Below are 110,731 nucleotides of genomic sequence, written 5' to 3'. Positions count from 1 at the left end.
CAATCAAGAATGCCCTCAGCAACCTTTATCGGTGTTACATAGGGAAAAGATTCAGGTAGTTCCGCTATAAACGCATACATACAGCCATAGTTAACAACCCCATCTGTCCAAGTTATTTTACCTTTATAGGTAATATCCTCAACCGTAATGCCTGTTTCTTCTTTAATTTCTCGTAAGGCACCAGCTAATGGTGTTTCATCCTGTTCAATTTTGCCACCAACACCATTCCATGCGCCCATCCACTGAGGCTTATCTCTATTCAATAAAAGGATATAATCTCCCTTCTTCAGAAAACAAATTGTAAATTCAGCCAAGTTTGTTCCTCCCTTTTCTTTAGTTATCTGAATTGGCAGGAGACCAGCCAGTCTGCTGACTCCAATGATTTGCTTGTTTTAAAATTTCCCATATAATCGGTTCTTTAGATTTTGTATAGTGTTGACGATTAAATTTGTATTTCTTAGCCAATTCATATTTTACCTGCTCATAGCGATGACAGTAATCTGGATGACAGCGCAAAAAATCTCGAAATAATAGGGCTAGCTGCTCTGCCCAACTACCAGCCTGTCGAACATGAATATGTACTCGTCTATCTCCTAGAGCCTCTCGAAAATAGCGTTTAGACTTGTCTGTATTTTCTGCTCGATAACTAAAACCTAGAGATTCTAATGGAATTTTAAATGCTGCCAATGGTGTAAACGATGCAACGGATATTTGTATATCAATTACAGGTTTTGCTGCTAACCCTGCTACAGCGGTTGAGCCAATATGATCAATTCTCAGCGCTCTATTTCCTAAGGCCTCCCGCAATTGACAGCCTATGCTATGAAATTCCTTAGCCCATTCATCTGTATAAGGTAAAATCAAAATAGGATCAGGCATTCTATCTCCTCCCTTGGTCTTCATAAAATTATTGTAGCATGCGTGTTATAGTGGAATAAAGATAGTAGAGGGAGTGAGAAAACGATGATTTTAATAAGTGCTTGCTTAGCAGGTTTAAATGTTCGTTATAATGGCACAAACAGTCTAGATGAAAAAATACAAAAGCTCGTGTTAGAAAATAAAGCTGTCACGGTTTGCCCAGAGCTGATGGGAGGCTTTTCAACGCCCCGCGAACCTGCTGAAATTGTAGGTGGCAATGGACAAGATGTACTTGATGGCAACGCAACAGTGGTTGAAAGTTCTGGACGAGATGTCACAGATTTATATCTGAAGGGAGCCTATGCAACCTTACAAAAAGCACTTGAGGTAGGGGCAACTCATGTCATTTTAAAGGAATATAGCCCATCCTGTGGCAGTGCAAAGATTTATAACGGTGCGTTTAATGGAACAAAATTAGCTGGCGAAGGAGTAACTACGGCATTGCTTCGAAGAAACAATATCGTCGTGCTATCTGAAGAGAATTTTTTTGAATGATTAAAAGGCCCCTAAACTAGTAGGGGCCAAATTTATTTATTCAACAATTAATATGCGAGGCGACGTTTTAGCAATTATTTTGGTCGAAATCCAGCCGCCAAAAATGGCAGCTATTACACTTACAAAGCTTATACCGATACTTGTTGGCCAGTTTATAACAAGCGGTAGTTCGAGTAAGCCATAATCTAAAATAATTGACTGAAGTGCAAGAGGAATTAATTTTATCCCGATAAAGATTCCTGCTAATGCACCCATTATGGATAGAAGTAAAATACCGATTGTAATCGACCATCTAATATTTGTTGAGGTCATTCCAATTGATTTATAAATGCCATACGTGCTACTTTCTTTTCTAACATTAATTCGTGATACACTAAAAATAATGATGCAGGTTACGATGATAAATAAAATACCAACGATTGAAAGGGGAATGACTAAAACGGCCACGACTTCTTTAAAGACGGCATCTAATAATAGCTGTTGTGTGACAGCTGATACTGAACTTTTAAAGTGCGTATTTAAATCCTCAACGAATGGCGTAGCGACTGTTTCATCTAAAAGATTAATCATACTTACCTCGGAAGTAGTGTAGGTAGTATTATAAACTTTAATAACCTCTGCTGTAATCCTTGCTGAATTCGACATATTTGCTATCGATTGATAGATTCCAGTAACAATAAGAAAATGCGGTTTCCCCTCAAGATAAACTTCTACCATATCGCCTATATTTTTATTTAAAGCGCGAGCTACATTGAGTCCAATCGCGATTTCGTTCTTACTGATTGGATTACGGCCAGACATTGTCACATAGCCAGCGGCATCAAAGCTACCCTCAATCACATTGACATTAATATTTAATGGGGGATTGCTGTCATTAGGAAGTATGCCTGTGAATTGATCAAGCCATGCATGATCTTTAACCCGTTCATCAGCCATTAAAAAATCTTCAAATTGTTGTTTTGTAAAAGTTTCTTTATTAGATACAGTTACTACTACATGTGAGGCATCATATCCCCATGAAGGAGATGTTTCTTTGATGGAAATAAAGCTATTTAATATGACTACACTAAAGACTAGTATGGCAGACGTAATGGAAGTAAGTGCAATAACAAGAATGGAACTTTTTATGTTTTTTGTGATACTTTTAAGACCAATTTGAAGTTGAATCGGTAGACTGCTTAATCGAAATAATCTATTCGAGCTGTTTCTGCGCCGATTCATTTTACTATTTGCACTTTCTGACATCCCATATTTGATGGCCTGAACAGGCTCTACATTTCGCGCCTTGTGTGAGTAGAAATAGGCAGTGAGTAGCACGATGCCAAATAAGATGAGAGCAATCACTATGTTAAATAGAGTATCTTGATGTATGGTTAAATGATTTCCTGCCTTCATATAAGATAAGGAGCTTTCTATAATTATTCTGGAAAGGAATTTACTAATGATGATGCCAGGTATAATTGCGACAGCAGATAACAATCCGAATTGTAATACGTAAGTGATACTTATCTCTCGAGAAGAAAGACCCAATGATTTGATAACGCCTATTGTTCTGTAATTCGTTAAAATGGCATCGGAAATACTAAAACCAATAACAAACAAGGAAACCAAAAGCATAGCTATACCAAAGGCGATCATAATAAAGCCAATGATTTTATTAATGATCAAATAAAAAGAAGCTATTTCTTCATATTCCATTTTAGATTCAAGATAAGGTCCCTGCAGATACTTTTCAAAATCACCCCAATAATTGGTGTTTTGCTGATAGTCATTAAAGCGTAATGCCATCATGTACTGATCAGATCCTGGCATGGTTGCTAAATGCTGTTGATAATCAGTGTTGTTCATCCAGATACGAGCATTTGTTGTAAAAGGGCCTCCGTATGGCATATCAACCACAATACCTGACACTGTTAAATTAAACGTGCTCTCACCTGTATGAAATTCAATTGCATCACCGAGCGAAATGGTAGCGCTTGATGCCAATGATGTGGGAATCCAAATGGTACCCTCAGGAGGAGAGAGTTGCTTTTCACCCTCAGAAAATAGTAATTGATCAATCATAAACGGTGTATTTGGCGTATTCATCATAAATAAATAGATATTGGATATTTCTTTCCCATTGAAGGTAAAACTAGATAAATTTCTATAGGGTATGAGACTAGAAGTAGTCACGCCTGGTTGCTCCTGCCACCATTCGTTTACAGCAATCGGGTTATGAATATTGTTACCCATTGTTAAAACTTGATGGGCACCATTTGAATCATGATGGGCTTTTTCAAAAATATTGTTTGTATTGGTCAGTATAGTGACAGAAGTCGCCAGTAAAAGTGTTGATAAAAAAATAAGGACAACCATCAGTCCATTTTGTATTTTCCGTTTTCTTATATAGGAAGAGCAAAGGGTTATAATCGCGTACATTTTTTACTCCTTCCCGGCAACATAAGAAAAGATAATGTGTTCCCGTTCTTGTATGCTGGTATGATCATATTTTTCAAAGTTTAAGATCCCATCTATTTTTCCATCCTGAATGATGATTAGGCGATTCGCACGACAAGCTGCCTTCATATCATGTGTAATCATGACAATGGATTGCCCATTTCTATTTAAATTCGTTAAGGTATCTAATACTGCTACACCTTGATCAAAATTTAAACTACCAGTAGGTTCATCTGCAAATAACACTTCAGGATTGTTGACCAACGCTCTAGCAATGGCAGCTCTTTGTTGCTGTCCACCTGATGTTTGAGAGGGTAATCGATTTCGTTGCTTTTCAAGTCCCATTAAACTTAGTAGTTGCTCCGCTTTTTGTATGACTTCCTTTTTATTTTTTTTCGCGATGTATCCAGGAAGAGCAATATTCTCTAGTAGCGTCATATCTGGAATGAGATTGCTACTTTGATAGATATAGCCAACCTTCTGTGAACGCAAAGTAGCTAACTTTCGTTCAGAAAAGGTATCAAGTTTTTCTCCTTGAAAATAAACTTCACCTGCTGTAAGGGCATCAAGCCCACTTAAAAGATAAAGAAGCGTTGATTTACCAGAACCAGAATTCCCCATAATAACGGTGAAATCCCCTTTATAAATGTCGACATTCATATTCTTAATAGCATGGAATTGTTCGCTGCCGGTTGAATAGGTTTTACATAAATTTTGGGCTCGAATCAGTATCTCTTTTTCCATGATAAGGCCTCCTTAACTCATTTTCTTTAGTGTAATATGTAATTATTAGTAAGTCCTTATGAAATTATTAATAAATTCTTACAGACAGAGTAACCTTTCTTAATAGTAAACGTTATAATATGCGATTTAATAGATGTAATAAATAAGGAGGTTTGAGATATGCCCTTAACATTTGCTCATCCAGCGGCAGTCTTACCTTTTTCTCGAAAAAGTAAATATATTCATTTTTCTGCATTAGTTTTAGGAAGTATGGCTCCAGATTTTGAATATTTTTTAAGAGGTCGGCCAATAGGGGAGATTGGACATACCTTTGCAGGGTTCTTTTTATTCAATCTTCCACTCGTTCTTTTCATCTATTTGATTTATCAATGGTTTATCCAACAGCCAATCATGAGTCATTTACCAGAGTTTTTACAAGCTACAGAAAGCCATCAAATTGCAGGAAATAACATATGGAAAGTATTTGTTTTTGGCTACTCTGCATTGCTGGGCATGTTAACACATGTCATATGGGATTCATTTACACATCAAAATGGGCTTATGGTGACAAAACTTCGAGTTCTTACTCAAACATATACTTTCTTTGGCTATCAAATACCGATTTATAAATTTCTACAACACGGGAGTACGTTGTTTGGCATTGTGTTAATCTTTGGATATGTATATTACAGAGCAACTTTAAGCAAAGATAAAAAAACACCAGCTATATCGCCACGGAAAAAAATTATTTTTTGGAGTTTACTAGCGGTTTTAACGCTCGGATATGTATGTCTATGGCAGCTTACTAAAGCCATTCCTTTGGAAAGTTATGGAATATGGGTTGTCCGTATTATCGATTCATTTTTTGGTAGTATACTTACCCTTTCTTTCTTTTTAGCATATAAGAAAAGAACGTTGAAAGAAAAAAAGACTTCCTAAAACGGGAGTCTTTTTACGAGATGGGGAGTATAAGTGTAAAGGTAGTGCCTTCATTAGGCTTACTATGAAATGAAATGGACCCATGGTGCGCTTCCATAATATGCTGACAAATGGATAGGCCAAGTCCTGCGCCTTCATTTTTAATGACTGATTCACTTCCAGGCTGCCGACCTCTAAAGTAACGTTCAAAAATAAATGGCATATCTTCGGGAAGCATTCCATTACCAGTATCTATTACTTGGATATAGAGTGATTGATTTTCGATATAGGTAGTAATGGTGATGGTATCTTCATGAGAAGAATGCTTTAACGCATTGGTAATAAGGTTGGAGATCACCTGCTCTAGTCGATCAGCATCTACTAGAATAAGGACATTAGGAATCCTAGTAGGTCTTATAAAATGAATATTTGTTGTTTGGACATAATATTGAATTGGTTTCAGAATGTTTGTAAGAACGTCTTGGCTATATTGCTCTTTTAAATGGATCGGGATATGACCAAGCTCCTTTAAGGTATGAATAAATAAATCATCAACTAGCCTCGACATCTTATCCGTATTGGACTGCATGATTTGAATATAGGCCATAAGCGAGTCTTCATCTCGACAAATCCCCTCTGAAATAGCGTCTAAATATGCTTTGATTGTGGTTAAGGGAGTTCTTACTTCATGAGATATATTAGAAATGAGCTTCTTTTGAGTTTGCTCTTGTTCATTGTGCTGGATGGCTAACTGTTTAATCTCTACTCGCATTTGATCAAATACTGCATACAATTCACCAATCTCATCCATTTTCGAGTGGATGGTAATTTGTTCGTAATTTCCTTTTACAATTTCCTCTGTGTTGTCCTTTAGCTCATCTAAAGGCTTTAAAATATCTTTATGAACTTTCCTTACTATGAATAGGGCAAGGCAAATGATCAAAAGGCTCAAGAAGCCAATAAAGACGAATAAAAGAATCGAGTTGGAATTCGTCTGTTTTAAAGGAAAGAGAATGTCCTTGTTCAGGGAAAAAATAGCATTACCTATCTGTTCATTACTTTCTCCATTCATAATCGGAAAGGCTATATTAATCTTTCCAGGCTCTTGTTGTGAGGTAAATAAATCATAATGTATATCATGTTTAATATGAATAGTAGTTGAAACATCATTCTTAATTGAAGTGTAACTTACTGTTCCATCTAGTTGAACTACTGTAATATCAATATTCTTGTCATCACTCATTTGTTGTAGCGTGCTACGTACAGCTGAATCTAATGCGAAATTTGGAAAATGATCTTCTATGTACAATAATAATGGATTTACTGATAAACGAATTTGATTAATAACATATTTATCTTGTGATTCTTCTTGAGAAGTTTCTGCTGCAAAGTATAGTGAAAGGACAACGATAAACAATAGTACAACACAGATTAATAGAGTCCATACCCACTTATTCATCCAATTTTTTAGGTGCATTTGATTCTCCTATGAGTGATTGGGTGTACTGAATTTATAACCGACTCCCCAAACCGTTTGAAGATAAACAGGATGAGAAGGGCTGACTTCAATTTTTTCTAGAAGCCTTCTAATATAAACTGTAATTGTATTTTCATCTCCATAGGTCTCATAACCCCAAACGGCATCAAGTAACTGACCTTTAGAGAAAACTTGATTTCTATTTTTAGCTAGGAAAAATAGCAGTTCAAACTCTTTTGCTGACAGTGGTATTGGCTTGCTATCACGTAAAAAAATATATTCCTGTTTATTTATGACCATATTATCTATGTGAATGACATCTCCTCCCATATGCCGTCCATTATGCTGAAGCCATCTATCCTGTCTTCGTAAATGAGCGTTAATTCTTGCGACAAGTTCACTTAGAGAGAACGGTTTTGTCATATAATCATCTGCTCCAAAACCTAATCCCAGTACTTTATCTGTATCACTTCCTCGAGCACTTAAAATAAGAATGGCAACATTGCTGTTTTCACGGATTTTACGACATATTTCAATGCCATCACAATCGGGTAGAGAAAGATCAAGGATAATGAAATCAGGGTTAGATTCTTGCAAATAATGGATTGCTTCATGACCTGTTCGAACAATATGTGAATCGAACTGATTAACACTTAAGTAGTCCCTTATAATATTAGCTATATCATTTTCGTCTTCAACAATTAGTACTTTGATGTTCCCGTTGCTCATACATACTATCTCTCCTTAGTAAGATGTCTAAATCATTTTCTTCGGTTGACTAGGAAAAAAAACAAAACAATGATAAGGAATGCATAAATTATAATCCATGTGTATTGCCAATAAAAAACGTTGGGTATAACTTCAATTTGATCGCCCACACTCATCATTTCTAATGAAAAATGAAGAGGAGGAAGTAACCAAAGAAGTCCAGTTAGAATAGAATCTTTTAAAGTAGCGATCACGACAGAAATAATAAGGATGCCTATTACACCCCACCACGTATTTCGCCTATTTTTCACGAGTTCCCTAGTAAATAAAGCAGTGAGTGCAATGGCAAGTAACGATAAACTAAAATGAGACAAGAAACCTAGTAAAATATGTAATAGTTTGGGCTTCTCAAAAAATGCCTCTATTAGGATTGGATAGATGACAGAAACACAGCTTAGGCTAAAGGCAAGCAGCCCACAAATGATGAATATCCCTAAATTGTAGTCTATTGTTTTTCTCGTATGAAGGGTAGTAATCATTTTTTGTCCTTCATCTTCAGCATGAAATAATGTAACAGTAAACCAGCCCATTAAAAAAAAGAGCACAAGAGATGTAAATGAATAACTATCTAATATTGGGTTAGGGACAAAAGTATAATTAACGATAAGACATAGAATGAAGATTGTAAAAGGTGGAACGTAGTGATAGGTTCTTAAATAATTTATCAATTGATAACGTACTAAACTGCTCATCTTTTTCGATTCCTCCTTTCAAAAATGAGAAGAGAATTGTTCTTTTTTGTAGTGGACAGTCGCTAAATATTTAATTGAAGCATTGTGTTGTAATAATTTCAGTAAAATTTGATCTGAATCCTTTGCTGGAACAATCGTCACTATTTCATAATGTCCATTCACTAAAAGTTGTTTTTGTTGAATCTCCATAGAAGGTATGATTTCATCGAGTAATGACAGGCTAGCAATCTCAAAAATTAATCGATGTGTTGGATTACGATCGAATTCCTTTATCTGAATGATCGCATTCTCTTGAATAAGTAAAACGGAGTCTACAAGCTTTTCAAGTAATTTGGTTTCATGACAGGTTAAGAGGATAGTGAGACCTTTGCTTCTTACTTTAGCTAAGATTTGTTCGAAATCATTTTGTGCCTTGGCATCAAGTCCTGACAATGGTTCATCCATTATCAGTAGATCAGTTTCTTCTAGCATCGCCTGCATAATCATCACCTTTTGCTTCATCCCTTTAGAGAAATGGACAATCCTTGTATTTTTTTCCTCTTTTAGTTGAAACATCTCAAGTAATTCTTCTATCTTCTGCAAAAGCTGCTTTTTAGCCATACCTCGTATACAGCCCATGTGATAAAGATATTCTTGAGGTGTAAATAAAATATGAGAAGGAGTTATTTCTGGTACATAGCCAGCTTTTAAAGACGTTTTATGCTTCACAATAGAACCACTGTCTGGTTTAATGAATGCTGCAATAATCTTGAGTAAGGTGCTTTTTCCAGAACCGTTTTTCCCCACTAGAGCAATGATTTGATTGGACGCAATTGAAAACGATACATTCTCTAAAATTGTTTTCCCATTGTATTGTTTACAGATGTTTTGTACTTCCAAAATAGTAGTCATCTTCACACACCTTTATTTTTGGATAATTCTTCTCCATAAAATAATTATAATGAAAATCGACCATTCACTTCAATTAAATTGGTTATATTTCCTGTTTTTAGTTATTTCAGTTACATAAAAAAGTTCTGCTTTTCAAATAGCAGAACTTTTAAGGATTGATTACAACGAACGATATTTTTTTAAACTGATCATATTTAATGTAATGAAAACAATGGCAAAACAAGTAAGAATGCTGAGATTCACTATAATATCAGAAAGTGAATAACCTTTATACATCACACCATTCAATGCGTCCGCAGCATAGTATAGAGGCATGATACGCCCAATGTTTTGAAGCCATTCCGCCATACTATCCAGCGGGAAAATACCCGAAAAGAACACTTGAGGAACAATAACAAGCGGAATAAATTGCATCATTTGAAATTCTGAAGCAGCAAAGCTAGATAGCAACGCACCTAAGGATAACGAGACAAGAGCAACCATCATATTGATGAGTAGGACAAGCCAGATGGAGCCTACATGGACAATATCGAGCACATAAATACCAAACAAGACGATAATAATTGTTTGCAGGAACGCAAATAAACCATAGCCAACCATATAGCCTGCTACAATTTCTGAACGTTTAATCGGTGTCGCTAGTAAACGCTCCAATGTGCCAGAAGTACGCTCCTTTAATAAGGCAATGCCCGTAATTAAAAAAACAAAGAAAAAAACAAAGAAGCCAATGAGCATAGGACTAAATATATCAAAAATAGCCGTATCCTGATCACCATAAACATAGTCCGTTTTCATACTGCCTATAGAGGCTTGTGTAGGCTGTAAGATTTGAGCAAGTTGCATCGTTAAAGCCTTTGCCAGAGAAGGATCATCATTTAATAAAGTTAACTTCCTAACATTTTGCTCTACTGCTAGCCAAGCATTATACTCTTTATCTTGTAGCTGTTTTTTTGAAAAATCATTGTCCACGATAATGGTAAAATCAGTCTCTTTTAATTTGTCGATCAATGGGGCGGGCGCATTAGAGACCACAAGTGTGACGGAAGCCTCTTCACTATTGAAAATAAAATACATTAAGGATAAGACAAGAAGTGGGGCTAAAAACAATAAAGCAAGAGTCCGTCTATCTCTTTTCATTTGTTGGATGATTCTTGTGATGATAGCACCTATTCTCATTGAACGTCACCTCCAGCTTTTACAAACACCTCATCAAAGTCTTTTGCTTGATAATGATCTTTTAACTCTTGTGGGGTACCCTGTGCAATAATATGTCCACTTCTCAGCATGGCCAATTGATCACATCTTTCCGCTTCATCCATCGCATGCGTCGTCACTAAAATGGTTTTTTGTTCTTGATCTTTTAAACGAATCAGTTCTTGCCAAATTTCCTTTTTTAAGACAGGATCTATCCCCACCGTTGGTTCATCCAAAATGAGTAGTTTAGGATTTTGAATAAGGGCAATAGCAAGAGATAATCGACGTTTCATTCCCCCCGAATAATTTTCTACTTTTAGTCGTAAGTCATCTGTTAAACGAACGAGGCTTGCCGCATAGGCTACTCTTTCTATTCGTTCCGCTTTAGATAGTGAATAAAGCTTTGCAAAAAAATGTAGATTTTCTTCTCCAGTTAAATCTGTATAAAGTGCATCTGATTGTGCCATATAGCCAATGTCATTTAATAATTGTTTATGAGGAACATTCAAATCTAATACTTGAATAGCACCACGATCAGGTTTCAGCATGCCCATAATCATTTTGATTAGTGTTGTTTTACCACAGCCTGACGGACCGAGTAAGCCCATTAACTGTCCCTTAGGAACATCCAAAGAAAGGGGGGCAATAACTTGCTTATGTTGAAATCGTTTTTCGAGAGACTTAATAGAGATTGCCTGGTTGCCCATATGGTCCTCACTCCTTCACTGAACACAATGTTGATTTGATAAAAATTTTACGGTAGCATGTGAGCAAATACAATCAACAGTTTGCCAGCAAGTGTTAAGTAAATGGAGGGAAATATGTGTCTGTACATGAAAAAATGAATTTTGAAACGAAGCAAGCCATTAAAAATGCTTTTATCCAACAAGTAGAGGAGGTAGGCTTTGAGCGTGTGACTGTAAAGAATTTAGCGTTTGTAGCTGAAATTAATCGTGGCACGTTTTACTTACATTATTCAGATAAATATGATGTGATGGAGGATTTGCAGCAAGAGCTATTAATGGAGTTAGAGCGCTATGTCAAACATGTTCAGCCGTTGGATGCTTTTCAAACCTTAAAAATGGGGCAACTCTATCAGCCATTTATCAAGGTGATAACATGTATAAAAGAGCATGCACCAGCTTTTCGTATGTTATTAGGAGAGCAGGGGAGCCCTAGCTTTACACAAAAGGTGAAAATGATCTTTGGGAGTCATATTTTGGACAGATTATCGCTTATACGCAAGGAAGCACAGGATCCAGAGTTTCAACAATACTTACAAGCCTTTATAGCATCTGCCATTTTAGGGGTCATTCAGGAGTGGTTGGACAAGGGGAACGAGAACTTAACGGTAGAAGAAATGGTCGCTCTACATTTTCGATTAATACGTTTTTTAGGAAATGTAGTAGGTACTATTTAATGAAAACCGCTACAGCACTGGATCTGTAGCGGCTAGAAATTAGAGATGTAAATCTCGTTTTACAAAAAAACGAATTGCTAGACTATAGCAAAGCAAGCCAATGAGGAAAAGTGTACCTAGCATCCACCAGCAAGAGCTATTTTGTTGGATTAATTGAACGGAATCGAACAATGAATAGATTGTAATGTATTGTAATTTGTCTAGTGAACCACCCATATTGCTTAGTGCCTCAATCAGATAAAAGGCAATGGGAATGCCAGCACTATAGGCATAGGATGTTCTTAAATCTTTCGTGCTGCAGGACATAAGAAAGCAAAACCCACTAATGGCAAAGTGTAATAAAAATAGCCCGAAATTTAACAGCAGTAGGGCCGTTATGTCCAGCTCATTAGGGAATAATATTTCTGCAAAGACAATCATGACCAATGTAGTAACAGCAAGGAGTGTAAAAAGACTGATGATCAAAAATAGTGCTTGTGTAAAGACAATTTTAAAACGTGTATTCGGTGTAGCGATTAAGTATGCCATCGAACCATTATCAATATAGCCCATGATGAGCTTATTGGCTAACATGATAGAAAATACCAAAGGAAGAATCATTAATAAAAATCCATATAAATAGGTGGAGAGAAATTCTATCAAGGTATCGCCAATGCTGGTCATACCAAAGGCTGCCATCATCTCAGGCATTGTTTCTGTTAATTTTTTTAGTGTATCCGTCATTTCTGGGTTATACATATAAATTACACTGACAATATATAGCATTAGTACACCGATAATTATGGTGAATAGTTTAAGAGAGGCAAATAACTCATGCTTGAATAAGGTAAAATTCATGATTAAGCACCTCCACTTTCGTAATAATGCATAAAAATATCTTCTAGTGACTGGGAAATAACGTCTAAGTCTATAATTTTATAGTTAGATAGCGTATGGAGAAATGCTTGAAGGTCTCCCATTATAGTAATCATAACTTTTGTAGAAGAGATACGTTCAAGTACATATTCCTCATCAAGGAAGCGAGTGAGCTCTTGCTCATCTTGAAACTCAAGCATGTATTTTTTAGATTTACGTTTCTTTAGATCTGTAATGGTTTCAGTCGCCACGATTTTACCTGCATTAATAATCGCTACACGATCACAAGTTTTCTCTACTTCTTCAATCATATGAGAGGACATGAAAATGGTCGTTCCTTTATCCTTTTCAGCTAAAATGAATTCAATAAATTTTGTTTGCATGAGCGGGTCTAAACCACTAGTAGGTTCATCTAGAATGACAATTTCGGGATGATGCATGAAGGCACAAACTAAGCCAACCTTCTGCTTCATACCTTTCGACATTTTTTTGATGAGCCCAGAAGCATCTAATTCAAAGAAATGCATTAATTCCTCGGCATGGGTGTAATCATTCATCCCTCTTAACTTAGCAATAAAGTGAATAAATTGCTTACCCGTCATTTTATCAATAAACGCAATTTCTCCAGGTAAATAGCCAACAACTTGTTGAATGGTTGCAGATGCCTCCCGACAATTTAAACCGTTAATGAAACAAGAGCCCTCAGTTGGCTGTAAAAAACCCATTAAATGGCGTATGGTTGTGGATTTTCCTGCCCCATTTGGTCCTAAAAAACCGAACACTTCACCCATTGGAATTTGTAGATGTACATTTTGTATACTATAAAAATCGCCAAACTTTTTAGTTAAATGGTTTACTTCAATCATGGACATGTCACTCACCCCATTTTATTGATACAATAATGTTTTCAAAAATAGAAAATATTCACTAGCCTCTTTCATGCATTGCTCGACTGTTTCGTTAAAGAGCTCTTGATTATCTGCATGCGCTTTTAATCTTTCCTCATAACGATGACTGATGCCATCTGTTACCCATTGAATAGTATCAATTGCCTTTTTTGTATCCAAATTTTCACGGAATAAACTCGTATCAATTCCTTCAAATGCTCTTGCATAAGCATTTTTTTGAAAAGCGGCATTATAATGATTTAGTTCATCTCGTACCTCAGAGCTTGTTTCAGCATAGGCCTTTTTCAAAAAATCAAACAGCGCATGATATTGCTTCATGAGTTCAATTTTAATTTTCATAATCTGTTCATAACGCTTAAAAATATCAGGCTCTGCTAAATCAATTTGGCGATTAAGAGCCTCGGAGAATATAGTAGTTGTATAGTCATATAAGAAAAGATATAAATTTTTTTTGCTACCAAAATAGTGATATAAAATGCCTTTTGAAATATTGGCATTGCTCACAATTTTGTTTGTTGAAGCGGTAGCATAGTTATTGAGCGAAAATTCCCTTAAGGCAGCATTAATAATTGCTTGGCGCTTTTCTTCGGTTAAATTCATAAAAGCTTGATACAATTTTTTACTCCTTTCCGTCATATTTTATGCCATTATATAGAAATTGACTACTGTGGTCAATGTGATTTGGGAAAATAAAAAAGAACATGATTGTGACCATTTCCAATAGTCTCACTCATGCTCTCCATGGCTTCAGTTTACTTATCATAATAATTGTTCAATGCAATTTCTAAACGTTCTTCTAAATGCTTTGAAATATAGCTTAGAACGAATTGCTCTTTGTCCATTTCAATTTGTGCGGACTTAAAAAATTTGGTGAAAAAACCGACTTTATGATTTTGGGAATATTGCTGTAATGCTTCTGTACGTAATGTAGAAACGATTTCATTTTCTATATGACGCTCTCTAATCTTTTGGACAATGTCCTTCACGCTATTTTCTTGCAGCTCGGTAATTTGATTTTGTAGATGCTCATTTTCCTGCTTTAGCTCCAACGTTTCTTTTTGAATTTCTTCCACTTGAAGGACAGAATCGGTCGAAAGACGTTGAATGTTTTTGTCAAGAAAGTCCTGATTAATGTTAACTTGTAACGTCCCTTGCTCTTCATTCGGCAAAATCTGAAAAAGACCTGTTTGAATCATTTGCTGTAGGACGTTTCCAAGCAAATCGATTTTATGTGATAAATCCTCAGAATCCATGGTCGTTGCGGTAATTTGGTGTTTCAGCAGTTGACCGTTATCATCAATACCTAGCAATAATTTAATCCCCCTCACACGATACTCATCCTTCAATAATAAAATCATGCGCAATCTCAATATAGCAGGTAGGTTTAAACGAATATTACTATTTGTATTGGGCGAAGCATTGTCAAAAATATACTGTTCAAACGGTTTTAAATAGTAGCGAAGCATGGCGTCTGTAATATCAAACCAGCCCGCGACTTCTGCAATTGTATAGTGTTTCGATTCATCGATCTCTGCTAAATACCCATCATTATAGAGGTTTTCCTCTAAAGGTGTATGTTGCAGTGCAACATACAATGGGTCATCTTGCACAATTTCAAGTACCATTTCTTTTGCATCATTTACTTTAAGCATCCTTACACACCCCACTTTATTTTTCCCATGACTAAATGTACTCTATATAGGTTTCTATTCGATTGGCAGCAATTGTATGCCTATTTTATGTAGGAAATAGTCATTAGAACGAAGTACCTTTTAATCTTTTATGAATCTTAAAGGAAATTGTACTGATGTTCAGAAGGAAGTTCATACAGAAGAATCACCGTTCTATACATTTTATTTTTTATAGATAAAAGATTATTTTTAGTGTAAAATTACAATTAAATAATCATATTATAATTTTTGAGGTGTAGCTGAAATGAAAAGATTTATTCAAAGTATGTTGTCACTATTTCCATTTCCGTTTTTATTTCATTTTTACGAGTATAATAGTCACCTCTCAAACCAAGAGGCTAGCTTCTTATTTCCGTTATTTCTTTTTTTCATCATTGGAGTTGGCATAGTGTCTAGAAATGTTCATCTACCTTTGTTCATTGTCCTAAATTTTTTAATGACTGCTTTGTCTTTAATGTTAGGCCATTTTTTTATAGATGATGATGGAAGTTGGTTTAAGCCTTTTGGAAGAGACGGAGCCATTATCTTTGTTTCATTTTTTTATGTTTTAGGGCAATTAATTATAAGAGGGAGTATAAACGGAATCATGAGACATAGAGTAAAAGATTAACATTACAATAAGTCGTATAAGAAAGGACCATGCCTTTATAAGAAGAGAGGAAAATATGGTCATTACTATTGATACAGCTAAAAATGAAGATTATATTGCGATCAATCATCTTGGGGAAACGGTTACTTGAACGTGGTAAAGAATGGGGGGCTACATCTATAGAATTAACTGTGTAAGTTCAATACCAATGAAATTGAATTTTACGAGCATTTAGGGATGAAGAGTGTAAACGGAAAAATGGAGATGAATATAGAAATCAAGCAATTAAGTCACTCATGAAATGAAAATGAGCGACTTTTTTTGTTTTCACCCTATAAAGATCGTGTTGATCTACTAACTAAATAATGTCAATTATTAAGAAAAAGTTAAGAATTCTCCTTGCAAATCTTTAAGAAAGTCTCTTTATAGTTAAAAACACCAATAAAGAAAGCAAAGCGAGGAGACAACTAAATGCAGCTTATTACCTTCCTTACTGAATTTATAAAGCATCCAAAAACAATAGGCGCCATATCACCTAGTTCTAAGAAATTAGCGCATAAAATGGTACAGCCTATTTGCTTTGAAACGGCTCAATGCATTATAGAGCTTGGTCCTGGGATGGGGGCCTTTACAAAGGAGCTTGTGAAAAGAAAAAAGTCAGCTACATTGCTTGTTCTCATTGAACATAATGGGATTTTTTGTGAGAAACTGCGTAGGCAATTTGCTCATGTAGCCAATGTTGTAGTGATCCATGGTTCAGCAGAAAATTTGAAGCAATATTTGACGGATTTGAATATCGAAAAAGTAGATTATGTTATTTCTGGACTGCCATTTACATCGTTAAAGGCGGAAGTATCGTGCTGTATTTTAAGAAATGTGAAGGATTGTTTGTACAATGGAAAATTCATTACCTTCCAATACTCACTTGTGAAAAAATCATTTTTTCAAACCTATTTTCAGGATATTTCACATGAGAAAGTATGGATTAATATGCCACCAGCCTATGTATTGAGCTGTAGGCTAGGAAATACGAGGGCCAGCTAATGGAGCTAAAGGATCTTTTATTATTTATTGAACAATATGGCTATTTTGCTTTGTTTTTTAGTTTATGGCTAGGGATCATAGGCATGCCGTTACCAGATGAAATGATTGTCATGAGTGGTGGTTTTCTATCGTCGCTAGGAAAATTGGACATATGGAAATCTTTCTTCCTTACTTATTTAGGCGTTGTTTCAGGGCTTTCTCTAGGATTTATACTTGGAAAACTATTTGGTCATCGTGTACTTGATAAGCTTGTGAAAAAGAAAAGGGCAAAGTACTTATCCAAATCAAAAGAATTGTTAGATCAATATGGACACTTTGCATTAGTCCCGAGTTACTTTATTCCAATTGTTCGACATATCCTCCCTTACTTGGTGGGAATGAATAAGATGCCTTTTAAAACATATGCCTTATTTTCCTATACAACAGGTTTCGTTTGGACATTGATTTATTTTACACTAGGTTTATTATTCGGCAGTCAAATTGAATATATTTCTTTGATTGCTACGAAATATGGTATTTACTTTGGGTTATTCATCGTGATTGTTAGCTGTATTTATTATTTTTATATACGGAAAATAAAAAAATAGCTAAAATGGAAGAACCTTATGAATGATAAATATTTGATTAATGGTGGGATTCGATGAGTAATGAAACAATTTTAATTGTAGATGATGAAAAAGAGATAAGAAATCTGATAGGCATTTATTTGAAAAATGAGGGGTTTCATGTGTTAGAGGCATGTGATGGAGAAGAGGGCTTACAGTTAGTAAAAAAGCATAAAGTACATTTAATCGTACTGGATTTAATGATGCCTAAAGTAGATGGCATTAAAATGTGTATGAAGGTAAGAGAAATAGCAGAAATGCCTATTATTATGCTAACGGCCAAATCTCAAGATATGGATAAGATTGGTGGATTAACAATAGGTGCTGATGATTATGTGACTAAGCCCTTTAATCCGTTAGAGCTAATTGCCCGCATTAAATCACAGCTTCGTCGCTATCTGAAAATGAGTGGCATAAATAGCAGCAATAAAGAGGAGCTGGAAGTTGGGGATCTACGGATCAATACAGCGACACATGAAGTTTTTGTTAACAATGAAAGAGTAAAGCTGACACCTAGGGAGTTTGCTATTTTGGAATTGCTTGTTAGTAACCCTGGCATTGTCATGAGTGCAGAGCAAATCTATGAAAAAGTTTGGAAAGAGGAAGCATTTCAATCAGAAAATACTGTAATGGTACATATTCGAAAAATTAGAGAGCGAATTGAGGCAAATCCAAGGAATCCACAATATATTAAAACCGTATGGGGAGTAGGGTATAAAGTTGAAAAAGTTCTTTAGGCTTTTAAAGTTCCCAAGGTTTCTGAAATATATTGGTGCGAAAATAAAAATTAATATTCAACATAGCATTCGCATTCAACTATTTACAACGTTTTTATTATGTGCACTTGGCAGTTTTTTAGTGGCTCGTGCAGTAGTGCCATTTTTTGAGAATATCAATGAGACCGTGATTGTGGATTATAGTGGTAGTATGAAGATGATGTATTATCATGCACAGGATACAGCAGCATTGGCAACCCAAGAAAATAGTGTTGAAGCATTAAGAGAATTGATCAATCAAGAAAATGGAAAAATAGAAAATGAGGATAATGCATTAAAAATTGTCGTCACAGATGAAACAGGGAAGATCTTATATAAAACAAAGCAGGTAAAGGAGCAACAAATCGATTTGCATGAAGAAATAAGGCATGTCATGGACCTTACAATGAATCAACCTTTTGAAAATGCCCATCATGTGATCGAAACTTCTCGTAAGGAGTTTACTACATTAGTGCCACTAACTTTACAAGATAAAAATTATTATTTCTTTGTTAGTGGGCTTCCACAAGGAGAAGCCATCACCAGTACGAATGAAGGCCCCATACCTTTTTTCATTGGTGTTATGTTGTTTATCGTATCATTTTTCTCTATAACAAAACGCAAAATGGATCAAATTGAGGCATTAGCGGAGGGGGTTATGGAAATTGCAAAAGGAAATTTAGCCTTTCGTATTGAGAAAAAAGGCCAGGATGAAATTGCTTTACTAACGGATAATGTTAATCAAATGGCAGAAGAAATTATGACAAGTATCGAGATGGAGAGAAAAATTGAGCAACAGAAAAACGAGCTCATTACTAATGTTTCACATGACCTTAGAACACCTCTTACCTCAATTATGGGTTATTTACGTTTATTAAGAGAAGAAAAGTATGAGACGAAAAAGCAATATGACGAATATTTGAAAATAGCCTTTTCTAAATCCGAGCAATTAAAAAATTTAATAGACGATTTATTTGAATATACTAAGCTCACGAATGATAAAAATACTTTAATGCGACAACAAGTTTGTGTAAATGAGCTGCTCGAACAACTAATGGAGGAATTAGTGCCATTAGCGGAGGAGAAACAACGTATTTTTATAAAACATTTTCCAGAGAGACGTTTTTTTGCTGCGCTGGATTCGGAAAAGATTGTCCGAGTATTTGATAATCTACTCATCAATGCGATCAATTATAGTACAGCTGAAGGAAAAATTATGGTTTCCCTTGAAGGACAAGCAAATCATGTACGTATTTGTGTAGCGAATCAAAGTGATGCCTTTACATCGGTAGAGCTTGCTAGTTTATTTGAGAGATTTTATAAAAAAGATCAATCGAGAACAAATGTAACCGAGGGCTCAGGGCTTGGACTAGCGATTGCGAAAAGCATAGTGGAGCTTCACGGAGGAACGATTCACGCAAAATACAAAAACGAGACACTGTACTTTATTATCACATTGCCATTAACAGCTTCATAACAGACTACAATGGAAGAATAGTAATAGCATGTTGTGTTTGTTTATGTTGTGAAAGTATGTCTTGCAGGGTTACAAGGGTGGCTGTGTTTCTGATTAATAATTGGATTTCAGTATGCTTGTATTGTCGTTGAAAGTCCATAATATAATCTGCAATGATATGTAAATTATATTGATTTTTAATCTCTACCTCAACGAAAAATGGCAGTGTTAAATCTGGCAGCTTAATACTGCCACCACGTCGAATCCAAATTGCTTCCTGCACATAGTAGCGGATCGGTAATTGGCGGTTACTAGCGATAAAAATATCCATAGAAAACTCCCTTCAGTGTCTAAGTACAGCCTAATGGAAATGCATTCAGTCGTCAAAAGAAAACATGTGAAAATCTGATTGAAGATTTTTTCATGTTTTTTTGTTTGTTTTTTGTTGAATTTGATTTGAATATGTCCGTTTTTTGGACTAATTGTAAAGGGTGTGTAAACATTAATTTAATCCATTGTAAATGATATGTACAGCTAGCTTAAAACTATTAATAATAAAGTCTGACAACAAGGAAAGGGTTGAATGGATTGGCTATCAATGTACAGGAGATGATTTTCCAATTTCTTGGAGGGTTAGGCTTATTTCTTTTCGCTATTAAATTTATGGGAGATGGCTTGCAGAGGGCTGCAGGTGATCGACTAAGAGATATTTTAGATAAATTTACAACAAACCCATTGATGGGTGTACTAGTTGGTATTGTGGTTACAGTTCTCATACAATCAAGTTCAGGTACAACTGTTATTACCGTTGGACTAGTGAGCGCAGGACTTATGAAATTGCGTCAAGCAATAGGCGTTATTATGGGAGCTAATATTGGGACAACCATTACAGCATTTATTATAGGAATAGATGTGGGTGCTTATGCATATCCAATTATGGCAGTGGGCGCAATATGTTTATTTTTCTTTAAGAAAAGTTTCATTCAAAATATGGGGCAAGTATTATTTGGCTTTGCAGGTTTATTTATTGGTTTAGAGCTTATGAGTGGTGGAATGAAGCCGCTTAGAGATTGGCAACCATTTTTAGATTTGACTGTACAAATGTCTGATGTGCCGATCTTAGGCGTATTAGTAGGAACAATATTCACCCTGATTGTTCAATCTTCCTCAGCTACAGTAGGAATATTACAAGGGCTTTATGCTGAAGATTTAATAACTTTACACGGGGCATTACCTGTCTTGTTTGGAGATAATATTGGTACAACGATTACAGCAATTCTAGCCGCTTTAGGTGCTTCTATTGCAGCAAAACGAGCAGCTGCCACTCATTTGCTATTTAATGTAGTGGGTACAATTATCTTTATGCTCATATTGGGATTATTTACGAACTATGTGGAATGGATTGCAGGGGTGCTCAATTTAGAGCCGAAAATGCAAATAGCCTTTGCACATGGAACGTTTAATGTCATCAATACAATCATTCAGTTACCATTCATAGGTGTTTGGGCTTATGTCGTAACGAAACTAATTCCAGGCGAAGATTCAGTTATTGAATACAAACCAAAATTTTTGGATAAAAATTTGCTTATCAAATCACCATCAGTGGCATTAGGTCAAGCAAAAATGGAAGTAGTTCGCATGGGCGAGTATAGTATTCAAGGTCTAGAAGAAACGTTAACGATTTTGAAAACGGATGATGCTAAGTTAATCGGCAAGGTCGGCCAATTGGAAGAAGCCATTAATAATTTAGATCGCAAATCAACGGAATATTTAGTGGAGTTATCAAAACAATCTTTATCAACCCATGATTCCCAAGTGCACCATGCCTTATTTGAAAATATTCGTGATATCGAACGAATTGGTGATCATGTAGAAAATATAATTGAGCTTCTGCAATACAAGGATAGTAATCGCGTTCGTTTAAGTGAACAAGCGATGAAGGAATTAGAAGATATGTTTGTTTTTACATTAGATACTGTGAAAATGTCTATCGAATCCCTTGATAAGCGTGATCTTTCATTAGCACAGCAAGTGATAGAAAAAGAAAATGAAATTGATAATATGGAGAGACGTTTACGTAAATTGCATATTAAGCGATTAAATGAAGGAGTTTGCTCAGGTTCAGCAGGTATTGTATTTGCGGATATTGTGAGTAATTTAGAAAGAATCGGTGATCATGCTTCTAACATAGCGGAAACCGTTATTGCTTAATATAAAGCTGTTCAGTGGAGATAATCTACTGAACAGCTTTTTTATTAGGGGAAGGATAGAATTGTTAAAATGACGGATAGAACCCTCAAACTGTCGGATAGTCATAAGCTTCTATGGCTTCTAAAAAATAAGTTAGGATGGGGGATTGTACTTCATCCTTACGATAAATAAACCATGTAGGAATATGTGCTTGCTTGTTCTTTATCTTGTGCAATGTTAATGCTTGTGTTGCCATATATTTTTCCGCAATGGCACGTGGTAGCAAGGTAATGCCTAACTCAGCAGCAACACAGCCAATAATACCGTCAAGCGTACCAAGCTCCATTCGATTTTGTGGTCGAATCCCTTCTTCATGTAACCAATGTTCTAAGATGGCTCGATAGGAACAGCCATGGCGGAATGTAATCACGGTGCTTCCCTCTAAATCTTTGAGATGCTTAATAGGTTTATGCTTGCTAGAAGTGAGAATAACAAGCTCTTCACAGACAAACTCTTTCATCATTATATTTTCTCTATAAATAGGTCCAGTAACAAATGCGCCATCAAGTTCATAGTTTTCAACCCGTTCAATATTGTGCTGAGAAGGGCTTGTTAATATGGTGATATCCACTTGTTCATATGCTTGATGAAATGTGCTTAACAAAGTTGGTAAATGTAAGGCTGCAGTTGTTTCCATTGAACCAATTCGTAAAACGCCTCGTTGTTCTTCTGTATCATGTATGATCTCAAAGGTTTTTTCATAGAGATGAAGCATTTTTAGGACTAACTCGTAGAATTGTTCTCCTTTTGGTGTTAGCCGTATTCCTCGATGTCCACGATAAAAAAAGGTTGTATCGTAGAGTGCCTCAAGACTTTGTATTTTCATAGAGATGTTGGATTGAGTGTAATTAAGTGCTGTGGCAGCTTTAGAAAAGCTACCTGTTTGGACGACTGTTCGAAAAATCGTTAAATCATTAATATTCATATGCCCTCCAGTTATCAATTTTATTGATACTTATTATAAAGAATTAGATCTATTTGTGATACCTAGATGTTCGATATAGTGAAATAGAAGGAGTGATGATATGCACAAGCAAACCGTACGCTATTTAATCGGGGGCATTTTTGCTTTAGTTATTGCTATGGGCATCGGACGTTTTTCGTATACGGTTATTTTACCTTATATGCAAGAAGCTTTTGAATTTAGCCGAGCGACAGCAGGTTACTTAGCAACGAGTAATTACTTGGGCTATTTGATTGGAGCCTGGGTGGCAGGCCGTTTACCAATAGGGAATAAACGTATTCTCTTTTTGCAAATTACCCTTGTTATCAGCATTTTAACAACAGCCTTCATGGGCTTTACAAGTGTAATCATCATTTGGTATTTATTACGATTTATATCGGGTGTTGTGAGTGCTTTTATTTTTGTTGTTATAACAAGCCTTATACTAGACCAGTTAGCCAGCAGTAGTCATATGCATCTATCGGGGCTGTTCTATAGTGGGGTAGGAATAGGGATTGCATTAAGTGCGGTAATTGTTTCACCAATCCAAGCTGTTTTCCATTGGAATGGAACATGGATCGTATTAGCTTTATTTAGTATTGTATTGTTTGTCTTGATTGTACTATTCATTAAGCCTATTACACCAAGTAAACAACTAGTGGAAAGCCAGATAATTTCACAGAAAACGCCTCCTCAGTCTTGGATGAAATGGTTAATCATCGCTTATAGCTTAGAGGGGCTTGGCTATATTGTCACAGGCACATTTATTGTATCAATTGCACAGGAGTCGACAAGCTTTCATGGAGATGCAGCCTTTGTATGGTTTGTTGTGGGTGTTGCAGCAATTCCCTCATGTATCGTTTGGTCTAAGCTAGCACAGCGCTATGGCCATGTGAAAATTTTGCTCATCTCTATGCTACTGCAAGCGATAGGTATTGTTTTACCTGCGCTAGCTACAAATTCGATGACCCTTTATGCTAGTGCCTTCATTTTTGGGGCAACCTTTATGGGAATTACAACACTTTGTACAACATTAGCGAGGAAGCTTGCACCAATTAATAGTCATCAAATAATAGGGTATTTAACAGCTGGCTATGCGCTTGGACAAATGATTGGTCCATCCATTGCTGGAACACTTGCAAGTTACACAAATAGCTATCAGTATGCCTTAGTTGGGGCTTCCTTAGTAGTAATGCTGGGAGGATTATGTTTAATAGGTGGCGTAAAATATGAAGCGGCAACTAAATAAAAAAGTAAGTAAGGTATGATGCGCCTTACTTACTTTGAAATTAATGGATATCGCGTTTCTTAAAGTTACCACCACGAACTTCTGACACGTCAGAAATGACAACAAAAGCGCCTTCGTCGATGTCTTTAATAATCGAAACTAATTTATTTTCTTCCATACGGTTAATGACACAGTTTAAGATTTCTGTTGGTTCATTGGAGAAACCACCACGTCCATGTGTATAGGTAACACCACGTCCTAAGCGGGCTTGAATAGCGTCTCCAATCTCCTCGGATTTTCCACTAACCACACGAACTTCTTTTGATTTTTCTAAACCAACTTGGATTATATCGATAACATTTTTGGCAATATAGTAAGTTAACGCTGAGTAAAGAGCACTCTCTAAGCCAAAGATAAAGCTTGCCCCTATGAAAATAAAGGCATTGATAAATAATATAATATCGCCGACTGAAAATGGAATCTTACGTGACAATAGTACAGCTAAAACCTCTGAGCCATCTAAAGCGCCACCATTTCGTAGGACAATACCAATCCCCACACCAAGGAGCATACCGCCAGATAAAACAATTAGGAGGGGATCATTTGGGCCTAAAATGGTTTTGACGTCATGTAAAAGCACTGTAGAAATCGATAAAGCTGCAATACCAGCACTACTCATTAAGGCAAAGGTTTTTCCAACTTGCTTGTAGCCGATATAAATGAACGGAATATTTAATACAAAGAGCAGTACGCCTAATGGGATACCGAAGAGGTGCGCACCCATAATACTAAGACCTGTTACACCGCCATCAATGACAGCATTCGGAATTAACACGGCCTCTAGTCCGTATGCGGCTATAACTGCCCCAATAATGATCATAATTAATTTTCGTATATTTTCTAGTGACTTTCCTTTTTTCATAAATCTTCTCCATTTCTCTACGTCAATAGTACCTAAGGTTTTGGAATAATATTTAAAGCAATTGTTTTAGTCTCCAAACCTTTGTTTGAGTCGGTCATATTATAGTATTTAGTTAATAAATCGTTTAATTCATTTTCAAAGTTTTTGAATTGATCGTCCGTTAACGTTAAGTCGATTAAAGAAAAAGTTGCTAAATCTGTTGTGCTTTCTTTTTCATCAAGTGATTGCAAATAATTTTGATATTGAGATAGTAAAGCCAATTGATAGTAGGAAATATAATTTAATTTTTGCTTGGTTGTGAGTTGAGTCCAATCCTCCTTACTAAGTTTTGCTGCTCCTTCATTTAATGCATAAAACTTCTCTGTAACTGAACGAACTTTTCGCTCTTTCACAATTTTTATAATATTTTCATCGACTAAAATTTGGATATGACGATATAGAGTGGCTTGTGGTACATCTTTAATGACAGAAATCATCTCCAATGTGCTTAAACCCTCTTCTTTATTGTGCATCAGAGCTTGTAAAATTTTCATTCTCACAGGGTGCATTAATACCTCTGCTTTATTACGCATAAACCGATCCTCCTACCAGAAAATGAGATAGTATCAAGGGAAGCATTCAAATGTTATCAATTTGAGAACATTATCAAAAAATATATTATAGCGTTTTTTTAAAGATGTACAGTAAAAAGGTAATGAAATTTTTTCATTCTTTTGTTATCATTATTGATAATGATAATGAAAGGGGTTATAAAAAATGAAATTACACTATGGTTTTGAAGACTTAAATCAAATTGATTGGGCAAGCATATTACCCATTCTTTTACCATTTGTACTCGTAGGTTTTTTACTTATCACTATTGCACTAATAGATTTATATAAACACAGAGCTAGTAGAGAAAACATACTAATGTGGGCCATTATTATTTTGTTCTTTAATACAATTGGTTCTGTTCTCTACTTCGTGATGGGTAGAAAGGATGTCAATAAACGTGCGCTTAGAAATTAAAAATATTACGAAAAAATTTAAACAGAAAACGGCAGTAAGTAGTTTTTCAATGGTGATAGATTCGAATGAATGTGTAGGACTTATTGGACCAAATGGGGCAGGGAAATCCACATTAATTCAGATCATTGCTGATATTCTTTATGCAGATGAAGGGGACATTGTACTTGATGGGCAAAAAATTTCAAAGATGAAAAATCATATTGGTTATTTACCACAGTATCCTAATTTCTTCTCGTGGATGACAGCATCTGAAACTTTAGCCTTTATGGGGACACTTTCGGGTATTTCGAACGATCAATTACAAAAAGATATCCCGATTCTTCTGGAAAAGGTGGGCTTAGGAAAAGAAGCACATGCTCATGTTGGAACATTTTCAGGAGGTATGAAACAGCGTCTTGGAATCGCACAAGCTTTATTACACAAGCCAGCTTTCATCATTATGGATGAACCAGTTTCAGCCTTAGATCCAATCGGTAGACGTGAAGTGCTGAATCTATTAAAAGACATAAAAAAAGAAACGACCATATTACTTTCTACACATATTTTAGGCGATGCGGAGGAAGTTTGTGAGCGCTTTGTGGTCATTAAAAATGGTTACAAAATAGAAGATGCAACAAAATTAGAGTTACTTAATCGCTATCAAGATTCAGCTATCTTTTTAGCGGTTCAAAAGAAAGATGTTAAGTGGCTAACAACGATTGAACATTTACCTTATGTAAAGAGAATCGAAAATTGTGGGGATGGTTTTAAAGTATATGTCAATCACTTGGAAGAGGACGCCCATCGATTGCTCAAGTACGGATTGGATTCAAATGTACTATTTACAAAGTTTGATCTTGGCCTTCAAGAAAGCTTAGAAGAAATATTTTTAGAATTGGTGGTGTAATTTGAAGTGAATACATTTATCGCACTAAGTAAAAAAGAAATGAATCAAATGACAAAGGAATATAAAGTCGTTTGGCTACCAATCGTCTATATCCTTCTAGGTTTAACTCAGCCGATTACGATGTATTTTTTGCCTGCTATTTTACAATCAATGGGTGGTATAGAAGGGATTATAATTGATCCAACAATGGCAAAGCCAGGGGGAGAAGAAGTGCTTGCTTCAACCCTTAATTCGCAATTTGACCAATTAGGTATAATCATCCTTGCTATTGCAACGATGGGTATAATTCAAGGAGAAAAAGCCAATGGAATGATGGCCTTCATTTTAACAAGGCCAGTATCAATCACATCCTACTTAAACAGTAAACTCCTTACGCATTATGCTTTAGCTGTCCTATGTATTACGCTTGGCTATGCAATGTCTCTTGGCTATACATCTTATTTATTTACCTCTGTACCGATAACACGCGCATTGATAGCTCTAGCATTTTATTGTATTTGGCTGTTGTTTGTCATTACATTTGTTGCCATGATGAGTACATTTTTTAATAGTACACCATTTATTGCGTTAATTAGTATTGGTGTCTTATTTATTTGTCGTTTTTGTGCTGGCTTACATCCATTCTTAGATGTCATAAATCCAGCTAGTAATAGTTTGTATGCTACAACGATAATAATGACAGGTGACATTGAAAAATGGTATAGCTTTAATATAATTGTCACACTGTTACTTGTACTATTCATGATGGCTATCATGCATCATTTTATTGCCAAAAAGAAATTTTAATATGGAGGAAATCCTCGACAAATGAATGTAAAAGTAAATCGAAGAAGCAAAATTCCATATTATCAACAACTAACACAGCAGTTGCTTTTATCCATAGCGACTGGAAGCTTAAAAAAGGGGGACCATTTGCCTTCAATTCGCCAGCTAGCGGCACAAACAAACCTCAATCTGCATACAGTTCATAAAAGCTACAAAGAGCTTCAAAAAAAGGGGATCATCACCATTAAGCCTCAGTCTAGAGCATTTGTGATCGTAGATCCTAATAAAGCAACGACTATTTCATGTCACCAAATAGCTATGAAAGTGGAGCAATTATTGATAGAGGCTTATATTTTAGGCATGAAAAAATCTCAACTAAAAGAAATGTTTTATGACATTTTACAAAAGTATTATACGGAGAGTGAAAGAGATGGCTACTGATAACCTAGTGACCATCTCTTACTATTTTTATTAAATTAAATTAAAAACACAGCAACTATCGTTGTCACAATCAGTCCAATGACTACAGGAATTAAATTTCGTCTTGCCAGCTCAAATGGGCTGACATTACAAATAGCAGCTGCTGGGATTAATGCCCAAGGAATTAGTGTACCACCACCAACGAAAGACAAATTATTTAGCTGAAACAATTAAGATTTCTCTTGCTTGCTTAGTACTATGATATTCATCTTTTGTGTCAATTACTAATTGTTCAAATACCATAGTCATTATTTGTTTACGTTCAAAATCATTTGCGTGCAACCACAATCTATCGATGTTTCGGATTATGGACTTTAATTCTTCATTATTACGGGTATTGTTTTTTTGTATATTCTTTATTTCACGCTGTAATTCCTTTTCCTTTTCACGTAATTTTTCAGTTTCGTGAATTAATTCATCTATATCAATAACATCATTTTCGTACATAGTTTTTTTCTTTTTCATCAATTTCTGAACAGATGACAATTCACTTTCTAATGTAGAAAGAAGTTCCGTTGAATATTCCGATTTCCCTTCATTACTTTTGAAATCACCAATTAATTCGTCCCATTGAGCAAACACTGTTTTTACTAAATTGTCCTCTAATATAATATGACTAGTACAGTTTTTACCAGCCTTTTTACCTGAACATCGATATGTCTTTTTATCACCTGACTTATGCCCAGACATCGAATGACCACACCTTGCACATTTTAATATCGATGAAAAATAATAATTGCTCGTTTCTCGTTTTCCTCCAAATTTCCTTCGTTTATCCAATGTGTCTTGTAGTGCCCAAAACTCATCTCTCGGTATTATTCTATCGTGATTACCTTCGTATAAGTTTTGTTCACGGGGAGGTTTTTTATACTCTTTGAGGTTCTCACTGAATGTCAAATAACCTGCGTAAACAGGATTGTTTGCTATATCTCTTACTGAATCAACATGCCAGTCACTACCTTTTCTAGTTTGGTAGCCTTTAAAAGACAACTGTTTTGCAATTGTGTAAAAACCAAGTGTCTTAGATAACTCAAATACTTCTTTTACAACCTCAACTTCATCTTCATTAACAATTAGCTGTTTATCTACTATTTTGTATCCATACGGAGGAGTTCCACCCTTCCATAGACCTAGCTTAATTTTCTTTTCCATTCCCATTCGCACACGTTCTGCTGTGTTTTCGCGTTCCCATTGTGCTATGGCTGCAACTAGTGTAATGAATAAACGTCCCATAGCATTAGTCGTATCGTAAACTTCTGTTGCACTTTTAAACTTACATTCGTATTTGTCTAATTCTTGTAAGATTGAGTAAAGGTCAACAACAGATCGAGTTAATCTGTCTAATCGATAGACCAATACAACATCAATGCCACCTTTTTTTACAATATTTACCATCTCTTTAAATTGTGGACGGTTTAAATCTTTAGCGGAGTAACCGTCATCTATGAATTGTTTCACCATTTCCCAACCTTGAGAGATGCAATATGCTTCTAATTTTTCAATTTGTGCTGCAATAGAATATCCGTGCCTAGCTTGTTCATCTGTACTAACACGGACATAAATTACACATTTCATAAGAACCTCCTTTTATAAAATATATAAGAAAAGAGCTAGACGAATGAGTCTGCTCTTTTTCTGTTTGATTGATTAGCGCTAATTAATCAAAATCCATTATTGCTCGTATAACTTTACCAATGATTCTAGCTGGGTTGCTAGGGCTTACAACAATAGGTTCATAACTATTGTTATCAGGCATTAATAATACAATGCCGTCTTGCTTTTTTACTCGTTTGAGTGTAGCTTCTTCATCGCCATTAACTAACACTGCTGCTATCTCACCATTCTCTACATCAGATTGAGCCCTAACCAAAACTTTAGAACCATTCATAATTGTCGGCTCCATACTATCGCCTTTAGCTTTTAATGCAAAGATTTCACCACTAGGTAAGTATTCAGCAAACTCGTAAGTATATCCCTCTATGTTTTCTGTTGCTAGGATAGGATCACCACATGCGATAACTCCTAAGATAGGTATTTTTACAAAGTTAGGTTCTACAGGAATTAGGTTTGAAATTCCTTTACTTTTAAAAGAAGGGTCAATGGCAGATTTCGGAACATTAAATACTTCTGCTAATTTTTCAACATTACCTGGACTTATTAGAGTTTTGCAATTTTTGTAATCTGATAAAGTGCTTTTAGATATACCACTTTCCTCGCTTAGTTTAATCAATGTAAAATCCTTTAATTTTCTAAGAGCTTCGATATTTTCTGATATTTGTTTTTTTAATGGTAAATCTCTATCGAATTCTTTTTCCATCATTGTTTCACCTCCTCCCTACCATTATATTATATCCGAAAAAATACGGAAAAACAATAAAAAATCCGAAATAAAACGGAAGGTTAAATAATTATTATTTTAATTCCGAAAATAATCGGTTGACATTCCGAAAAAACTCGGATATTATAGAACCACACAGAACGAAAGAGGTGAAATTATGTCGATTAGAATTACGCTCCGAGCGGCTAGAGTTAATGCAGGTTTAACTTTAACAGAAGCAGCCAAAATGTTTGGAATCAATAAAGATACACTTTCTAAGTATGAACAAGATTCAACAAATGTACCTCGAACATTTATGTTGAATATCGAACAGCTTTATAAAATTCCAATTGAAAATATTTTTTTTGGCAAACAGTCCGAGTTTTTTCGGAAATTTGAAAGAATAGCTTGATTTTCTAATCATCAAATGCGCTGTGATACCGAGCCAATGACGGTATGAGTTTTTAATGAAAGTTGAGGTGAGAACACGTTGAAAGACGCCATCTATTTTTATAAAGAAGATGGAGAAAACAACATTGTACTAGTTAGTAGTTATAACGAGGGTGATGTTAGGGGAGTAATTTTTAAGCCTCCAGTAATATTAGAACGCATAATTAATGATTTTCCAAAGGCTAAAGATAATTTATACGTTCTAATTGATGGTGTGGTTTTTAAATTAAAAACCTAATTGTTTTTTGACAAGTTCATTCAAGATGGTGGATGCAATAGTGGACATTAAAGAAATGGATACACTAGAGAATTTAGAAACCACAGATTTAGTTTCTTTCCAAACTTTATTGTCTCGGATGGTGTCAAGGAATAAATGACCATCCCAAGTCAATGCGGACAGAGTTAATTCCATAAGTTCATCTCCAGCATATAGTGGCTCGCCTAATAAATACCGGGCTTCTATTAACTTTAAAATGCTGTAGATTACAGTGTCCTCACCAAATTTCTTTATACAATCTAATTGTTTTATTTGGTAGAAATATAAATCGTCATTTAAAGTCAGTTTTTCTTCTAATTCAAGTAAAACAGCTCTAACACAATCTTGATTTAGTTTCATTATGTATCACCTGCCTTTCTATCCAAATTGTAACAAAAGGAAGGCGAAAGGAGGAAAACAATTTGAATTTAACAGTCATTCAACTACGTGGCAAGCGTGTTTTAACAACAGCACAACTTGCTGAACAATATGAAACAGATAATCGACGTATTTCTGAAAATTACAATGCTAATAAGAGCCGTTACACAGAAGGGAAACATTACTTCGCTTTATCAGGAAATGAAAAAAGAGAGTTTTTAAACCATACGGAAATTACGGATGGTTCAAAAAATGCCCAAGTACTTTACCTCTGGACAGAAAAAGGAGCGTGGCTACACGCAAAGTCGCTCAATACTGACAGAGCATGGGAAGCCTACGAATTGCTTGTGGATGAGTATTACAAGGTGATTGAACAACCACCACAATACAACAGTTTAGAGCTAGCGCTAAAAGCAGCTTTGGAACATGAACAGGCTATCAAGGAGATCAAGACAGATGTGGATTACTTAAAAGAAAGTATGCGAATAGATGGGCTACAACAACAAGAAATCCAACACTCTGCTAAACAATCCATTGTACAAGCACTTGGAGGGAAAGATTCAATTGCTTATCAAGAAATCAGTAAAAAAGTGTTCTCCGCATTCTGGAATGAGTTCAAGCAATATTTTAAAGTTCCAAGATACGGAGATATACCAAAAGTAAAGTATGAGGAAGCATTAAGATTCATTAGCTTATGGAGGCCTTCCACATCACTTCAGATTGAAATTGACAGTTGTAATAGCCAAATGGCTTTCGGGTAAAATCAGACAAGCCTATTCGACATATTCTGATAAAAAGGGGTGTGATTATGAAGGGGTTTAAAATGACAGAAGAAAAAGTGCGTAAACTGTTACCAGTTGTAGAGAGTATTTTATCTAGAGAGTATGGTAGGAAAATCACATTGAAAGACTTATCAGTTGGAGGAATCACGGTTTATAAAAAAGATTGCGCAAAATAGCGCAGTCTAAAGAAGTTTTGTACAAGCGTTAAGAGAGGTGAAACCAAATGAAATACAAAGTAGCTGATTGGAATGCAATGTCAGATGAGGTTAAGCAGATCGAATTGAATAAGCGAGCGAAAAGGGGGTCGTTAAAGTGCTAACAGTAGAAGAAATTCGTCAAAAGCGCAAATCAAGAGGGTTAAGTATTACTCAATTATCAAATTTAAGTGGTGTATCACAACCATACATTTCTCAAATTGAGAGTGGCGAAAGAGTAGCTACAGCAAAAACTCTAAACAAATTGCTTGAAGCATTAGGCGTATCAAAACTGTATTCATTACGAGCTCAAGGATATCTAGATGAAACAGACATTCTTGCATTATTAGATGAGAATAAGCGTTTTAGAGAAGCACTTGAGTTTTATGCAAACGATGAACTATATCCTGATGAAGATTTAGGGGTTATTGCACGCAAAGCACTGGCAGGTGAATCAGATGTCCAACGGAAACAAAATCATCACACGTAGTAATAGCAAAGTTATGATTCGATATGGTGAATTACCACGTATATTAAATGCTACTGAAATTCAACAATGGCACCATATTGTAGCGAAGATTGAGCGATTTCAAGATAGCGAGTTGGAGAGAAAATGAATGAAGGAAGGTGAATTAGATGGCTCATTATGAGTGTAAATATTGTGATTCATGTTTCGGATCAACAGTTATTGATGGTGACAGAGTTTGTATTGGATGTGGTGCTGAATGGGCAGATGCCAAAATTCTGGTAGATGATGAGGAAGATGGTGAGTAAATGAAAATTAAGCCTGTACCAGTAACACTAATCGCAAAGGTAATGATTAAAGTAGCAACATCACGTCAGAAGTAAATCTATCAAACTATTTGGAGGTTGGGAGAATGAAAGCAGTAATCAATGTTAAGGGTACGAAATTATCAGTTCTATCAATTCATTTCCGCGAAACAGGTAAGGCATTATCAGTTTATGCAAAGGATGAAAATGGTCGTGAAACTCGCTTTGTTGATAAGTCACATAGCCAGTATGACACTTCTCCACATATTGCCTTAGAAAATTTGGATGCAGCACTCGAATATCCAGAGCTTGAAGCAAGGATTGTGGAAGGCAACAACAGGCTCATTAAACACCTCGAAGATATGCAAAAAGAGGAAAACAACAAACTCACTGATATTGCGATTGATGCAATGGAAAGTGATCCGAATTTGCCATTTGATAATCACTTAGCTGCAAAACAACATGAGTACAAGCTTTTACAACAAAGAGTATTTGGCATTATTGATGCTGTGGAAGAAGTCAAAGCATTCATGGAGGGATATTACGCAAATGTCGATGATCAATCACCTGAAGCGTAAATCAGTCATTTCTAAGCTAAACAAATTGGGCATCCACAGTATTGAAGGACAACCGTTAGAGGATGTTTTGTATTCCACGCTGCTTAAAACACTGGCGCTAAAACGTGCTGCTCAATCATGAAGGGAAGTGAAATTGATGGTTGGTGAAGAAATTCGGAGATTGAGAAAAGAAAAGGGAATGACACTCAAACAACTAGCTAACAATATAGATTTGTCACACACATACTTATCGCAAATTGAATTGGGAGATAGAAACGTTTCGCTAGAAATGTTATCAAAATTAGCTTCTGTTTTAGAAGTTTCAAAACTTCATCTATATAAAGCAGCTGATCTTTTAGATGAAACAGACATTCTTGCATTACTAGATGAGAACAAACGTCTACGTGAAGCACTAGAGGATATAAGTTGCCATGTAGATACTCACTTACAAGTCATTATTAGTAATGCATTGGAAGGTGATAAATATCGAATTTGATGAAATCACAACTAATTTCTCAAGAAATATTCGGGAGTTAAGAAAAAGACATAAGTTAACACAAAAACAATTAGCTGCAATCTTGTGTAAGAAAGAATCAACCATAAGAATGTGGGAACTCAATAAAAATGAACCGTCTCTTACGACACTAGTTAAATTATCAAAAATATTTAATGTCTCAATAGATGAAATGATAGGAGTGAATAAGTTATGAAATCAACAGGTATGATTCGGAAGGTAGATAGTTTAGGACGCGTGGTTATTCCAGCAGAACTAAGAAACGTTTTAGGGATTGATAAGTTAGATCCATTAGAAATTTTTACTGATGGGGATAAAATTGTTATTCAAAAATATCAACCAAATGCTGAAAAAGAAGAAGTTACAGCAGAGTTAGAAAAGTTGGTAGCTGAAGCAAAAAGCCAAAATGCAATTGATGTACTACAGCGAGCTATCAAGTTGATTAAGTAGGTGATCCCATGCGTATAGGCCACATACACGCTGATGTATACGACCGTGAATCAGATTACTGGCAAGACATCGAGGATGCAGAAAATGCCCAAATTGAGGCAAAAAAAAGCTTGTCAAAGGCGGCAACCGATGACAAGAAAAGTAAGACTATAGATATTGGTAGTGTACCACAGGAGGATGCAAAATGACAAAGTTTAATGTTGGGGATAAGGTAATTTTCAATAAAGAAAACGCGCATGTTGCTAAACAATTTGATTACAAAATAAACAAACCATACGAAGTGCAAGAAGTTTTCCCATTCCATCATACTGTTCAAATTATTAATGAAAAGGGTTCATCACACTCGTTTGATGAAGAAAGATTTGAACTAGTTGAAACAAAGCCAACCAAAAATCAACGCATCACAGCATTAGAAAACGAAGTAGCTGAATTAAAGCTAATTGTTCATGAATTACGTGATGGCCGTAAAACAATGCGAGATGTGATGAACGAAGTGTTGAGTGAGCCTTCCACACCTACTGTGGAGGACATCATTGAATTTGAAGGTCAGCAATATCGCAAGGTTGATCGTGAAGTGTATGAGGGTGATGTAATTGTTTTCTACGGAAGTAGACATCCTCAAATTACAGACGGAAAACCGTACAAAGTTTTTAAGGGTAAAAATATTGAAGAAAATAAGTTGAGTCATACAGCAGATTCTGGTACTGAATATCCTGTAGATGGAGAATATGTAGATGGATATTATGTCTACGAACTAATCAAAGGCGGACTGAATCCTCAAATTCCAATAGTAGATGAAACAATTGAACCACTAACACCAAATCAACAACGTTTTTTAACTATTATAAATGCGAAAAGATATGTTGCAGAAAGACAAGCAGTAATGTTATTTGGTCATGTTGATTTCATCGTTAATACAGAAAAAAGAACGATAGTGGCTTTATTAAAACTATTGGGATTAAACCAAGTAGTAAAAAGAGGTATTGCCAAATGTAATCCATCAGACGTATTCAACGAACACATTGGAAAAGCCATTGCACTAGGACGAGCGCTTGGTCTTGATGTGAGTGAGTTTGAACAGTCGGTACAGCCAAATGAAGTTGTACTTGGACATATTATTGTTTGGAATGAATCGCCTGATGAACCACACGAAGTTGTTACAAAAAATGGAGATTGGTTTGATTTCATTTATCTGAAAGACAATAAACGTTACAACAACCACGAATATTGTGAGATTGAAGAATTTACTACTATCCTAAACGACAGTAACGCTAAATACGAGGTGGAATCATGAGCATATACACACTCAAAGAACTAAATGAAATGATGTATAACCTTCAACAATTAATACTGGATGGAGCAGATGAAGAAGAATTAAAAGGCTACATGGATACTATCTCACTTGAACGTGAAGCAAAATTAGAAGGTTATGCGATGGTCATTAAGAATTTAGAAAACGAAAATGCAGGCATTAAAGCTGAAGAAGAACGTTTTGCTAAACGCAGAAAGTACAACGAAAATGCTATTGCTCGTATGAAGGAACGCATGGCCGAAACATTAGAAACCGTTGAACCAGATGCCAAAGGTGTGAAGCGTTTGAAGACTGAAAAATTTACATTCAGTTTCCGCAAATCATCTAAGGTTGAAGTCTCAGATATTGATTGCCTTCCACAACAATTTATAAAGGTGGAACGTACTATCAGCCGTTCTGAATTAGCTAAAGCACTAAAAGCAGGTGAGCAAATTGAAGGTGCTCAACTTGTTGAAAATCAATCGTTAAGTATTCGATAGGAGAGGGAAAAATGAACCGTTATTTCGTTGCGTATAAACACACAGATGACTATAACTACGAAACTGATGAGCGTGTAACTTCAGTGGACAACAAGAAAGATACATTGGAATTATTGTCTTCTATCATTTCTTGTGAAGATGATGAATTAATTTCAATTGTACATTATGACTTTGTTTCTCATACTTCAAAAGTGTTGAAACCAGCCCTTAATTCAAAAATGAAATTGGACCTAGTGGAGGTAGAAAAATAGATGGCAAAAACATTACTTAACCAAAAAGAACGTTGGTATGCAGATTCATCAAAAGAGGCAGAGGAAATTGTTGCTGAAGCAAAACAGGATGATTCATTAACAATGCACAAGATTAATGAAAAGCACAATTCAAAAGGTTTCTACTTTCTTGTAGACCTCGAACGCACATACAGCACAGCTAAGGAAGAAATGGAAAAGCGTCCTGAAAAGGATGATGCACCAGAAGGTCAAATGAGCATTGATGAAGTGCATGAAGGTGTTCCATACACAGTAAATCATGATGGCAGTGTAACAGTTGAAAATGATGAAGAATTACCAGAATTCAAGGATCCATTCGCAAATGCTGAAGCGAAACCAGATGCATCTACTGAAAACGTACCATTTTAATAGAAAAGGAGTGTGGAAGGCATGCAAGTATCAAGCACAGCAGACATTAAAGCAGACGCATCCACTTGGTTGCTTTACGGCAATCCTGGTATGCGTAAAACAACTACTGCTAAATATTTAGAGGGAAACACGCTTTACATTCCAATTGATAAAACTGAAATTGTTTTAGCAGGAACGCCAAATATTGATATTGTTAATTTCGATTCATATGATGCGTGGAATGCATGGAATCAACTAATGATCGATTTGAAAAATGCAGACCTATCTAAATACGACACAATCTTTTTTGATAACGTTTCAGAATTAACACGTTCGATGCTAGCGAACTTGGGCCGTGAAGGTAATAACAATCGAGTGCCTTCACAAGGTAACTATCAGCAAATTGATTTCTTTATCATCGACAGCGTGCGTTTTATCCAAACTCTTGGAAAACGAGTGGTTTTTACAGCTTGGGAAATGACAGATGCATGGAATTTACCAAGTGGACAAATCGTCAATCGGGCTTACCCAGATGTACGAATTAAGATTTTGAATAACTTCATGGGATTATGCCAGGTAGTTGCGAAATCAGTTATCAATGAAGAAACAAAAAATTATGGTTTCATTTTAGAGCCGTCGCCATATGTTTTCGCTAAAAATCAATTAGATCAACGAAAAGCATGTGCACACGAGGATATTTTTAAAGTTGGCTATCAGCCTTCCACAAACAATGAAGAAACAGGGGGAAATAAATAATGTCATTTTTTAAATTTGATGAAGAAAAAGTTGTATCGGGGTTTGAATTAGTAGCAGAAGGAAAATACGAAGCGATAGTTTTAAATGCGGTAGCTGGGAAAACTCAAAAAGGTGAAGACAAAATTACACTTGATTATGAAATCCGATCTGATGTTCCTCAAAAACATCAAGGTGCAAAAATCATGTTTGACACTTTCACATTCTCGAATGAAATTGCTGCAGGTATCGTTCAGTCATTATTAAAAGCAACAGGCTTTGCAAACGGCCATCCATTCCAATCGCCTCAAGATATGGCCAATCAATTAATCGGTCGAAGCTTACAAATTACTGTTAAGCACGAAGAATATGAGAAATTGGTTGATGGTAAAAAGGAAAGACGTACTTCCGCAAAAGCAAAATACTATGATAAATCGGTTGTAAATCCACCACAATCACCAGGAGCGCCAATCACAGTTGGAAGTGACGATCTTCCATTCTAAATAAAACTTAATAGAGAGGTCTGTTTTTGCGGACTTCTCTTTTTTATACCCAAATTTTACGGAGAAGGTGGTACAAATGGCAGAAAAAGTGAAAAGGAAGGTTTCTCAATCAGTAGCCGATGCAATGCAAGAATTAGAAGAATGGATGGGTGTAGATAAAGAACGATCTGAAAAGGTATTAATAGTTGCTCAATTACTTGCTTACGGTTATGAGGTTGTTCCTGCACCTGAAGAACAATTAAAAGACTATTACAGGGGATTAGATATCGTTGGAACACAAGGTGATCATTTAATTGCAGAAGGTATTCAAGATACATTACGTATTCTTGGTATCAAAATAAAAGGCATCAACGAATGAAGGTGAAAGGGTGAGATAAATGGTCAAAGAAATTGCGTTACAGAATGGCATAGTAGCACTTGTGGATGATGAGGATTTTGAGAGAGTTAATCAATATATTTGGAGTATCAATTTAAGTAACAGGAAAACTAACAGAGTTGTGCGAAACCGTACTCTTAATATAACTTTACAAAGATTTATTTTAAGCGAAGAAATCCCACTCTCTCACACGATTATTTTTGTGAATAAGGATGATTTAGATTTCAGGAAAGAGAATCTACTTATTGCTAGCGCGAAGGGTATGTCAGTTAGAAAAAAAGGTAATAAAAATAGCAGTTCGATATACAAAGGTGTGAGTTGGTGCAATAGGAGCTCTAAATGGTTAGCTCAAATTCAAGTAAACGGAAAAAGTTATCACTTGGGTTATTTTACAAACGAAGAAAAAGCAGCTCTTGCATATAACGAAGGGTCTAAATTTCACTTCGGAGAGGATGCGTTCCAAAATGAAATAGGCGAAATCAATGCTTCGGCAGACTACGAATTACAAGTGGCGAAGAAGCCTAGAACAACACTTAATCCAACATCTATATTTAGAGGGGTTTCATTCAACAAAGCTTCAAATATGTATATCGCTCAAACTAAATTTAAAGGTAAAAATTTTTCGATGGGATTATTTTTTGATGAAGTTGAAGCTGCTAAAGCGTATGACCAAAAATCTTACGAGTTGCGTGGAGATAAAGCTGTTTTAAATTTTCCTGAATTGGTTGATGAATACAAGGTGATGAAATGAAAACGCCAATAAATTTTAATGAAATACCTTCAGAATTACGACTATTACCCCAATGGATACTTTGGCGTAAGGAAGAAAAAAGTGGCCGTTACACAAAAATCCCATATCAAGTAGATGGGAATGAAGCCAGAAGTAATGATCGCCGTACATGGTCCACATTCGCAACAGCAGCTAAGTTTTATACAGAATCGAATGCAGATGGTATTGGATTCGTATTCTCGCGCCAAGACAACTACATTGGCATTGATATTGATAAGTGCGTTACTTATGCAGCAGATGATACGAATAAAGTAAATCCAATCATTAACGATTTTGCTAAAGAGATTATTGATACGCTGGATAGCTACACGGAATTTAGTGTGAGTGGTACAGGCATTCACATCATCATCAAAGGTAGCCTTCCACAGTCTGTAGTTGGTACAGGGCGTAAAAGTACAAAGTACGGCTTAGAAATTTATCAATACGGCCGTTACTTCACAATGACAGGCAATCGTGAAAATTCAAATGACATTTATGAGCGTTCTGAAGAAGTAGCTGAAATCCTAGAAAAGTATTTTGATGACAGCGACATAAAAGGCCGTGTGAACCTTGCAGAATATGAAAATGATGAAATTAAGCTATCAAATGATGCCCTTTGGGAAAAAATGTTTCGAGCAAAAAACGGTGATGAAATTAAGGCTATGTATGATGGAAACATCATTAAAACTGATATGCATGGCAATCCAGACCATTCAGCTACAGATCAAGCTTTGTGTAACCATTTAGCTTTTTGGACAGGAAAATCTTCTATTCGAATGGATACGATGTTCCGCGAAACAGGACTTATGCGTGATAAATGGGATGTAATCCATTTCAGTGATACTGGTGAAACATACGGTGAACGTACCATTGCAGAAGCTATTTCTTCCACTACAACTACTGTGTTGGACCATCAAAATGACAGCGAGTTTTCATTCAACTTCCACAGTGATGATGTGGTGGCAGAGGAAGTAGATAAGCCAGCTCGCAAATTTAAGTTAACGGATCTTGGAAATGCAGAGCGAATAGCGTATGAATACGGCCATGTAATTCGTTATATTCCATCGGTTGGTTGGTATATCTGGAACGGCAAGTATTGGGAGTTTGACGAAAAAGGAAAGCTTCATCGAATTGTAGCCAAAGTCGTTCGCAAGCTTGGTGAATCAGATGATGAAACGGAACAAAAATGGGCTAGACATTGCGAGAAACATAATGTGCGAGAAAGTGCTATTAAGGATTTGAAAGTATTGGTTCCTGGAGATCGTAGCGACTTTGACCAACATAAATATTTGCTCAATGTTGCAAATGGAGTTGTAGACCTGAAAACAGGAAAGCTACAACCGCACGATAGGGAATTAAAGCTAACTAAAATAACGAACATTTTTTATGAAGAAAATGCTAAATGTCCGAACTGGTTAGCATTTTTGGACCAAATATTTTTGGGAGATAAAGAACTAGCAGAATACATGCAGCGATTGATTGGCTATAGCCTCACTGGTGATATTTCAGAACAAATTATGATGTTCTTAGTTGGTGGTGGTAGTAACGGTAAATCAACCTTTATCAACACAATCAAAGATCTTGTAGGGGAATATGGCAAGCAAGCTAAGGCAGATACTTTCATCAAGAAAAAAGAAACAGGTGCCAATAACGATATTGCGAGGTTAGTAGGTTCACGTTTTGTATCAGCGATTGAATCAGAAGAAGGCGAAAAGCTATCAGAATCATTCGTAAAGCAAATTACAGGTGGAGAGCCAGTGTTAGCTCGTTTCTTACGACAAGAGTACTTTGAGTACATTCCAGAGTTTAAAGTGTTTTTCACGACTAACCATAAGCCAATCATCGGTGGCTTGGATGAAGGTATATGGCGCCGCGTAAAGTTGATTCCATTTGATTTAAATTTGCCAGCGCATAAACGTGATAAAAAGTTACCTGAGAAGTTGTCGTTAGAAATGAGTGGAATACTCAATTGGGCAATTGAAGGCTGCTTAAAGTGGCAGAAGGACGGTTTAATTGAGCCAGCAGTGGTGGCAAAAGCAACGGGTAACTATAAAGAAGACATGGACATCCTTGGACCGTTTTTAGCCGAATGTTGCTATGTAGATAAAACTAATGAAAATATCAAAATCGAAGCCAAAGAATTATATACCGTCTATGACAGTTTTGGTTATAAATCAGGTGAACGCACAGTGAGTAACCGTAGTTTTTATCGAATGTTAGAAACGAAAGGCTTTAAAAAAGAACGTGGTACAGGAAACAAAAACTTTTTCATTGGAATTACTTTACAAGAGCGTGCCCCTAAAGGAGTTACTTTTGAAGAAAAAATAGTTACAAAAGAGGCTGAAAATACGTCATTTAAGCTAGTTTAGTAACTTTGAGTTAACAAAGTAACTCTCATTAGTAACTCTCGGAAATTCAGTCATATCAATGGTTTAAGACTATTTTTATATTACTAAAGTTACTTTTGTTATTTGGTTTTTATATTAATAAAAAAATAAAAAATATAAATATATATATATATAAGAGCGTAATACCCAAACGCCAGTAACAAAAATAACGAAATTGACTTAAACCCTTGGGACTGTAAGGTTTGGGCGAGTTATTTTAAATAACTTTAGTTAACAAACGGTACTAAAACAGTAGTTTTTTAAGAATTAAGTAACCACTATAAATGTAAGGAAGTGGTAAACGGTGGTTTTGCATGTATTATCACAAATTTGGAAATCTGGTGCTGAAATATATCGTGATGAATCAGATGGTAGATTATCGCTCAAAAATGCGAAGTTGGTGCCAGAGGAAGTATTAAAGGCTGCTGATCCGATTTTCGGTGAAATAGAAAAATGGTTCAAATCATGGGAAGAAGCTAAAGCAATCGATAAACACATTCGAATGATGATACATCAAGCCTGTGGATGGCAGCACAATCCGAAGTTGAATAAATGGATATGCGAGGACGTTGATTCATTAATGTTGTTCATGGAGTGGCAAGAAACATTAGCTAAAAACGGATGGATCGACATTTACACAGACTATCGACAATTTGAAAATGAAGCATCAAATATGATGAAGAAAAAATTGTACGAGAGTGCTGTTTTATACGCTAATCAAAATAAGTGATTTACAGCCGTTTTAAGACGTTTTAGAGGACGGATGATAAATATATCTAACTTTAAAATAGAACGTCTGTACGACGTTAATTTCAAGGCAAAACGAGGAGGTAATAATCATGATAATGATTACATTTGTTAATTCACAAAATAAAACAATCAAAAGAGTTTTCGAACGTACTTTCATCGAAGGTAATTCAACAGTTGGTGTAGTTGGTAAATGCGACTGTTATAAAAATACTTGTGATTGTGTGACTTTTTGTAAAATTCCACATGATCGGATTTGTAAAATCGGAAATGTGCAAATCATTGAAGGTGATTCACAATGATTCACTACGCTTACACCGATTCAGAGCTAAACAAAATCATGAAAACCATGACAATCGTGGTTGATACACGTGAACAAGTAAACGGCCATATCCTTGAATATTTACGCAGCAAGGATGTGCCAATCAAATTGAAAAAGTTGGACACTGGTGATTACACGGCTATGCTACCGAAAAATGAAGAGCTTGGTATAATGCGAGACATTTATTTAAACAGTGGAGTTGAACGAAAGGCCAGTGTAGACGAGATAGTAGGCAACTTAGGTAAGGACGAGCGTACACGCTTTGAAAATGAATTAATTCGAGCGAAGGATATGCCATTCACAATCTTACTTGAAGATCCAGAAGGCTATAAGAAAATACTAAACGGAACCTACAGAAGTAAATACGATCCACTTGCATTGCTTGGCTCGTTGAATACTTTCAAGGCTCGTTACGGCTTTGAAATTGTCTACTTAGATAATAAGTTTAGTGGAAATTGGATATATCACCATTTCTATTACCAAATGAAGAACTACCTAAAGAGAGGAGCATTTTGATGCAACCAAAAATGTTGAATGACTTTATGTATGCGTTGATGAAAGAAGCAAGACGAGATTCTTTTCGAGAATTTCTAGAGAATTGGGAAATTACCCAATAGGAATACGAAGAAATAGAAGCATGGTTCAAGAATAAACTAGGAATCAAATTATAGGGGTTCGCACTATGAACATGCGCAATGGGATTCCTATTGTTCAGTCGGTGAAGAAGTCAAAACAGCCACAGGGTAGATTGTGGAAGGCCATACCTAATCCATTTACAAAGTATATCGAGTTGTTCATGACAGTCGATGGATGCGAAGTCAGTATTATCATGCCTTACGATTTCGAATGGATTCAGCAGTATTTAAACGAAGGCTGGATTGAGAGAGGAGTGTGGGATGTAGATGAACGCAGAAATGCTTGAAAAACGTGTAGCAATATTGAAAAAGGTTGATGCACTTACAAACAAATGTAATTATCAGGCAGCCAATGAATATAATCATTGTTCAAATTGTAAACAGCTCCGCAAGTATGGCGACAAGTTAATGAAACTGGTGAATAAGCGAAGGGTTATTAAAGCTGTTTCAAAAAATAAAAAGTCTGGTCCAAAGCTAATAACTACTCTGACTAAAGCTGAGTATTTGGATTTAAAAAAGGATAGAAAATTGGATAGAGAAATCGCTGAAATGTACAAAGTATCACCATGCACAATTAGAAACTGGAAAAAGAAAAATGGAATTATTACTAAGAATAATTTGAGAAGAAGAAAGGTGATAAGTTGATGCCAACAAATGAGCATATCAAGAATACTGAGAATAGACCAGATTCAGATCACTATCATGAAGGCAAAATTGATGTGTGGACGTTTGCTGATGAAAATTTCAACTTAGATGAATGTATCGGTTTTCATAGAATCAATGCAATTAAATATCTAACTCGATATGGAAAAAAGAATGGCTATAATGCTCGAGATTTAGAAAAAGCAATTGTTTATATAGAAAAGCTAATTGAATTGAACAAATCCAAAATGGAGGAAATGCAAAATGAACATGAATGAGTATCAGTTGTTAGCTACGAGAACAGCAGCTAAACACGATAACGAACTAGTTAATTACGGACTAGGTATAGCAGGTGAAGCTGGAGAGGTTGCTGATTTAATTAAAAAGGCAATGTTTCATGGTCATGTTATTGATCAAGTAGAAGTTAAAAAAGAGCTGGGTGATGTGTTGTGGTATCTAGCTAATATAGCTAGATTAGCAGGTTTGTCACTCGATGAAATTGCAGAAGCGAACATTTCCAAATTACAGAAACGATATCCTAATGGATTCAATGTTGAGGATAGTAAAAAGCGTGTGGATACGGTGAAGTAGATAAAAAATGTGCAGTAGTGATTTGCGGGAATTGGGCAAAAAGAAAAGAACGCCCAAATGGACGCCCTCTAAAAAGTGATTCTTATTACTGTGCTGTCACTGTCACACTTGTGTCCGCGTATCCTGTTGCTTTTATTGTATATGTTATTAAACCGTAGGGACCGTGAATTACTAAGTAAGGAGCAAGCTTAATGTTCTCATAATTGATTTGAGCTGTAGAAATCCAATCCTTAAGAAGAATTCCATTAGAATCTAAAACCACTACGCTTGTAATAGCTGCTCGCCACTGTGGATCATCTGTGAACGTGAATTCAATAGGACTATAGTATGCAACAATTCCATTATTAGAACCTACAACTGTTAAAGCTGGTGCTGGTAATACTACGCTATTCTCGTCTTATACCTTCTCTATATATCGGTTTTATAACGAGCCTTCACCATGCAGGCGACTTTCATCGCACACGGCGATCCGTCAGCGATAAAAATACGAAACTTAATTCCCCACATCTAGCATAAAACACAAAGGTTAAAATTAGGTTGAATTTTTAAAACTTTTTTTATTTTTTCGTTACTGCACATTATGAGGAAATAAACAAACAAGGTAGGTGCTGCACATGCCTATGTTATCGCATAGTGAAGCACAAAATGCAATCTATAAATTGTGGAGGGCATATGAGTAAATTATCAGCAGTACAAAATAAAACAATCGAAGAATATTGGTCAAGTTTAGATGATCTTAAAAAGCAGTTACGCTATCGAGAATGGGAATTGCTAAATGCATATCAAGAAACTGATACAAATATCGGTGGTGGTAAAGCGAATCGTATTTCTGACACGACAGGTAATAAAGCTATTATTCTTGCAGAAGATAAAAATTATCAGCATTTGAAAAACATCATCACAACACTTGAACAGCTTTACAAAGAATTAGATCATGACCAAAAAACAATTGTGGACATGCGTTATTTCGATAAACAGGAAGCATACGAATGGTCTCATGTTGCAGATAAATTATATATGTCAGTACAAAGGGTATTGCGTAAACGTAATATGCTGATTGATGAAACGGCTAGAAGATTGGGGTGGATATAAACAAGATGTCATTACACGAATGATAAAATATTATTATATTATAAACTTATTAATTATGGTCTAATTAGTATATATTGGTACAAAAAATGGAGGTTATTTAATATGTCATATTTGATGAAAGAATTAGACCAACTCATTTCTAACAGAACCTATGATTTTTATAGTGGTACACCTTATGCAAAAGAAGTAGCAATTCCTGAGGCAATAGAAGGTATAAAAGAATTAATCAAAGAATCCTCTGATGAATCATATAATTCACATGGATTAAATTTAAAAATAATAGCACTTTTGGAAGATTACAAGGAAAGTGTTAAAGATGAAATTGAAGAATATGAGGATTACCCATCTACTATGGATATGGATAGTGAGGATACAGGTCTAAAAGGAAACGAACTTTCCCTCAATTCTAAATATGAAATCCTTAGCTTCATTGAAGAACTTAAAACCAACGTGTATTAATTGTATTAAGCGTAATTGTGCCATATAGTGAATTACGCAAAAAAACAGTGTAAATTGATATTATCAAGTTTTATCAAAAGCGCACGGAAATGCGTACAAAATTTCCATTACAAAATAAACACGTTCGCTTGTACGTGTATGTCGGAAACAAGCAATTGAGACTACTAAATTGGTAGTCTTTTTTTATAATGACAATTTGACCCTTTTGTACTATTATGTACTAAAAGAAGGGAGATGTTTGTATGAATTTGAATAATTTAGGAATATCGAATTTACCAAAGCCTGAATCTATATTTAAACCACCGAATGTTGATTTTACTAATCCTAATTTAGCTAGTGAATTTCATAAAAGATTAGTTGAAATGATTAATGATTTCGATGATAAACTAGCTGAAACTGAGGAAGTTGGTATGCGATTAGTATCATTTGGACAAACAATCCAATTTCATGTAGAAAATATCGGATATTATAATCCTAGTTTGATTACATTCTACGGAAAGACTGGAGATGGTAACAAAATCGAACTAATCCAACATGTTACACAAATCAGCTTTTTATTAATGGCTGTGCCTCGATTAAATCCTGAAGAACCAAAGCGAAAAATCGGTTTTGGAACTGAAGAATAATAAAGCAATAGAATTTTTAACTAACAAGGATAGTATGTTCCATTAAGTTGGGAGGTTAGAATGATGTATTTAATTGAATACACAATACTAAGTGAAAGAAAAACATCTACCGTGATATTGGATTTGGAAAATGAACCTGAATATTACGATACACCTGAAGGTTCTCAGATATTAAGAAAGAAAATTTCAAGTGCTGAAAATATTGCACTTAATAGTTTCTCTATAGGAGAAATTAGAACAGTATTAAATCAAGTCGTACTCAATTGAGTGCGGCTTTTTATTATGCCTTGAGAGGTGGATTAAATGGATAAAGAAACAGTTTTAAAACCATTAGAACGGTTAATCGCTTTGTTATCTAATACTGAGTATGAATCAGAAGTGTTGGAAGTTAAAAAAGAAATAGAAGCTATCTGGGATGAAGAAGAATTCCAATTTCACGCTAACTACATTTTGGATTAATTTAAGTCAAAAGCTAAACAGATTATAGAAATTAATTAATATCTATACTATGAATTGTGGAGGGGGATGAACAATGAAGATTGGTTACAGATGTATGGACAATACTGCTCATTCATTTAAGTCTAGAAGTAAACACATGGATGGTGTACGTTGCCCTATTTGTCAACGTCCAGTGTTGCCTACAGGATTTGATGAACTTCAATACAATCAATTACCTTATTACCACGACTTGAAAAAGCGATGTGCGGATTCTAAAAGAGAAGTTGATTTAAAGCGACTAGATAGTATTAAGAAGTCAGGAATATGGACTGCTACTAATAACAATGGTTCAGGTGAGTTTGTAAGCTGTGTTCTTAAAGAAGATTTTAATTGGTTGGTAGAACAACTTGAAAGACGTATGAACAAAGGTTTATGAATTGTGGAGGGATGAATAATGAAGATAACAGAAGAATTGATTCCATTAATTGAAAAAGCATTAGGTTTTAAATTATATAAATGGCAACGAGCTTATTTATTAGAAAAACCTTATTCAGAACCTTTAGAACGAGCAACAGGAAGAACAACAGTTTATGTCATTAAATTACTACTGACTAATCGTGAACCTATCAATATCAAGTTTGACGCTATGAAATACAAAGATCATCGTGGTGTGCATTATACAGATTTCTTTCGTAACTTTATGGGAGAGATAGATGCGAAGTTAACTGCTGTTGGATTACCTACTCGCACAGTTAAACCGAAACAAAGTCGAGGTGTCACAATCGAAGTAGGTGTTGATACTGACAAACTACAATTAAAGCTACGAGCAATTGCAAAACATGTAGGTGCATTGGCTGATGAGTTGGATGGCATCGATAAAGGAATAGGATGCGATAACTGTGGAAGCTATTATGTTTATGAAACAGGGCCAGAACGTTTAGCTTGCGGTAATTGTGGAAGTCAATTTCATATAACGAATGCAATGTTATACAATGAATCGCCAACACGATTAGAAGGCAGTGAATAATGTTGAATCAAAGAGAGCAAAGTATTCAACGTCTATCTGAAGTCTTTTCTACTGAACAAATAGCTGCTGTACTTATTGGAGTATTAGAAGGTATTGCTAAATATAAAGGTGAGGATAAAACAATCTTTGTGAATAGATGGATCGATTCAACAGTAAATCAATTAACAAAACGGTAAGAAGGTAGGGAGAAGAAATGGAACCAATCTTTACTAAATGCAACAAGTCTTGTGGTCATAGGTTCTACGTCCAACACTTCAAGCTAGATAAGCTGGATAACACTGTACAGAAGACATACTTCACCTGTCCTAACTGTGGACGTGAGTATGTCTGTTTTTATACCGACGAGTCAACACGTAAGCTACAGGCTAAGATGCGTGAGCTACACCGTAGGATGAAGTGGGCTGATGCGGATAGGTTAAAGCAGTTGGTACAGGAAGAGGCACAACTCAAAGACTTCATAGCGCACTGTATGGCTAGTGTTAAGCGAGAGGTTGAACAGCATGAACAATAAACCTTTACGACCATGCAACAAACCTGGATGCGGAAATCTAACTCGAAATGGATATTGCGAACAGCATAAGACGGCCAAGGCAGACAACAACCGATACTACGATAAGTATTCTAGAAACAAAAAGCATAATCAGTTTTACCATTCGGGATCATGGATTAAATGTCGTGACTACATCAAGATTCGAGATAACGGTTTGTGTCAGCATTGTCTAAATGAAAAACGAATCACAGTTGGTGTTATAGTCGACCACATCGTGCCATTAACTGCTGACTGGACCAAGCGATTAGATGAAGACAACTTACAATTACTTTGTCAATCGTGTCACAACAGGAAGACGACTGAGGATGTACAGAAATACGGTAAGAAATAGGATAGCCCCCTCCATTCGTTTCCTATATGGTGGATGGCCCTACACCGGCTGCCCGATTTCTTCGCATGAAAATCCGTTTTTGAATATTTTTTCTGGAAGGCTAAGGAAAAAGAAAGTGAGGTGATAGTATGGCAGGTCGAAATAAGCAGCCATTGCAAGTGATTCTGGGGAATGGACGCTCTAACCATTTGACAAAAGACGAGATAAAAAAGCGTCAAAAACATGAAGAAAAGATGCGCGGACCGACTGAAAACATTGAAATTCCAACGTATTTAACAGCTGCTCAAAAGAAGGAATTTGCAGAGATTGCTGAAAAGCTTGTAGCACTTCAAATTTTCAGCGAGCTTGATGTGGATTCTTTAGCGAGGTATCTGGACTCAAAACACCAATACCTACAACTGGTGAAAGATATACGGAAAATCAAACCAACAGAGACAGTTGAGCATGAAAACGGCAAGAAAATTACGATTGCTAATGAGGATTATCCGAAATTGCAACGTACCAAAAATACCTTGTTTAACGAATGTCGTTCTGCAGCTGCTGATCTTGGACTTACTATTACATCACGTTTGAAATTAGTCATTCCTTCACCCTCACCTGTGGAAGGCAAAAGCGAAGCGCAAAAGCGTTTCGGTGATAGGTTATGAATTGGGTTTTAGAGCGGGTTTTTAACTACTGTGATGATATTTTAAGCGGGAAAATCAAAGCCAGTATCAAACATAAATGGGCTGTTCAACGCTTCTTAAAAGACTATGAGGATTGTCAAAATGATGACAGTCCTTTTTATTTTGATGAAGAAGTAGCCGAGGATTTCTATTGGTGGGCAAATGAGTTTGAACACGTCGAAGGTGTTTTAGCTGGCGAAAAGGTTCAACTTAATGATTTTCAACTCTTTATTTCTGTTAATATCTTCTGCTTCAAAAAGAAGCGAAATGGAGCAAGGCGTTTCCGTAAGGTTTATATACAGCTTGCTCGTAAAAATGCTAAGTCACAATTCTTAGCGATTGTTGGTTCATACATCGCTTTCCTTGGTGACGAGAAGCAACGTATGTATATTGCTGGTTGGCAGAAAGACCAATCAGACGAGGTATATATTGCGGTTCGGGATGGGATAAATTCAAGTGAATTGTTGGATGGTAGATGGAAAGAAGCTTATGGCAAGATTGAAGTCTTTAACAATGGATCTGTCATTGTCCCATTATCACGCGAAACACGTAAAACAGGTGATGGTAAAAACCCATCGGTTGGAATTGTGGACGAGTATCACAATCATCTTACATCTGAAATATATGATGTTTTGTTATCAGGGATGGTAGCTCGTAAAGAACCACTAATGTTCGTTATCACCACAGCAGGCTTTGATTTAAGCAGGCCGTGTTTTGTTGAGTACGAATATGTATCGCGTATTTTAAATCCTGATGATGATACAGAAAACGATGATTACTTCGGTATAATTTGCGAGCTTGATCCAGGAGATGACATAAAGGATGAGAGTAATTGGATTAAGGCAAATCCGATTGTTGCTACGTATGAAGAGGGCCTTGCATCCATTCGTTCGGATTTGAAGACAGCTCTTGATGTACCTGAAAAAATGAGGTCGTTCTTAACAAAGACTATGAATATCTGGGTGGATATGAAAGAAGGAGGCTACATTCCTGCGAATAAGTGGAAGGCAGGACAAATTGAAGCCTTTGAGATGACTGGCCGTGATGTTTATATAGGAGTCGATTTATCCAAGAAGATTGACTTAACTTCAGTTGGTTATGTTTTCCCTACAGATTATGGCTACCACGTTGGACAACATTCCTTTATGCCTGAAGAAGCATTAGCAGAGCGTAGAGCTAAAGATAAGGTGCCATATGATGTATGGATTGAAGAAGGCTGGATGGATGTCACACCAGGCGCAGTAGTTGACTATAGCTTTGTAGAACAATGGATTTTGGATTTCATCAATAACAATGAATTGAATGTAATTCTTTTTTGTTATGATCCATACGGTGCCACACAGTTTGCTCAAAACATGGAGAACTACGGATTAACTATTGTGGAAGTCCGTCAAGGTTTCCCTACATTATCTGAACCTACGAAGGAATTTAGAGACTACGTGTATCAGAATAATGAACATCAAAAGAAAATCACTCATGTTGGTGACAAGGTATTATCTTGGGCTGTTGGAAATGCAATTGCTGAAATGGCAGCCAATGAAAGTATTAAACTTTCAAAATCAAAGTCTAGAGAACGAATTGACCCTATTGCAGCAATAATTACAGCATTTGTACAAGCTAGATATGCAACATTCGAAAGTGGAGATGGCAATATCAGCTTTATTTCAATTCATGATTTATAAGGGGGAGGTGAGAAATTGAAACTATGGCAACGAATTAAAACTACAGCTTATATGGCATATGCAGGTGCTACTACAGGGTGGAAGGGTTCTACTTGGGATTTCTCCAATTGGTTTGGACGAACCTTTTGGGGAATCGATAACAGCCAATTAGCAACGAATGAAACGATTTTCAGCGTTATTAGTCGGCTTGCTAATACAATTTCAGCACTACCTATTAAATTACATCAAAATTATGATGTAATTCAAAATGATATTTCAGATGTACTCATAAATGAACCAAACCAAAATATGAGTAGCTTTGATTTATTAAATGCTTTAGAAGTAAGTAGAAATGAAACAGGGAATGGTTACGCGATTATTTTGCGTGATATACGCATGCGACCAAATGAAATTGTTCCACTGGATCCATCGTGTGTTACTGAATTTATCAATAAAGATGACGGATTGTTGTGGTACCAAGTCCAAGGAGAGCGAGGGACGATGTTTGTAGCAAATACAGACATGGTACACGTTAAGCATATTCGAGGGCCAGCTCGTATTAGAGGTTTATCGCCGTTGAAAGTATTGGCCAATACCATCAAGTATGACAAGGCAGTTCAAGAGTTCTCGCTTTCTGAAATGGAGAAAAAAGAATCTTTCATTTTGAAGTATGCGGCTAACTTGGATAAAGACAAAAGAGCTGCAGTGATAGCTGATTTTAGACGGTTTTATCAAGAAAATGGTGGCATTTTAATGCAAGAACCAGGTGTTGAAATCACCGAAATGAAAAAACAATATTTTGCATCCGATACATTGGCATCAGAGCGGATAACTCGCTCAAGGGTAGCCAATGTTTTTAATGTGCCAGTATCCTTCTTAAATGATGTGGAAGGCGGAACAATGGCATCCAACGAACAGTTAATGATTCAATTCGTAAACATGACGTTGTTGCCTATTGTAAGACAATACGAACATGAATTTAATCGGAAATTACTTACGAAAGCTGATCGTAAACAAGGTATGTACTTCAAATTTAACCTTGGTGGCCTTTTACGAGGCGATACAACAGCACGTACTAACTTCTATCAAGCAATGTTACGAAGTGGGGCAATGAAGCCAGACGAGGTACGTATGCTTGAAGATTTAGCACCAATGGGTGGTATGGCCAATGTACTTTGGATTAGTGGTGACTTATATCCGCAGGAAATGGACCCAACATTGCGGAAGTCCACTGCTGCTGCATCAACTGTGGAAGGAGGTGGAAAGAATGAATAAACAACAGAATAAATTCTGGGAAATTAAAGCATCTGCAGATGAAAAATCCGCGGATCTTTTTATTTATGGCGCTATTGTTAGCGGATATAAATGGAGAGATGAAGATGTAACACTTACAGAATTTCAACAAGCATTAGATGATTTATTACCATCTGTAAAAACGTTGAATATGTATGTAAACAGTCCTGGAGGTTCGGTATTTACAGCTATTGCTATGATGAATCAATTAGAGAGAAAGAAAAGTCAATTAACTATCAATGCCTATGTAGATGGTGTAGCAGCTAGTGCGGCATCATTTTTAATCATGAAGGCGGATAATATTTTTATGTACGAAAATACTTTCTTGATGATTCATAAACCAATGATAACGTTATGGAGCGCAAACGCTGTAGATTGTCGGGAACAGGCTGATTGGCTTGAAAAAACAGAATCAAGAACTTGTATTCCAGCTTATAAAAGTAAAGGCACGGAGCTTTTAACAGACGAAAAAATCAAAGAATTATTGGATGGCAAAGATAACTGGCTAGATGCAGAAGAAGCCTCAAAATACTTTGACATTGTAGTTGTACAAGAAGAAAAGGATGCTGTTGCATGTGCAGATATTGAGTTACTTAACCAATATCAAAATGTTCCAAAGCAGCTTTTAGAGCCTGTTCAATCTGCACCAGTTATGAGTGCTGAAGAAAAAGCTTTGCGTGAAAAAATTATTGCTGATTCGAAGGCGAATCTTATTTACTTAAATACAATCATAAATTAGGAGGTTTTCAAACTATGAAAACACAAACAAAGAAGCTATTAAAATCATTAGAACAAAAAAATGTAATGAAAATGTTGTTACCTTTGAATATTCAAATGTTCGCAGGTGATCAAACAATTTATGAATTAAAGCAAGCGATGGCTACTATCGGACAACAATTGAAAAAAGTTGAAGGTGAACTATCTGCGAAAGCGATGGATCCATCTGCTTCAATTGAAGATATTCAAGCACAACAAAAATCTAAAGAAGATTTACAAGCACGCTTTGATGTAATTAAACAACAACACGATGAATTAGATGCAGAACAAAAAGCACATTTTGCTCAACAAGCTGCAATGAAGCAAGCAGGTTTAGGTAATATTGAAGATCCACAACAAAAAGTAATAGTTGCAAAAGCTAACTTGATTCGTTCAACGATGCGCCAAAAACCAATCGACAATGATATTCGAGCAGCACTTGGTGACGATTCATCTACAGGTGGTGGTAAATTCCTACCTAAAACTGTTTCGAATGATATTATCATGGAACCATTGGCGAAAAATCCATTACGTGGTCATTCAACAGTAACGAATATTACCAATCTTGAATTACCAAAATTAAGCTACACGCTTGATGATGATGATTTCATTGAAGATAAACAGACAGCAAAAGAACTTGAATTAACTGGCGATACAGTGTCGTTTGGTCGTCATAAATTCAAGGTGTTCGCTGGTGTTTCTGAAACGGTATTAAATGGATCAGATGCAAACTTAGTTGGTCATGTTGAAAATGCTCTCAAATCCGGTGTAGCTGCAAAAGAAAAGAAAGTAGCCTTTACCAAGACACCAAAAACAGGGGAAGAGCATATGTCGTTCTACTCTACACAAAACGGAATTAAAAAAGTGACTGGTGCAACAAAATTAGCGGCTATTAAAGCAGCTATCGCAGACTTACATGAAGACTATCGCGAAAATGCTAAAGTTGTTATGACATATGCAGATTATATGGACATTATCGAAGCCCTAGCTAATGGTAATGCAACTCTTTATGCTGCTCAACCAGAACAAATTTTAGGAAAGCCAGCTATTTTTGCGGATGGCGCTACAGACCCAATCGTTGGTGATCTCTCTTACTCTCACTTCAACTATGATATTGGTGAATTATTTGAGCGTGATAAAGATATTAAAACAGGTATTGAGCAATTTGTAGTAACAGCATGGTTTGACCACCAAATTAAATTAAAATCTGCTTTCCGTATTGCTCAAACGGATACAACTCCTACACCTTAATTAAAGGGTAGGGGTTTTTAATTTATCGAAAGAAGGTGAATTGAATGTACAAAGCAATTAATCGTTTTAAAGAAGAAATTCATGATGACCATATTTACGAGGTAAATGACCCTTATCCAGCAGAAGGGAAAAAGCTTGTTAAGGCTCGTGCAGAGTTTTTAACTAAAGTCCATCCGAAATATAAGGTAGCTTTCTTAAAAGCTGTAGAAGAGCCTAAAAAGGCTATTACAAAGCAAGCTTCAAAACAGCCTTCCACAGATGAAAAGAGTGATACTTAATGCAATTACTGGATGAGCTTAAAGAATATTTGCGAATTGATGGGAATGACGAAGATCGTTCCCTTTCAACTATTCTGCAATCATCCATTTTTTATTTGGAGAATGCAGGAGTGAAGCAGCCAAAAGATTATTATTTAACGGTGGAGGGCAAAGAGCTGTTTTCCTTACATCGTTTAGCTATTATGATGCTCGCTACGCATTTTTACGAGAATCGTATAGCTATAACGCCTTCCACAATTAAAACAGCTCAACAGCCTATCCCATACGGCTTACAGTCGATAATTTTACAGATAAAGTGGGTGGATCCTGATGAACTATCAGTACAACAATAATGCTGCTCGTTTAAATAAACGTGTAACGTTTTATAACCCACCAGGGCAAATAGAAAATGGTTGGCCTAGTCAAGATTGGACACCATATAAAAAGCTATGGGCAGAAGTGAAGTCGCAAAAAGGTTACAAAGTATTTAATTCAGATGCTACCCAATGGCAAGGGAAACGAGTTGTAGGTATTCGCTATCGAAACGATATTCATGAGGAAATGCGTGTAGAAATAGCAGGTAAGCTTTATGAAATTGAATCGATAGTGAATGATGACGAGCGTAACCAATGGCTCACAATCATCGTTACGGAGGTGTTGTAAATGCATCTTGAAATGCAAGGACTGGAAGCTTTGCTTCAGAATCTTACGAACCTACCACTAGAAGAGGCGGATGAAAATAGAGCACTTAACGCGGCTGCAAAAGTTGTAAAAGAGGCTGTTATTGAAGAAGCGCCTGTAGATGATGGAACGTTAAAGAAGAATATTAAAGCCCAACGTGCTAAAGATGGCGAAGCAAAGGTGCATACTGGCGGTGCCTACCATTCACATTTAGTTGAGTTTGGACGTTCAGCAGGTAGTAAATACGCTCTTAAAAATGGAGTGCGCCAAAAAGTTACATGGGGCTCTACTGCACCTAATCCGTTCTTTACACGCGGACTAGAAAGAAGTAAGGACAGGGCCGTTGATGTAATGAGCGATGAGATTAGAAAGGCATTGAGACTATGATTGATATTACAGCACATGTCACAGGTATTTTGGCACCACTTAATTTAAGTGTGTATTTCAACAGCGTTCCAACTGGCTCAACTATTCCTAATCAATACATCACTTTCTTAGAAATTAATTCAAAGCCAGCGCTTGAAGCATCTGATAAGGAATATGAAACTGAACGACTTATCCAAGTCAACGTTTGGTCAAAAGGTAATTACTATCAGCTTGTGGAGGACATCAAGCGATTGTTGGAATCGGCAGGTTACGAAAGAACATTTGAATATGATGCACCAAAACAAGAGGGCGATTCTCACTTTAACAAAGTGTTACGATTCGTCTTTTTTGATGAATATTAAACATTAGGAGGTCATGAAAATGGCAACTACAACGGTAAATGAAAAACCACAAAAAATTAGTTTGAAACGTATCCATTATGCTTTGATGACAGATGAGCAAACGGAAACATGGGGTGATGTTAAAACATTAACCATGCCAATCTCTTTAACGCTTACACCTAACTTTTCTGAAGCATCATTAGATGCAGGGGATCGCGTAGTGGACCAAGAAGCTCAATTAGACTCAATCACTATTGCTGGTGAAACGGCTGACTTACCAACAGAGGTACTTGTTGATTGGTATGGACACAAAAAATCAGCAGAAGGTGGTATTGTCACAAACTCCAATGACACACCAAATTCAATTGCTATTGGCTTTGAATCAGGGTCTAAGCTAGTGTGGTTCTACAAAGCGAAGCTAAAACCAGGAGAAGAATCCAATGCAACTCGTAAAAAAGGTGAAACAAATTATAAAGTGTATCCATTCGGTGGGGAAGCACTGCCATTAATCGATGGAATCATTAAACATACAGTTGACACACGTGATTCAGGTGTAACTGCTACCCCTGAAACATTCTTCTCAAGTGTAACGAAACCTACTGAACCAACAGTACCAACACCTTAACCAGAAGTCCTTTCGAGGGCTTCTTTTCTTTTAAATTCAATCAAAGTGACTAACGAAAAGGATGGATGAAATATGCAAATTACATTACGAATTGATGGACAGGATAAAACATTTACAAATGACTTTGTGAAGGCACGTGTATTCCGCAATGCTTTAAAAATGAACGAAAAAATGCGGTCGGAAGGTAACGAAATTTCAGTTGATACTTTCGATGAAATGATCGGATTTGTTGTAAATGTCTTTGACAATCAATTCACTGTAGATGATGTATGGGATGGTATGGAAGCAGGTCTATTACAAAACGAAATCATGCGAGTATTCAACAGTGTGTTAAACATTGGCGGATTAGAAACGACTTCCACAACAAATGATGAGGGAAAGTAAGTGGCCTGACAGCCTATCAAAATATTAAAAAGTTCTATCGCGATTTATTGAAAGCTGGTTACAAGCTTCATGAAATTGATGAAATGGATATACATTTCTGGTTTGAATTATCAAATGAAGATGATGAAGAAATAGAAGAAGTCACAGCCGACGACATTAGTTGGTTGTGATTTTTATTTTTGCCAAAAAGGCGGTGAGAATATATGGCAAGCATAGGAAGTTTAGAAGTCAGTCTTAGTTTAAATGCTTCAAATTTTAACGGAACCATAGCACAAGTAAATCGAAATATGAAAGCGATGGGTAGTGAGTTACAAGCTATAAGAGCAAGAGGAGCGCAATATGAAAATTCGCTAACTGGACTCTCTCAAAAGCAAAATGTACTAACACGATCATTTGATGCTGCATCTATTAAGTTGCAAGAACAGCGACGTAGATATGATGAATTAGTCGCAAGTGGTACCGCATCATCAGCACAAATTGAACGACAAGCCAACGCAGTAAACCAAGCACAAGCACAATACAATCGCTTGGAACGTGAGTTAGCAGAAGTTACAAACCAATTACGTATCCAGTCCTCACAGTGGACACAAGTCGGCCAACGCATGCAGGAAGTAGGAAGTAAATTATCTACTGTAGGCGACGGAATGATGAATGTTGGTAAGAAATTATCAATGTATGTCACAGCACCGATGGCAGCGATGGGTGTTGGAGCATTTAAAGCAGCTGTGGACTTTGAATCTGCTTTTGCAGGTGTACGAAAAACTGTGGATGCAACCGAATCGGAATTCCAATTCTTCTCTGATGAGATTAGAAACATGTCTAAAGAGATTCCTGCTGCAGCTACTGAAATTGCAAAGGTAGCCGAAGCTGCAGGGCAGTTGGGTATTAAAAATGACGCTATTCTAGGTTTTACACGAACAATGACCGATATGGGTGTAGCAACAAACATGTCTGCAGATGAAGCAGCGACTGCACTTGCACGATTTGCCAATATCACAAAGATGTCACAACAGGATTTTGACAAATTAGGCTCTACAGTAGTTGATCTTGGTAATAACTTCGCTACTACCGAGTCGGAAATCATTGACATGGCCTTACGTTTAGCTGGGGCAGGTGCTCAAATTGGCATGTCTGAAGCTGACATTCTTGGTCTTGCTACTGCGCTTAGTTCGGTAGGTATCCAAGCTGAAATGGGTGGTTCTGCATTATCGCGTGTTATGGTTCGTATGCAAGTTGCTGCTACTACTGGGCTTGGCAAAACAGAAGAACTATCAAGAAAAACAGGTATGTCTTTACGTGAGTTACAAATGCTTGCTGCTAACAACAGTATGGATTTCACGTCTTTAGCTGACTCATTAGGCATGACTAATAAGGAAATGAAGAACATTGTTAACGCAGGTGTTTCACATCGCGAATGACCGCTTCCACGCTTGAGGTATTAAAATAATTTGTTTTCGGATCATAATCGGTAGGTGTGGCAATAATAACGTAATCGGCATTTTTATACGCGTCATACTTATCTGTCGTAGCGCGGAAATTGAGATCTTTAGTCGCCAGATACTCTTCAATCTCCTTATCAACAATCGGTGACTGCTTCTTGTTAAGCATGTCCACTTTGGCCTGAACGATATCCAGTGCAACCACTTCGTGGTTTTGCGCAATCAGAATACCATTTGAAAGACCAACATAACCTGTTCCTGAAATTGTTATTTTCATATCTGCATTCTTATTTAATGAAAATTTTCATATTAATAGCAAAAAAAGAACATTATAGTCAATACATTTTAAAATTTTTAAGAATTCACTGAGATCATTAATAGTTGTTATGTTTTTTATCGATAATTCTCATTGGTGAACCAACTGCAATCTTTCCTTCAGGTACATCTTTCGTAACAATGCAACCTGCACCAATTATTGCATTATCCCCTATAATTACTTTACCTATTATAATTGCTCCCGCATAAATAATAACATTATTCCCAATAATGGGATAATCCTCATATTTATTATTACTCACCCCTATAGTGACATTTTGATAAACAACACATTTTTCACCGATATTAACATTCTTACCTATAACTATTCCTACCGGATGAGGTAAAGTGGTTTTGTTTTCACCTAATGTTTTGATGCCAATGGTAAGATGGTTCGAGAGTGGAATTTTAAACTGATGATAATATCTAATACTATAATAGTATTCACGACATTCTCTCAATTTCATTTTAAAATGAAAAGCTATTCTTCGTATTATGCCTTTCCTTCTGTCATGACTGTCAAACATATAATATACCTACCCCCTTCTAAATAGCATTGTAAACAATTGTCTTAATCCTGTTAGACCCAAAGTTAGAACGGTCATTGACTGTATTCTGAAGCATTCAAACGTTTTTCTATTAAGGCTATTGCTTAGCCAAGTTGCAAATATCTGACTAACAAAAGATGCATAAGCGGCACCAATAATACCATATTTAGGAATAAGTAAAATATTTAAGGAAAAGTTTATTAATAATCCATACACAGCTCGAACTAACCGTAAATAAGATAAACCATACACTATCATTAAATTTGTACATGCTGAACCGAGTGTAGCAAATAATGAGCCAAAAAGCAAAATAATTAATATATCATAAGATGCAATATAATTAGCCCCAAACATATATGGTATTACAAAATAAGATGCTATAGCTACCACTACAGCCATTATGATGGAGCTCGAAAAAATTACATCAAAATAAAACCTGATGTTTTCTTTGGTCGGTGATTTTGAAATCAATGGATAATATGATGTAACTAGCGCTGCGGGAATGAATAAATATGCTTCCGATATTTTTAAAGCAACACTAAATAATGCAACTGAATCTGCCCCTAACATTCGCATAATCATTAATTGATCTAAGCGAGTATAAAGAACAATAATTATTGATGATGCAATAATTGGCCAAGATGAACGTAACAAACGTTTTAGTACACTTAATCGGAAATATTTTGGATTAATGGATATATAATTTCTCTTATAAGAAAAAAAAACAAGAAATAAAAAAGAAACAGCAAAATCAAAACTGTATGATAAAGCAAACCATATCATATCTCCACTTATAAACAACAAGTAACTTTTAAATATCGAGGATATAATAAGTGCACAAAAACTAATTTTTGTCACAACTGAGGCTTGTAATTGAGATTGAAAAAATGATATGTATGTATTTTGGCTTTGAAAGATCAAACTACTCATACACAATAGTAAAACTAATTTATTCTTTAGCGCGATATCATCAAAATACAATCCCACAGAAAATAATATTATTACAAAAATCGAAACAACAATTCTTGACCAGAATGCTGTTGAAAATATTTCATTATGCCTTTTATCCTGATTGAATTCGTTAATCAGGATATTATCAAAACCTAAATTAGTTATTGCTAAGAACATGGTTGCTATTGTTTGATAATAAGAGAGCAAGCCAAATTCGGTAGGGTTAAGCACTCTTGAAATTAATGCAAATAATATAAAACCCACGGCTATTCGTATAAATTTTTCGCAAAAAATCCAACCAGCATTTTTGATATAGTTAGACATCTAATATCTCACGTAGGCTCTTAGCATTAAGAAAAAATAAAAATAATCGTCTTGTCTAGGTTGAATCGACTGAATTATGAGTTTTGTATATATTAAAGAGCCACAAAAGCGGGCTCTTTAATAACTAAAAAAGAATCAATACATCCATTCGGTATGGAACACACCTTCTTTGTCAATGCGCTTATAAGTATGCGCACCGAAATAGTCACGCTGTGCCTGGATCAGGTTCGCAGGCAGAACTGCGGCGCGGTAGCTGTCATAATAGGCAACCGCAGCGGCGAAGGTCGGAACCGGGATACCGTTCTGTACCGCATAAGCGACGACATCGCGCAGCGCCTGCTGGTAGTCATCGGCAATTTGCTTGAAGTACGGAGCCAGCAGCAGGTTAGCGATCTGCGGATTTTCGGCATATCAACCGTGGCTGTACAGGTGCAATCGTTGGTTACCAACCATTTGGTGGCTTCAACATGTCAGGTACAGATTCAAAAGCAGGTGGCCCAGACTACCTACAACTGCATATGCAAGCAAAAACAACTTCAGAAATGCTTTAATTTTCACATTAACGTGAGGGCTGTTCAAAGTAGGTAGAAATTGAGGCATTTTGAATGAATTTGTGACACTTCTCCAGGTAACGCTACCCTGGCTAAAACCGTAGACTTTCATGACGTAGTTTACCTTGGAGAAGTTAGCAAATTTACCGTTTGAATTGTTGCTATATGCTTAATCATTCTACTTATAGTGATACATAGTCCCTTTCTTTTATAAAGTTTTTCAACATGATTAGTAAGGAGAGAATAGGATATGACAAAAACTCAACAAGTTATTGAACAAACACAAAATTTTGGTGCAGCAAACTATCATCCACTGCCAATCGTTATTTCAGAGGCTGAGGGTGCTTGGGTTAAAGATCCAGAAGGTAACAAATATTTAGATATGTTATCTGCTTATTCAGCAGTAAACCAAGGACACCGTCACCCAAAAATTATCGCTGCTTTAAAAGAGCAAGCTGATAAAGTAACGTTAACTTCACGTGCTTTTTACAGTGAAAACCTTGGTGAATGGTATGAGCTAGTAGGGAAATTAACAAATAAAGAAATGGTATTACCAATGAATACTGGTGCTGAAGCAGTAGAAACTGCGTTTAAAGCAGCTCGTCGTTGGGCCTATGATGTAAAAGGCGTAGAAGAAGGTAAAGCTGAAGTTATTGCATGTAATGGTAACTTCCATGGTCGTACAATGCTAGCTGTATCTTTATCTTCTGATGAAGAATACCGTCGTGGTTTTGGTCCAATGCTACCAAATGTTAAATTAGTAGATTATGGTAATCTTGAAGCTTTAAAAGCTGCTATTACACCAAACACTGCTGCATTTTTAATTGAGCCGATTCAAGGTGAAGCGGGTATCGTCATTCCAACAGAAGGCTTCTTAAAAGCAGCTCGTGAACTTTGCCGTGAAAACAATGTACTATTCATTGCTGATGAAATTCAAGCTGGTTTAGCACGTACAGGTAAAATGTTTGCTTGTGATTGGGAAGAAGTAGAACCAGATATGTATATCTTGGGTAAAGCTCTAGGTGGCGGCGTATTCCCAATTTCTTGTGTGGCTGCAAACCGTAGTATTTTAGGTGTTTTCAACCCAGGTTCACATGGTTCAACTTTCGGAGGTAATCCTTTAGCTTGTGCAGTTTCAATTGCATCTATTAAAGTATTATTAGATGAAAAATTAGCAGAGCGTTCACACGAACTTGGTGAATACTTCAAAGGTAAATTAAAAGAAATTAACAACCCAGTTATTAAGGAAGTACGTGGTCGTGGTTTATTTATCGGTATGGAGCTAACAGAAGCGGCTCGTCCATATTGTGAAAAACTTAAAGAATTAGGTCTATTATGTAAAGAAACACATGATACAGTGATTCGTTTTGCCCCACCACTTGTTATTTCTCAAGAGGATTTAGATTGGTCAATTGAACAAATTGAAAAAGTATTTAAACTTTAACAAAATGTTCACATTTTAATTCGGAAGTATGTTACAATGATGCCGATAACTATCATTAAAAAAAACAAAGAGGCGATTTAATAATGTCTGAAAACTTAAATCTTTTCACATCAACACAAGATGTCATTCAAGATGCTCTAAATAAACTTGGCTATGATGAAGCAATGTATGAATTACTAAAAGAACCGCTTCGCATGCTACAAGTACGTATCCCAGTGAAAATGGATGATGGTACAACAAAAGTATTTACTGGTTACCGTGCACAACATAATGATGCTGTAGGACCAACTAAAGGTGGGGTTCGTTTCCACCCACAAGTGTCTGAGGAGGAAGTTAAAGCGCTTTCAATGTGGATGACATTGAAATGTGGTATTGTCGATCTACCGTACGGCGGTGGTAAGGGCGGTGTCATTTGTGATCCTCGTCAAATGTCAATGGGCGAAATCGAACGTTTAAGCCGTGGCTATGTTCGTGCGGTAAGTCAAATCGTAGGACCAACAAAAGATATTCCTGCGCCAGACGTATTTACAAATGCACAAATTATGGCATGGATGATGGATGAATATAGCCGCATGGATGAATTCAACTCTCCAGGCTTCATCACTGGTAAGCCACTAGTACTTGGTGGTTCTCAAGGTCGTGACCGTGCGACTGCACAAGGTGTTACAATCGTAATCGAAGAAGCAGCAAAAAAACGTGGTATTGATATTAAAGGTGCTCGTGTTGTTATTCAAGGATTTGGTAACGCAGGAAGCTTCCTTGCGAAATTCATGCATGATTTAGGTGCGAAAGTAATCGGTATTTCAGATGCTTATGGTGCACTTCATGATCCTGAAGGTTTAGATATCGACTATTTATTAGATCGTCGCGATAGCTTCGGAACAGTAACTACTTTATTTGAAAACACAATTTCAAACAAAGAACTATTAGAGCTTGATTGTGATATTTTAGTACCAGCTGCTATTGAAAACCAAATTACTGCTGACAATGCACATAATGTGAAAGCAAATATCGTAGTAGAAGCAGCAAATGGTCCAACAACAGCTGAAGCAACTAAAATCTTAACAGAGCGTGGCATTTTACTTGTACCAGACGTATTAGCCTCTGCAGGTGGAGTTACAGTTTCTTACTTTGAATGGGTGCAAAATAACCAAGGTTATTATTGGACAGAAGAAGAAGTGGAAGAACGTCTATACAAAAAAATGGTCGAAGCATTTGATAATGTATATACAACAGCAACAACACGTAACATCAACATGCGCTTAGCAGCTTACATGGTAGGTGTTCGCCGTACTGCAGAAGCTTCTCGCTTCCGTGGTTGGGTTTAAGCAAAAAATGAAAAAACGAGTCATTTCCTTAATCGGATGACTCGTTTTTTTCAATTTTATTCGATTGAAGAAGGTGGTCTAGACGCTGTTCTAATAGCATCTTTTTTTCGTTCCTTATTTTTTTGATTTTAAAAAATCTTAGAAGAAAAAGGCTCGAAATTATGATTACAACAACAATTACAATAATAAGCATGTGCAAAAAATTCCTTTTACTTTATGTAATGTATAGTACTATACAACTATTGCCTGAACAAAATCTGAACAGTTTGAAAAACGCTTTCGAAATAGCGAAGTGTTGCCAGCGTTTAATCTTTGCTTTCTTTAGCGTAATTATGAGAAAATCCAACTAGAAAGGGGCGAATTAGATGGATTCATTTACTTTTTTTAACCCAGTGAAACTACATTTTGGTGAGGATGCACTTGAAAAATTGCCGAAAGAATTAGAGCAATTTGGAAACAAGGTATTAGTTGTATATGGTGGCGGAAGTATTAAATCGAATGGTGTATACGATGCTGTTATAGAAAAATTACAACAGGCGGATAAAACCGTATTTGAATTAGGTGGTGTAGAGCCAAATCCACGAGTAGAAACAGCTAGACGAGGTATTGAGATATGCAAAACTGAAGGAATTGACTTAGTTCTTGCTGTTGGTGGTGGTTCAGTAATCGATTGTTCTAAATTAATTGTTGCTGGCGCTAAGTATGATGGCGATGCTTGGGATATCGTGAAACGTAAAGTGATTGTAGAACAAGCTATACCACTAGGAACGGTATTAACACTTGCTGCTACAGGCTCAGAAATGAATGCTGGATCTGTGATAACGAATGCTGCTACAGAAGAAAAACTAAGTTGGGGTAGTCCAGCAGCCTTCCCGAAATTTTCAATACTAAATCCAGCATATACAGTGACTGTACCTAAAAATCACACTGTGTATGGAATAGTGGATATGATGTCGCATGTATTTGAGCAATATTTCCACAATACAACGAATACTCCTATCACAGATGAAATGTGTGAAGGGGTATTGCGAACAGTTATTACGACAGCTCCAAAATTATTAGAGGACCTAGAAAATACGAAGTTACGCGAAACCATTCTATTAGCAGGGACAATTGGTTTAAATGGATTTCTATCAATTGGTTCACGAGGGGATTGGGCATCTCATAATATTGAACATGCTGTATCTGCTGTATATGACATTCCACATGCAGGTGGTTTAGCCATTCTTCAACCGCATTGGATGCGTTTAAATGTACCAGTAAATCCTGAGCGTTTTGCAGGTATAGCAACACGTGTGTTTGGAGTCGAGGCAACAGGCAAAACAGTAGAAGAGGTTGCTTATGAGGGGATTGATCGTTTATCTGCATTTTGGACATCATTAGGGGCACCTAGTCGTTTGGCAGATTACGATATTGATGATTCGAAATTCCAGCAAATTGTAGATCATGCTATGCAAAATGGCCCTTTTGGCAACTTTAATCGATTGCAAGAGGAAGATGTAAGAACCATTTTACGAAATTCTCTTTAATACTTTAAGTATGAGGCTATGCTTATAGCCTCATACTTTTTTTATTGCAAGGTTAAGAAAAATTAACGATTAATGTAGAATTTTGTCGTAGAAGTTTCTTTAGTCCTGCAATATAATAAAATAGATACATAATAGAAGGAATATAAATGTATTTTTCTTTATTTTAAGTGAGAAAAGTCATGTTTTTAGCTGAGTCATTCAACCTATATTATAGATTATTTTACTATAAGGTGATTTATGGAATGACAGAAAAGGATAGTTTTTTGTCGTAATCAGTCAATTCGTGTGTCAATGTTCAGAAGTTGTTCAGCCACCTTTACTAAAATAATTACAATATTAAACAAAGAGGAGAGGGATCAAATGTTGAAACAATTGCTACAGGATCGTATTGTTACATTAAGTTTTATAGAAATGCCATTTCAGCAACATGTTTATAAAATGCAAAATTGTGTAGAGGTATTGGGGATTGAAGCGAAATCATTGCAAATTGAAAATGATAAAATTATCACTGGATACATTGTTGATCAAAGTATATTTTTTAAAAGCGTGCGTTTTGGGCGAACGAATGTTATTTTTTCGGATGGTGTAAATAAAGCAATTGTACAATTATTTGTTCGTCCTTCTGGAGAAATTGTTGTAGAAGTTAAGCCGTATTTGGGGGGTGCTGAGATTGTTCCTGTTTATTATCGAACAATTTTAGCAGATACAGCTATTGCAATTGATTTAAAAGGTGCTTTAAAACATTATTTGGTGGCCCATCAATTTATGAATATAGAAGATTCAATTGCTGAAGTACATTATCAATCCATGCATCCGAATGTATTAAAGGATTCTTTTTTAGGAAATTTCGTGTTGGGTTGTCATGTGGATGGCAGAAATATTCTCAATGCAGAAGAATATGCATTAGCTAATCGTCAAGCCTCCTTACTATTTTCAAAAATCGTTATTCAGCAGAATGGTAAAAGACAAATGATTGCTTGTAATAAATTACTTACTTTTATGATTACAAACCATGTTTATGTAGGTTATGAGGATATTCCTAATTTAAAATTAGTCTAACAAATAGCCAACTGTCTGAAATACGGCAATTGGCTATTTGTTTTTATAAAGTATTAAATGGAGTTGTTTGGTTTTTCACCAACATGTATCCAGCTTGTTTTCCCATCATCTTCGTCGAATAATATAGCTACTTTAGATACTCCTTTTTGGCTTAGGATTACCTCGGTTAAATGATCACGAACATCATCTAAAAAGGCTAACGATAAAAGCGGATCAGCTTCAGCTACTAATTCTACATGTAAAAACTCTCCTTCTTTAATTACTTCAAGACGCACAATATCTTTAATATTTGGATCATCCATTACAAGGTGAGCAATATGGTTTAACATCTCTTCATCAGTCTCGCCAATGACGCCACGTGCATTATCGAGGAACACCTTACCGACTACATAAAACATCATGATCCCAATTATCATCGAAACGAGACCTTCTATTCGACTCCAACCTGTAAAATAAGCAATTAAAATAGCAGCAAAGGCTAAGAAGTTGCCCCCAGTAGCAACTAAATCTTCCATAAAAACTAATTTTGTTGCCGGTTTTGCCCTATTCAAATATGAGAAGGCTTTGGGAATAGCTGCGATACCTGCCTTTTCTTGATCTGCTTCATGTAACACTTCTGCAGCCGCTTTAGCTAGCACTGTCCCTTCTAAAACAATCCCGATGAATAATACCCCTAGGGCAATCAGTATCCCGCTAGACTCGCCTGCGGGATGAATAAAATGATGCCAACCTTCCTTTATTGTTTCATAAGAAAGGATAGCTACAATTATTACGGCAAAAAGGCATACTAAATTGACAATACGACCAAAGCCACCGGGAAATTGTTTTGTAGGTGCCTTTTTAGAGAGTGCTGAACCTATATATACAAATAATTGGTTTGCAGCATCGCCTAGAGAGTGCATCATTTCTGCAAACATCGCAACGTTACCTGTAAAGAAAAAGGCGATTCCTTTAATAATTCCTAAAAATGCATTTACACATGCAGCCATTAGAGAGGGTTTGTTACCGTCTTTTAGTAGTTTTAATAGTTCTGCCATAAAAAATCCTCCAACTAGTTTAAAATTTCCATTTCGATTTTTTCTATATAAGATAGTGCTCGTAATGAACGATAAAATGACAACAAATTATCCGAGACGATTAAGGAAAGGCGTAAATCTAACTCATGTAAAACACTATCGTTTTTTAAGTGCACATCTTTAATGCGTATATTTTCAATGATAATGTTGTTGTCCTTTAAAAATAAAAGAAATGATTCTGTATGGTTGTCATCATCAATTTGAACTTTTAATAAAATTTCCCGCATACGAATTCGCTTTGGTCCGATTTTCATAAGAAAAGGTGATAGTACTTCAATTCCAAAAACAATGATCACAACAGCTAGTGTTGCATCCATGTAAAAACCTGCACCAACTGCAATACCGATACCAGCGGCTCCCCAGATCATAGCAGCGGTTGTTAAACCCGTAATGCTGTCATTACCGCGTCTTAGAATGACTCCTGCACCAAGAAAGCCAATTCCACTAACAATTTGTGCGGCTAAACGTAGAGGGTCCATCGTAATATTAATATCTTCTCTAGCGGGGGTTGAGTAGGCTGTTTCAATGGAGATAATCGTTAATAAGCAGCTGAAAGTAGCAATAACTAAACTTGTTTTTAATCCAACTGGTTTTTTCTTTAATTCCCTTTCGATACCGATTACTAAACTTAATGTGGCTGCAATAACTAATTTTATGCCAACTTCATATGTAATCATATTTTCGAATAATGTTTCCATACACAACCCTCCATTGATATTTCGTATTGCTAAGAGATATGCAAACTGTCATTATTATATGTGCATCACTTTTTTGTATTGTACAACATGAAGTAAGGACATATAAGTATTTTTTTAGGAAGGTGAGGTTTTTTGGAGCAGCCAAAAATTCATCCATACATCCCGATTGTGATTGGTGTTATTTCAGTATCGATGTCAGCTATTTTTGTGAAATTAGCATCTGCGGAAGCGGGAATTATAGCATTTTATCGCATGCTATTTTCCGTTTTAATCATGGCGCCATGGTTTTTAAGGGGATATACAAAGGAGTTAGCAACTTTAAAAAGACGTGATTGGTTATTTTCTTCAGTTGCGGGGATTTTTTTAGCTTTTCATTTTATATTATGGTTTGAATCACTCAACTATACTTCAGTAGCAAGTTCAACAGTTTTAGTAACGCTACAACCTTTGTTTGCGTTTGTGGGCACTTCCTTTTTCTTTAAAGAGAAAATAACGATGAAAACAATCATAGCAGGTTCAATTGCAATACTAGGAAGTGTTTTAATTAGTTGGGGCGATTTTAAAGTAAGTGGAACAGCCTTTTATGGAGATGTACTTGCGCTCGTTGCTTGTGCACTAGCGACAGCTTATTTTCTATTAGGGCAGGATGTACGTAAGAGATTATCACTTGTGACCTATACAATGGTTGTATATGTTGTAAGTACCATCACTTTATTTATTTATGTAATGGTTAAAGGAGAATCCTTTGGTCCATATTCTTCGATGGATTGGTTATGGTTTATCTTATTAGCATTAATACCAAATTTACTTGGTCATACTTTGTTTAATTGGTCAATTAAATATGTTAGTACGAATGTTGTTTCAATTGCTATATTATTTGAGCCTGTAGGAGCTGCTCTTTTAGCTTTGGTGATATTTAAAGAGTATTTAATCATGACACAAATCATCGGCGGATTGATTGTATTAGCAGGAATTCTATTGTTTGTAATAGATATTAAAAAGATTTTTAATTTTTTTATGAAAAATGCTTGATTTTTAAAATGCTATATTATATATTATTACTTGTCCTTAACAAGAAGGAACACTTAAAAATAAAGTTTTAAAAAAGTTGTTGACTTTTAGTTGATAATGAGATAAGATAATAAAGTCGCTGAAAACGACTTAGGTAAAATGAACCTTGAAAACTGAACAAGCAAAACGTAATCAATAAAGTTTTAAGTAGCTAGTTTCACTGGTGAACGAAACACAATTTTGGACATCAAACATGATGCCAGCAAAACAATTTGAGCTAATCAAATTTCTTTTATGGAGAGTTTGATCCTGGCTCAGGACGAACGCTGGCGGCGTGCCTAATACATGCAAGTCGAGCGAACAGAAAAGGAGCTTGAATTATCAATAACTACAATCAAATGATGAAAGAAAATGCTGTTAGAACGTTCTCAGAAAGCGAGTTAGAACAAAAAGTCATACTTGAACGTATGAAAGAAAATGCATCTAAAGTATCCGCAGAACAAGCAGCAGAAGTAGTTAAAAATGCCGTTAAACAAAAAGAAGAAGTCATTAAAGAAGCAAATGACACCTATGACCAAAAATACAAACTTATTATAAAAATGAGAGATGAAACAGGGGATATATCTGCTGAAGAAGCAGATAAAATGATAGCTGAAGCAAAAAAATCTCGTGATCAGACAATTAAGTTGGCTGAAGAACGCCATGAAAAGATTATCTCTGAAGCCCAAAAGCAAGCAGAAGAACATGTCGCAAAAGTAAATTGGGAAACTGGTGAAGTACTATCAAAATGGGAAGCTTTCAGAAACGCAGCATCAAAAAAATGGGGAGAGATCAAAACGATTGCCTCAGATATGTGGAAACAAATTGATGCAGATACACAAAAATGGTGGAAATCTATAAAAGATTGGCCAGGTAAAAAAATCGACGAAATGAAATCATCTATTGAGAAAAAAATGGGTGATGTGAAGACAATAATCGAAACCCAATGGAAACATGCGCAGTCTTTCCTAGAAAATGTTAACTTGGTTCAAGTAGGTAAAGACATTATTAATGGTCTAATAAAAGGTTTAAACGATATGATGGGTGGCGTTAAAAAGAAGGTTGAAGAAATAGGAAATTCTATGTCTAGTACAATTAAAAAGGTTTTAGGCATAGCATCACCTTCTAAAACGTTAACAGAAGTAAGTGCACCATTCGATATGAAAGAATTTTTAACTGATGTAGTTAATGTATTATTTGGGGATCAAGGAGTGTGTTTGAATGACTTTTATCTATAATTTTAACATTGGAGGGTCCATTTCCATTCTAACGAGTGATACACGACAGATATTAGAAGTAATGGGCCATAAATTTAAAGTCAAAGATGCTGAAAAGAAAATATTCCAGTTGTCTGATTACCTAATCGCTGGAGGTGGAGGAGAGAATAATATTGTGGATTTTATTCTTGAAGAACTACAGTGCTTAGATTTGAAATATATTGATGATTGTCTCGGTGTTATGGACAACATATCGTCTAAAGTAGATTCAATTTTTTATTCTGATAAAAATAAGGACATGTATGCACAATTTTTCTTAGTTGGATTTAATCAATATGGTCAATCCGGTTTTGTTTATTATAATACTGATTCAGAAGACAAAGTTACATCGAATTTACTACCAAAAGGAATGCTTCGTGTTGGAGCTGCTTTATCTAGTGATGAAGTCTTTGATGCAGCTAGTGCTAAAGTGATACAACCGAGTTTAAATGGTCTTCAAAATACAAATGAATTTGCTGAAAAAATTACAAATTATCTGGCCGAGGTTCAAAAAAACATGTATCTAATAGATGAAATGTCCGTATCCGATACATTTTGTTACCACATTTTGTATTGGGACTATAAGGAGAATAAAGTGAGGCATATTGCTGATAAACGAAAACTAGATGTATCCGAGGTGAAAAAATGAGTAAAAATTCTCGCGAATTAATATATCTTACAAGTAAAGTTTTAAATGATATTGACAGCGAAGCCAGGCATATAAATAAAAAGCTTAAGAGTTTGCAAAGAAAGGCTAAAAATGAAGCTCCAGAGAATGAGAGGGATATATTCATAGATGGTTGTAAGGCTACTAAACAGGGTGTGAAAAAGATTCAACGCGAAGTTCTTAAATTAAGATTTAAAAAGCCAGAGCAAGACACAATTGGACAACTGCAGTTAATTAAAGATGAAATAATAAAGCAAAGAATTGAGATTGATCAAATTTATCAAGAAATATGGGATAATTGAAAAATAAAAATATATTTAAACACTTACTTCGGTAGGTGTTTTTTTATTTAAAAAATAAAATAAAGAAGGTAATATATATAATTATGTTGAATATTGGTAATAAGAATGGAGGGATTAAATGCAAATTCAAGAAGGATACATAGTAACTGCAAGGAAATTATTAGGATTAGCGAAACAAAGAAGGCTAACTTATCAATATTACTCCGGTACTGAAAAAATTACTCAGACTAAAGAGCATAATAAAGTTGCTTTAGAATTAGATTTATTTCTTAATACATTAACGCTTGAAGAGATACAATTTTTACAAGCGTTAATGTATTTGGGGCGAGATACCACAGATAAAGAGAGAAGTGAATATCCAGCTATAAAATTATTAGAGTCTCAATATAAAACGTTAATTAGAGCTGGATTGAATAATAAAGAATTAGGAGCAGACCAACTTTCCGGTAAAATGCCATTAGATGAATACCTTGAAAAAGGATTAGAAATTATTAGTAGGTGAAAGTGATTTTTAAAGAAAATACTAACAAAATAAGAAAACTATTAATTGTAGTGGCTGTTATTGGCACGCCTATTTCATTGAATTTATTTGTCTTTAGTTGGTCTTGGCCAAAAGTATTAAACGGAACATTAACCGAATGGATTAGTTTTTTCGGATCTTATAGCGGCGGTGTTGTAGGTGGGATTGTCGCGTATATAGTATCTAAAGCACAAATAGATAATCAAAGGACAATGGAAAGACTAAAAAGTCTAGAAGCAGAGCTACCTACTTATGTGGCTATGAAGTTAGAATTTGATAAAGTAATCCAAACAGTAGATGCCTTAATTAAGGTAAAAGAAAAAATGGATAGTTCTACTGACGAAAAATTAAAAGAAAAAATTTATTTTGCGTCTATCGGATTAAATGAGTTTCACTGGGACAGATGGGAACGAAAATGGTTAATCACTGATTCAATTTTATTAGAAGAATTATTAAAATTTCAAGAGAGTTTTCAGAGAACTATCGAAGTATTTGGGATTGATATTGAAGGGGCAGAAAAAGAAATTATAGATAAATACGAAAAAGGTCTTATTACAAAAGAGCAAGAAGAAATCGATAAACTAGGTTTAGAAGGGATGAAAGCGGAGAAGATACATTACTGGAATGAACTAGATTATTGTAAAGAAAAGGCCAGTAAAATTAACGCTGTTTTATTAAGAAAAGAAAATCTGATAAAAAAACTTAAAGCAGGATTTATTAATATTAATCGAACTAACCTAGATACTCATTATGAAGATTATAAAGTTAATAGATAGGAAATCTAAGGCCACATCTAACTAGGTGTGGCTTTTTATTATCCTTCATATTTCTAGTAGTGACATATGATTCCATTAACACTATGATAAGTATGGAGGGAATTGAATGAAAAAAATATCACTAGGTACACTATTATTTATTACAATAGGATTTTTCTTAATAGCTTTATACGCATTGATAATACAGGTTTTCGGTATACAAAGTGAAGATAAAGCCACGATTATAAGCGGTGTTTTAAGTATGGTAGGTGGAGCTTTAGGGGCTTTCGGAGCTTATAAGGTTGCTGTATTGCAGACTACCAAAGCGATTGAGCATGACCGAGAAATTAGGATTAGAGAAAAGAAGGTTGAGAAGCTAGAGGAATTAAAGACTGCTTTTGTAAGCTGTCATTTAACTTTGGAAGGAGTCTACAAGAAAGTCTATAAACAAAACAATATGATTAGAGAATTAATCGAAAAATGTTATAAAAAAGGGTATGCAGTCTTTTATAAAGAAAATTTTATTACACCTGATATAGAAAATGAGTTTATCAAAGGTGTAATGCAATTACAAAGCTTTAAAATGATAGTCATGAATAACAAAGAATATTTGCCAGTCAGAATGGATTCATTAGAAGTGCTTTCAGCAACTCAACGAATGATAAATGTATTAGATGATTTGATAAATATGCATAAACCAATGATTGGAGATAATGCGATGAAAATGGACGAGTTCAAGTATTACTGGACAGCAGTTACCTTAGATTTTCAAAAAACAAAAGAAGCAATACAAAAATATATAAGCGACCCGAAAAAATATATAGATATTGAAATCCAAGAAAACTTATAATTTGATACTATTTTCAAGTCACACTCTAAATGAGTTGTGGCTTTTTATTATGCCTTGAAGTCCGATGGATGTACCGAATGGACTTTGCAAGTAGAACTATTGTGGAGGGAAAGGTGCTTAAATTGGGTTCAGCACCTTTCTAAGATGGATTTATGAACATAGAATTCCACAATTAATAGTGTAATGCGAACTAGTATCTGTAATGAATGCTTTATGGATATGGTTATATATTGATCCAGATGTCTCCATTTTTTTTGAAAATTTGAGTACAATCGGCGAAACTATTTAGACGAAAAGATATTTTTTTTGAATTTACCTTAGTTTATTTATGTATTTTTCCGGTAATCTATTGAGAGTACTTAACTCAAAATTAATTGAAAAATCAAAAGTTCTTTGTGAGTTAACACGTTTTACTGTGTTATTTCCAATGAAAATATCTATATCTTTTTCATATCTAGTGCCGAAAGAATCGTAGTAGCTGACCAATACTTTTATTCTAGGAATTGACTTGGATTCATTGTTTATTGAGTTTATTATCATAGCAATATTAAATATTTCTTGATTTCTTGCATTTAACAAAAATGAAACTGATTCGTCTGTACGGATATAATTAAAAAAATGATTGTCTTTATTATCCATATCATAATTTCGACCTGCATGTCGTTTATCTATATCACCAAATTCATATTGGAAAAACTCCATACCGTAATCAGTTAATAAAGTTTTTAATTTGAAAATATTTTTAATATCCAAATCAACTAATTCTTTTAGATAATCTTTTTCGAAGAATACATTTAATGTTACATGCTTTGCTACACCATTTCCTATATTCGTAATTTTAATGGGAAGTGGACTTATTTTACTAAATGATTCGCCAATATTGTTCCACCAGGGAGCACTGAATAATATGTCTTCATTTTGATAGTTTACTGATAAGTTTATTGGTTCAATAAATAAATCTGGTTCCTGTGAATTCGTTCTTTGTAATTGCATTTCTTTTACCTGTTTAACAACTGCTCTTAAATTAATTATTGTAAGAAATACAGTTACCAGGGTAATTAAAACGCCTAAAATTGTAAAAATGAAAACCAAATTTTGTAATACATTAGACTCAGAATTTAAAAACTGCAATATATCTATTAACAATACAATTTCACCTCACAATTAATTTGTTTATTTATTATATCAACTTATCAACTTTTCTGGATATATTTGCGTTTAAGATTATATATTTGAAGATAGCTAAGTGATTGGTGATCTATTTTTTTTCAATTGTTAATGGTTGAAAGTTGAAGTTGAAATAGTAAAATATTAAAAAGAGGTGATCTTTCATGAACGAACTTTTAGATGTTGTAGAAGTAGCGAAAAGACTTAAATGCAATAAAAATAAGGTTTATGAACTTATTAAAAGTGGCCAACTAGTAGGATTAAAACTTGGTAGAATGAAAGTATCAACTATAGAACTTGATAATTTTTTGATTAGAAACGCTGGTAAGGATTTAACAGATCCTTTTAATGTTAAAAATTTATGATTCGCAACTTCTACAATAAAAATTTGTTAAACACTTTCAGCTGTATGATCAGTCGAGAGTGTTTCTTCTTTTTTATAAAGCTTAAAAATTGGCAATGATTAAAGAGAATGGAGGTATATATGTGGATGGATTTAAAGATTTCAAGATGACAGAGGAAAAAGTTCGAAAGTTGTTACCATTGTGTGAAAGTATCCTGTCTAGGGAGTACGGAAGAAAAATCAAATTAAAGGATTTAACTGTAGGAGGGGTAACGGTCAGAAGAGATGAATTAAAAGATAAAAGGCATGAAAATTTAAAAATTAAAAATAAAATTGATAAATAGTGAAAGGACACCCGAATTACTGGGCGTCCTCTTTTTTAGTCCATTCAATATTCATACCGATAATATTTGCAATTTCTTTTACTTCACTATATTTAATGGTACCACGTGTAAGCTTATTTGAAATATTCTGCACAGTAGTTTTTTTATCGTCTGGTAGATTTTCATTCATTTTATTTACTATTTCAGTAAGTGTCCATCCTGATGATGAGATATAACCCTTAATTTCATTCTTTATTATATTAGACATATTATTCCTCCTGTTTTTCTTTATTATAGCTTATTAATACACTTAAATAAATATTTTTATGCAAAAATGAATAAAAAGGCTTGAAGTTTTATTCGCTATAGTTTATTCTTACACTAGAAGGAATAAAATATATCAAATGACTATCAATAGTCAGTCGGTGAATGGACTAGAAATAGCCGACATTTAGAAAGGGGTGAGGAAGTGAGAGTTACAGCAAAGGAATGGTGTACTATGTCAGACCACAATAAACAGTTGTTGTTAAATTTGGTTGCCAATAGATAGAAGTGGGAAGAACCTATTCCTACTAATTTAAAATAAATATAAGAGGTGATTGTATGGTGAAAGATAATGGTGTATATACTGAGAAAGTAATTGATTAAATTGAAAGTTGTTCAAATAATATAAAGCTGGATCATCTAAATATAATTGAGATGGTAATAAAAATTGATAATAAATAAGCTTTAGAATCATTGATTCTTTTAACAAAATCAGTGTTAAAAAAGAGTAACACACTTTGAATGAGTTATAAATAAAATAAGAAAAGAGGAGTACACATGCAACAAACACATCATACATTAGAAAAAGTAGTGCTAGAAAATAGCAATAATATTTATGTTTTATCTGCACAGATAACTCAATTAGAGGTTATACAAGGAGCAGTAGCGAAATTACTAGAACGCATTGAAGATATTGTCCATAACGGTTGGAATAAAGATCGAGGGATGGCCTATCTTGCAATTGATGAAATACAAGATACTGTACGTTTAATTGATATGGCCTTTCATCCATTGTTTAAAGAGATGTCAGAAGGGGTTAACACACTTAACATTCATGCCGATGATTTATATGAAAAAGTAGTAAAAAACAAATCTGAACAGTCAAGTAAGGGAACTAATGGACTTGACAAAAACAGTATGGAAGGTTGGAATGCCTTTGCAATGGAAAGTAATATAAAAACATTCATCAATGAAGTTGGTAGAGAGCCAGAGAGCTTTGAGGAAGTATTAACATATATATTGGGAACCGTAAAAAAAGTTGTGGAAAAAGAAGAAGAAAATAAAAAAGCCGATGCGCTAACATCGACTCAAAAAATATAAACTAATTATTATTTTAACACATAAATGGGGATTGCACAAAATTGTGCAGTCCTATTTTTTAGGACAAACCAAAATAGGTACTACCTAATAAGGTGTTAAACTATTCGGCAGGCTTCCTCAAAAATGAGGAGACGTCAAATTTTAAGTCTCCCCAAAATTGGGGAAACCTATTTAGCTGTTCATTTTTTAGCTACAAAATCTTACTCGTGAAAATGTCGGATAGAAAAGATTTGATCAAAATTGAGTAGAGGTAATTGGTGGCTGGATTTTCAGCCGCGAGTTACTATGGTCTAAAATTCGACAGTGATTTAGATACTCACAAATTTGTGAAAATCTCATAACTCAAAAATGAACTGTCCTATTTCATTGTCCAAAATTGGTTAGTGAGTTTCATTGACGAAATTTCAGGAGTGAAGAGATATGCCCGATTTTCGACCGATGTAAAAGAGTGTGGAAGACAAAATAAAAAGGACTGGGGAAGTAATCGCAATCCTGATTTCTCATCCCTATAAACATACTCACCAAAAGCATTATTAATTAGCCCCAATCCAGCCCCAATTAGCCCCAAATCTATTCAATTTTATGCTTCATTTTGCGTAGTTTAAAATTAATTAAAAACCATTTAAATGTTGATAAATCAACGTTTATGAACTTTTTTAGATGCAATATGCACCTATAAATATCTATTGGGAAAAAAACACACCACCGAAATGGTTGTCGTGATAATTTTAAATGCATTCAAATAGTGTGAAAAGCCTTATATTTTAAGGCTTTTTCTTTTTTACTATTTTATATAATTTCACTAACCGTATTCAAAATCGTATTCAAAAAATAATCTTGCAAAGAAAGGCTAAAAACGAAGCTCCAGAGAATGAGAGGGATATATTCATAGATGGTTGTAAAGTGGCTAAACAGGGTGTGAAAAAGATTCAACGTGAAGTCTTAAAATTAAGATTTAAAAAGCCTAGAGCAAGACACAATTGGACAACTGCAGTTAATTAAAATAATAAAGCAAAGAATTGAGATTGATCAAATTTATCAAGGAATTATAGGATCATGAATTTAATCAGAAGAGATTCCAAACATAGGAAGGTGTGAGATATTGAATGAAAAAGAAGCGGATCGAAAATACCTTCAAGAATTTCAAGCGAGAATAGAAATGAAAGCACAGTCTAATCCACAGATTTTACAAGCATTACAGCTTTCTAAGGCCTTCCGTGACGCTTATGCATCGTGTAAGGGTGATAAATCATTATACCCTATTAAAAGGGCGCAGATACTCGCACAACACGGTTCTACAACCGTTGATTGGGAGCAAAAGTTTACAGCACTACAAGCTGAAATATCACAGTTAAAAACAGAGCTTCTATTAGCAGATGCTGACAGAGCTATTTATAAAGGTCAACTAGAAATGAATGGGATTGAACCCGTGATATAAGGTAGCCGTAAAACACTTACTTCGGTAGGTGTTTTTTTAATTGTATTTGTATGTCGGAAACAAGCAATTGAGACTACTAAATTGGTAGTCTCTTTTGTTTAACGAAAATTACATATGTTGGAGATAATCATATGCAACGGATAGTAGAGAATACAGACTTATTACTACCTCTTAGTAACGACAAGGAAATATTAGATTACTTGGATGAATTTTTTCATGAATAAGCAATAATGCTTTTGATATTGAATTACCCAAGTATTTAGATGAAAATATAAAAATAAGTTTATTTTGCTTTAATATGAAAAATATGTAAAATTGAATAGAGGGTGTATATTTTTACAACTTAGGAGGGGCTATATTATGCGAAATAAACGAATTAATTTAGTAATAATAGCAATCGTTCTTGTCCTTTGTATAACTGGAATTCTATTTTATTCAGAATATGGAACAAAGAACTTTGGAAATGAACTCATTACAAATCCTGATAAATTTGAAAAAGTTGTTGATAGCATTTCCGTTTGGGAAATGAAAGGTGGTGTAGATAACAAAAATATATTTATCGTAAATAAAGACGATGAATTATATAACGAAGTACGTAGCATTTTGAATAATTGGGAAGCAAAACGAACGTTATTCAAAAATATGGATGTATCTGACTCTTATTACAAAATAGTTTTCACTAATAAAGACGATATTACTAATCCAATTAATATATTAATTTCCGAAGATGGTATGGTTAACATTAACGCAAGAGAATACGAACTTGTCAAAGGCGATTTAGATGAACTACTTAATATCGCTAACTAAATCCACATGTAAAAAATAAATTACAACAAAATAATAATACTAACTTTGATTTCCGTAACGGAAATCAAAATGTATCCGTTTGAATAGACTTTATTGAACGCTCTATCACTTCTTTATATTTCTTGTAATTACAATACATTCCATTTATCCTATGATATAGGTAGATGGGAGGTGGGATTATATCTCGTAATACTATTAATTACAATGATGATAACACTACAGATTGGGAAAAAAACACACCACCTAAGTGGTTGTCATAATAAGTACAAAACACTCGTTTACATGACGAGTGTTTTTTTATGGATATCTCATTGTTTGCAAAAAGTCATTGAGTTACAACTTTTTTATTCATTTCAGAGTGCGGGAGGTAGGGAAAAGCATGTGCTCCAAATTCTTCATTTTTTGATTTCCTTAGATTTATCAAATGAAATTAAGGTGATGATTTCATCCATGAAATTAGATGCGTGTACCTCATCTTTTCCAAATGAAATTGTCTCGGGAGTATCACGAACTAAAGTAGCAACTGTGATGATAGGACATATGTGCAAGTGCGCGAAATTGCTGAATTGCTAGGACTTAAGCTCATTTATAACAACGAGAGCAAAACACAAATTATATGAAGTAAAATAACAAAAATAAAGACCCAAACAGCTTAATTTGCTGTCTAGGTCTTTGCTGTTTATTTTGTTATAAATTGCATTTTTACATTTTCGTTTAAAATTTGACCATCTTTAGAAATAATATCTTTTATATATAGCGTATAACTACTTCCTGGTCTATAACTTCCTACTGGTGCAATCGTGACCTTGCTTGTCTGCATGTCTGAACTTCTATCGATAATAAACATTAATGGTATGTTTTCGCCACGGGCATCATCTTTAATATAAATATTTTTTTCCAAAATAGTAGAAATATCAATATTTGAATTGAAGGATATTGTGAATTCTTTATTTATGTCAACATTTTGTTGTGATTCCCAAGATGTAAAGCCCTCTACAATAAAGGATTTGTTTTGAAGAAATTCGTAACCTTTATTTGTGAAATATGAGTAGGTGTTAAAAGCAAAATCCTGTACTGATATATAATCTAATGTCCATTCACCAAGAATCCCAAACTCTGCCATTACATGACTTTCTAAAATGTAAGTACCTTTAAGTTCACCAGGTTCATCTATAGATAGATCAAAAGGATAGAGGTGGTTCTTGCCATCTGGTGATTTAAAATGTACATTTACATATCTAATTCCAGATAAATTATCTGAAACTGTAAGTTCAATCTTTGCCGTAGAGCCAGCTTTAACAACAGGTGTTAATACTTTTATTTCTTCAATAGTTGGAGCTTCAGTATCTTGTGCAGCATAAACAAATGAAGAATTTGAAACGAATAAAAATAATGCACATATAATAATAGTTAGACTTTTCTTCAATTTTAATCTTCTACCTTTCAAATATAATATTAATATATTTTATGGTTAATAGTGGGATTTGTATATGATAAAAATAGGTCAACTTTATTATTTATTTGACAAGTAATGCCTGGTTTCTCAATTAATATTGAGCCTGGGCATTTTTTTGTATATGAAATTATTTTTATAAATTAATCATACCTGTTTCAGTTCCAAACAAACCAGGAGGAGTAGGTAAAGTAAATTATACTATTCGGGTTAAAAAAGGATTTGGTATAGGTTTTAGGAATAGATAGAAAAAATCTAGAATAAAAGGCACTTGACGCTATAATTCCCAGTCACATTACACACTGGGGAATATATTATTACTATTAAAATAAAAGGAGGTGAATAGATTGGAGCATGATGATCATTTCCAGAAACAAAGTCAGTCAGAAAAACAAACCAGTTGCGTAGGTCCAATAAAATGTCAACAACTTGCTAATATCATCGGTGGGGAAGTTATTACTTCAACACCTGTTTGTGTTGTACAGCGCCTTCGTAATATTAAGGCCACTATTCTAGGACGAACTACTCGATCCCCTCTAGCTCTTCCGTTTGCACTTTCTTTTGAAGGGGTTTTGACAAATACACTAAACCTCGGAGAAACAGTATTACTTCAGGAAGAGGTAAATTCATTTATAACTGAGCTTCGCAAGAGAGGACTTATCGTTACAGCGTTGCATAACCATTGGCTTTTTGATAATCCTAGATTAATGTACATGCATTGGGAAAATGTTGGAGATCCAACTCAATTTGCAAGAAATAGTTTTAATGCTGCAGTTGCAGCAGGGTTGTTCAAAAAAGGCAAATAAATAGAGATAAATATGTATTAAATTAAAAGATCACCATAATTTAACTGCACCAAAAGTTAGTCAGTAACTGACATTTGGTGCAGTTTTATTTGGTTAAAACTAGAAGGTAAAACAAATACTATTAAATTTTATTTCACAAACAGAAATTTCAAGAGAGTATTGGACTATCATTGGAAACTGATGGTATCCCTATCATGGAGTGGTTGAAGCGATATGAATATCCTAGAATCACAGAGATTAAAAAAACTATACTTGTTATTCAACTCCGTATAAACTAAACTTACTCAATTATATGATGGATATGGGGCGTAATCTGTAGAAACAGCTTGATAGTACTATAATCATAAAAGAATTAAGTTCATTACAATACCGAACTCAATCCTTACAAGCCTTTAAAATAAATAAAAATAAAGTGTCAAACTATTGATTTAAAGTTTTATCACCAACAGTCTTTACCAAACTTATTGACAAAATTTAAAGCCTTTAAAATTCAATTCGGGGTTATGGGTTATTGCTAGTAAGATGAGCATCAAACATATCAATTATTTCTAGGAACCTGTCAGCTTCCCTAAAAACATGATCTGCTAAAAGTGGATGAATGATACTCTTTATTTTACATTGTTCAATTAAATCACGTGCTGTCTTCTTAAAGTCTCTAAGAGATGAAACTGATACACGATTTTGATCCAGAAATTGATCTAAAAGGGGGACTGTTTGTGATTGTGGTCTCATTGATTCTAAATCCCGAGCTTGATACAATAATTGGTCAAAATCATTACTAAAATTACGTGCTATATCAACCAACTTTCTTTCGGATGGATCCAGCAAATGACCAATAAATTTAGCGTGGTCTGCCATAATCCTTAAGAAAAATACATTTTCTTTAATAATAGCGTCTGGAAGTGCGTTCAATCGCCCTTCATTTAATTCAAGTAATCGTTTTCTAAAATAATTAGCTTCCCTACTTACATGATCAACTAACAGAGGAAAATTATTTGCTCCTGGCATTTTACAAGTCAAAATTAGACCTAGGACTTTTCGTTTAAACATATAGATACTGGTTGCAGCTAGTTGAACTTCTGAATTAAAATTTCTAATTTGTTCTGGATCAGTTTGAGTGGTGTATAGATGTGCAGTTTGTTCAATTTGTTCGAATAATTTATAAAATTGATTAGCTTCTTGAATTAGTTGAGTATCTTCTGCTCTAAATCCTAATCTTAGAAATAGCGAATGTTCTTTCATAATTCGAGACCAAAAAAGAATTTCATTTAACGATCGCTCAACAAACATTTGAGATGTAACACCAGTATCAGCATGTAAAAAGGATTCATCTCCCCTTATTTCAGTAACCCCCCCTGTAAATAATACATTCATTTTATTCTTATTATCTATGCCATTTAAATATACATGGAATAAATTTCAATGATTTTATGATAAACTGTATCAATACTAGTAAGTGATATCAGTAAGAAATACAAAAGGTGAGGTACCCCAGAAGTGCCCCAAAAGAATAATTAAAAATATACAATTATCAAAATCATAAAAGCATGAAATACTGTGAATACTTGATATTAAAGCAATCTAGCAATTAAAAACTATACGATACAAACCCATTTGAACTCCGGGAAAAAACAAAAACACACCACCTAAGAGGTTTCATAATAAGTACGAAACACTCGTTTACATGACGAGTGTTTTTTTATGCGAAAACGTTGATATCTCAGCATTTTTAAAAAGTCATTTAGTTATAACTCCTCTGATGGATGCCCTTTTAAAAGATTTGCGCCAAGAATATTTTGATCTCAAAAGGCAACTGGCGCAACAAAAGATACGGGTTATAGGATGGACACATGTAGAGGAATATTTCAGTGATGTACAAATAGCAACTGCTGGCAATGATGTCGTGCTTCGATATGCCAACCAAGCACTAAAGACTCAAGTAGAAAAATTATTGATCCATCATATTTATGAGAAGATTGAATGTTTCTGAGAAATTAGATCGTTTGAAGAAATAAACAATTTCTAAAGAGCCGTTTCTCTATAAAGAGGGGGTCTTTCAGGGGAGTATGTGAAATAATATACTTAAGCTAAAGGGTGCTTTCCATCAAGATGAACAGGACTTGTGTTTATGATTGATTAAGTCCCTTTGTTATGCTTTCACAGCCTCTCCCGTAATCCACATAGGGCTTTATAGCACCATTTAGACAACCATATAAAAGAAAGGTGACTTTTATAGTCACCTTTTCACTTGTATGTAACCATTTATTGATTGAATATTTGCTCATAACGGTGGAAGAATGCCACAGCGTGCGCTCTTGTTAGAAAATCATTTGGTTTAAACTCTACATCCGTTTTAGTAGTTGTTAAGTCGAAGTCACGTAGAAACTGGATGGCTTCTGGCTGAGATACTGTTTTTCCATAATGCATAGATGCTAGGATACGAGCAAAATTTCCACGTGTGATGTCTTTGACTGCATATACCTGTTTAGACGCTGATATACCACCAAGCGTTGGTAAAGCGTACTTACTTGCTAGTTGATAGTTTACATCTGCACTCCATGAAGAACTAGGTTTTGTTGAAGCTAATTCATCAGACTTAAAGTAACGGAAAAGTACAGATAACATCTGATTTTCTGTTAAATTTGTGTTTGGTTTCAGTAAGTTTTCGTATTTCTTTGTTGCAGGGTTGTATACGTTTGGATAACCGCTGATAAGACCTTTGTTTACTGCCCATTGAAAATCCTCTGCCCAGTACTGGTCTGCCTTGTAATCAGCGAAATTTGATATATTTATACTACCTACTGGAGTTGTAGGTGTTGAAGCTGAGTAGTTTAAATAACTTGATGCTACATACCCCTCTGTCCCGTCATTTCTTTTCACAGGATACCAAACAAAATGGTTTTTCTTCGTTGATACTGCTTCATATTCAAAAGGACCAGTAATGGTAACAATTTCGCCTTTACGTAAAGTACCCATAGATGGACTATCCGTAGTAGGCTTTGTCCTAACTGTTACATTAGTTGTTGCATTAACTTTTTGATTTGTTTTAAAAAAGTACTTTGATTTTGTTAATGGTAAATCAAAATCATAGTTCATCACTGAAAATTTAATATTTTCCCTGCTGTTAGAGTCATATTGAAAATGTTCGCGTGTAAAAGGCAGCTCTGTTAAGTCTATTAATTCTAATCTCTCAATAATTCGGAGAATTTTTTCTTGATAGGCATTTGCATTTCTTTCCCCAGTTGCTTGAACAAATGGACTATTTACTGGCTTAGTACCGTTATAAGCCATGATAGCGAAGTACCAATGTTCCAATATATCTCTTTCCCCACCGTTGATGCTAGGCAAATCCTTCCGCTTAAACATATCATCTAGAGTCTCCACACCAGCTCGAATATTATAGACAATATCGCTTTTTAGTCTATCTTGATTGTAGCCTGCTTGATTGGTAATTTGCATAATGCCAATTCCATTATCAGCTGTCACAATCGCTTTACCATTCCTATCGAAATGACGCCAATTTCCACTTTCACCTTCCGCTATTGCCTTCACAATTTCAGGAGGAACATTATAACTCAGTGCTGTTTCGGCTAACAAACAGTTCATTGTGGAATAATCAGGGTTGACCTTCGATGCCGAATCATACTTACATGTATTTGCAATATCATTAGCTAATACATTTTTATCTATATTTATCGTTAGAGAGAGGGCACCAATGACAATACCACTAATCAATGGTTTCAATAGCTTTTTCATATCTGGTTATTACACTTCCTTTCATATGTTCCAAAGTTAAAAGATTCAGATATATGTTATCATAAACCCAATATTTGGGATAGGGGTAATATTCAATGTTTCTTTCATTTAACAGGGTAGAGTGATAAATGATAGCCCTAACATATGATTCGGGGAAAGGGGTGTTAGTGTAACAAAATCTGTCATTTGGAGTATATGTATCAGTAAGTCAGCCGAATCTGCTTCTACGGGTTTTTATATTCATGCAGATTATAGTAGGTGGAGTCGTATATATGGTGACAAATTATAAAGAAGTAAAATACAACGTTGCTGGAAAATTTTTTCAACAACTTATAAAAACTATCCATAGGCTGATAGAACTTATGAAAAAATATTATATGAATACTAAAAAATAAAAAGATGCAAAAGAAGATTTGGTTAATACCCTCATCTTCTTTGGTGGAGGAACAAATATGATAAAAAGATCAATTTTGTTATTTTTAGTTACTTTCCTTCTGTTAACTGGGTGCAATGAACGAAATCAAGACAATATTTCTTTCCCTGTATTTAATTGGAATGGTCATAATTATATTGTTACTAATGAACCGATCCCAAATGATAAAATAGAAGAAAAAGTCGGAGAAATAAAAGAACAAACAACAGATTTACCTACAAAACACGAAGAGGGTTACAGGCTGAATACCGGAACGAATATATATAAAATAAGGGCTGTGGAAATTACGAATGATATTGATAGCAATATGGCGATAGAGATAGAAGGTGAATATAGAGTAGCGAGAATAATTGTTGACATAAAATAATAGTATTTAGCTTATGCCATTTGAATTTCTAACGAAATATGAGACTTGGAGAAAAAGTTACACACCTATAATATTTTGATAAATTAAAGGATTGACATACACAAAAAAACTCAAACCATTTTTGTCTGAGTTTCAGTAAAAAGGGTATTGGTTAAGCGAAATATGCTGATTGATGAAACAGCTAAATGACTGGGATGGATATAGTTTTTATTAAAAGGAAAAATGTAATGGGCAAACTCATCTCTTTTGTACAAACGAATATGACCTAAAAAACATAAAATATTCTAATCGTAATAATAGAGGGGAGGATACATTTGTCTAATAATCATGGATTCAATAAGCTTTGCAATGATTGCGAGAGGTGTGAAGACTGTAAAAGTTTCTCCAAGTATAGGGTTTCTAGTTGTCCCGATGTGCCAACTCAAGAAGAACCAGTACAATTTACCCCAGCTTATGGTTCAATTTATAATGTAGCTGGAGGAGATCCTACAACTGATTCAAATGTTGATTTCGACACAGTCGGACCTTTCAGTGGAACAACACCAAGTACAGTTGATGATTCTATTACTGTTAATAGCCAAGGGGTATATACTGTTACGTTTACAATTGAACTAAGAGCAAGTTCAGCAGGAACATCTAGTAATATTATTTTTCGTCTCTCTATAAATGGGACTCCTCTTGCAACAAAACAGATTGAATATCAAACCTTTGTAGCTGGTGCTATGAATGAAGTAGATGTAGTATCAAGAACAGACCAAATTGCGTTAAACCAAGGTGATGTTATACGAGTTGCCATAGTAAGCTCAACGGGACTCATAACTTATGATAATGCTGCATTGGTAGTAACAAAAGTTGCATAGGTCAAATATATATATTGTAATTGTGCGGTATAGTGAATTACGCAAAAAAAGTGTAAATTGATATTATCAAGTTTTATCAAAAGCGTACGGAAATACGCTAAACAAATTTCCATTACAAAATAAACACGATCGCATACGTGTATGTCAGAAACAAGTGAAAGACCACTCAACCCCAATCCTAATAAACTTGCAAGAATTTAAAAAACCTACACACCATCTAAGTAGTTGTCATAATAATTACAAAACACTCGTTTATCTGACGAGTGTTTTTTTTGCTAAACACAATACTGAGAGAGGTAAGGGAAAGCACGTAGTCCAATAATTTCAAAGATTGCATGGTCATTGAAGATATTCAACAGGAAATAATTATAGCCCCATCCCAAAATCCTTCTGCAAGCATTTCAAAAGGCAAGGAAAAGGAAGAAATCAGTCGCTTGATGGAGGAATGTGGGATTGAATTTGTCTATTCTTGCGCTTACCCGGGAAATTTTTTTATTCCTAAACAAACATTTGAACATTTTGTTAAAGGGAGATAGGGGGACTGACAAATGAAAATACGACTCCAATTGATATCCAACTACTATAAGAAAAATAGCTACCTGTTAAGGCAGCCATTTATGATTCCGCAACATTGCCCATAGCAATAGAAATTCGATTCCAACTGTTAATTTGATTAATCAAGATAACCAAATCGACATAAGCCTTTTCATCAAAATACTTGCGCACACGCTCATATAATTCATCAGGAACGCGTTTTTCTGGAATAAGCGTAATATGTTCCGTTAATTCTAATGCTACTTTTTCAGCATCTGAATAAAAAGTACATTCTCTCCAAGCGCTAATGCAGTATAAGCGCTGTTCAGTCTCTCCCATTTTCTTCGCATCAGCAGTGTGCATGTTGATGCAATAGGCACAGCCATTAATTTGAGAAGCTCTAATTTTAATGAGCTCACGAAGCTTTCTCTCAATAGCACTTTTCTTCGTGTATTTTTCCATTTCCATCATTATCTTCATAGCATCTGGTGCAATTTCATAATAATTCATACGTTGTGTCATTGTGAATCCCTCCATTATTTATTAGCTAATTCAACGGATAATTGATCCGCTTGATCAAGTGCATTTTGCAAGACATCTTCTGTATTCAATAAGGCTGTTCCTTGGACACGAAGAATATTAAAATCTTCTATTCCAAGAAAGGCAAACATTGATTTAAGGTATTTGTAAGAATACTCCACTTCGGTATACCAATCGCCATTTGTATAAATTGAACCACTTGCCTGTATGATGATCATGCTCCTTCCATCATTTAATAAGCCCACGGAACCATTTTCCGTATATTTGAATGTTTCTCGCGCAATTAGAATGTTATCCATATAATCCTTTAGCTTTGAAGGAATATTAAAATTATGCAAAGGCATTACAATTAAATATTTATTAGCACTTTTAAATTGAACTAAAATTTCATTCATGCGTTCCAAAACTTCATTTTCTTCGTGTGTTAAAGGATCTCCATTTCGTGAATGTTCCCAGCCACTTAAAACAATTTTATCTATCATCGGAACAACGTCTTCATATAGATTAATTTGCTCAATTACTTCATCATCCTGTTTATTTTCTTTGTATGTCCCTAGAAAATGATCTAATACTTGAAGGCTCAAAGATGTCTTTGACTCCACTTCAGGGTGTGCATTTATCACAAGTAGTTTACGCATAAAAATCCTCCAGTTAAATAAAGTTGTTACTAATCGTCGATTTATTTAATCGTTGATTAACTTTGTCTACAATATACGCTTTTCATTTTCGTTTGTCAAACTGATTCATTTATGTATAGCTAAAATGTGTTACTATCATGGTAAGCAAAATGTTTTAAGAGGGTGGAATAATGAAATATAGTGTGATGGTTGAATATGCCCTACACAGTCTTGTTTATTTAATTGATGTACCAAAAAATGAAAGTATAGGAATAAAGGATTTATCAGAATTTCAAGGATTATCGGAGACCTATCTTTCAAAAGTTTTAGGGAAATTGTCCAAGGAAGGCATTGTTAGCTCGGTATCTGGTGTAAAAGGGGGTTATCGACTCAATAGAAAACCTGAAGATATTACATTTTGGGATGTTGTACGAGCTGTTGAAGGTGAAGATCCGATATTTCAGTGTAAGAATATTAAAGCAAATTTTGCTTATCAAAATAAAAAACAAAAGTGTGAGTCTTGTTCAAGTCAATCGAACTGTACGATCAATAGTGTCATGCTGGAAGCGGAAGAACACATGCGAAATTATTTAAGAAGCAAAACGATAGCGTGGTTAGAAGAAGAATTACTGCGGACTCTACCAAAGGAGCAAATAGAAGAAGCAAAAAATTTTTTTAAAAAAACAAATTGATAACTTGAATCGAATCATTTTGGATGTATGTAAATTCGGTTTACCTGAATGAAAATCTAAAGCGAGAATTTTATGCTGAAGGAATTAACCAAAATTGGGAGAAACAAAAAACCGGCAAGGATGCCGGCTGCGGATGTTAAATGAAAGCTATTTTGAATTATTTTCGTTAGCAAATTTACCAGAAGCAAATTTTTTGTTTGCTTCAGCTTGTTGAATTTGTTGTCTGATTTGGTTAACATCAGTCTCGTTCCCGAATTCAACGTTCGTTGACTTCATTGCGTTCATAGAACCAGAAGCCTGTTGCTTTTTAGCTTCAGCTTGTTGAATTTGTTGTCTGATTTGATTAACATCAGTCTCGTTCCCGAATTCAACATTCATTGAATTCATTGCGGTTGGAGCTGCATTAGGAATTTTTGAGTTGAAATTTTGGTTGTTGTTATTATTCGCCATTAAATATCACCTCCTGAAAAGTAGTGTGTGCAGAAGGTTTTTTACTATCCATACATTTTAGAAAAACCTAACCGATTTGGACTGGCACTACAGAGTGAGGACCTCTAGTATCAAATTTGCATAGTTTAAGAAATCTAGTTTTCCTAGTATAATTGTAGTAAGTTCGTTATTGTGTTTAGAGATTGGAGAAATGTATGAAAGATCGTAAACAAATCGTTATCGAATCAACATTACAATTATTTACTGAAAAAGGGTATCAGCATACATCGGTTCAGGATATTTTAGATAAGGCAAATATTTCGAAAGGTACATTTTATAATTATTTTTCATCTAAAAACGAATGCCTGAAAGCCGTATTAGAGCAAAATCGTCAAGAGCGAAATGTTTTAAAAGAGGAAATTTTAGTTGGTAAGAAAAAAGATGATGTAGACGTTTTAATTGAACAATTAATCGCCACATTAAAAATTAAAGAAAAATATAATTTAATGCCATTATTTCGAGAAATCTCCTTTTTGCATGATGAAGAGCTGCAAGAAATTCTTGCGGAACATCGCTTTCATGAAATCACCTGGTTAAAAAACAGATTCTATGATATTTATGGAGAAGAAGGAAAGCACTATTATTATGAGTGTGCGGTCGTCTTTTTTGGCACATTCCAATATTTATCTTTTTATTGGAATTTGGCTACTAATATGACGATAGATCTAAAAAAAGTGGTTACTCGGTCATTGAAATATGTAGAAAGTTTTCTGCCAGAAATGATTAAGAGTGGAGAAATTCTATTAGAGCCACAGGAAATGTTTTTATTAGAAAAGGATCTAGCCTATAAGTCCATTACTAATAAAGAAATACAAGAGAAATTAGAGAAATTTTGTAAAAAAATCTCGACAATCGAACTTCCACAAAAATCACTCGAACTCTCTAGCTTGCTTTTGGATGAAATGAAGAGAGAAACACCCCGCATGAGTGTTTTAGAGATCATGCTACAGCCATTTCGTGCTTCTTTCGCTGAAACGATTTATAAATATGAAGCTGAAGAAATTGCCAACCTTTTCTGGCTCTTTATGAAGATGCAAAACAGCAAGGCATAAATGAATGATTGAATGACGAGACCAGCTTTTTAGCATAAAGTTGGTTTTTTCTTTTGAATTCGTTGGCTATTAATACTAGTGAGGGCATTAAGTTTTTTTCATTCTTCTGTCAGTGAATACTCGATACTTGGTGGAATCGTGTCATTTTTCATAAAGCGGAAATCATAAAAGTATACATTCCCACCAATTATACTTTGTTCTATAATTCCTATCCAATTCATGTTGAAACCGTATTAAGACACAACAAGTAAGCTCACCATAGACGACTATACATTCTTGGTTTAAGTGAATTACTAATTCAGGAAGTGTTATAATAATTTTACAGATTGTGGTGGTGGAGAGAGCTTGTGAAGGAAATAAGAAAACTATGGATGATTACATTTAAAATATTTTTAGAATTAATAAGAATTATTATCCTTTTTTCCATTATTGGATGCGTGATGTGGGGAGGCGCTAGGCTTATTTATACCTCTTTTGGAATAAATGTTGATGGTTCATACGCTGGGTGGCTGGGGGGAATCGCCATATATAGTTTATTGTTTGTCCTCTATCGTAATAAAGTGCAGTTTTCGGGATTTTATAATGGTCCATATCGCCAAAAATTATCTCCTACAACCACTACCATTTTTATTACGATTTCCGTTTTTTTATTAATACTGCCACTTTTTTGGCGTCCTCATTTTTAATATAGTTTCATTTGATACATTAAAAAGAATGAAAAGAGGGTTACTACTGTGAAAGAATGGAAGGATAGGGCAGAAGTATCTTTTGTCACGGATATTTCCCGATTCGATTACCTGAAACAGCAAATTCAAGAGGTGGCTGAAAAATTCAGTTTCAATCATCAGCAACTTGCGAAAATAGTTGATTTACCAATGAATGAGCTGGATAGTTTATTGAATAACAAGGGCAGCATCACGACGGAGCAGCTAGATAAGATTGAACGAAAAATAGCTATGTTATGTGTTGGCTTTGAAGGCTTTGATGCAAGGGAAAGAGCCGCATTGCTTTTGAATGACCTCATTAAGGATTACATGTTTTCAACGGCTAGTGTCGCGAAAATGATTCATGTAGAGGAAAAGGACTTAATCGATTTTAGACAAGAGATATCGATCGATAAGAACGTAGAATTGAAAATTTGCGTGAATAGTATCATGCTCCATTTTGTATTACATGACTAATGACAAGCCCTGGTATTTTGGACTAAATCATTCAAGAAGGAAGAATAAAAAATCTTCTCTTCTTCGCTGACATTCTTCATCACTTCCACGATTTCCTTCATACATAGTAATGATGAGAACCACACACATTAACCCCAAAAAGTATGGGGGTTCCAAAATGAAAAGTGCCAATAAAGTGTATGTGCTTTTATTGATCGTAGTTTTCTCATTCTCTATAACTGTATATGCAGAAGAAAATAAGGAAGGTATTCTTGTATACCATGTGAAATATGATTATGAAGCTATAAATAAATTTTTGGGCATGACAGTGCAGGAATACGACCAAGAGTGGAGGAAAGGTCTTTCGATTGCAGAGATGGCGGAGAAAAAAGGAATTGCTAGAAGAGAGGTAGAAGGCTATTTTTATCAATTTCATTATGAAGAAATGCAAAAATGGCGAAAAAAGGGTGTCATGACGGAGAAACACTATTTCCATCTTGTGTACGGATTAGCCGATGAAATAGAGGAATTTATTGATCGTAATCCCAACCGATAACATTTCTCTATACCCTAACAGTAATTCTTTTAAAGTTTAAAGGCAGAAATGTTGCTTGCACAACATTTCTGCCTTTGTTCATTTATTTTTGTGTAATACGCTCGAAAAACTCCAGTGTTCTGTTCATATCCGTAACATGTACATTGCATGTTTGACTATCTGCACAAATGTAATTACTGTGGTTGGTAAACGTGCCAACCACCTGTCCTTTAATGGAGGTAGTAAATAGGCCTACATCTGAATGGCGATTACAGATAGCGCAAATGCCGCGAACCGTGTTATTGGCAAATATCCCTTTGATCCCTTTTAGCTGCCCATTTTGCTCAAGGACAACATACTTTCGATGTGTGCCAGCATCATCCCAAGCAAGATAACAAATTTGCTGAAAATCGAGTGCTTCTAGATTTGGTAGCTTGAGCTTCTTTTCCTTTTTAAATAAGGCTTTAAGCGTACTAGCGGTCACCGGCTTGAACGGGATGACATATGGTTTTAATTGCTCTAAAAATGCATCGCCTTGTGCACGATCTGTGACAGCAAAAAGCTGGTCAATCAGCATTGTTTCTGCTGCTGATAATGCTAATTTTGTCGTTACCTCCGTATCAACAAGGCCACGTACTGCTAGGATAACGTTTTTATCCTTTGTTGTTGTCAGTGCATGTAAAATTTTATTTAATTGCTGTTCTAGTAAATGATAGTTGGCAACCGTTAAAAACGGCTGAATTGTTTGTTGTTCCATTTGAAATCTCTCCTGTTTATTAGGCTATTTGATTACTTTTTGGCCTAAAGAGATCATTCAATTTCTGTTAGTTTATAACTTAATCTTGACCTCTTTGACCTAAAGAAGTCGTTCTAGAGCATGCATTACAAGTGAATGCGATCATTTAGATCCCTCCTTTAAAGGAAACGTTGATTTATATGGGTTTTACATAAGGTTTTATAATAGGTTGAATTAAACAGGCGACCAATTTACATTAATTTGTTAAAAATTATAAGTGTCTATAGATATAGTAACATGTGATTGCCCTAATTGCTCTTGAATTGTTTTGAAATTTACTCCCTTTACAATGGGATAAGATGCAAAGGTTCATGCAAATTTATTAGACGAAATTGTTTGTCTATAATCAACATTTCCATCTTCATTATATGCAGGACACTATTTATTTTTCTTTTGTTAGGCTAATTTTTGTAATCTTGATGTATAAGAATTAGGATTGTTTAAGTAATTTTAATGAACTAATTATATTTCTACCACAAAAAAGAATAAAGTAAATTAGTGTAACATTTATAAAGAAATAAAGTATATTAAAGTGAATTTGAGTAATGCCATTTATAGTAAATAAAGCAATTGCGGATGATAACTTATTCTCACCGATGTAACTTATAAAGGGGAATGGGGCTCCAAATTTGTTAGAACCAAAAGATGCAAAGAAAATGGACATTAAGCTCATTAGAATGCTAATCCATAACAACGCCTTTTTGTTTGTACCTTGCATTAAGTCATCTCCTTTTATATTTTAACTACCCAATATTATTATTATATCGTAAAATGTTGAATATGGTAATATTTTGGGAATTTATAATAAAATATTATCCAGAATGTTTATTGTAATTTTTATACATATTGATTATAACAGCTTATGAAAATTTGAAAATTGATAATGCACTGTTTATTTTCTGAATTGTTGGAAAGGTAATAAATTGGTATAATGGACTGAATTGGTTAATGAAGGGGGATTTATGATGAAACAGATGGCTGAACGTATATTAATGAATGCTTGGAGAATTTATACATTGTAGGAGGCACTATGCTATTAAATAAAGAAGGTTTTGATTTATGGGCCGATGGATACGACCAAACGGTACAACACAGTGAGGAAAAGTATCAATACCCATTTGCAGGCTATAAAGCGATTTTAAATAAAATTTTCAATGAAGTGATGGCTGTTCCCGCTTCCACAGTTTTAGATATTGGCTTTGGAACAGGGGTATTAACGGCGAAGCTTTATGAACAGGGGCATTCGATTTATGGCTTTGATTTTTCTGCGAACATGATTGCCATTGCCAAGGAAAAAATGCCAGAGGCTCACTTAATGGAGTGGGATTTAATTAATGGCTTGCCACAGGAGCTATTACAGCAGCCCTACGATGCGATTATTAGTACGTATGCGCTCCATCATTTTACAGATGAGCTAAAGGCTGTGTATATCACACAATTATTACAGCACCTATCACCAACAGGGAAAATTTTAATTGGCGATGTAGCTTTCCAGACAAGAGAGCAGCTGGAGCAATGTCGTCAAGATAGCAAGGGATACTGGGATGAGGATGAATTTTACTTTGTCCATGAGGAACTAAAGGTCGCCTTACAGGAAATTTGTGAGTTAACCTTTTACCCACTATCACATTGTGGTGGAGTCTTTGTGATTAGTCGGAAGAATATAAATGCTGATTAGTGACCCCTTATATGGGGAGTTCGAAATCGATGGTTTGTTAGAGGAATTGATTGTAAGTAAGCCAGTTCAACGCTTAAAGGGTATTCATCAGGCTGGGGCAGGCTTTCTAGTAAATAGCAGGTGGACTATTTCAAGATTTGAGCATTCTGTAGGTGTCATGCTGCTTATTAGACAGTTTGGCGGTTCATTGCAGGAGCAGGTGGCAGGCTTATTACATGATGTGTCCCATACCGCTTTTTCCCATGTGGTGGATGTTGTCCTTGAAAATGAGGCGGAAGATTATCATGAAGCAATATTCATGGATGTTATCAAACAGTCTTCGATACCTGCGATTCTTGAAAAATATGGCTACGAGGTAGAGAACATACTAGATACATCCAGATGGTCGTTACTTGAACAACCTGCTCCAGCATTGTGTGCGGATCGTATAGATTATACATTAAGAGATATGTATTTTTATGGAAATTTAGCCTTGGAAGATATCCAAAAATTTTTACAGGACTTATTCGTTTTTCAGGGGAAATTGTGTGTTAAAACGATTGAACGTGCAGAATGGTTTGTAAAAATTTATTATCAGGAAGTGTTAGATTTTTTCTTGCACCCTTTAAATATCTATGCAACTAGTTCGTTAGCGCATGTATTAAAACTGTCGCTAGCAAAACAAATTCTAACGCTTCAAGATTTCCTAAAGACTGATCATGAGGTATTGCAGCAGATGAAGGCTTCACATGATCGAGACGTTCAAGCTCTTTTACAACAATTACATGAAAATGTAGAGGTAAGAGAAGAACAAGAGAATTATGACATTCATTTTCGCAATAAAGTGCGACTCATCGATCCAGCTATCTATCATCAACAGCAACTATGGAAGGCGAGCGAGGTATCTAATCATGTCAAAGCAATGAATGTCTGTGCTTTGGAAAGGTTTGAGCAGGGTGTTTATGTGAAAATAATCAAAGGGTAGGCAATCATTGAGGAGCTGTCAAAAGGCAGCTCCTTTTCTATAGGCCAACATGGATAAAATATATTTGCCAGAAAGCATAAATAGGGCATAGACAGCGAGCGCGCTCATAACAGAGATGCCTGGTTTAAACCAGCTTGTTAGGAGAAACGTGAGCACAGTAAATAATAGCATGCCGACCGCTCCAAATACCGTGTTTTGAAGAACAGCATGAAAGGTATCTTCTTTCATATTTTTCATTTGCATGCCCATATTAATGAGCGTCAATATCGGTAAGGCCGTAATAATACCTGATAAAAATAAATACTTAGATTGGCTAAGTAGTAGCGCTAGCACCATGATTGTGCCACCTACTAAATAGAGAAAGTATAACATGGGGTGCCCTCAATTAAATTCAGAATAGAGTAATAATACTGTGGAAGGAGAGTGTTCACAAGTACTCATTGATACTATTTAGCAAGAAACGCAGAAAGATAGATGTTTATGAAAAATAGATAGAATATTTGGGAGGGGGTGAGTTGTGATGTCCATTCTATCCTTTATGCTTTTATATGTAATAGCATACCAATCTCCACACTGTTGCATGAAATTGGGCATGCATTGGGTGTTATAGTATGTTCAAAGGAACGAGCCCATGTTTATTTGGGGGCAAAAAATTCTCCTGAAACCTTGCGTATAGGTCGTATACATTTCCATATTCGTTGGGGATTTTTTGGCTTCTGTACCCCGCAAAAAGGGGGTAATTTAACGCGCAAGCAGTCGCTTGGATTTATAGCGGGTGGTCCTATCATGTCTTTAGCAGTATTACTTTGTGCCAGCTATCTAGCCCGTTATTTTACTGATTATGCAGGGATACACTATTTTTTTAATGGCCTTTTTTATTGGAATACTTTTCAATTTCTTGCAACAGCATTCCCGCTAATTTATCCAAACTGGTATAAGCCCTATGCAGGATTACCCTCAGATGGCTATCAAATGCTAAGCTTACTGAAGAAAAATATCTGAAAATATAAACTTTAACGAGGTAGCTTTTAATGTATCGTATTATACGATATAATCGTGTGGAACGATATATTAAAGGAGCTATTACAATGATTAAAGATATAAATGATTATTTTACAACGATATTCTATCATCTACATACAACCCATGAAGATGTTATTTCCCATCAAAGTGTGCGTATTTTGCAAATGATTCAAAAGGAAGCGGAAGTGACGGTGCGTGATATTGCAGGGTTACTAAATATTTCTCCTAATACGGCATCAGAGCATGTGAAAAAGCTAGAGCGTCATGGCTGGGTGATGAAGGAGCGTGCAAGTGACGACCAGCGTAAGGTCATGCTACATTTGACAGCAGAAGGGCTACAAGTGTTGAAGAAAAACTCGGAGCTAGATGATGATAAGCTACAGCAAGCCCTTAATCAGCTAACTGAGCAGGAGCAACAAGCCATTCTACAGGCGTTTCGACGTCTAAGTGAGGTGGCAAAATAATGTATACATTCTTTAAAATTTTGAGTTCAGCAGCCATCATTGGCGTTGTGACGGAGGTTGCACGTCGATTCCCTACCTATGGAGGCATTATTGCTGCGTTGCCATTGGTGAGTATTTTAAGCATTATTTGGCTGACCGTGCAAAGTGAGTCGAGTGAGCATATTCAACGCTTTACAGTAGGCGTTATCGTTGGCTTGCCCGCAACGATGTGCATGCTATTTGTGATTTACATGGCGATGAAATCCTCTGTACATATTGTACTAGCTATTGGACTTGGTGTACTATCCTGGGCTGTATTTTTAGGCATACAAAAAGCGATTGCAGGGGTTTTTCATATTTCCATTTAAGAAGGGGTTTATAACATGACGATTATTGCCATACATCAACTACCAAAACAAACTGTAAGCGAATTTTTTCAGGAACATTGGGGTACGACAGAGATGGTCATTTCCAGTGGCATTTATGATTGTAGTGAATTAGCGGGCTTTGCTTTTATGAATGAGCAACAAATGATGATCGGTTTAATCACCTATATCATGCGAGAAGAGGACTGTGAAATCATTTCGTTAGATAGTACGGTTGAGGGGAAAGGTATTGGTTCTGCTCTTGTGAAAGCGGTAGAACAAGCAGCAATGGAGCAGGGCTGTACAAGCATATCACTTATTACAACAAACGATAATTTACATGCATTGAAATTCTATCAAAAACGAGGCTATTGTTTAATAGAAATACTGCGTAATGCAGTGGAAAAAGCAAGAGCCTATAAGCCTTCTATCCCACTCATTGGTAATGATGGTATTCCAATACGAGATGAAATACGTTTACAAAAACAACTTGACTGTCAATAAGTCAGGTTGTTTTTGTTATACTAGTTGGGAGGAAAGAGAGGGAAAGTATGAAAAAAATACTATTTATTTTAGTACTGAGTGTGCTTGTGGTCGGGGCAATCTTTATGATTTATCTCAAGAGCAATCCACCACTTGTTATTCAAAGCTATAGCAGCAAACAAGGCAATGAAGCAATCAAAATCATCGCACTTGAAAATACAGGGCTGCGTGAAATTAAGCTAAAGCAAATACTGGTGAATGATCAGCGTCCTGATAACGCGAAGCTTGTAATAAGTAAGTCAGAACCTTTTGAGGCGGAAACAAAGCTAGAGGGAAATGATCAACTATCTTTTCATAAATTAGCACAGCGAACGATCGTACCTCAAAGATACATAAATCAACAAGCTATTGGCGAGCAGCCACAGCATTATGCAGTACAAGTTCTAGCATCTAACAACCAGAAAGTAACAATACACTATGAATACTTAAAAATACCTTTTACGCTTACAGTTGAGCTTCAAGCCAACAAATAATCACTTTTTGTCTTATCCTTTATGCCTGTGTCAATTTCTAAGATTGTTTGGTGAAAAGCTCCTATCCCTCCTAGAACATGGTAATATTGTATTAACAGCAATTGTAATACTAGGAGGGACCTAATGGCATTTATCATCTTGGGTATAGTACTATTTATCTGTGTTGTCACTGTGGCTTTAGTGTTTATGAAAAAGCTTTTAAAAAATGATATTATGCTTGAAGTGACAGCCACTTGTGAAGGAAAAAATGAATACAATCAAGCGATTATGAAGATATATTTTAGGTATTCCATTGGACGTCTTGCCAGAAGGAAACGAGAAATGATAGGCAGTATTGAATGGTCTGAAGGGTGGATGCCTGTCAGCTATAATTTAAAAGAACATGGCGTGTATGATGAAGAACGACTTTTGTATGCAACGAATGAGCAAACGTATTCCACCTTTGAAATCAATGCGACGAATGCGCTTGATGAGCAAGGACGTGGAGAGGGCTACGTGGTCCTTGTATTAGAAAAGCCAAATACCTCTCATATGTCCCGAGCGGGTGTTATTCTCGCTGTGACAGCCAATATGGTTACATATCAATTATCAGACTCGACTAGCTGGCCCAATGATATGCTAGCGAACTAGCTATCCAATGTATTGGATAGCTTTTTTGGTATTTACAAGTAAAAATAGGCTGTTTATGGAACCAATTGCGGAAAATAACGTATAGAAAGAAGAAGGACTTGCAGGAGGAAGGAGGATATAGATGTCCGAACAACATAGCAAATACAATGATTCAAGGCTTGTCACAATAGATGAGCAAATATGTGCACTTTTGCAGCAACGAAAAGAGCAAGCTGCTCTTACTCCAGGCTTGCCTTCGGATGATACCATTTCGAAATGGGCACAGCAATATGGTTTCGATGATACTTTTTTAGCGTTGTTTTTCCAGTTGATTAAATCAGAAAAATACTATACTTCAAAGGTAGAACCTTCAGGCTTCCGTCACTATATCCCTGTATTGAAAACGGTAGCAAAGGGGGAGCGTTTGTATACGGTTTCTTATGTTCGTCAATATGACAATGCAAGTGTGGTGCAATTATTAATCGATTGGGATGAGCAGCAAGAACCTCAGCTAACGATTCAGCAAAAATTAGAACGAAAACATTTTGGTCTATACATTGATGTGTCCTATGAATGCCGAAGTAAAGGTACAGGTGGCTCAAATGGACATGAAAGCAGTACGTATGTGGTGACACCACCCTTGCCAGATGATTTAAGGGGACTTCATTTTGTTTTTACAGAATACGAGGATGCCTTTGAAGAAAAGCCGACAGGGTGGGCTATCACCATACAAGGTTAGGGGGATATTTAATGAAAAAATCGATCTTTCCACTTGCCCTCATCATCCTATTGACAGCTTGTCAAAGCCCCAAGCAGGAGATACATTATATCGCCAAAAGTGAACATTGGAAAGCCATCTATCATAGTAATGGTGAGGTGGGCTTACGCTTATTTTATCTGGGAGATGATGATGATTTGGGGCCTTTAGAAATTACAATTGAGGGGACAAAAGAATCCCAAAATTTAAGTGATGTTCAGTTAAATAAAGATGGCTATTATTCCTTCACAAAAAAAGAAAGTGAGAAAATCTTTAAACGAGAAACAAAGCCAATGATCCATGTAGAATGGCAATCTGAAGATGAGACCTTAGAAGTGAAAAATCATTAGGAGATAATAATAAAATGCGAATTGAACAGCGCGAAGATATAGTGATTTTTGATGGGCTAGAAATCAGCGGTACGATTCAAAAAAATCAACAATGCCCGAGTTGTCAAAATTCCATCATCTATGATGACACGTTTGATAGTTATTTTTGTGCGATGTGTAATGAGTGGCAAGAGGAGGCATGTGATGACCCGCATTGTCACTATTGTGTTCAACGTCCAGAACGCCCATTGCAAGTCCGTCGCTAAATTTTTTTCTTTTTTAGTGTTTGACAAAGAATTCACTATTCGTTATAGTAATTAACAATTTCATACAAAATGAAATGGGCAATGATAAGGACAAGAGATGCGATTAACCATTTATAGAGAGGGAGGCCTTGGCTGCAAGCTTCCTAATGTCGTACTCCCATCTTACTACCTTGGAGCCGTGCTTGGAAACTTGCACCGTTTTTTGCAGCGTTACAGCAAAATCAATGAGCCACTAGCTTATAAACTAGTGGGAATTTGGGTGGAACCACGGGTAATCAACACATACTCGTCCCTTCTTAGGGGCGGATATGTGTTTTTTTTATCTACACAATTATGCCAAGGTGTAATTGATTTTATTACGAAAAGGAGTAGAGAAACATGTCAAATCAACGTATTCACATTCAATTTCCAGATGGTCAACAACAAGCATTTACTAAAGGTGTGACACTAACCGATATTGCACAAGCGATTCGTCCAGAGCTTCGTAAAAAGGCAGTCGCAGGGAGTGTTAACGGAACCATCATTGATTTGACGCACCCGATTATGGAAGATGCACAAATTACATTGTACGATGCAAGCTCAAAGGAAGGGATCGAGGTCATTCGCCATTCTACGGCCCATTTATTAGCTCAGGCAATTAAACGACTTTATCCACATGCACAATTTGGAGTAGGACCAGTCATTGAAAATGGCTTTTATTATGATATAGACATTGCTAATACACTGACACCGAGTGATTTACAGCAAATTGAAAAGAAAATGAAACAAATTGTACAGGAAAATATACCGATTCATAGACGCGAGGTTTCACGTGAAGAAGCAAAGCAATTATTCGTCCATGATGCGTTAAAGCTAGAGCTGTTGGAGGCAATTCCTGTAGATGAGCTAGTTACGATTTATGAGCAGGGAGATTTTTATGATTTATGTCGTGGTCCACATGTCCCGTCTACAGGCAAATTACAGCATTTTAAATTAATGCATGTGTCAGGCGCTTACTGGCGAGGCGATAGCAATAATCAAATGCTTCAGCGTATTTATGGCGTTGCCTTTGCTACAAAAGAGGAACTGCGCGATCATTTTATCTTCTTGGAGGAAGCAGAAAAGCGAAATCATCGCAAGCTAGGTAAAGAGCTATCGTTATTTATGTTTTCAGAGGAAGCACCTGGCATGCCCTTCTATTTAGCCAATGGTCAAATTTTACGCAATGAACTGGAATCGTATTTGCGACATTTACAAGCAAAATATGATTATAGGGAAGTACGAACACCACTGATGATGAACCAACGCTTATGGGAGCAGTCAGGTCACTGGGATCATTATAAGGACAATATGTATTTCACACAGGTGGATGACCAAAGCTTTGCCTTAAAGCCGATGAACTGTCCTGGGCATATGCTGATTTTCAAAAATGCCTTACATTCCTATCGGGATTTACCTATACGTATGGCAGAATTTGGGCAAGTGCACCGACATGAATTTAGTGGCGCCTTGAATGGTTTGTTACGTGTACGAACTTTTTGTCAGGATGATGCCCATATTTTTGCAACACCACAGCAAATTGAGGATGAAATTGCACTGGCCTTAAAGATTATAGATGAAGTGTACAACGTCTTTGGCTTTGCGTATACGATTGAATTATCGACACGACCAGATGATTATATGGGTGATTTGGCACTGTGGGATCAAGCAGAAGCAGCACTTGAAAATGTCCTAAACAATTTAGGTATTGCCTATACAATTAATGCAGGGGACGGGGCTTTTTATGGACCGAAAATTGACATCCATATTAAAGATGCGATTCAGCGCAGTCATCAATGCGCAACAGTTCAGCTTGATTTCCAGCTACCAGAGAAATTTGATTTAACGTATATTAATGAGCACAATGAAAGGGTGAGACCTGTTGTCATCCATCGTGCAGTGTTTGGCTCAATTGATCGCTTCTTAGGTATTTTAATCGAGCATTTTGGCGGAGCATTCCCAACTTGGCTGGCACCACAGCAAGTCCAAGTGATTGGGGTAGCAGAGGCACATCAAGGCTATGCCAAGCAAGTTGTTGAAGCTTTACAACAAGCAGAAATCCGTGTGCAATTAGACGACCGTCAAGAAAAGCTCGGCAAAAAGATACGAGAAGCCCAATTGCAAAAAATACCATATATTGTGGTAATCGGTGATCGTGAGGTTGCCAACCGAACTGTAGCTGTTCGCAGACATGGTCAGCAAAATTCCGCTGATAAGTCACTACAGCAATTAATAGAAGAAGTCACAGCAGCCATTCAACAAAAAAGTTTAGCTTAATTCAAGTAAAGAAAGCTTGCGATGAATGTTCGTCATTCATCGCAAGCTTTTTAATTGTTAAGAAATTTTTACTTCTATTTTTTTTGAAATGACTACTAGAATCTACATGGTGTGCATACAATGAATTAAAGGTGCTTGGAACTTTCTTGAAAATGCGAATGTCCCAGTATTACTTTTTGTGTTTCAGCGTCGATGACAAGAAATTTGCGATAGGATTCATCGGTATTGTGCTGAAAGGATGCTAAAAAATAAACTTGTCGATTGGGATGAATAAAAGTATGTTGAGAGAGGTCTATTGTTTCCTGTTTACCATCTGTTTGTAAATAAAAACGTTTTGTCGCATTTGCTACATCTTTAAAAGCCATCTTTTGACGAATATTCAATGAAGCATTGGTATATTCCTCATAAATCGCACGATTAAGCTGCTGATAAAATGTGTCCTCATCACGAAACGATTGAAATTGGTTGTTTGGGTATTGATATAGTGTATTTATTTCAGTTGGTGTGCAAAGTGTGGGTGTTGTATGGTCTACTGAATGTTGAGGTGGCATTAATATTTTGGAAACAACCATAAAAGTTAAGATGAATACGTGCATCATTCAACCTCCAAATGTTTTCTTATCAAAAACATCGCCTACTTTTTCATTCTCTATACATTATGAGAAATGGCTAGGTGAATGCATGTATCATTCCTGATAAAACCAGCCAATAAAACATGGCTTGGCTTTATCATATCTATTCTTTCTTCTATTATATGCCTCGTTATGATTAGGAAGCTTGTGCTTGTTTTAAATATCTATTAAGTAAGACATCCAATTCTTGACTGTAATCTACTACAATAGGGTGGGTGAAACCAAGATCCTTTGCTTTTTTATACATAATTCTTCGTTTGATCTCAATTTCCGCCTTCAAGAATTGTTTAAGTAATAAGTTAACCAAGATATTTTCCTCCTAATTTTTTATCCATATTCTTGAAATAAATTTTTATGACCTCGATTCAACTTTTTCATTGTATATCACTTATATTAAAAAAAATGTCACATTGTGTATCGTTTCTTAAATTCGTAATTTAGTCATAGATAAGGTACTTCATCCTATTTAGCTCGATTGAAAATTTTTATGTATTATAGATAAATAGTGCTGTGAATTTCCCTTTTTATAGAATTTAATACATGACTTAAAACCCTATTCATGTGCTGGATAGGGTTATTCACGTTCTTTGTTTTAGAAAATATTAAGGGGGAAATGGAGAAGTATTGAGTCTTTTATACTAAGAAAAAAGTTGTGATTAGAGATTGAATTTTCCGATAATTAAGCGTAGAATTCATATCTTGTCACATTTTAGCAAATTCCCTTTTTTGTTGTTTAGAAATGGGGACATTTCATTGTCTATGGTGAAATGTTGAGAATTTTTGAAATTAATGGAATAATGGATGGTAGATGAGGTGATGAAGCGCATGATGAAAAAACTGGTTTCAATCATTGCTTTTTTAAGTTTACTAACGCCATGTGAAAGGGAGAGCCCTTACAGGAACCGACCATTGTGTATGACATGGATACGACTTCGACATCCACTGAATTTAGCTATGTAGCGGATTTATCTTTTGAAAATAGAGAGGCCTATCAAGCATTTTTAAACGATGGAGAGATTCGTCTTTTACAAACCTTTTCAAACAGAGGAAATGCTGCTCATTATGTTGGATTTAGTGGAAGAACTTCGTATGGATGCATTAAATGCAATTACTGACAGCCATGTTGCATTCCCCATAAAAGAATTGTTTGAGCAGTACGGTTTCACTTACGTATTTCATTATAGATTTTATGCTCGAATAGCTATTCATGAATCGAATACTCCTGATTCACAGTTCGTTTAACTGGAAACTTCCGTTGGGAGTCAGTGCTACATCAAAACATATACCCTGCAATTTGAAATGTTCATTAAGATTAAAGAGGAGAAACAGATGACTGAGATTTATTTTGTTAGACATGCACATGCCCATTATTCAGAGGATGAATATCATCGTTCACTATCTGCTCAGGGACAAAGGGATGCAGAGCGTGTCACAAATCTTTTGAAGCATCAGCGAATTGACGCAGTTTATGCTAGTCCCTATCGTAGAGCCATTCAAACAGTGGAGGGGATTGCACAGGCGCGTCATTTACCCGTCCAAACGATAGATGCTTTAAAAGAACGGCAGCTTGCTAGTGGGAAGCTGGAGGATTTTCATGCAGCAGTTCAACGGGTGTGGCATGAGCCAAGCTTTGCATGGGCAGGTGGAGAGTCCAATCAACAGGCGATGGCTCGTGCTATTCCAAGTTTGCGGCGCATCCTTCTTACTCATCCAGAGGAGTCTGTCGTTATCGGTACACATGGCAATATCATGGCATTGATGATGCAATATTTTGATGCCCAGTACGATTATGCATTTTGGCAAACGCTAAGTATGCCAGATATCTATCGATTATCCTTTCAAGGGCTATCCTTACAGGAAGTAACACGTGTGTGGCAAGCGGACTGAACAAAAGAAAAGAGATACTACAGCAATCATAGTATCTCTTTTGTGCTATTCTGTTAATTCCTCTCCCATTCGGAGCGTAAGAGGCCAAATAAAACTACGTCATGGAATGTACCAAAGCGGAAAATTTCTTGGCGTAAAATGCCTTCTTTTGTGAAGCCACATTTCTCATAGGAGCGAATAGCTGCTGGGTTAAAGCTAAAAACCTGAAGCTTGATTTTCTGAACAGCTATATATTGGAAGATAAAATCAATGAGCGTTTTCATTGCATCCGTGCCATAGCCCTTGCCGTGCCACTCTTTCCCAATTGAAATGCCGACAGAGCAAGTGCTATTTTGCCAATTCACTGCATAAACGCCACAGGAGCCTATTAACTGTTGTGACGCTTTTTCATAGATACCGAAAAAGTATTCCTCCTTCTTCCCACTGATACTGTTAAAGAAAGCGGTATGATCCTCTACAGTTTGTGGAAAAGGAATCTCGTCATTAGCAAGTAGCAAAGAGGTAATCTCGCTTTCGATTGCTATAAAAGCCTCTAGGTCAGCAGTAGTCATTTGTTGTAAAGTGATCGATTGCCCTGTTAAAAATGTTGTCAAATAGTGTTCCATTATTTTATTCTCCCTTGTACAAGGGCTGCAAGTAGCGTTACAACCCTACGATTGTTGGTAATATTTTCACGTCTACTGCATCTTTCACACTCATAAACCCACCCCTTTTTTGTGCATACTTCCATAGTAGCATGAGGGACTAAGAGAATGGAAGAAATTATGTTAAAATATGTCATAGTTAAAGAGAGAGAGGGATTAAGATGCGCACAACATATTTTGCGAATTTATTACAATACTTACCACAAGAAGAGCAGCAACAATTACAACAGGCTTTTGGTGCTTCAGAGACACAAATTCAGGCCTTGTTAGAAGTATTTCCGAACTGCCCACAAGCTTTGGTGGAGCTATTACAGGATGTCAATGGTACATATTATTGTCAGCATGGGCAAGAAACGATCTGTGTTTTAGTGCTAGGCTCTGATTTAGGGGATTATCCGTATTATTTAAAATCGGTGGAGCAAATCATGAAAGATTATCATGATAAACGTGAAACAATTTATGAGCGCTATCAGGAATTTTTAGCGTATGTGGAAGTAGATGAAAAGATTAATATGCATGTCCTGTTAAATGAACGGCTCTGCTTTGCTGATTGTATGAATAATGGGGGCACATCGAGCCTATATATTGATTTTACGCCAAATGAAGCGGGACAAGTTGGCCAGGTGGTTCGTTATGTCCATGATCCTGATAGCTTTGAGGTGATTGCAGCTTCGTTTGAGGATTATTTACAGCAACTTATAGAGGGAGACTATGAATTCACTGCTATTTACGAGGAGGAATTCGAGTGACTATGCAGCTCAAGTTCTATGAGGACAAAGCACAAAATTTAGTAGAACAATATACCCTAACAGAAGAGCAGCTACGCTATACAAAGTCTCCAAAAGAAAGCATTGCACTTGCTAAGCAGGATCATAGTCGACATGCCATTTTAGCAATGGACGGTAACAAGCTAGTCACGTTCTTTGTCTTACATGAAAAAGAGGGGGTGACGCCTTACTCCTCCAATGAACATGCGCTATTAATCCGTTCCTTTTCCACTGATTTTTATGAGCAGGGCAAAGGCTATGCCAAGACAGCACTTCAATTATTGCCTGACTTTGTTCGCAAGCATTTCCCACTCATCAATGAGCTGGTGCTTGGGGTCAATGTGCCAAATAGAGCTGCTCAAGAACTTTATAAGCGATGTGGCTTTGTCGATGAAGGCAGACAGGCAATGGGACTTCGAAATGAGCTAAAGGTGATGAGCTACTATATGAAGGAGGTTGAAAATTGAGCCATCATATAATTGAAGCAAGAATGGAGCATTTACAAGCACTTTGTACAATCGATCAAGAAGTAATTGGAGATTCATCCAGAGCGGAAGAAATTCAGCAAGCTATCAAAGAGAAACGCTGTTTGCTATACCAATCCGCCGATACCATTGGGGGGTTTTTGCTATTTAGCAATGACTTTTTTGGCTATAGCTTTATTTCCTTAGTCATTGTCAAGCCGTCCGAGCGCAGAAAGGGGATCGCATCTGCCTTAATGACCGCTTATATCCAAATGGCTAAAACAGCAAAGGTTTTCTCCTCTACAAATCAGTCCAATAGGCGTATGCACCAGCTTTTTCATAACCTAGGCTTTGTCAAAAGCGGTTTTATCGACAACTTGGATGAGGGAGACCCGGAAATTATTTATATGAAACAAGCCTCACCACAAACATAGGGTGAGGCTTTCGTTTATTTTTTTGCTTTGATGAATAAAAAGGATGGTCTGCGTAGCTCCTTTTCAATAGAAGGAAGTTGTTGAATGGCTGCTGTGCTTGGAATTGGTTCTACGATTTTATCAATGGTTAACCCATGGGTAATCAATGTATTGACCAGTTTCGCTATAGTGCGATGATATTTGACAACACCATCCACCAACCATGTTTGCTCACGCTTGCCTTCTTCCTGGTAATGATCCACAGCATAGTGCAGACGTTGATGATTGTCATCATATACCCAATTATCATCTGTTGTATGACGAGCTGTAGCAATAGGATGCTCTACAGAGAAAATAAATACACCGTTAGGACGTAGCATGTGAGCAATTTGACCAATGACCGCATCGAAATCTTTGACATAATGAAGAGATAGGGAGCTGGTTATACAATCAAAGCTAGCCGAAGGAGCTTCATAATCCTCTATTGCCTGTAGCTGATAGTCAATTTGTGAGTGGGCATGCTCCTGTTTAGCGACGGACAGCATATTGCTCGAAACATCTAATGCGGTTACGTGCTTGGCTTGATGGTCGATACAATACGTGGCGAAATCCCCCATACCACAGCCAATATCGAGTACCTGTAAATTTGTCAACGGTGGAAGTAAAGCCTTCATCGTGGGCTGCTCCAAAAGACGGTTATAATTAGATGCTTTTTGTCTCAATGTCTTGTAGTGATGAAAAAATATCGGATTATCATAAATATTTTGTTTCATTAAAAGCCTCCAGTTTATGAAACATAACGTTATGTTATTTGTGCGCATCATTATTGTCCCATGTAGATAGAAAAAGAAATAGACTTTTATTACAATTTTTTGTAAGATGTAGATAGAGGCATACCATTTTTTTGATACAGTTATCTTCCATTTAATGGGACATTTTATCGTTCCCTCTACATAATGATTGATCCTACCAAGCACATCCCCATTTCCATGTCATAAAAATGTAACAATTTGAAAAAATAAAAATATTTAAAGGGAAAACATGGCACTTCTTACACGCTATAACGTTCTTACTATTTGGAAGCATATTCCGAAAAAGAGACGTTGGAGGGATTCTATTGAATCAAGAAAGTTTGTTATCCATTAGTAGCAATGCCTTATTTATTGCCTTTATTCTACTACTCATTGCTATTGTGCCATTAGGGCTAGCAGTCAAATCAAAGAGAAAAACATTCGGTAAGCTAGGACTATTGCTCACTTATATAGCCTTTGCCCTACAGCTCGTGTACTTTGTTGTCAGATGGGTGGCGGTTGACCATGCACCTGTCAGTAATATGTATGAATTTATGACGTTCTTTGGCATCATGCTTACAGGAAGTTACTTAATTATCCATTTCTTATATAAGCAAATCGTGGTTGGCTTATTCACGATTCCTGTATCCTTAATCATCCTTGGTTATGGAAGCGTTTTCGCGAAGGAAGTATCGCCGCTTGTTCCATCATTACAAAGTCACTGGTTAACAATTCATGTCATGACTGTGGCCTTTTCTAGTGCCATTTTATCTGTATCCTTTGCTACAGGTTTAATTTACTTATTAAGAACGCTGGATGTTTCCAAAAAAACTATCAGTACATACGGTCTTGAGTTTGTGTTGTATTGTTTGGTGGTTGTCATTGGCTTTATTGGCGTATCGACGTTTTTCAGCCTTGCCACAGAAGAGGTGCAGGTACAATTCGATAATGCACAGGGACAGCAAGAAAAAGCCACTTACTCCATGATGCCCCTGATTGTCAGTAAAGGAGCCGTCACCGAGAAGGGTGAAGCAATCGGTGGTGTCGAAATCACAAATAAAATAGATGCCAAGAAATTAAACTCGATTGTCTGGGCATTTATCGTGGGTACTATTTTATATGGTGTCATTCGATTCATCACAAGAAAATCAGTGAGTGCCTTATTAAAGCCATGGACAAGCCGCGTACAGCCACAATTAATGGATGAGATTTCCTATCGCGCAGTTGTTATCGGCTTCCCATTATTTGCATTAGGTGGCCTGCTATTCGCCATGATTTGGGCGCAAATT

The 110,731-nt window shown here is 35.6% G+C and carries 148 protein-coding genes and 2 pseudogenes (2 of these 150 cut by a window edge); 107 read left to right on the top strand and 43 right to left on the bottom strand.

The genetic code is table 11. The features are described 5' to 3' along the window. On the bottom strand, positions 1–314 hold the 5' portion of the coding sequence (locus tag QH639_RS22635) for an NUDIX hydrolase (RefSeq protein ID WP_281115319.1). 172 nt of this gene lie to the left of the window's left edge; 314 of the gene's 486 nt are visible here — the first part of the coding sequence; the start codon lies at positions 312–314; its stop codon lies beyond the left edge, outside the window. Between the two features lie 19 nt (positions 315–333). After that, entirely contained in the window at positions 334–879 is a 546-nt protein-coding gene (locus tag QH639_RS22630) for a GrpB family protein (RefSeq protein WP_281115318.1), read from the bottom strand. A gap of 84 nt (positions 880–963) precedes the next feature. Between QH639_RS22630 and QH639_RS22625 the strand changes: the two genes are divergently transcribed. After that, the gene (locus QH639_RS22625; protein WP_066036629.1) at positions 964–1,413 is read left to right on the top strand and encodes a 2-thiouracil desulfurase family protein; all 450 of its coding nucleotides are present in this window, start codon (positions 964–966) and stop codon (positions 1,411–1,413) included. Between the two features lie 36 nt (positions 1,414–1,449). On the opposite strand, the gene QH639_RS22620 is transcribed toward QH639_RS22625, so the two are convergent. Both QH639_RS22620 and QH639_RS22615 read right to left on the bottom strand, forming a co-directional pair. Beyond that, positions 1,450–3,834 (bottom strand): FtsX-like permease family protein, encoded by a 2,385-nt coding sequence (locus tag QH639_RS22620; protein WP_281115317.1) that lies wholly within the window; start codon positions 3,832–3,834, stop codon positions 1,450–1,452. A 3-nt stretch (positions 3,835–3,837) separates the two neighbouring features. Further along, positions 3,838–4,596, bottom strand: a complete 759-nt coding sequence (locus tag QH639_RS22615) for an ABC transporter ATP-binding protein (protein ID WP_048391228.1) — start codon at positions 4,594–4,596, stop codon at positions 3,838–3,840. Between the two features lie 159 nt (positions 4,597–4,755). Between QH639_RS22615 and QH639_RS22610 the strand changes: the two genes are divergently transcribed. Further along, the gene (locus tag QH639_RS22610) at positions 4,756–5,514 is read left to right on the top strand and encodes a DUF4184 family protein (protein ID WP_281115316.1); all 759 of its coding nucleotides are present in this window, start codon (positions 4,756–4,758) and stop codon (positions 5,512–5,514) included. Positions 5,515–5,527: 13 nt separating this feature from the next. Here QH639_RS22610 and QH639_RS22605 read toward each other — a convergent pair whose 3' ends face one another. From QH639_RS22605 to QH639_RS22580, 6 genes are all read right to left on the bottom strand, one after another. Then, a complete protein-coding gene (locus QH639_RS22605; protein WP_259419226.1) occupies positions 5,528–6,970 on the bottom strand; it encodes a sensor histidine kinase in 1,443 nt (480 codons plus the stop codon). A gap of 9 nt (positions 6,971–6,979) precedes the next feature. Next, entirely contained in the window at positions 6,980–7,699 is a 720-nt protein-coding gene (locus tag QH639_RS22600; protein ID WP_281115315.1) for a response regulator transcription factor, read from the bottom strand. Between the two features lie 32 nt (positions 7,700–7,731). Beyond that, entirely contained in the window at positions 7,732–8,430 is a 699-nt protein-coding gene (locus tag QH639_RS22595; RefSeq protein WP_112117598.1) for an ABC transporter permease, read from the bottom strand. A gap of 18 nt (positions 8,431–8,448) precedes the next feature. Continuing rightward, positions 8,449–9,321 carry an ABC transporter ATP-binding protein gene (locus QH639_RS22590; RefSeq protein WP_259419224.1) on the bottom strand — a complete coding sequence of 291 codons (873 nt, stop codon included), beginning with the start codon at positions 9,319–9,321 and terminating at the stop codon, positions 8,449–8,451. A 159-nt stretch (positions 9,322–9,480) separates the two neighbouring features. Then, positions 9,481–10,497 (bottom strand): ABC transporter permease, encoded by a 1,017-nt coding sequence (locus QH639_RS22585; RefSeq protein ID WP_131519582.1) that lies wholly within the window; start codon positions 10,495–10,497, stop codon positions 9,481–9,483. Then, positions 10,494–11,222: an ABC transporter ATP-binding protein gene (locus QH639_RS22580; protein ID WP_131519583.1), complete on the bottom strand. Its 729-nt coding sequence runs from the start codon at positions 11,220–11,222 to the stop codon at positions 10,494–10,496. The genes QH639_RS22585 and QH639_RS22580 overlap by 4 nt, the downstream gene beginning before the upstream one ends. 116 nt (positions 11,223–11,338) lie before the next feature. Between QH639_RS22580 and QH639_RS22575 the strand changes: the two genes are divergently transcribed. Next, positions 11,339–11,935, top strand: a complete 597-nt coding sequence (locus QH639_RS22575; protein ID WP_237899887.1) for a TetR/AcrR family transcriptional regulator — start codon at positions 11,339–11,341, stop codon at positions 11,933–11,935. A gap of 39 nt (positions 11,936–11,974) precedes the next feature. Here the strand turns inward: QH639_RS22575 and QH639_RS22570 are convergent, their stop codons facing one another. The 4 genes from QH639_RS22570 to QH639_RS22555 form a co-directional block, all read right to left on the bottom strand. Then, entirely contained in the window at positions 11,975–12,772 is a 798-nt protein-coding gene (locus tag QH639_RS22570; RefSeq protein WP_175400711.1) for an ABC transporter permease subunit, read from the bottom strand. 2 nt (positions 12,773–12,774) lie between these two features. Then, on the bottom strand, positions 12,775–13,662 hold the full coding sequence (locus QH639_RS22565) for an ABC transporter ATP-binding protein (RefSeq protein WP_281115314.1): 888 nt from the start codon (positions 13,660–13,662) through the stop codon (positions 12,775–12,777). Positions 13,663–13,677: 15 nt separating this feature from the next. Next, the gene (locus QH639_RS22560; RefSeq protein ID WP_259419223.1) at positions 13,678–14,313 is read right to left on the bottom strand and encodes a TetR/AcrR family transcriptional regulator; all 636 of its coding nucleotides are present in this window, start codon (positions 14,311–14,313) and stop codon (positions 13,678–13,680) included. 137 nt (positions 14,314–14,450) lie between these two features. Further along, a complete protein-coding gene (locus QH639_RS22555) occupies positions 14,451–15,350 on the bottom strand; it encodes a hypothetical protein (RefSeq protein WP_131519588.1) in 900 nt (299 codons plus the stop codon). A gap of 283 nt (positions 15,351–15,633) precedes the next feature. On the opposite strand from QH639_RS22555, the gene QH639_RS22550 reads away from it, so the two are divergent. From QH639_RS22550 to QH639_RS22530, 5 genes are all read left to right on the top strand, one after another. Beyond that, positions 15,634–15,999, top strand: a complete 366-nt coding sequence (locus QH639_RS22550) for a hypothetical protein (RefSeq protein ID WP_259419222.1) — start codon at positions 15,634–15,636, stop codon at positions 15,997–15,999. A 450-nt stretch (positions 16,000–16,449) separates the two neighbouring features. Next, positions 16,450–17,022 carry a class I SAM-dependent methyltransferase gene (locus tag QH639_RS22545; protein ID WP_259419221.1) on the top strand — a complete coding sequence of 191 codons (573 nt, stop codon included), beginning with the start codon at positions 16,450–16,452 and terminating at the stop codon, positions 17,020–17,022. Beyond that, the gene (locus tag QH639_RS22540; RefSeq protein ID WP_281115313.1) at positions 17,022–17,609 is read left to right on the top strand and encodes a DedA family protein; all 588 of its coding nucleotides are present in this window, start codon (positions 17,022–17,024) and stop codon (positions 17,607–17,609) included. The genes QH639_RS22545 and QH639_RS22540 overlap by 1 nt, the downstream gene beginning before the upstream one ends. 53 nt (positions 17,610–17,662) lie before the next feature. Continuing rightward, positions 17,663–18,364, top strand: a complete 702-nt coding sequence (locus QH639_RS22535) for a response regulator transcription factor (protein WP_131519591.1) — start codon at positions 17,663–17,665, stop codon at positions 18,362–18,364. After that, entirely contained in the window at positions 18,348–19,859 is a 1,512-nt protein-coding gene (locus QH639_RS22530) for a sensor histidine kinase (protein ID WP_281115312.1), read from the top strand. Before QH639_RS22535 ends, QH639_RS22530 begins: the two co-directional genes overlap by 17 nt. Before the next feature lie 4 nt (positions 19,860–19,863). On the opposite strand, the gene QH639_RS22525 is transcribed toward QH639_RS22530, so the two are convergent. Continuing rightward, complete coding sequence (locus tag QH639_RS22525) at positions 19,864–20,169, bottom strand: hypothetical protein (protein WP_131519593.1); 306 nt, start codon at positions 20,167–20,169, stop codon at positions 19,864–19,866. 278 nt (positions 20,170–20,447) lie between these two features. On the opposite strand from QH639_RS22525, the gene QH639_RS22520 reads away from it, so the two are divergent. Continuing rightward, positions 20,448–22,049 carry a Na/Pi cotransporter family protein gene (locus QH639_RS22520; protein WP_193767297.1) on the top strand — a complete coding sequence of 534 codons (1,602 nt, stop codon included), beginning with the start codon at positions 20,448–20,450 and terminating at the stop codon, positions 22,047–22,049. Positions 22,050–22,134: 85 nt separating this feature from the next. On the opposite strand, the gene QH639_RS22515 is transcribed toward QH639_RS22520, so the two are convergent. Beyond that, positions 22,135–23,013, bottom strand: a complete 879-nt coding sequence (locus tag QH639_RS22515; protein WP_237899895.1) for a LysR family transcriptional regulator — start codon at positions 23,011–23,013, stop codon at positions 22,135–22,137. A gap of 100 nt (positions 23,014–23,113) precedes the next feature. Here QH639_RS22515 and QH639_RS22510 point away from each other — a divergent pair, with 100 nt between their 5' ends. Next, entirely contained in the window at positions 23,114–24,280 is a 1,167-nt protein-coding gene (locus QH639_RS22510; RefSeq protein WP_259419219.1) for a YbfB/YjiJ family MFS transporter, read from the top strand. A 40-nt stretch (positions 24,281–24,320) separates the two neighbouring features. Here the strand turns inward: QH639_RS22510 and QH639_RS22505 are convergent, their stop codons facing one another. Together QH639_RS22505 and QH639_RS22500 are read right to left on the bottom strand one after the other, a co-directional pair. After that, on the bottom strand, positions 24,321–25,181 hold the full coding sequence (locus tag QH639_RS22505; protein WP_004232402.1) for a YitT family protein: 861 nt from the start codon (positions 25,179–25,181) through the stop codon (positions 24,321–24,323). Between the two features lie 32 nt (positions 25,182–25,213). After that, the gene (locus QH639_RS22500) at positions 25,214–25,753 is read right to left on the bottom strand and encodes a transcriptional regulator (RefSeq protein WP_259419218.1); all 540 of its coding nucleotides are present in this window, start codon (positions 25,751–25,753) and stop codon (positions 25,214–25,216) included. Positions 25,754–25,937: 184 nt separating this feature from the next. On the opposite strand from QH639_RS22500, the gene QH639_RS22495 reads away from it, so the two are divergent. Genes QH639_RS22495 through QH639_RS22480 form a run of 4 tightly spaced genes read left to right on the top strand, consistent with a single transcriptional unit; the run spans position 25,938 to position 28,281 of the window. Beyond that, positions 25,938–26,189, top strand: a complete 252-nt coding sequence (locus QH639_RS22495) for a PLD nuclease N-terminal domain-containing protein (protein WP_131519597.1) — start codon at positions 25,938–25,940, stop codon at positions 26,187–26,189. After that, positions 26,173–27,075 (top strand): ABC transporter ATP-binding protein, encoded by a 903-nt coding sequence (locus tag QH639_RS22490; RefSeq protein ID WP_259419217.1) that lies wholly within the window; start codon positions 26,173–26,175, stop codon positions 27,073–27,075. The genes QH639_RS22495 and QH639_RS22490 overlap by 17 nt, the downstream gene beginning before the upstream one ends. Positions 27,076–27,081: 6 nt before the next feature. Further along, positions 27,082–27,861, top strand: coding sequence for an ABC transporter permease (locus tag QH639_RS22485; protein WP_131519599.1), 780 nt, complete (start codon positions 27,082–27,084; stop codon positions 27,859–27,861). Positions 27,862–27,882: 21 nt separating this feature from the next. Next, a complete protein-coding gene (locus tag QH639_RS22480; RefSeq protein WP_103117679.1) occupies positions 27,883–28,281 on the top strand; it encodes a GntR family transcriptional regulator in 399 nt (132 codons plus the stop codon). A 35-nt stretch (positions 28,282–28,316) separates the two neighbouring features. Here the strand turns inward: QH639_RS22480 and QH639_RS22475 are convergent, their stop codons facing one another. The 3 genes from QH639_RS22475 to QH639_RS22465 form a co-directional block, all read right to left on the bottom strand. Then, entirely contained in the window at positions 28,317–28,490 is a 174-nt protein-coding gene (locus QH639_RS22475) for a hypothetical protein (RefSeq protein ID WP_281116233.1), read from the bottom strand. Then, complete coding sequence (locus tag QH639_RS22470) at positions 28,474–29,895, bottom strand: recombinase family protein (RefSeq protein ID WP_281115311.1); 1,422 nt, start codon at positions 29,893–29,895, stop codon at positions 28,474–28,476. The genes QH639_RS22475 and QH639_RS22470 overlap by 17 nt, the downstream gene beginning before the upstream one ends. 82 nt (positions 29,896–29,977) lie before the next feature. Further along, positions 29,978–30,640: a LexA family protein gene (locus tag QH639_RS22465; protein WP_281115310.1), complete on the bottom strand. Its 663-nt coding sequence runs from the start codon at positions 30,638–30,640 to the stop codon at positions 29,978–29,980. Between the two features lie 175 nt (positions 30,641–30,815). Between QH639_RS22465 and QH639_RS22460 the strand changes: the two genes are divergently transcribed. Further along, the gene (locus QH639_RS22460) at positions 30,816–31,049 is read left to right on the top strand and encodes a helix-turn-helix transcriptional regulator (RefSeq protein WP_281115309.1); all 234 of its coding nucleotides are present in this window, start codon (positions 30,816–30,818) and stop codon (positions 31,047–31,049) included. A 78-nt stretch (positions 31,050–31,127) separates the two neighbouring features. Next, on the top strand, positions 31,128–31,325 hold the full coding sequence (locus tag QH639_RS22455) for a hypothetical protein (RefSeq protein ID WP_281115308.1): 198 nt from the start codon (positions 31,128–31,130) through the stop codon (positions 31,323–31,325). Here the strand turns inward: QH639_RS22455 and QH639_RS22450 are convergent. Further along, on the bottom strand, positions 31,314–31,703 hold the full coding sequence (locus QH639_RS22450; RefSeq protein ID WP_281115307.1) for a DUF2513 domain-containing protein: 390 nt from the start codon (positions 31,701–31,703) through the stop codon (positions 31,314–31,316). The genes QH639_RS22455 and QH639_RS22450 overlap by 12 nt on opposite strands. 62 nt (positions 31,704–31,765) lie before the next feature. On the opposite strand from QH639_RS22450, the gene QH639_RS22445 reads away from it, so the two are divergent. From QH639_RS22445 to QH639_RS22325, 26 genes are all read left to right on the top strand, one after another. Next, on the top strand, positions 31,766–32,482 hold the full coding sequence (locus QH639_RS22445) for an ORF6C domain-containing protein (protein WP_281115306.1): 717 nt from the start codon (positions 31,766–31,768) through the stop codon (positions 32,480–32,482). 62 nt (positions 32,483–32,544) lie between these two features. Then, positions 32,545–32,679: a hypothetical protein gene (locus QH639_RS22440; RefSeq protein WP_281115305.1), complete on the top strand. Its 135-nt coding sequence runs from the start codon at positions 32,545–32,547 to the stop codon at positions 32,677–32,679. A gap of 136 nt (positions 32,680–32,815) precedes the next feature. Then, positions 32,816–33,187: a helix-turn-helix domain-containing protein gene (locus QH639_RS22435; RefSeq protein WP_281115304.1), complete on the top strand. Its 372-nt coding sequence runs from the start codon at positions 32,816–32,818 to the stop codon at positions 33,185–33,187. After that, a complete protein-coding gene (locus tag QH639_RS22430; protein WP_281115303.1) occupies positions 33,156–33,314 on the top strand; it encodes a hypothetical protein in 159 nt (52 codons plus the stop codon). Before QH639_RS22435 ends, QH639_RS22430 begins: the two co-directional genes overlap by 32 nt. A 19-nt stretch (positions 33,315–33,333) precedes the next feature. Continuing rightward, positions 33,334–33,471 (top strand): hypothetical protein, encoded by a 138-nt coding sequence (locus QH639_RS22425; protein ID WP_281115302.1) that lies wholly within the window; start codon positions 33,334–33,336, stop codon positions 33,469–33,471. A gap of 104 nt (positions 33,472–33,575) precedes the next feature. After that, entirely contained in the window at positions 33,576–34,046 is a 471-nt protein-coding gene (locus QH639_RS22420; RefSeq protein WP_281115301.1) for a hypothetical protein, read from the top strand. A 136-nt stretch (positions 34,047–34,182) separates the two neighbouring features. Then, a complete protein-coding gene (locus QH639_RS22415) occupies positions 34,183–34,521 on the top strand; it encodes a helix-turn-helix domain-containing protein (RefSeq protein WP_281115300.1) in 339 nt (112 codons plus the stop codon). After that, the gene (locus tag QH639_RS26575; RefSeq protein ID WP_481817308.1) at positions 34,490–34,735 is read left to right on the top strand and encodes a helix-turn-helix domain-containing protein; all 246 of its coding nucleotides are present in this window, start codon (positions 34,490–34,492) and stop codon (positions 34,733–34,735) included. Before QH639_RS22415 ends, QH639_RS26575 begins: the two co-directional genes overlap by 32 nt. Continuing rightward, the gene (locus QH639_RS22410) at positions 34,732–34,989 is read left to right on the top strand and encodes an AbrB/MazE/SpoVT family DNA-binding domain-containing protein (RefSeq protein WP_281115299.1); all 258 of its coding nucleotides are present in this window, start codon (positions 34,732–34,734) and stop codon (positions 34,987–34,989) included. The genes QH639_RS26575 and QH639_RS22410 overlap by 4 nt, the downstream gene beginning before the upstream one ends. An 8-nt stretch (positions 34,990–34,997) precedes the next feature. Further along, on the top strand, positions 34,998–35,177 hold the full coding sequence (locus tag QH639_RS22405) for a hypothetical protein (RefSeq protein WP_281115298.1): 180 nt from the start codon (positions 34,998–35,000) through the stop codon (positions 35,175–35,177). Continuing rightward, the gene (locus tag QH639_RS22400; protein ID WP_281115297.1) at positions 35,174–36,283 is read left to right on the top strand and encodes a 3'-5' exonuclease family protein; all 1,110 of its coding nucleotides are present in this window, start codon (positions 35,174–35,176) and stop codon (positions 36,281–36,283) included. Before QH639_RS22405 ends, QH639_RS22400 begins: the two co-directional genes overlap by 4 nt. Beyond that, the gene (locus tag QH639_RS22395; RefSeq protein WP_281115296.1) at positions 36,280–36,780 is read left to right on the top strand and encodes a siphovirus Gp157 family protein; all 501 of its coding nucleotides are present in this window, start codon (positions 36,280–36,282) and stop codon (positions 36,778–36,780) included. The genes QH639_RS22400 and QH639_RS22395 overlap by 4 nt, the downstream gene beginning before the upstream one ends. Positions 36,781–36,791: 11 nt before the next feature. Continuing rightward, positions 36,792–37,031: a hypothetical protein gene (locus tag QH639_RS22390; RefSeq protein WP_281115295.1), complete on the top strand. Its 240-nt coding sequence runs from the start codon at positions 36,792–36,794 to the stop codon at positions 37,029–37,031. Then, on the top strand, positions 37,032–37,418 hold the full coding sequence (locus QH639_RS22385) for an organic solvent tolerance protein OstA (RefSeq protein WP_281115294.1): 387 nt from the start codon (positions 37,032–37,034) through the stop codon (positions 37,416–37,418). Positions 37,419–37,439: 21 nt separating this feature from the next. Further along, positions 37,440–38,153, top strand: coding sequence for an AAA family ATPase (locus QH639_RS22380; protein WP_281115293.1), 714 nt, complete (start codon positions 37,440–37,442; stop codon positions 38,151–38,153). Next, positions 38,153–38,632 carry a DUF669 domain-containing protein gene (locus QH639_RS22375; protein WP_281115292.1) on the top strand — a complete coding sequence of 160 codons (480 nt, stop codon included), beginning with the start codon at positions 38,153–38,155 and terminating at the stop codon, positions 38,630–38,632. The genes QH639_RS22380 and QH639_RS22375 overlap by 1 nt, the downstream gene beginning before the upstream one ends. A 76-nt stretch (positions 38,633–38,708) precedes the next feature. Further along, complete coding sequence (locus tag QH639_RS22370) at positions 38,709–38,990, top strand: hypothetical protein (protein ID WP_281115291.1); 282 nt, start codon at positions 38,709–38,711, stop codon at positions 38,988–38,990. Positions 38,991–39,009: 19 nt separating this feature from the next. After that, positions 39,010–39,759 carry an AP2/ERF family transcription factor gene (locus QH639_RS22365; protein WP_281115290.1) on the top strand — a complete coding sequence of 250 codons (750 nt, stop codon included), beginning with the start codon at positions 39,010–39,012 and terminating at the stop codon, positions 39,757–39,759. Beyond that, positions 39,756–42,146 (top strand): phage/plasmid primase, P4 family, encoded by a 2,391-nt coding sequence (locus tag QH639_RS22360; protein ID WP_281115289.1) that lies wholly within the window; start codon positions 39,756–39,758, stop codon positions 42,144–42,146. Before QH639_RS22365 ends, QH639_RS22360 begins: the two co-directional genes overlap by 4 nt. 322 nt (positions 42,147–42,468) lie before the next feature. Beyond that, the gene (locus tag QH639_RS22355) at positions 42,469–42,894 is read left to right on the top strand and encodes a hypothetical protein (RefSeq protein WP_281115288.1); all 426 of its coding nucleotides are present in this window, start codon (positions 42,469–42,471) and stop codon (positions 42,892–42,894) included. 109 nt (positions 42,895–43,003) lie between these two features. Further along, a complete protein-coding gene (locus QH639_RS22350; RefSeq protein ID WP_281115287.1) occupies positions 43,004–43,213 on the top strand; it encodes a hypothetical protein in 210 nt (69 codons plus the stop codon). Continuing rightward, entirely contained in the window at positions 43,210–43,749 is a 540-nt protein-coding gene (locus QH639_RS22345) for an ERCC4 domain-containing protein (RefSeq protein WP_281115286.1), read from the top strand. The genes QH639_RS22350 and QH639_RS22345 overlap by 4 nt, the downstream gene beginning before the upstream one ends. Positions 43,750–43,915: 166 nt before the next feature. Beyond that, positions 43,916–44,155: a hypothetical protein gene (locus tag QH639_RS22340; RefSeq protein ID WP_259419035.1), complete on the top strand. Its 240-nt coding sequence runs from the start codon at positions 43,916–43,918 to the stop codon at positions 44,153–44,155. Continuing rightward, positions 44,136–44,513, top strand: a complete 378-nt coding sequence (locus QH639_RS22335; protein WP_281115285.1) for a hypothetical protein — start codon at positions 44,136–44,138, stop codon at positions 44,511–44,513. Before QH639_RS22340 ends, QH639_RS22335 begins: the two co-directional genes overlap by 20 nt. Next, positions 44,513–44,788, top strand: a complete 276-nt coding sequence (locus QH639_RS22330) for a DUF3310 domain-containing protein (protein WP_259419033.1) — start codon at positions 44,513–44,515, stop codon at positions 44,786–44,788. Before QH639_RS22335 ends, QH639_RS22330 begins: the two co-directional genes overlap by 1 nt. Next, positions 44,775–45,101, top strand: coding sequence for a nucleoside triphosphate pyrophosphohydrolase family protein (locus tag QH639_RS22325; RefSeq protein WP_281115284.1), 327 nt, complete (start codon positions 44,775–44,777; stop codon positions 45,099–45,101). Before QH639_RS22330 ends, QH639_RS22325 begins: the two co-directional genes overlap by 14 nt. An 85-nt stretch (positions 45,102–45,186) precedes the next feature. Here QH639_RS22325 and QH639_RS26570 read toward each other — a convergent pair whose 3' ends face one another. Then, positions 45,187–45,417 carry a hemoblobin-interacting domain-containing protein gene (locus tag QH639_RS26570; RefSeq protein WP_481817333.1) on the bottom strand — a complete coding sequence of 77 codons (231 nt, stop codon included), beginning with the start codon at positions 45,415–45,417 and terminating at the stop codon, positions 45,187–45,189. 356 nt (positions 45,418–45,773) lie between these two features. Here QH639_RS26570 and QH639_RS22320 point away from each other — a divergent pair, with 356 nt between their 5' ends. The 22 genes from QH639_RS22320 to QH639_RS26405 all read left to right on the top strand — a co-directional run bounded on the left by QH639_RS22320 (position 45,774) and on the right by QH639_RS26405 (position 59,322). Further along, positions 45,774–46,193, top strand: a complete 420-nt coding sequence (locus QH639_RS22320; protein WP_281115283.1) for a transcriptional regulator — start codon at positions 45,774–45,776, stop codon at positions 46,191–46,193. A gap of 102 nt (positions 46,194–46,295) precedes the next feature. Continuing rightward, positions 46,296–46,652 carry a hypothetical protein gene (locus QH639_RS22315; protein ID WP_259419029.1) on the top strand — a complete coding sequence of 119 codons (357 nt, stop codon included), beginning with the start codon at positions 46,296–46,298 and terminating at the stop codon, positions 46,650–46,652. Positions 46,653–46,894: 242 nt separating this feature from the next. Further along, a complete protein-coding gene (locus QH639_RS22310) occupies positions 46,895–47,278 on the top strand; it encodes a DUF6173 family protein (protein WP_281115282.1) in 384 nt (127 codons plus the stop codon). Between the two features lie 60 nt (positions 47,279–47,338). Beyond that, on the top strand, positions 47,339–47,545 hold the full coding sequence (locus QH639_RS22305) for a hypothetical protein (protein WP_281115281.1): 207 nt from the start codon (positions 47,339–47,341) through the stop codon (positions 47,543–47,545). Positions 47,546–47,581: 36 nt separating this feature from the next. Beyond that, a complete protein-coding gene (locus tag QH639_RS22300; protein ID WP_281115280.1) occupies positions 47,582–47,737 on the top strand; it encodes a hypothetical protein in 156 nt (51 codons plus the stop codon). 73 nt (positions 47,738–47,810) lie between these two features. Then, a complete protein-coding gene (locus tag QH639_RS22295) occupies positions 47,811–48,152 on the top strand; it encodes a hypothetical protein (RefSeq protein ID WP_281115279.1) in 342 nt (113 codons plus the stop codon). An 18-nt stretch (positions 48,153–48,170) separates the two neighbouring features. Then, complete coding sequence (locus QH639_RS22290; RefSeq protein ID WP_281115278.1) at positions 48,171–48,743, top strand: hypothetical protein; 573 nt, start codon at positions 48,171–48,173, stop codon at positions 48,741–48,743. Further along, a complete protein-coding gene (locus tag QH639_RS22285) occupies positions 48,743–48,919 on the top strand; it encodes a hypothetical protein (RefSeq protein ID WP_281115277.1) in 177 nt (58 codons plus the stop codon). The genes QH639_RS22290 and QH639_RS22285 overlap by 1 nt, the downstream gene beginning before the upstream one ends. Positions 48,920–49,243: 324 nt before the next feature. Continuing rightward, a complete protein-coding gene (locus tag QH639_RS22280; RefSeq protein WP_281115276.1) occupies positions 49,244–49,624 on the top strand; it encodes an HNH endonuclease in 381 nt (126 codons plus the stop codon). Between the two features lie 128 nt (positions 49,625–49,752). Beyond that, on the top strand, positions 49,753–50,271 hold the full coding sequence (locus QH639_RS22275) for a phage terminase small subunit P27 family (RefSeq protein ID WP_281115275.1): 519 nt from the start codon (positions 49,753–49,755) through the stop codon (positions 50,269–50,271). Continuing rightward, a complete protein-coding gene (locus tag QH639_RS22270) occupies positions 50,268–51,971 on the top strand; it encodes a terminase large subunit (RefSeq protein ID WP_281115274.1) in 1,704 nt (567 codons plus the stop codon). Before QH639_RS22275 ends, QH639_RS22270 begins: the two co-directional genes overlap by 4 nt. Before the next feature lie 15 nt (positions 51,972–51,986). Then, a complete protein-coding gene (locus QH639_RS22265; RefSeq protein WP_481817307.1) occupies positions 51,987–53,225 on the top strand; it encodes a phage portal protein in 1,239 nt (412 codons plus the stop codon). Continuing rightward, on the top strand, positions 53,218–53,982 hold the full coding sequence (locus tag QH639_RS22260; protein WP_281115273.1) for a head maturation protease, ClpP-related: 765 nt from the start codon (positions 53,218–53,220) through the stop codon (positions 53,980–53,982). The genes QH639_RS22265 and QH639_RS22260 overlap by 8 nt, the downstream gene beginning before the upstream one ends. 65 nt (positions 53,983–54,047) lie before the next feature. Further along, positions 54,048–55,250 (top strand): phage major capsid protein, encoded by a 1,203-nt coding sequence (locus QH639_RS22255; protein ID WP_281116222.1) that lies wholly within the window; start codon positions 54,048–54,050, stop codon positions 55,248–55,250. A 44-nt stretch (positions 55,251–55,294) separates the two neighbouring features. Then, a complete protein-coding gene (locus QH639_RS22250) occupies positions 55,295–55,528 on the top strand; it encodes a hypothetical protein (protein ID WP_281115272.1) in 234 nt (77 codons plus the stop codon). Beyond that, on the top strand, positions 55,528–55,860 hold the full coding sequence (locus QH639_RS22245) for a head-tail connector protein (protein WP_281115271.1): 333 nt from the start codon (positions 55,528–55,530) through the stop codon (positions 55,858–55,860). Before QH639_RS22250 ends, QH639_RS22245 begins: the two co-directional genes overlap by 1 nt. Beyond that, positions 55,838–56,170 carry a phage head closure protein gene (locus QH639_RS22240; protein WP_281115270.1) on the top strand — a complete coding sequence of 111 codons (333 nt, stop codon included), beginning with the start codon at positions 55,838–55,840 and terminating at the stop codon, positions 56,168–56,170. Before QH639_RS22245 ends, QH639_RS22240 begins: the two co-directional genes overlap by 23 nt. After that, entirely contained in the window at positions 56,171–56,575 is a 405-nt protein-coding gene (locus QH639_RS22235) for an HK97-gp10 family putative phage morphogenesis protein (protein WP_259419018.1), read from the top strand. Beyond that, positions 56,572–56,916, top strand: a complete 345-nt coding sequence (locus tag QH639_RS22230) for a hypothetical protein (protein ID WP_281115269.1) — start codon at positions 56,572–56,574, stop codon at positions 56,914–56,916. The genes QH639_RS22235 and QH639_RS22230 overlap by 4 nt, the downstream gene beginning before the upstream one ends. 19 nt (positions 56,917–56,935) lie before the next feature. After that, complete coding sequence (locus QH639_RS22225) at positions 56,936–57,520, top strand: major tail protein (RefSeq protein WP_281115268.1); 585 nt, start codon at positions 56,936–56,938, stop codon at positions 57,518–57,520. Between the two features lie 72 nt (positions 57,521–57,592). Next, on the top strand, positions 57,593–57,904 hold the full coding sequence (gpG, locus tag QH639_RS22220; RefSeq protein ID WP_259419015.1) for a phage tail assembly chaperone G: 312 nt from the start codon (positions 57,593–57,595) through the stop codon (positions 57,902–57,904). Between the two features lie 203 nt (positions 57,905–58,107). Next, positions 58,108–59,322, top strand: coding sequence for a phage tail tape measure protein (locus QH639_RS26405; RefSeq protein ID WP_348638167.1), 1,215 nt, complete (start codon positions 58,108–58,110; stop codon positions 59,320–59,322). Here the strand turns inward: QH639_RS26405 and QH639_RS22210 are convergent. From QH639_RS22210 to QH639_RS22195, 4 genes and pseudogenes are all read right to left on the bottom strand, one after another. Then, positions 59,309–59,620, bottom strand: a pseudogene (locus QH639_RS22210) (UDP-glucose 6-dehydrogenase); the annotation flags it as partial. The gene QH639_RS26405 and the pseudogene QH639_RS22210 overlap by 14 nt on opposite strands. Positions 59,621–59,717: 97 nt before the next feature. Further along, positions 59,718–60,185: an LbetaH domain-containing protein gene (locus tag QH639_RS22205; RefSeq protein WP_000460401.1), complete on the bottom strand. Its 468-nt coding sequence runs from the start codon at positions 60,183–60,185 to the stop codon at positions 59,718–59,720. A gap of 9 nt (positions 60,186–60,194) precedes the next feature. Next, on the bottom strand, positions 60,195–61,481 hold the full coding sequence (locus QH639_RS22200; RefSeq protein ID WP_053265427.1) for a flippase: 1,287 nt from the start codon (positions 61,479–61,481) through the stop codon (positions 60,195–60,197). A gap of 135 nt (positions 61,482–61,616) precedes the next feature. Further along, positions 61,617–61,892 (bottom strand): annotated as a pseudogene (locus QH639_RS22195) (NADP-dependent phosphogluconate dehydrogenase); the annotation flags it as partial. A gap of 390 nt (positions 61,893–62,282) precedes the next feature. Between QH639_RS22195 and QH639_RS22185 the strand changes: the two are divergent. From QH639_RS22185 to QH639_RS22170, 4 genes are all read left to right on the top strand, one after another. Continuing rightward, the gene (locus tag QH639_RS22185; RefSeq protein ID WP_004233780.1) at positions 62,283–63,476 is read left to right on the top strand and encodes an ornithine--oxo-acid transaminase; all 1,194 of its coding nucleotides are present in this window, start codon (positions 62,283–62,285) and stop codon (positions 63,474–63,476) included. An 83-nt stretch (positions 63,477–63,559) separates the two neighbouring features. Next, positions 63,560–64,804 carry a Glu/Leu/Phe/Val family dehydrogenase gene (locus tag QH639_RS22180; protein ID WP_004233781.1) on the top strand — a complete coding sequence of 415 codons (1,245 nt, stop codon included), beginning with the start codon at positions 63,560–63,562 and terminating at the stop codon, positions 64,802–64,804. Positions 64,805–65,169: 365 nt separating this feature from the next. After that, entirely contained in the window at positions 65,170–66,333 is a 1,164-nt protein-coding gene (locus QH639_RS22175; RefSeq protein WP_237898542.1) for an iron-containing alcohol dehydrogenase, read from the top strand. A 360-nt stretch (positions 66,334–66,693) separates the two neighbouring features. Beyond that, on the top strand, positions 66,694–67,392 hold the full coding sequence (locus tag QH639_RS22170; RefSeq protein WP_281115267.1) for a hypothetical protein: 699 nt from the start codon (positions 66,694–66,696) through the stop codon (positions 67,390–67,392). Positions 67,393–67,445: 53 nt separating this feature from the next. On the opposite strand, the gene QH639_RS22165 is transcribed toward QH639_RS22170, so the two are convergent. Both QH639_RS22165 and QH639_RS22160 read right to left on the bottom strand, forming a co-directional pair. Next, positions 67,446–68,429: a cation diffusion facilitator family transporter gene (locus tag QH639_RS22165; protein WP_281115266.1), complete on the bottom strand. Its 984-nt coding sequence runs from the start codon at positions 68,427–68,429 to the stop codon at positions 67,446–67,448. Positions 68,430–68,443: 14 nt separating this feature from the next. After that, positions 68,444–69,166 carry an MgtC/SapB family protein gene (locus tag QH639_RS22160; RefSeq protein ID WP_004233792.1) on the bottom strand — a complete coding sequence of 241 codons (723 nt, stop codon included), beginning with the start codon at positions 69,164–69,166 and terminating at the stop codon, positions 68,444–68,446. Between the two features lie 132 nt (positions 69,167–69,298). Between QH639_RS22160 and QH639_RS22155 the strand changes: the two genes are divergently transcribed. The 7 genes from QH639_RS22155 to QH639_RS22125 all read left to right on the top strand — a co-directional run bounded on the left by QH639_RS22155 (position 69,299) and on the right by QH639_RS22125 (position 74,566). Continuing rightward, positions 69,299–70,198, top strand: a complete 900-nt coding sequence (locus QH639_RS22155; RefSeq protein WP_237898538.1) for a DMT family transporter — start codon at positions 69,299–69,301, stop codon at positions 70,196–70,198. Positions 70,199–70,575: 377 nt separating this feature from the next. After that, entirely contained in the window at positions 70,576–71,454 is an 879-nt protein-coding gene (locus tag QH639_RS22150) for a phage tail protein (protein ID WP_281115265.1), read from the top strand. Next, entirely contained in the window at positions 71,438–72,121 is a 684-nt protein-coding gene (locus tag QH639_RS22145; protein WP_281115264.1) for a hypothetical protein, read from the top strand. The genes QH639_RS22150 and QH639_RS22145 overlap by 17 nt, the downstream gene beginning before the upstream one ends. After that, positions 72,118–72,441 (top strand): hypothetical protein, encoded by a 324-nt coding sequence (locus QH639_RS22140; protein ID WP_281115263.1) that lies wholly within the window; start codon positions 72,118–72,120, stop codon positions 72,439–72,441. The genes QH639_RS22145 and QH639_RS22140 overlap by 4 nt, the downstream gene beginning before the upstream one ends. A gap of 118 nt (positions 72,442–72,559) precedes the next feature. Then, positions 72,560–72,943, top strand: a complete 384-nt coding sequence (locus tag QH639_RS22135) for a DUF3775 domain-containing protein (RefSeq protein ID WP_281115262.1) — start codon at positions 72,560–72,562, stop codon at positions 72,941–72,943. Positions 72,944–72,945: 2 nt separating this feature from the next. Beyond that, positions 72,946–73,737 carry a hypothetical protein gene (locus QH639_RS22130; protein ID WP_281115261.1) on the top strand — a complete coding sequence of 264 codons (792 nt, stop codon included), beginning with the start codon at positions 72,946–72,948 and terminating at the stop codon, positions 73,735–73,737. Positions 73,738–73,843: 106 nt separating this feature from the next. After that, entirely contained in the window at positions 73,844–74,566 is a 723-nt protein-coding gene (locus QH639_RS22125; protein ID WP_281115260.1) for a hypothetical protein, read from the top strand. A gap of 312 nt (positions 74,567–74,878) precedes the next feature. On the opposite strand, the gene QH639_RS22120 is transcribed toward QH639_RS22125, so the two are convergent. Next, a complete protein-coding gene (locus tag QH639_RS22120; RefSeq protein ID WP_281115259.1) occupies positions 74,879–75,712 on the bottom strand; it encodes a hypothetical protein in 834 nt (277 codons plus the stop codon). A 185-nt stretch (positions 75,713–75,897) separates the two neighbouring features. Here QH639_RS22120 and QH639_RS22115 point away from each other — a divergent pair, with 185 nt between their 5' ends. Further along, positions 75,898–76,098, top strand: a complete 201-nt coding sequence (locus tag QH639_RS22115) for a helix-turn-helix domain-containing protein (protein WP_281115258.1) — start codon at positions 75,898–75,900, stop codon at positions 76,096–76,098. A 121-nt stretch (positions 76,099–76,219) separates the two neighbouring features. Next, positions 76,220–76,420: a hypothetical protein gene (locus QH639_RS22110; RefSeq protein WP_281115257.1), complete on the top strand. Its 201-nt coding sequence runs from the start codon at positions 76,220–76,222 to the stop codon at positions 76,418–76,420. A gap of 16 nt (positions 76,421–76,436) precedes the next feature. Here QH639_RS22110 and QH639_RS22105 read toward each other — a convergent pair whose 3' ends face one another. Further along, entirely contained in the window at positions 76,437–76,667 is a 231-nt protein-coding gene (locus tag QH639_RS22105; protein ID WP_281115256.1) for a hypothetical protein, read from the bottom strand. Between the two features lie 554 nt (positions 76,668–77,221). Here QH639_RS22105 and QH639_RS22100 point away from each other — a divergent pair. From QH639_RS22100 to QH639_RS22090, 3 genes are all read left to right on the top strand, one after another. Next, positions 77,222–77,764, top strand: a complete 543-nt coding sequence (locus QH639_RS22100; RefSeq protein ID WP_281115255.1) for a hypothetical protein — start codon at positions 77,222–77,224, stop codon at positions 77,762–77,764. Between the two features lie 1,102 nt (positions 77,765–78,866). Continuing rightward, positions 78,867–79,202 carry a hypothetical protein gene (locus QH639_RS22095; protein WP_281115254.1) on the top strand — a complete coding sequence of 112 codons (336 nt, stop codon included), beginning with the start codon at positions 78,867–78,869 and terminating at the stop codon, positions 79,200–79,202. Positions 79,203–79,562: 360 nt separating this feature from the next. Further along, complete coding sequence (locus QH639_RS22090; RefSeq protein ID WP_281115253.1) at positions 79,563–80,009, top strand: hypothetical protein; 447 nt, start codon at positions 79,563–79,565, stop codon at positions 80,007–80,009. A 679-nt stretch (positions 80,010–80,688) separates the two neighbouring features. Here the strand turns inward: QH639_RS22090 and QH639_RS22085 are convergent. Next, entirely contained in the window at positions 80,689–81,435 is a 747-nt protein-coding gene (locus tag QH639_RS22085) for an Ig-like domain-containing domain (protein WP_281115252.1), read from the bottom strand. 440 nt (positions 81,436–81,875) lie between these two features. On the opposite strand from QH639_RS22085, the gene QH639_RS22080 reads away from it, so the two are divergent. After that, entirely contained in the window at positions 81,876–82,268 is a 393-nt protein-coding gene (locus QH639_RS22080; RefSeq protein WP_281116220.1) for a DUF1259 domain-containing protein, read from the top strand. Positions 82,269–82,769: 501 nt separating this feature from the next. Here QH639_RS22080 and QH639_RS22075 read toward each other — a convergent pair. Continuing rightward, positions 82,770–83,642 carry a DUF2935 domain-containing protein gene (locus tag QH639_RS22075; RefSeq protein WP_481817306.1) on the bottom strand — a complete coding sequence of 291 codons (873 nt, stop codon included), beginning with the start codon at positions 83,640–83,642 and terminating at the stop codon, positions 82,770–82,772. A 310-nt stretch (positions 83,643–83,952) separates the two neighbouring features. Here QH639_RS22075 and QH639_RS22070 point away from each other — a divergent pair, with 310 nt between their 5' ends. Then, positions 83,953–84,258, top strand: coding sequence for a YhjD family protein (locus QH639_RS22070; RefSeq protein ID WP_281115251.1), 306 nt, complete (start codon positions 83,953–83,955; stop codon positions 84,256–84,258). Positions 84,259–84,530: 272 nt separating this feature from the next. Here the strand turns inward: QH639_RS22070 and QH639_RS22065 are convergent, their stop codons facing one another. Next, the gene (locus QH639_RS22065) at positions 84,531–86,024 is read right to left on the bottom strand and encodes an SH3 domain-containing protein (RefSeq protein WP_281115250.1); all 1,494 of its coding nucleotides are present in this window, start codon (positions 86,022–86,024) and stop codon (positions 84,531–84,533) included. Positions 86,025–86,476: 452 nt separating this feature from the next. Between QH639_RS22065 and QH639_RS22060 the strand changes: the two genes are divergently transcribed. Both QH639_RS22060 and QH639_RS22055 read left to right on the top strand, forming a co-directional pair. Further along, on the top strand, positions 86,477–86,824 hold the full coding sequence (locus QH639_RS22060) for a hypothetical protein (RefSeq protein WP_048394556.1): 348 nt from the start codon (positions 86,477–86,479) through the stop codon (positions 86,822–86,824). 413 nt (positions 86,825–87,237) lie between these two features. After that, positions 87,238–87,684 carry a hypothetical protein gene (locus QH639_RS22055; protein WP_131520348.1) on the top strand — a complete coding sequence of 149 codons (447 nt, stop codon included), beginning with the start codon at positions 87,238–87,240 and terminating at the stop codon, positions 87,682–87,684. Between the two features lie 615 nt (positions 87,685–88,299). Here QH639_RS22055 and QH639_RS22050 read toward each other — a convergent pair. Further along, complete coding sequence (locus tag QH639_RS22050; protein WP_131520347.1) at positions 88,300–88,740, bottom strand: carboxymuconolactone decarboxylase family protein; 441 nt, start codon at positions 88,738–88,740, stop codon at positions 88,300–88,302. 14 nt (positions 88,741–88,754) lie between these two features. Beyond that, positions 88,755–89,396 (bottom strand): FMN-dependent NADH-azoreductase, encoded by a 642-nt coding sequence (locus QH639_RS22045; RefSeq protein ID WP_131520346.1) that lies wholly within the window; start codon positions 89,394–89,396, stop codon positions 88,755–88,757. A gap of 170 nt (positions 89,397–89,566) precedes the next feature. Here QH639_RS22045 and QH639_RS22040 point away from each other — a divergent pair, with 170 nt between their 5' ends. Further along, the gene (locus QH639_RS22040) at positions 89,567–90,067 is read left to right on the top strand and encodes an RrF2 family transcriptional regulator (protein WP_103118029.1); all 501 of its coding nucleotides are present in this window, start codon (positions 89,567–89,569) and stop codon (positions 90,065–90,067) included. A gap of 147 nt (positions 90,068–90,214) precedes the next feature. Here QH639_RS22040 and QH639_RS22035 read toward each other — a convergent pair whose 3' ends face one another. Next, on the bottom strand, positions 90,215–90,517 hold the full coding sequence (locus tag QH639_RS22035; protein ID WP_131520345.1) for a gamma-type small acid-soluble spore protein: 303 nt from the start codon (positions 90,515–90,517) through the stop codon (positions 90,215–90,217). 194 nt (positions 90,518–90,711) lie between these two features. On the opposite strand from QH639_RS22035, the gene QH639_RS22030 reads away from it, so the two are divergent. The 4 genes from QH639_RS22030 to QH639_RS22015 all read left to right on the top strand — a co-directional run bounded on the left by QH639_RS22030 (position 90,712) and on the right by QH639_RS22015 (position 93,324). Beyond that, entirely contained in the window at positions 90,712–91,608 is an 897-nt protein-coding gene (locus QH639_RS22030) for a TetR/AcrR family transcriptional regulator (RefSeq protein ID WP_131520344.1), read from the top strand. 347 nt (positions 91,609–91,955) lie between these two features. After that, the gene (locus QH639_RS22025) at positions 91,956–92,294 is read left to right on the top strand and encodes a hypothetical protein (protein ID WP_250783594.1); all 339 of its coding nucleotides are present in this window, start codon (positions 91,956–91,958) and stop codon (positions 92,292–92,294) included. Between the two features lie 48 nt (positions 92,295–92,342). Then, complete coding sequence (locus tag QH639_RS22020; protein WP_131520343.1) at positions 92,343–92,789, top strand: HTH domain-containing protein; 447 nt, start codon at positions 92,343–92,345, stop codon at positions 92,787–92,789. A 157-nt stretch (positions 92,790–92,946) separates the two neighbouring features. Beyond that, the gene (locus tag QH639_RS22015) at positions 92,947–93,324 is read left to right on the top strand and encodes a hypothetical protein (RefSeq protein ID WP_131520342.1); all 378 of its coding nucleotides are present in this window, start codon (positions 92,947–92,949) and stop codon (positions 93,322–93,324) included. 82 nt (positions 93,325–93,406) lie between these two features. Here the strand turns inward: QH639_RS22015 and QH639_RS22010 are convergent, their stop codons facing one another. Beyond that, positions 93,407–94,060 (bottom strand): FusB/FusC family EF-G-binding protein, encoded by a 654-nt coding sequence (locus tag QH639_RS22010; RefSeq protein WP_131520341.1) that lies wholly within the window; start codon positions 94,058–94,060, stop codon positions 93,407–93,409. 1,069 nt (positions 94,061–95,129) lie between these two features. Between QH639_RS22010 and QH639_RS22005 the strand changes: the two genes are divergently transcribed. Together QH639_RS22005 and QH639_RS22000 are read left to right on the top strand one after the other, a co-directional pair. After that, positions 95,130–95,777 (top strand): class I SAM-dependent methyltransferase, encoded by a 648-nt coding sequence (locus QH639_RS22005; RefSeq protein WP_131520339.1) that lies wholly within the window; start codon positions 95,130–95,132, stop codon positions 95,775–95,777. Next, complete coding sequence (locus QH639_RS22000) at positions 95,767–96,741, top strand: HD domain-containing protein (RefSeq protein WP_131520338.1); 975 nt, start codon at positions 95,767–95,769, stop codon at positions 96,739–96,741. The genes QH639_RS22005 and QH639_RS22000 overlap by 11 nt, the downstream gene beginning before the upstream one ends. Positions 96,742–96,759: 18 nt before the next feature. Here QH639_RS22000 and QH639_RS21995 read toward each other — a convergent pair whose 3' ends face one another. Further along, a complete protein-coding gene (locus QH639_RS21995; protein ID WP_227744884.1) occupies positions 96,760–97,113 on the bottom strand; it encodes a hypothetical protein in 354 nt (117 codons plus the stop codon). Positions 97,114–97,527: 414 nt separating this feature from the next. Here QH639_RS21995 and QH639_RS21990 point away from each other — a divergent pair, with 414 nt between their 5' ends. From QH639_RS21990 to thrS, 10 genes are all read left to right on the top strand, one after another. Continuing rightward, a complete protein-coding gene (locus QH639_RS21990; protein ID WP_281115249.1) occupies positions 97,528–97,743 on the top strand; it encodes a hypothetical protein in 216 nt (71 codons plus the stop codon). Between the two features lie 86 nt (positions 97,744–97,829). Next, positions 97,830–98,228 (top strand): MarR family winged helix-turn-helix transcriptional regulator, encoded by a 399-nt coding sequence (locus QH639_RS21985; RefSeq protein ID WP_131520412.1) that lies wholly within the window; start codon positions 97,830–97,832, stop codon positions 98,226–98,228. Next, on the top strand, positions 98,228–98,575 hold the full coding sequence (locus QH639_RS21980) for a DUF3147 family protein (RefSeq protein ID WP_016993931.1): 348 nt from the start codon (positions 98,228–98,230) through the stop codon (positions 98,573–98,575). The genes QH639_RS21985 and QH639_RS21980 overlap by 1 nt, the downstream gene beginning before the upstream one ends. Before the next feature lie 15 nt (positions 98,576–98,590). Further along, positions 98,591–99,076, top strand: a complete 486-nt coding sequence (locus QH639_RS21975; RefSeq protein ID WP_048394534.1) for a GNAT family N-acetyltransferase — start codon at positions 98,591–98,593, stop codon at positions 99,074–99,076. Between the two features lie 47 nt (positions 99,077–99,123). Next, the gene (locus QH639_RS21970) at positions 99,124–99,588 is read left to right on the top strand and encodes a hypothetical protein (RefSeq protein WP_131520336.1); all 465 of its coding nucleotides are present in this window, start codon (positions 99,124–99,126) and stop codon (positions 99,586–99,588) included. 123 nt (positions 99,589–99,711) lie between these two features. Beyond that, complete coding sequence (locus QH639_RS21965; protein ID WP_131520335.1) at positions 99,712–100,218, top strand: hypothetical protein; 507 nt, start codon at positions 99,712–99,714, stop codon at positions 100,216–100,218. 121 nt (positions 100,219–100,339) lie between these two features. Then, the gene (locus QH639_RS21960; protein ID WP_131520334.1) at positions 100,340–100,936 is read left to right on the top strand and encodes a hypothetical protein; all 597 of its coding nucleotides are present in this window, start codon (positions 100,340–100,342) and stop codon (positions 100,934–100,936) included. 11 nt (positions 100,937–100,947) lie between these two features. Next, positions 100,948–101,304 (top strand): membrane lipoprotein lipid attachment site-containing protein, encoded by a 357-nt coding sequence (locus QH639_RS21955; RefSeq protein ID WP_131520333.1) that lies wholly within the window; start codon positions 100,948–100,950, stop codon positions 101,302–101,304. 14 nt (positions 101,305–101,318) lie between these two features. Further along, positions 101,319–101,549, top strand: coding sequence for a hypothetical protein (locus tag QH639_RS21950; RefSeq protein ID WP_131520332.1), 231 nt, complete (start codon positions 101,319–101,321; stop codon positions 101,547–101,549). Positions 101,550–101,927: 378 nt separating this feature from the next. Then, positions 101,928–103,844, top strand: coding sequence for a threonine--tRNA ligase (gene thrS / locus QH639_RS21945; protein ID WP_131520331.1), 1,917 nt, complete (start codon positions 101,928–101,930; stop codon positions 103,842–103,844). A 125-nt stretch (positions 103,845–103,969) separates the two neighbouring features. Here the strand turns inward: thrS and QH639_RS21940 are convergent, their stop codons facing one another. Both QH639_RS21940 and QH639_RS21935 read right to left on the bottom strand, forming a co-directional pair. Next, positions 103,970–104,443: a hypothetical protein gene (locus QH639_RS21940; RefSeq protein WP_281115248.1), complete on the bottom strand. Its 474-nt coding sequence runs from the start codon at positions 104,441–104,443 to the stop codon at positions 103,970–103,972. 169 nt (positions 104,444–104,612) lie between these two features. Continuing rightward, positions 104,613–104,783, bottom strand: coding sequence for an aspartyl-phosphate phosphatase Spo0E family protein (locus QH639_RS21935; RefSeq protein WP_004230265.1), 171 nt, complete (start codon positions 104,781–104,783; stop codon positions 104,613–104,615). A 701-nt stretch (positions 104,784–105,484) separates the two neighbouring features. On the opposite strand from QH639_RS21935, the gene QH639_RS21930 reads away from it, so the two are divergent. Together QH639_RS21930 and QH639_RS21925 are read left to right on the top strand one after the other, a co-directional pair. Continuing rightward, positions 105,485–105,718 (top strand): hypothetical protein, encoded by a 234-nt coding sequence (locus tag QH639_RS21930; protein ID WP_131520329.1) that lies wholly within the window; start codon positions 105,485–105,487, stop codon positions 105,716–105,718. Between the two features lie 87 nt (positions 105,719–105,805). Next, complete coding sequence (locus tag QH639_RS21925) at positions 105,806–106,363, top strand: histidine phosphatase family protein (RefSeq protein WP_131520328.1); 558 nt, start codon at positions 105,806–105,808, stop codon at positions 106,361–106,363. Positions 106,364–106,416: 53 nt separating this feature from the next. On the opposite strand, the gene QH639_RS21920 is transcribed toward QH639_RS21925, so the two are convergent. Continuing rightward, positions 106,417–106,968 (bottom strand): GNAT family N-acetyltransferase, encoded by a 552-nt coding sequence (locus QH639_RS21920; protein WP_131520327.1) that lies wholly within the window; start codon positions 106,966–106,968, stop codon positions 106,417–106,419. Positions 106,969–107,168: 200 nt separating this feature from the next. Between QH639_RS21920 and QH639_RS21915 the strand changes: the two genes are divergently transcribed. From QH639_RS21915 to QH639_RS21905, 3 genes are read left to right on the top strand one after another with little or no spacing between them, the layout of a single operon-like run. Continuing rightward, entirely contained in the window at positions 107,169–107,756 is a 588-nt protein-coding gene (locus tag QH639_RS21915) for an SMI1/KNR4 family protein (protein WP_131520326.1), read from the top strand. Further along, on the top strand, positions 107,753–108,241 hold the full coding sequence (locus tag QH639_RS21910) for a GNAT family N-acetyltransferase (protein WP_281115247.1): 489 nt from the start codon (positions 107,753–107,755) through the stop codon (positions 108,239–108,241). Before QH639_RS21915 ends, QH639_RS21910 begins: the two co-directional genes overlap by 4 nt. Beyond that, complete coding sequence (locus tag QH639_RS21905; protein ID WP_054549263.1) at positions 108,238–108,672, top strand: GNAT family N-acetyltransferase; 435 nt, start codon at positions 108,238–108,240, stop codon at positions 108,670–108,672. Before QH639_RS21910 ends, QH639_RS21905 begins: the two co-directional genes overlap by 4 nt. A gap of 14 nt (positions 108,673–108,686) precedes the next feature. Here the strand turns inward: QH639_RS21905 and QH639_RS21900 are convergent, their stop codons facing one another. Next, positions 108,687–109,424 carry a class I SAM-dependent methyltransferase gene (locus QH639_RS21900; RefSeq protein ID WP_281115246.1) on the bottom strand — a complete coding sequence of 246 codons (738 nt, stop codon included), beginning with the start codon at positions 109,422–109,424 and terminating at the stop codon, positions 108,687–108,689. A gap of 359 nt (positions 109,425–109,783) precedes the next feature. On the opposite strand from QH639_RS21900, the gene ccsB reads away from it, so the two are divergent. Then, positions 109,784–110,731, top strand: the 5' portion of a protein-coding gene (gene ccsB / locus QH639_RS21895) for a c-type cytochrome biogenesis protein CcsB (protein WP_193767334.1). The gene runs 207 nt beyond the window's last position; 948 of the gene's 1,155 nt are visible here — the first part of the coding sequence; its start codon is at positions 109,784–109,786; its stop codon lies off the right edge, out of view.

Source organism: Lysinibacillus sp. 1 U-2021 (assembly GCF_029916965.1).
In the GTDB taxonomy this organism is placed as follows: domain Bacteria; phylum Bacillota; class Bacilli; order Bacillales_A; family Planococcaceae; genus Lysinibacillus; species Lysinibacillus capsici.
The sequence above is the reverse complement of the archived record's forward strand: the minus strand, read 5'-3'. Positions and strand labels throughout refer to the sequence as shown.

Bases quoted from the DNA above. Each gene is read 5' to 3' on its own strand.
- QH639_RS22565 (WP_281115314.1), bottom strand. From the start codon at position 13,662: ATGTCCATGATTGAAGTAAACCATTTAACTAAAAAGTTTGGCGATTTT.
- QH639_RS22200 (WP_053265427.1), bottom strand. From the start codon at position 61,481: ATGTCTAACTATATCAAAAATGCTGGTTGGATTTTTTGCGAAAAATTT.
- QH639_RS22050 (WP_131520347.1), bottom strand. From the start codon at position 88,740: ATGACACAACGTATGAATTATTATGAAATTGCACCAGATGCTATGAAG.
- QH639_RS22515 (WP_237899895.1), bottom strand. From the start codon at position 23,013: ATGAATATTAATGATTTAACGATTTTTCGAACAGTCGTCCAAACAGGT.
- QH639_RS22545 (WP_259419221.1), top strand. From the start codon at position 16,450: ATGCAGCTTATTACCTTCCTTACTGAATTTATAAAGCATCCAAAAACA.
- QH639_RS22495 (WP_131519597.1), top strand. From the start codon at position 25,938: ATGAAATTACACTATGGTTTTGAAGACTTAAATCAAATTGATTGGGCA.
- QH639_RS22305 (WP_281115281.1), top strand. From the start codon at position 47,339: ATGATGTATTTAATTGAATACACAATACTAAGTGAAAGAAAAACATCT.
- QH639_RS22260 (WP_281115273.1), top strand. From the start codon at position 53,218: ATGAATAAACAACAGAATAAATTCTGGGAAATTAAAGCATCTGCAGAT.
- QH639_RS22340 (WP_259419035.1), top strand. From the start codon at position 43,916: ATGAACATGCGCAATGGGATTCCTATTGTTCAGTCGGTGAAGAAGTCA.
- QH639_RS22170 (WP_281115267.1), top strand. From the start codon at position 66,694: ATGTTGAAACAATTGCTACAGGATCGTATTGTTACATTAAGTTTTATA.
- QH639_RS22460 (WP_281115309.1), top strand. From the start codon at position 30,816: ATGTCGATTAGAATTACGCTCCGAGCGGCTAGAGTTAATGCAGGTTTA.
- QH639_RS21960 (WP_131520334.1), top strand. From the start codon at position 100,340: ATGTCCGAACAACATAGCAAATACAATGATTCAAGGCTTGTCACAATA.
- QH639_RS22150 (WP_281115265.1), top strand. From the start codon at position 70,576: ATGATGAAAGAAAATGCTGTTAGAACGTTCTCAGAAAGCGAGTTAGAA.
- QH639_RS22250 (WP_281115272.1), top strand. From the start codon at position 55,295: ATGTACAAAGCAATTAATCGTTTTAAAGAAGAAATTCATGATGACCAT.
- QH639_RS21930 (WP_131520329.1), top strand. From the start codon at position 105,485: ATGGAGAGATTCGTCTTTTACAAACCTTTTCAAACAGAGGAAATGCTG.
- QH639_RS22300 (WP_281115280.1), top strand. From the start codon at position 47,582: ATGGATAAAGAAACAGTTTTAAAACCATTAGAACGGTTAATCGCTTTG.
- QH639_RS22370 (WP_281115291.1), top strand. From the start codon at position 38,709: ATGGCAGAAAAAGTGAAAAGGAAGGTTTCTCAATCAGTAGCCGATGCA.
- QH639_RS22235 (WP_259419018.1), top strand. From the start codon at position 56,171: ATGCATCTTGAAATGCAAGGACTGGAAGCTTTGCTTCAGAATCTTACG.
- QH639_RS26405 (WP_348638167.1), top strand. From the start codon at position 58,108: ATGGCAAGCATAGGAAGTTTAGAAGTCAGTCTTAGTTTAAATGCTTCA.
- QH639_RS22620 (WP_281115317.1), bottom strand. From the start codon at position 3,834: ATGTACGCGATTATAACCCTTTGCTCTTCCTATATAAGAAAACGGAAA.
- QH639_RS21915 (WP_131520326.1), top strand. From the start codon at position 107,169: ATGCGCACAACATATTTTGCGAATTTATTACAATACTTACCACAAGAA.
- QH639_RS22145 (WP_281115264.1), top strand. From the start codon at position 71,438: ATGACTTTTATCTATAATTTTAACATTGGAGGGTCCATTTCCATTCTA.
- QH639_RS22500 (WP_259419218.1), bottom strand. From the start codon at position 25,753: ATGCGTAATAAAGCAGAGGTATTAATGCACCCTGTGAGAATGAAAATT.
- QH639_RS26575 (WP_481817308.1), top strand. From the start codon at position 34,490: ATGCATTGGAAGGTGATAAATATCGAATTTGATGAAATCACAACTAAT.
- QH639_RS22040 (WP_103118029.1), top strand. From the start codon at position 89,567: ATGAAATATAGTGTGATGGTTGAATATGCCCTACACAGTCTTGTTTAT.
- QH639_RS22470 (WP_281115311.1), bottom strand. From the start codon at position 29,895: ATGAAATGTGTAATTTATGTCCGTGTTAGTACAGATGAACAAGCTAGG.
- QH639_RS22630 (WP_281115318.1), bottom strand. From the start codon at position 879: ATGCCTGATCCTATTTTGATTTTACCTTATACAGATGAATGGGCTAAG.
- QH639_RS22280 (WP_281115276.1), top strand. From the start codon at position 49,244: ATGAACAATAAACCTTTACGACCATGCAACAAACCTGGATGCGGAAAT.
- QH639_RS22315 (WP_259419029.1), top strand. From the start codon at position 46,296: ATGTCATATTTGATGAAAGAATTAGACCAACTCATTTCTAACAGAACC.
- QH639_RS22610 (WP_281115316.1), top strand. From the start codon at position 4,756: ATGCCCTTAACATTTGCTCATCCAGCGGCAGTCTTACCTTTTTCTCGA.
- QH639_RS22510 (WP_259419219.1), top strand. From the start codon at position 23,114: ATGCACAAGCAAACCGTACGCTATTTAATCGGGGGCATTTTTGCTTTA.
- QH639_RS22255 (WP_281116222.1), top strand. From the start codon at position 54,048: ATGAAAATGTTGTTACCTTTGAATATTCAAATGTTCGCAGGTGATCAA.
- QH639_RS22615 (WP_048391228.1), bottom strand. From the start codon at position 4,596: ATGGAAAAAGAGATACTGATTCGAGCCCAAAATTTATGTAAAACCTAT.
- QH639_RS22100 (WP_281115255.1), top strand. From the start codon at position 77,222: ATGCAACAAACACATCATACATTAGAAAAAGTAGTGCTAGAAAATAGC.
- QH639_RS21925 (WP_131520328.1), top strand. From the start codon at position 105,806: ATGACTGAGATTTATTTTGTTAGACATGCACATGCCCATTATTCAGAG.
- QH639_RS22185 (WP_004233780.1), top strand. From the start codon at position 62,283: ATGACAAAAACTCAACAAGTTATTGAACAAACACAAAATTTTGGTGCA.
- QH639_RS22225 (WP_281115268.1), top strand. From the start codon at position 56,936: ATGGCAACTACAACGGTAAATGAAAAACCACAAAAAATTAGTTTGAAA.
- QH639_RS22180 (WP_004233781.1), top strand. From the start codon at position 63,560: ATGTCTGAAAACTTAAATCTTTTCACATCAACACAAGATGTCATTCAA.
- QH639_RS21920 (WP_131520327.1), bottom strand. From the start codon at position 106,968: ATGGAACACTATTTGACAACATTTTTAACAGGGCAATCGATCACTTTA.
- QH639_RS22090 (WP_281115253.1), top strand. From the start codon at position 79,563: ATGCGAAATAAACGAATTAATTTAGTAATAATAGCAATCGTTCTTGTC.
- QH639_RS22425 (WP_281115302.1), top strand. From the start codon at position 33,334: ATGGCTCATTATGAGTGTAAATATTGTGATTCATGTTTCGGATCAACA.
- QH639_RS22395 (WP_281115296.1), top strand. From the start codon at position 36,280: ATGAGCATATACACACTCAAAGAACTAAATGAAATGATGTATAACCTT.
- QH639_RS22140 (WP_281115263.1), top strand. From the start codon at position 72,118: ATGAGTAAAAATTCTCGCGAATTAATATATCTTACAAGTAAAGTTTTA.
- QH639_RS22450 (WP_281115307.1), bottom strand. From the start codon at position 31,703: ATGAAACTAAATCAAGATTGTGTTAGAGCTGTTTTACTTGAATTAGAA.
- QH639_RS22400 (WP_281115297.1), top strand. From the start codon at position 35,174: ATGACAAAGTTTAATGTTGGGGATAAGGTAATTTTCAATAAAGAAAAC.
- QH639_RS22075 (WP_481817306.1), bottom strand. From the start codon at position 83,642: ATGAATGTATTATTTACAGGGGGGGTTACTGAAATAAGGGGAGATGAA.
- QH639_RS22010 (WP_131520341.1), bottom strand. From the start codon at position 94,060: ATGGAACAACAAACAATTCAGCCGTTTTTAACGGTTGCCAACTATCAT.
- QH639_RS22625 (WP_066036629.1), top strand. From the start codon at position 964: ATGATTTTAATAAGTGCTTGCTTAGCAGGTTTAAATGTTCGTTATAAT.
- QH639_RS22590 (WP_259419224.1), bottom strand. From the start codon at position 9,321: ATGACTACTATTTTGGAAGTACAAAACATCTGTAAACAATACAATGGG.
- QH639_RS22440 (WP_281115305.1), top strand. From the start codon at position 32,545: ATGACAGAAGAAAAAGTGCGTAAACTGTTACCAGTTGTAGAGAGTATT.
- QH639_RS21955 (WP_131520333.1), top strand. From the start codon at position 100,948: ATGAAAAAATCGATCTTTCCACTTGCCCTCATCATCCTATTGACAGCT.
- QH639_RS21995 (WP_227744884.1), bottom strand. From the start codon at position 97,113: ATGTTATACTTTCTCTATTTAGTAGGTGGCACAATCATGGTGCTAGCG.
- QH639_RS22415 (WP_281115300.1), top strand. From the start codon at position 34,183: ATGGTTGGTGAAGAAATTCGGAGATTGAGAAAAGAAAAGGGAATGACA.
- QH639_RS22015 (WP_131520342.1), top strand. From the start codon at position 92,947: ATGAAAAGTGCCAATAAAGTGTATGTGCTTTTATTGATCGTAGTTTTC.
- QH639_RS22410 (WP_281115299.1), top strand. From the start codon at position 34,732: ATGAAATCAACAGGTATGATTCGGAAGGTAGATAGTTTAGGACGCGTG.
- QH639_RS22465 (WP_281115310.1), bottom strand. From the start codon at position 30,640: ATGATGGAAAAAGAATTCGATAGAGATTTACCATTAAAAAAACAAATA.
- QH639_RS22540 (WP_281115313.1), top strand. From the start codon at position 17,022: ATGGAGCTAAAGGATCTTTTATTATTTATTGAACAATATGGCTATTTT.
- QH639_RS22405 (WP_281115298.1), top strand. From the start codon at position 34,998: ATGCGTATAGGCCACATACACGCTGATGTATACGACCGTGAATCAGAT.
- QH639_RS22385 (WP_281115294.1), top strand. From the start codon at position 37,032: ATGGCAAAAACATTACTTAACCAAAAAGAACGTTGGTATGCAGATTCA.
- gpG (WP_259419015.1), top strand. From the start codon at position 57,593: ATGCAAATTACATTACGAATTGATGGACAGGATAAAACATTTACAAAT.
- QH639_RS22320 (WP_281115283.1), top strand. From the start codon at position 45,774: ATGAGTAAATTATCAGCAGTACAAAATAAAACAATCGAAGAATATTGG.
- QH639_RS22310 (WP_281115282.1), top strand. From the start codon at position 46,895: ATGAATTTGAATAATTTAGGAATATCGAATTTACCAAAGCCTGAATCT.
- QH639_RS22580 (WP_131519583.1), bottom strand. From the start codon at position 11,222: ATGGGCAACCAGGCAATCTCTATTAAGTCTCTCGAAAAACGATTTCAA.
- QH639_RS22035 (WP_131520345.1), bottom strand. From the start codon at position 90,517: ATGGCGAATAATAACAACAACCAAAATTTCAACTCAAAAATTCCTAAT.
- QH639_RS22335 (WP_281115285.1), top strand. From the start codon at position 44,136: ATGAACGCAGAAATGCTTGAAAAACGTGTAGCAATATTGAAAAAGGTT.
- QH639_RS21950 (WP_131520332.1), top strand. From the start codon at position 101,319: ATGCGAATTGAACAGCGCGAAGATATAGTGATTTTTGATGGGCTAGAA.
- QH639_RS22535 (WP_131519591.1), top strand. From the start codon at position 17,663: ATGAGTAATGAAACAATTTTAATTGTAGATGATGAAAAAGAGATAAGA.
- QH639_RS22380 (WP_281115293.1), top strand. From the start codon at position 37,440: ATGCAAGTATCAAGCACAGCAGACATTAAAGCAGACGCATCCACTTGG.
- QH639_RS22360 (WP_281115289.1), top strand. From the start codon at position 39,756: ATGAAAACGCCAATAAATTTTAATGAAATACCTTCAGAATTACGACTA.
- QH639_RS22275 (WP_281115275.1), top strand. From the start codon at position 49,753: ATGGCAGGTCGAAATAAGCAGCCATTGCAAGTGATTCTGGGGAATGGA.
- QH639_RS22365 (WP_281115290.1), top strand. From the start codon at position 39,010: ATGGTCAAAGAAATTGCGTTACAGAATGGCATAGTAGCACTTGTGGAT.
- QH639_RS22125 (WP_281115260.1), top strand. From the start codon at position 73,844: ATGAAAAAAATATCACTAGGTACACTATTATTTATTACAATAGGATTT.
- QH639_RS22000 (WP_131520338.1), top strand. From the start codon at position 95,767: ATGCTGATTAGTGACCCCTTATATGGGGAGTTCGAAATCGATGGTTTG.
- QH639_RS22295 (WP_281115279.1), top strand. From the start codon at position 47,811: ATGAAGATTGGTTACAGATGTATGGACAATACTGCTCATTCATTTAAG.
- QH639_RS21970 (WP_131520336.1), top strand. From the start codon at position 99,124: ATGAAAAAAATACTATTTATTTTAGTACTGAGTGTGCTTGTGGTCGGG.
- QH639_RS22030 (WP_131520344.1), top strand. From the start codon at position 90,712: ATGAAAGATCGTAAACAAATCGTTATCGAATCAACATTACAATTATTT.
- QH639_RS22595 (WP_112117598.1), bottom strand. From the start codon at position 8,430: ATGAGCAGTTTAGTACGTTATCAATTGATAAATTATTTAAGAACCTAT.
- QH639_RS22550 (WP_259419222.1), top strand. From the start codon at position 15,634: ATGAAAAGATTTATTCAAAGTATGTTGTCACTATTTCCATTTCCGTTT.
- QH639_RS22290 (WP_281115278.1), top strand. From the start codon at position 48,171: ATGAAGATAACAGAAGAATTGATTCCATTAATTGAAAAAGCATTAGGT.
- QH639_RS22505 (WP_004232402.1), bottom strand. From the start codon at position 25,181: ATGAAAAAAGGAAAGTCACTAGAAAATATACGAAAATTAATTATGATC.
- QH639_RS22135 (WP_281115262.1), top strand. From the start codon at position 72,560: ATGCAAATTCAAGAAGGATACATAGTAACTGCAAGGAAATTATTAGGA.
- thrS (WP_131520331.1), top strand. From the start codon at position 101,928: ATGTCAAATCAACGTATTCACATTCAATTTCCAGATGGTCAACAACAA.
- QH639_RS22245 (WP_281115271.1), top strand. From the start codon at position 55,528: ATGCAATTACTGGATGAGCTTAAAGAATATTTGCGAATTGATGGGAAT.
- QH639_RS22480 (WP_103117679.1), top strand. From the start codon at position 27,883: ATGAATGTAAAAGTAAATCGAAGAAGCAAAATTCCATATTATCAACAA.
- QH639_RS22350 (WP_281115287.1), top strand. From the start codon at position 43,004: ATGATAATGATTACATTTGTTAATTCACAAAATAAAACAATCAAAAGA.
- QH639_RS22240 (WP_281115270.1), top strand. From the start codon at position 55,838: ATGAACTATCAGTACAACAATAATGCTGCTCGTTTAAATAAACGTGTA.
- QH639_RS22065 (WP_281115250.1), bottom strand. From the start codon at position 86,024: ATGAAAAAGCTATTGAAACCATTGATTAGTGGTATTGTCATTGGTGCC.
- QH639_RS22390 (WP_281115295.1), top strand. From the start codon at position 36,792: ATGAACCGTTATTTCGTTGCGTATAAACACACAGATGACTATAACTAC.
- QH639_RS21985 (WP_131520412.1), top strand. From the start codon at position 97,830: ATGATTAAAGATATAAATGATTATTTTACAACGATATTCTATCATCTA.
- QH639_RS22520 (WP_193767297.1), top strand. From the start codon at position 20,448: ATGATTTTCCAATTTCTTGGAGGGTTAGGCTTATTTCTTTTCGCTATT.
- QH639_RS22060 (WP_048394556.1), top strand. From the start codon at position 86,477: ATGATAAAAAGATCAATTTTGTTATTTTTAGTTACTTTCCTTCTGTTA.
- QH639_RS22005 (WP_131520339.1), top strand. From the start codon at position 95,130: ATGCTATTAAATAAAGAAGGTTTTGATTTATGGGCCGATGGATACGAC.
- QH639_RS22160 (WP_004233792.1), bottom strand. From the start codon at position 69,166: ATGGAAACATTATTCGAAAATATGATTACATATGAAGTTGGCATAAAA.
- QH639_RS22205 (WP_000460401.1), bottom strand. From the start codon at position 60,185: ATGTTTGACAGTCATGACAGAAGGAAAGGCATAATACGAAGAATAGCT.
- QH639_RS22600 (WP_281115315.1), bottom strand. From the start codon at position 7,699: ATGAGCAACGGGAACATCAAAGTACTAATTGTTGAAGACGAAAATGAT.
- QH639_RS22555 (WP_131519588.1), bottom strand. From the start codon at position 15,350: ATGCTTAAAGTAAATGATGCAAAAGAAATGGTACTTGAAATTGTGCAA.
- QH639_RS22570 (WP_175400711.1), bottom strand. From the start codon at position 12,772: ATGAATTTTACCTTATTCAAGCATGAGTTATTTGCCTCTCTTAAACTA.
- QH639_RS21940 (WP_281115248.1), bottom strand. From the start codon at position 104,443: ATGATGCACGTATTCATCTTAACTTTTATGGTTGTTTCCAAAATATTA.
- QH639_RS21965 (WP_131520335.1), top strand. From the start codon at position 99,712: ATGGCATTTATCATCTTGGGTATAGTACTATTTATCTGTGTTGTCACT.
- QH639_RS22325 (WP_281115284.1), top strand. From the start codon at position 44,775: ATGAACATGAATGAGTATCAGTTGTTAGCTACGAGAACAGCAGCTAAA.
- QH639_RS22115 (WP_281115258.1), top strand. From the start codon at position 75,898: ATGAACGAACTTTTAGATGTTGTAGAAGTAGCGAAAAGACTTAAATGC.
- QH639_RS22045 (WP_131520346.1), bottom strand. From the start codon at position 89,396: ATGCGTAAACTACTTGTGATAAATGCACACCCTGAAGTGGAGTCAAAG.
- QH639_RS22105 (WP_281115256.1), bottom strand. From the start codon at position 76,667: ATGTCTAATATAATAAAGAATGAAATTAAGGGTTATATCTCATCATCA.
- QH639_RS22585 (WP_131519582.1), bottom strand. From the start codon at position 10,497: ATGAGAATAGGTGCTATCATCACAAGAATCATCCAACAAATGAAAAGA.
- QH639_RS22345 (WP_281115286.1), top strand. From the start codon at position 43,210: ATGATTCACTACGCTTACACCGATTCAGAGCTAAACAAAATCATGAAA.
- QH639_RS22070 (WP_281115251.1), top strand. From the start codon at position 83,953: ATGACGAGTGTTTTTTTATGCGAAAACGTTGATATCTCAGCATTTTTA.
- QH639_RS22525 (WP_131519593.1), bottom strand. From the start codon at position 20,169: ATGGATATTTTTATCGCTAGTAACCGCCAATTACCGATCCGCTACTAT.
- QH639_RS22285 (WP_281115277.1), top strand. From the start codon at position 48,743: ATGTTGAATCAAAGAGAGCAAAGTATTCAACGTCTATCTGAAGTCTTT.
- QH639_RS22430 (WP_281115303.1), top strand. From the start codon at position 33,156: ATGTCCAACGGAAACAAAATCATCACACGTAGTAATAGCAAAGTTATG.
- QH639_RS22165 (WP_281115266.1), bottom strand. From the start codon at position 68,429: ATGGCAGAACTATTAAAACTACTAAAAGACGGTAACAAACCCTCTCTA.
- QH639_RS22605 (WP_259419226.1), bottom strand. From the start codon at position 6,970: ATGCACCTAAAAAATTGGATGAATAAGTGGGTATGGACTCTATTAATC.
- QH639_RS22230 (WP_281115269.1), top strand. From the start codon at position 56,572: ATGATTGATATTACAGCACATGTCACAGGTATTTTGGCACCACTTAAT.
- QH639_RS22375 (WP_281115292.1), top strand. From the start codon at position 38,153: ATGTCATTTTTTAAATTTGATGAAGAAAAAGTTGTATCGGGGTTTGAA.
- QH639_RS21990 (WP_281115249.1), top strand. From the start codon at position 97,528: ATGTCTTTAGCAGTATTACTTTGTGCCAGCTATCTAGCCCGTTATTTT.
- QH639_RS22270 (WP_281115274.1), top strand. From the start codon at position 50,268: ATGAATTGGGTTTTAGAGCGGGTTTTTAACTACTGTGATGATATTTTA.
- QH639_RS22330 (WP_259419033.1), top strand. From the start codon at position 44,513: ATGCCAACAAATGAGCATATCAAGAATACTGAGAATAGACCAGATTCA.
- QH639_RS21975 (WP_048394534.1), top strand. From the start codon at position 98,591: ATGACGATTATTGCCATACATCAACTACCAAAACAAACTGTAAGCGAA.
- QH639_RS22175 (WP_237898542.1), top strand. From the start codon at position 65,170: ATGGATTCATTTACTTTTTTTAACCCAGTGAAACTACATTTTGGTGAG.
- QH639_RS21980 (WP_016993931.1), top strand. From the start codon at position 98,228: ATGTATACATTCTTTAAAATTTTGAGTTCAGCAGCCATCATTGGCGTT.
- QH639_RS22420 (WP_281115301.1), top strand. From the start codon at position 33,576: ATGAAAGCAGTAATCAATGTTAAGGGTACGAAATTATCAGTTCTATCA.
- QH639_RS21900 (WP_281115246.1), bottom strand. From the start codon at position 109,424: ATGAAACAAAATATTTATGATAATCCGATATTTTTTCATCACTACAAG.